Here is a 115343-nt window from a genome sequence, read left to right on the forward strand (position 1 = left end):
CGCCTGATAAGCGTGAGGTCGATGGTTCGAGTCCATTTAGGCCCATTAACTTGAAGGTCCGTTGGTCAAGTGGTTAAGACACCGCCCTTTCACGGCGGTAACACGGGTTCGAATCCCGTACGGATCATGTTTTATTTTTTTGGAGGATTACCCAAGTCCGGCTGAAGGGAACGGTCTTGAAAACCGTCAGGCGGGTAAAACCGTGCAAGGGTTCGAATCCCTTATCCTCCTTTTTTAAATCCTTTTGAGATTTAAACTTTATATTATCGCGGGATGGAGCAGTCTGGTAGCTCGTCGGGCTCATAACCCGAAGGTCGTAGGTTCAAATCCTGCTCCCGCAATTGCAATCATTTGATTGCTTATATAAACAAAACATTGGTTTGGTAGTTCAGTTGGTTAGAATGCCTGCCTGTCACGCAGGAGGTCGCGGGTTCGAGTCCCGTCCAGACCGTTTTGGCTCGGTAGCTCAGTTGGTAGAGCAATGGATTGAAGCTCCATGTGTCGGCAGTTCGATTCTGTCCCGCGCCATTACACCTTTTTGCGGGTGTAGTTTAGTGGTAAAACCACAGCCTTCCAAGCTGTTGTCGCGAGTTCGATTCTCGTCACCCGCTTTGTTTTATTATTAATTGGGGCCTATAGCTCAGCTGGTTAGAGCGCACGCCTGATAAGCGTGAGGTCGATGGTTCGAGTCCATTTAGGCCCATTAAAATCAAATATCTTTTGGTTTTGGGGAAGTACTCAAGAGGCTGAAGAGGCGCCCCTGCTAAGGGTGTAGGTCGAGTGATCGGCGCGAGGGTTCAAATCCCTCCTTCTCCGTTTTAGCATGGTCCGTTGGTCAAGCGGTTAAGACACCGCCCTTTCACGGCGGTAACACGGGTTCGAATCCCGTACGGATCATAAGAAGCATTCCATTGTGAATGCTTCTTTTTTTGTAAAAAGAGAACTTTTGTCGACAGTTTAAGAGCGATGTCATGTGTATTATTATCTGATTGGTACTTATGTCAACGTCTCAATAGCGGAAATTAAAATAACAAGCGAAAAATTCTAAAATCTGCTATAATCAAACCGTTGCAAGTTCCCGAGAGGATTCATTTGTAGAACAAATGGAGATGCCTTGTAACCGAAAATATATTAGGGGGAATCATCATGACAGAAAGACATTTATTTACTTCAGAATCAGTTTCTGAGGGACATCCAGATAAGGTTGCTGATCAAATTAGTGACGCGATTTTGGATGCATTATTGAAAGAAGATCCATTGGCTCGCGTGGCTTGTGAGACTTCAGTTACTACAGGTTTGGTTTTAGTGTTTGGAGAAATTTCGACGACTGCTTATGTCGATATTCAAAAAGTTGTTAGAGAGACAATTAAAGAGATAGGTTATACACGTGCGAAATTTGGCTTTGATGGAGACACAGTTGCTGTGCTTGTAGCAATAGATGAACAATCACCAGATATTGCTCAAGGTGTAGATACAGCTTTAGAAGCACGTGAAGAAAAGAAAGATATTTTAGATGAAATTGGTGCTGGAGATCAAGGATTGATGTTTGGTTTTGCAGTAGATGAAACACCAGAATTAATGCCATTGCCAATTGCTTTAAGTCACCGTTTAGTGAGACGTTTAGCAGAGTTACGTAAATCAAAAGAAATCAGTTATTTACGCCCAGATGCAAAATCTCAAGTGACTGTTGAATACGATGAAAATGGGCAGCCTCAGCGTGTAGATACAGTGGTTATTAGTACACAGCATGACGATCATACGGACAATGAGGTAATTCATAAAGATGTGATTGAGAAAGTCATTAAAGATGTGATTCCAGCTGAATTATTAGATGAACAAACAAAATATTATATTAATCCAACGGGTCGCTTTGTTATCGGTGGACCTCAAGGAGATGCAGGTTTAACTGGTCGAAAAATTATCGTGGATACCTACGGCGGCTACGCTCGTCATGGTGGAGGAGCATTTTCAGGAAAAGACGCGACTAAGGTCGATCGTTCCGCAAGTTATGCAGCACGTTATATTGCTAAAAATATTGTGGCAGCTAAATTAGCTTCTAAAGTAGAGGTTCAATTAGCATATGCGATTGGGGTTGCTCAACCAGTTTCTATTTCGATTGATACTTTTGGTACAGGAAAAGTTTCTCAAGAAAAATTAGTTGAAGCGGTTCGTGAAAACTTTGATTTACGTCCAGCAGGGATTATCGAAATGTTAGACTTACGTCGCCCTATTTACAAACAAACAGCAGCTTATGGACACTTTGGACGTACTGATATTGATTTACCATGGGAACAGACAGATAAAGTTGAATCATTGTTAGCAAGTATAAATGAATAACGTAAACCCTCTCATTATGGGTACTGATGAGAGGGTTTTTAATTTAGCGGTATATCAAAAGACAGGGGTTTAATTTCTTGTTATGATAATTATAAGAAAAAATTTATCCAGAAATAAAAAATAAAGGAGAGCGAAGTGAATTATTTAAAAAAATCCAAGTTGTTTTATGTTGTCGTTTTGTCGATCAGTCTACTTATTTTATGGGGGTTAATTAGAGAAATAGATCTTTTTAGAGATTTATTTCAAGTGACCGTGGGCACTTTATTAGTACCATCAATCGTGTCCTTATTCATCTACTATCTACTCAAACCCTTGTATCTATTCTTATTGAAAAAACTAAAAAAAGAAAGCTTGAGTTTACTTATTACGTTTATGGTCTTTTTTATAGTTGTGGGATTGTTGTTCAGTCGATTTATTCCGATGTTGGTTATTCAAGTTGAGGGATTAGTTAACAATGTACCAGCGTTGGTTGAAGAATTAGATAGCTGGCTTGTTTCAACGGATTTATTTGATGGACAAGAACTTGATAATTATCTGTCGATGATTAATCGATCCTTTGAAGATTTAATTGAAATGGTTTTTGTTGGTTTGAGAAGTAGCACTAATTTCGTCTTTGGTTTTATTTCCAATTCTTTCTTGATTATCAGTATTGTACCTTTTATGGTTCTTTACATGTTAAAAGAAACCAATAAACCGAAATCATGGAAAGTGATTCCTGAAAATTACCGTGGATTATTTAAAGAATACTTTGATGAGAGTGAAAACGTATTGTCCAATTATATTAGTGGTAAAGCGCTGGTTTGTTTCTATGTATTTATCGGAAGCTTGATTACTTTTTGGTTTGCAGGACTACCAGGTGCATTTTTATTTGCAGTTGTTGCAGGAATTATGGATATTGTCCCTTACTTTGGACCTTGGATTGGAGCATTTCCAGCAGTGTTGTCTGCATTAATCACATCGGATGCGAATGTCTGGATTATTGTGATTGGTATCGTCTTGGTTCAATTAGGAGAATCATATTTGGTTTCACCATTAGTTATGAGCAAAGAGATAAAAATACATCCTTTTGTCGTGATTATTTTGATGCTAATTACAGGACAGGTCTTTGGACTAGTAGGTATGATTATTATCTTGCCAGTAGTTGCCTTGATTCAAGTAAGTGTAAAATATGCTATTCGTTTTTATAAATTATATCAGTCGCTGAAAAAAGCGTAATTAAGAGAAGTGTGGGTGAGTAATCATCGCACTTCTTTTTATTGTTTCTTGATATTTCAACAAGTAAGAGAATAGCTAGGAATGAATTGCTTGTTTTTTTTAGGATGAATGATGTTATGTTATACTTTAAAAGAAAGATTTTATTGGGAGCATGATATTGAAAATCTTTGTTTATAATTTATGTGAGCATAATGAATTTGAAAAAAATAGCTAAAGTGTGAGCGGAACCTTAGGAAAACTGACAAAAAAGATTGAGAGGCAAGAAGATGGCATTTTTACAAGCGAATATTTATTCTAGTGTGCTAGGAATGGAAGTACTAGTTAATGTTGTTTTACCACAGCAAACAGAAAAGAAAATTGGTAAAGGCTCTAAAAAAATCGCGAAAGATGTTCCAGTATTGTATCTATTACATGGGATGCAAGGAAATCATAGTGTCTGGGCAAGACGAACATCGATTGAAAGATATGCTTCTGATTTAGGTATGGCAGTTATTATGCCTTCAACGGATTTAGGTTGGTATACCGACACTGCTTATGACATGGCTTACTGGACCTTTATTTCAGAAGAGTTGCCAGAAATTTGTCATGAACTCTTTCCGCAACTGACGAAAAAAAGAGAGAAAACTTTTGCTGCCGGTTTATCAATGGGTGGTTATGGTGCGATGAAACTAGGTTTGAGAAAACCTGAAAAGTTTGCCGCAGTCGCTTCTCTTTCAGGTGCCTTAGCAATGGCTGAAAGTATGGATAATTTGTTAGAAATTCGTCCTAAAGCTTATTGGGAAGGAATTTTTGGACCTTTGGATTCATTAAAAGGTTCGGACAATGATTTGATTCATTTAATTCAACAAATCGATGCCAAGAAAGCACCACGGTTCTTTGTAGCCTGTGGGACGGAGGATGCTTTGGATCCAGCCAATACCTATGCAGTTCAGCAAATGGAGAAGCATCAGTTGGATGTTACTTTTGAAGAAGGACCAGGGGGACATGATTGGGTCTTTTGGGATCACTGGATTCAACGAGTCTTAGAATGGTTAGTAAATGATTAAAATAATCCAGTACCTTTAGAGTGATTGCTCTAAGGTACTGGATTTTTCTTATTCGTTAATCTTCAATTTCGGCTTTACCCTTGTTTTGAAGTTCTGCAAGATGATTTTTCATCGTTTGAATTTGTTCTTCTGGATGTCTTTCCCAAATGGCAAGTTCACCAATGATTTTTAAGGGAGACTTTGAACGATAGGAACGAGTGGGGTTACCTGGAAAGCGTTTGTCTGTTAAATTTGGATCATTTTCAAATTCACTGGTTGGCTCAACCAGATAAATCCGTTCTTTTTCAGGTCCTCTAGCCAATTCGGCACCCCATTTAGCGGCATCTAGGTTTGCAGTAAAATAGATATAATTAGAAATTCGTCCAGCTTCATAGTTGGATTGATTGTTGGCTTCCAAAAATCCACCGAGAGATAATTTTGCTTTCGTTCCATGAAAAAAAGGGCCTAAGTCTAACTTGTCATTTTCTTTCTCTATAGTGAACTCCTCCTAATTGATTGATAGGAACTATAGCTTACTATGATTTCGCCAAAAAGAACAGTCTATAAATGAGTCAATCTAGGTGATATAATGAAGTTGTATTAAAAAAAGTGTTTCCTTGATTTTTACGGCATGTTAAAAAAAGACAAAAAGTGAAAAGAGGGCAAAAAATGTGCACATTGCGAGATATCTTTCCAGAAGATGAACAGTACAATCAATTTAAAAAAACAGAAGTTGAGGCGTTGGTATTTTCTTTTGAGAATCTAGGCGAATTGTCAGTTACTGATAGTAAAGCAGGTGGCATTGGTTATCTCTCCAAAACAGAAACCTATCCTACAAATGGAGATGGTCAACCGTTGACTTTGCTAGCACAGATTAATTTTTCGGAAATGCCGACGTTAACACCTTATCCAGAAACAGGGATTTTGGCTTTTTATATAGATAGTTTTGATGATTTAATTGGTTTAGATTTTGACCATCCAACGAATACGTCTGGTTTTCGGGTGCTGTATTTTGAAGAGACAACAGAAGAATCGTATACCAAAGAGGAAATTGTTAATTTGTTTGCTCCTTTTGCTGACGAAGAACAATTTACGATTGTTGATACAGAATTAAAAATGACAGGAACCCTTGCCAAACGGTTTTTGTCAGACGATAGTTATGATTTCGAAAAAGTTTTTGAGATGGATTATTATGAATATTTTGAGGAATTGTTTGGCGATGTAGCTGATGATAAAATGGATGCTCTCTTTGAGCTAGAAAACCATGGTGGTAGCCAAATCGGTGGATATCCCTTCTTTACACAAGAAGATCCCCGCAAATATGCTGAAGTTGTGACGCATACGGAGTTGTTGTTCCAACTAGACACGGATCAAGCAGGAATTATGTGGGGTGATTCCGGTGTTGGAAACTTCTTTATTTCAAAAGAGGATTTGGCATCACGTGATTTTTCAAATGTTATGTACAATTGGGATTGTTATTAATTAAAAGGCTGGCTGAGAAACTGCTCAGATTAGCAGAACGTCAAAAAGCTGGTTACAAAAAAATGAATGATCAGTTTCATGTGAACACTATGGAAAAAGAATTTTTGCTGCTTGAAAAGGCTATGTCATACTGAACATAAGAGAAGGCGTACCTATGTCGATTCCTGTCTATGAACCACTAAACACGTTAAAAAAAGTAGATACAAATATCTGGATTATCGATGGCGAACGAATCAACATGTCTGTTGGACCTTTAAAAGTACCTTTTTCGACCAGAATGACGATCATTCGTTTAAATGACGGCTCTCTATGGTGTCATTCACCTATCAAGCCAACAGCATCTTTATTGTCAGAAGTTGATCAACTAGGTGAGGTCAGACATTTAATTTCACCCAATAAAATTCATTATGCCTTTATCGGGGAATGGAAAAAACACTATCCACAAGCGACTGCATGGTCCAGTCCAGGTGTCGAAAAACGAGCTCGTTCACAAAAAATATCAGTAAGTTTTGATCAAGCTTTAGGAGAAGAATCCCCCAGTATTTGGCAATCAGAGATTAAGCAGCTACGATTTAAAGGTAGCTTGGTAGTGGAAGAAGTTGTTTTCTTTCATAAAAGTAGTCAGACATTGATTTTGACAGATTTGATTGAAAACTTTGAACCCAAACGTATCAGCTTCTTTTGGCGTATCGTTCATAAGTTTGCCCGAACTGCTGATCCTGATGGTCAGACACCAATTGATTTTCGGATGACTTTTATGGGAAGAAAAAAACAAGCGCACCAATGTTATCAGCAAATGCTTGCTTGGCAACCGGAAAAGATTATTATTGCCCATGGTCGTTGGTATTCAACGAACGGGACAGCCGAGCTTCAACGAGCTTTTCGCTGGTTGGAAAAAGGTAAGAAAAAAAATTAACTTCACTATCTTTTGGTGGCTTTAAAGAGATAAAACAAGTAGGACTATGATATAAGTCGTTTAAAAGAAAAATATCCGAAAGAAAATTAGATAGCATCTACTCTTCTTTCGGATATTTTTCTTGTTTTTATCTATGTCATAGTCTCTTTTTATTTACTTTTTAACGTAAACTCTAACTTAATTGGCTGATGGTCGGAGTACTTAAATTCTTGATCAATCACTTGTACTTGATGAATAGCTACATTGTCAGAAACGATAAAACCATCTATTACATAGACTTTAGAAGTCTGATAATCACCTGTAAAAGGACTATCCAGACTGCGAACTGTAGGAAAACGGTCATCTATAGCAAAAGAAAGACCTTCAGGTAAATCCTCTTGTTTCATTTCACCTGGTTCCCAGACCTTATGACTCACTTGAGGGAAAGATTGTGCCCCTTCAAAAAGTTGATTGAAGTCACCACCTGCGACGACATAATTGCCTTTTTGATATTCTTTCGACAAGATATCCATCAACATTTTTGTTTGAGCAATTTTCCCTTGTCCATCATCGTAGGCTTCTAAATGTAGATTCACAAGGACTAACTCTTTATCGCTATTTTCAATTGGGAAACGTGTCTCAAGTAGTGCTCGTTTTAAGTTACTTGTTCGTACAGGCCAAGAAAAAGGATTAGGTAAAGCAATTCGTTTGGCATTAGACATCAAATAATTTGTATAGGTAGCAATGCCACTTTTTACCCGACCAATTGGCGGCCATGGGTAAGGGACAAAATCCACGTTAAAATTATAAGCAAAAACGCTTTTTAGTTGTAGGGCATCTTGTAAGTAGGATTCTTGATTGATGCTATAGGAACGTCTAGAATTTCGATCTATCTCTTGAAGCAAGTAAATATCGCTAGGATTTTCCTTCAAAAGAGTCTGAATCCCGTCTAAATTATGTTCAATTAGTTCTTTGTTGTCTGGTTGAACATTTTTACCACCATCCATAAAAAAATCCGCTTCTTCCCCAATAGCCCCGTAGCCAATATTAAAAGTGGTAACGGAAAATGGCTGTTCTAAAGAAAATCTTTGTGTGCCATTGGTAGGAATCAGTACTTCCACATCAGTGGGACGATATTCTCTGACAGTTAGATAGCTTACAAGTACAACTATGACAATCCCGATAACTGCTAGAAAACCACCCATAATTTTTAGTATTTTCATTATTCACCATCCTGCATTTTCATCAATTCATTGTAGACTATTTTTTTCTAAAAGAGAAGATAAACAGAGTGTCTATTTATCGTTAAAACGATTTGAGTTTAGCAATCCAAAACAATCTACTAGATTAAGAGATTTTCTGGACAGCTTAGTTGTAAGTTTGGCTTTTTGATTGGTTAGATAAAACGATCTGGCACCACAATTAGCTAGGATTGAATGCTTCTTGAATAAGTAATCTTCTTTTTAAAATCACACTACATAATAATAAGAACAAGGTAAATATATAAAGTAAGCTTTGATTGAAGGGAAAAACTCCCGCTGGAAGAAATTGTCTAATGAGATGAATAATTAATAATCCTGCTAAACAAAAAGCTTGTAGTCGGTTAAATTCCTCTGTAGTTTTGATTGCTAAGTTATATAAGTCAGAGTTTTTTTCTTTTTTAAGTAAACCGAGGCTAAGAAACTGTAATTAATCAACAACATCAGAGCGAGAGCACCAAACGTATAGAGGTCTGTTGTAATGAACAACGAAAACATGGCTGTAAAAAAATCTGAAGTATCAAACGCAAGATTTCCAATTAAATAAGGAAGATAAAATACAAGGACGAGTAGTAAAAAATAGGCGAGTACTAAGAAAATTGCTGTACTAATAGGTAGTAACACTAAAGAAGTAAAATACGCTCGCCAAGAATGAGTCTTTAAGAATCCCAATGGTCGATTTTTCATCATAAGCTGCCTCCTTTTTTATTAAGTATACAAGAATAACGAGAAGAAAAAGACTGTCACATAAGTAGTTTAACAACTATCCGAGAGAAGATTGTTCCTAGATTTAAGGTAGTCCATTCTTTTGTTCGGAAATTTTTTTGTTTCTACTATGACACAGTCTTTAAATGAATTAATGTTGAATGTAAGCTAAAACTAATTCAAAGGTATTTTGAATAGCATCTACGTGGGTACGTTCCATCCCATGACTACTTGCTACGCCTGGCCCGATTAAGGCTGCGCGAATATTTGCGCCCCCAGCTAAAGCAGCCGAAGCATCACTGCCATACATCGGATAAATATCTACTGCATAGTTTAGCTCTTTTTCTTTGGCAAAGTTGACTAAACGAGTGGTTAAATCGTAGTCATAAGGCCCAGAAGAATCTTTGGCACAAATCGACACATCAAATTCAGTACAAGCTAAATCAAGTCCGATGCAGCCCATATCTACTGCTAATAATTCAGTAATATCTTCAGGAATCCATGAAGCCCCATGACCGACTTCTTCATAAGTAGAAAAAATGAAGGTCAGGTTAGTCGCAGGTTGAATGTTTTTTTGTCTTAGTACGGATAAGAGATGCACTAAAGTAGCAACAGAGGCTTTATCATCCAAAAAGCGAGATTTAATAAAGCCAGATTCAGTGACAACTACTTTAGGATCATAGGCAACAATATCGCCGTTTTGAATACCTAAAGCCTGAACATCTTCTTTACTGCTCACACGTTCATCTAATTTAACGACTAAATTATCAATATCACGAGCTTTTGTTGAGGCATCGGTGAAGACATGGACAGAGGGTACATTTGATAAAATAGTTCCCGTATACACTTTATCATCACGAGTAATGATATCACAATATTCCCCATCCAAAGTTGGTGTTAAAGGACCCCCTAATTTGGTTAAAGCTAAAGTCCCATCACTATTAATTGAACGAACCATCAATCCTAATGTATCCACATGGGCACTTAGTCCTCTCGTTTGAGTGGTATCTTTCCCTTCAACGGAAACTAGTAAATTCCCTTTAGGTGTAGTCACTGTTTCATAGCCGATTTTTTCTAAAGTTTCTCTTAAAAAAGTAATGGCATGTTTGGTATAACCAGTAGGGCTATTAATCGCTAATATTTCAGTCAAAAAACTTAAAACTTCTTCTTTGTTAAACATTTTTTTCTTCCTTGTATATTATATTTAAGGTTTTAATCTTCCAATTTTTAGAGGAGAACCTTAGGAACCTTTTGTTTTATATGGGGTAGAACATTATTCTGATGAAGAATTGCAAGAAATTGCTAAAAGTTATGTGGAATATGTTTTGAAATGATTTTGAAAAAGGAACTGTAACATAAGTAGTTTAACAATAAAATATCCGAAAGATAGAAGGTTGCTCCTGCGGTCCAGTTGGTCCGAATCGCAAATTCGCCTTGAATGGACGAAATTCATTCTATTTTATTCGGATATTTTTGTCTTGTTTTTACTTATGTCACAGTCCCTTTTTTGTTATATTTAGTCAGCAGTTTCCATGACTTTAATAAACTCACGCATATAGTCTGGTAAATCAGGTGGTCTACGGCTTGAAATGATGTGTCCATCAGAGATTGCTGGAGTATCTACCCAAGTTGCTCCTGCATTGGTCATATCATCTTTAATTCCTGGAGTACTTGTTACTTTTCTACCTTGTAAAATATTCGCAGAGATGAGTACCCAACCTGCATGACAAATTTGACCAATTGGTTTTTCATTTTTGTCCATGTGTTGGACCATTTCGATGACTTCTGGGAAACGACGTAATTTGTCAGGAGCCCAACCTCCAGGTACCAAGATGGCATCGTAATCTGCCGGATTCACTTTTGAAAATGCGTAGTCAGATTCAGCAGGTACACCATATTTCCCGATGTATTTTTCTTTGGCTTTCTCACCAACTAAATCAACTTGTGCGCCTTCTTCACGTAAGCGATGCACTGGATACCATAATTCTAAATCTTCAAAATCATGATCAACAAGTGCAATAATTTTTTTATTTTCTAAACGCAAAAGAATCCCTCCTTTTCTTATTATAATTTAAGTGTAACAGAGGAATCGAAAAATGACGATTGAGAAGGTCTAATTCATTAAGTGTAAAATCAACCACGTGGCAAAACCAAGGATAGGGACAAAAGACATTAATTTCAGGATTAGATCCATCTCGTCAAATCCATAAATGTAAAGCATCGAACTTAAAGCAGTAAGACCAATGACTGCGATTGTTACGGAGCTAGGAACAAAGGAAATCATCAATAAACCAATAATCAGACAGACTAAACCACCAACTGCATAACTCATAAAATCTGAATCAAATAGCTTAACGCCATGTTCAAAAGCTCCCCAGACAATCGTTAAAATAGCAATAGCACGATACAAAGCCCAACGATAGTAAGTCCACTCATTTTTATTTTTAAAAATAAGGGAATCAAAAATCCCCTTATTCTTCTGCAAAGACACCTTTAACAAAATATTTAGCTAAAATCCAAAGTGTTTCACTATACCCTTCAAAAGAATCATCCGTAATATGACAATCCATAAAATAAATCAATTCATATACTTTCAACAGTTTTTCAATCAGAGCATCGTCAAAATTCTTTTCTTGAAGTCTTTCACGGAAAATTTCTGCCAAAAATTGATGAAAGGCATAATTATCGCTATTTTTTTTGGTCAAATAGTAAGAATGCAAGGTTTCTGAAATGGTTGGATTGCTCCATTCACCTAAGATTCGATTATTTGACGTATATTTGATAGAGTAAGTAAATAATTCATCTATAACTTCAGCAGGAACGCCCTCCCAATTTATTGCTTGAATAATCTTATTGCGAACCAGATCATTTTCAGTGACGTAGATTTCAATAAAAATCTCTTCTTTTGAATCGAAATATTTATAGAAAGAACCGACAGCTATTTTAGCTTCTTTGGTAATGGCAGCTATATTGGCTTCTTTGTACCCTTTCTGCGAAAAAACATGACGGGCAGCTTGCAATAATTGCTTTTTTTATCTTCGATGGGAATCACCTCGATTTTGTGAATGAATTAAATTTTATATTCATTCACGTTTTCTCACGAATCAAAATTTCAGTCAAATTGTACCCAATTTAATAGAAATAATCAGGAGAAAAGGGCGACCGTTCACAAATGAGAGGGGATTTTAAGAATTGATAAATTATGAACGCCTTTTAATCATTCATTCACTAACTTTTTATTCAATAGAAAGCGTTTTTGTTCGTATTTTATATTGATTATTAATTTTAGACTTGTTATGATGTTCCAGTAAGAAAAACCATATAGTTCTGGTAATAGGGATCAGAAGTTTCTGCAAGTCACCCGTAAAGTGACTTACTATGGCAAAGGTCTTTTTCGTCCTTCGCCATGAAAATGGATTTCTTTAACATTGAAGGAGGAAAAGAATGAAAGCGAAAATGGATCAGTTTTTTGGTATCACAAAATCAGGCTCTACTTATAAGCGAGAATTTACAGGAGGACTAACTGCATTTCTCGCAATGTCATATGTTATCTTTGTTAATCCAATTATTTTAGGGCAGGCGGGTATGCCAGAAGATGCTGTCTTTATGGCGACTATTTTATCTTCAGCGGTTGCCATGTTAATCATGGGCTTATGGGCACGATTTCCACTAGGATTAGCGCCATGTATGTCGATGAATGCCTTTTTCACGTATTCGGTTGTTTTACAAATGGGTAAGCCTTGGCAGGAAGCTTTAGCTTGTGTATTGGTATCATCAGTTTTATTTATTATTTTAGCTTTGTCAGGTGTACGTTCAAAAATTATCAAGGCAATACCAGTATCAGTCAAGCAAGCAGGTACCGTTGGATTGGGAATTTTTATTGCTTTTGTTAGCTTTAAAAATTCAGGAATTATTGTTCCAGACGAAGGAATGTTTATCACTTTTGGTGGTTTCCAAGATCCGAATGTGATTATCGCCTTTTTTGGTATTTTAGTAGCAGCCTTTTTCTTAGTTCGTAAAAATCAATATGCCGTATTTTTAGGAATGATTGGGGCAGCTTTAGCCGGCTTATTTATTCGTTTAGGTGTCTCGATGGATTGGTTTTCTTTCAGTGAAGAAGTGGTCGCTTCGTTACCACAATTACCAGCAGGTTCTCCAATTGTTTTTCCGACAGTCCCACTACAATCTATGATCAATGAAACATTTATGGTCTCATTTAAAAACTTGGACAAAATGTTATCAATGGATTCAATCATTGTTATTTTAACCTTTTTATTCTTAGATTTCTTTGGAACAGCAACGACTTTGTCTGCAGCTGCTAGCCAAGTATCAGACATCAAGAATGAAGATTTTGAAAATAACACACGAATCTACAGTGCCGATGCATGGGGAACTTTTGTTGGTAGTATTTTTGGCACGTCTAACTTGTCAACTTATATTGAATCTGTTTCCGGTATTATTGCGGGAGCTAGAACAGGATTAATGAGTGTGATTGTTGCACTACTATTCTTGTTATCAACATTTTTATACCCAATTTTATCACTAGTTACGCCAGCAGTTACGACCCCAGCGATGGTAGTTATTGGTATCTTCATGATGCAAAATATCACTAGTATCCGTTGGGATGGTGGCTTTGAAGAGATTATTCCAGCCTTTTTAACAATTGTGATGATGCCATTGACTGGATCAATTGCTTTAGGTTTAGTTTTAGGCTTTTTATCTTATGAAATCTGTATGATTTTTGCCAAACGTTTTAATGAAATTCCGGCATTTATGCATTTTATCTCAATTATTTCAATTGCGTATTTATTTACTCTTTAAAATGAGTCAAGTCTCAACAGTCTACTAAGATTGTTGAGGCTTTTTTTTGTAGTAACAGATTCTTAACAAATCATTTACAGAGACTTAATTTGAAAAGTTTAAACTATAGATAGGATGAGACATCATCCATAACTGTCGGTCGTTTTTTTGAATGGGGCAAACCAAGGAGTTATGTAATGAAAAAGCATGTTGAAGTATTGGTATTTTGGTTAGCGGTTCTCTTTATTTTATTGGGAATGTTAAATTATCTCATCGTTTTGTTTAATCACACTCTATTACTTCCCGGAATGCGAAGTATCCTAATTAGTTTACTATTTGGGGGTGTTGTCTTACTAACGAATACTAGTTGGAAACGTTCAGGAGTGATTGTAGTCCTACTATTTGCCTTAGTAGCTATGTTTGTCGATGTAGCAGGCAACGGTTTTTATAACTTATTTTTGGAATGGATTTTTAACAATGGCAACGGACACTTTGAAATTCTGCGAAATTCCTCCAATATGACCTACCAGTTTTTGGTAGTCAATCAGAGTGGAAGTATTATTGAGACCATTCCGATTTTTTGGATTTTCCTCTTTCGATTTATGCAATATGTGCTGATTCATTCACTTCTTTTGACTGTGATTAATGGTGGTAGAAAGTATTTTAAAGGGGCAAAACGCAATCAACATGTGAAAGAGAACGTTCATATATATTAAAGTATTTTTCAGATAGAAAGCTCAAAAGTCTTGTGTTGAAGATTTTTGGGCTTTTTTGTATGTTTTGCTTCGAATTTTATCAGAAATTGGGTGAATTAGTATTAGCAAGCTATAAGAAATATTCGAGCTTTTTGTTTTAAAATAGTGCTGAAGACTTGTTTTTCAGGGGATATTTGCACAAATTAGTCGGAGAAATGAATGTCCTTAGCTTATCATAATTCATTATCGAAAACGAATATACGACTAATCTTAGAATAAAAATATCGAGTACATAGGAAAAAATTTTGCTATTGTCTATTTAGGAGGTGGGGAAATGTTAAACGAACTGAATCAAGTGATGGATTATATCGAAGCACACTTGTTGGAGGAAATTTCCTTGGAAAAGATCGCTGAATTTGCAGGGGTATCGGATTATCATTTTAGAAAAATCTTTTTTTATCTTTCTGGAATGACGTTGAGTGAGTATATTAAATACCGCAAATTATCGGAAGCGAATATGAATTTGTTACAAGGAGAGAAAGTGACCGATGTTGCTTTCAAATATGGCTATGAATCTCTGGATGGTTTTACCAGAGCCTTTAAAAAATGGTCAGGCTTTTTACCTTCAGAAGTGGCAAAAACGGGTGTCAGTAAATCATTTCCGAAACTAACCTTCGTCATAGATGTTAAAGGAGGAATTGCAATGGATTTTAGAATTGAAGAAAAACCAGATTTTTATCTAGCAGGAGTGAGTGGACGAGTACCGATGCAGTTTGAAGGAGTCAATCAAGCAATCGTTGAGCTAGCTCAAAGTATTACTGAGGAACAAAGAGCAGAGATGCATCGCCTGCAAAATTTAGCCCCCTTTGAAGTCGCTAATGCTTCTTATGATGCCGATGAAAATTTTTTGAAAGACTCAGGAGATTTAACCCATCTGATTGGTATTTTAACCACTGAAGAAAATATCAGTGACAACTTAGACAAAATTCGTGTGGCAGCCGGAACATGGGCAGTATTTCCAAATGAGGGACCCTTCCCAGAAACCCTGCAAAATACGATGGCACGAGTGGCTTCTGAGTGGTTGCCGATTTCCAACTATGAAATTTTACCTGCACCCAATTTTATATTTACCAAAATGGACGAACACAGAGAAAATTATGTTTATTCTGAAATTTGGATGCCGGTAAAAGAGCGATAAATACTAAGTGCAAAAGGGACAATTCTATCTATAAGAGAATTGTTCTTTTTTTATTAAAAAACAAGACGGAAACAACGGTAAATCCGAACGATATTTTTATTTTGAAAATAAATATACACTTTTTTATTTACGGTTGATTTTCTTCGTTGTATAGTAATTTTACATTTGAAATTTAGAAGGGATGTTTGTTTCGTTGGAGTATATTCAAGATATATTAGCAGCTATTGGTGTAGTAATTAATGGGATACCGCAAGGGATTTTAGCGTTATCGTTCGGTTTTGCAGCTTTTCCAACAGCATTAGGTTTTGCTTTTTCGGCAGTGGCAAATGCTGTAACTGGTTCGGTGGCACCCGTTTCTTTTCAAGTAGAGACGATTACTGTCGCAGGGACTATGGGAGACAATAAAAGAGAGCGTGTTTCTCTTATTTTCTACGCAGCAATTGTAATGACTGCAGTAGGTTTGTTTGGATTAATGGATAAATTAGTGAACTTTATTGGAATAGAAGTTACTTCAGGAATGATGGCTGGGGTTGGATTAATTTTAGTCAAAGCTTCGATTGATATGGTGAAAAAAAGCCGAGCAGTAGGAATAATATCTTATATTTCCGCAATATTAGTTTATATTTTTACAAAGAATCTAGTCTATACAATTGTGGTTTCAGTGGTCTTATCAACGATGTATTCCGCAATGTATAAAAAGCAATTTTTTGATTTACCTGAAGATGTGACTCAGGCACGTTTGAGTTTCGTTAAGCCATTGCCGTTAAATCTAAAAATCATTAGAGGTGCATTGGCATTGGCGTGCTTGAATATCGGTTCAAATATTTCCTTTGGTATGATTACAGGGAGTATGACGGGGGCAGAAACGAATCCTGTAGATGTAGACGTATTAACGGTAGTTAGTTCAGTAGCCGATTTTATCACAGGCCTTTTTGGAGGAGCTCCTTTAGAATCAATTATTTCTGCAACAGGTAGCGCACCCCATCCTGTTTTCTCAGGAGTACTTATGATGACAATCATGGCGTTACTGTTATTTTTTGGTGTATTACCGAAACTGGGGAAATTTGTACCGATGGAATCTATTTCTGGTTTTTTATTTGTATTGGGAGCAATAGTCACCACGCCAATCAATTTCGCTGCAGGTGCAGCAGTTGATCCAATGACGACAGGTATTACGATGATTGTTAGTTTCTTTTCCGATCCATTCTTTGGAATGGTTGCAGGGGTGATTGTGAAATTTATTTTACCATTATTAGGAGTGAGTTTATAGATGGAAAATTATGAATTAAATGTAGCTGGACTGACTCGAACGTTACCGATTATTCGAATCACAGAAAATCTTTCTATAGCATCTTTTGTGTTATTGGGTGATACTGAATTAGCTAGTAAAGGTGCTAAAAAATTAGCTGAAAAAATTGATGTAGCTTTTGATTATTTTTTAACTGCAGAAGCGAAAGGAATTCCATTGGTTCAATGTATTGCGCAAGAATATGAGCACCCTAAATATTATGTAGCTCGAAAATCAGTTAAAGCGTATATGAGTACGCCTCTTGAAACAGAAGTCTTTAGTATTACCACACAAAAGAAACAAAAATTAGTGTTGGACGGCAAAGATGTCAATGAATTGAAAGGAAAAAAGGTCATTCTCATTGATGATGTGATTAGTACAGGAGATTCACTAGCAGCCTTGAAACAACTTGCTGAAGATGCAGGTGCAACAGTTGTTGGACAAGTGGCGCTTTTGGCAGAAGGCGATGCCACTAAACGTGAAGACATTTTATATTTGGCAGAGTTGCCATTGTTTGATTAATCAAGAATTTTTACTAAATAAACTTTTGACATAATAAAAAAGCTATCTGAACGACAGTGGAATCCACACTAAAACGTTCAGGTGGCTTTTTATTTCTGAATTCGTTGAATATGCGCTTGCTTCACTTGTGTGCTCTGCTTGCTAAAGGGTTGTAAAGTCGTATAGAAGGTATCAATTTCTTTTTCTGAATAGCGTTTATCAGGTGTATCTTTTTCAATTAGTTTTCGTAATTGTGGTCGTTTGATGACAAGGTTGTCGCCAACATCTAATTTTTTAAGTTCACATCGTTGACTAAAAACAATCACTGCCTTGGTTTGGACATCACCCAGTACTTGCTTTAAATACTTCACATGCTTGTTGTTTTGCCAAATCGGGTTATAAAAGGAATACTTCTTTTGGTAAATAACGCTCTTCCAATTTTTCGAACGGGCATTACCAAAAATCCAGCCACTATAATTTTTACTTTCTAGTACATAAATACCTGATTCTGCTAGGTAAACCACATCAATTTCAGTCGTGTCGTTTTCCGTTGGCAGATAGAGGTTGGTCATGATTTTTCCATATTGGGGAATTTTTTCTAATTCAAAAAAGATGAGTCCCTCACCAAAGCTCCCTTTGTCAAAAAGAAACTTTAGCAAACCAACACCACTTTCCTTGCGATAGTTAGAACGAGAGTATTTGATTATATAGGGTGTGATTCGAAGAAATACGAAAAATAGAAGAACAGCAAAAAATGGTAGGAAAAAAGATTTCAATAGTGGGGAGAATAATTGCCAATAAATCTCGGTCATTAATTGTCCGCCTTTCTAAAATAAGTAATAAGGTATCTTTAGTTTACCATTTTGTCAGGGAGAGTCTATGCTATGATGATAATTGATAAGATAAATGAGAAAAAATAGAAGTGGAGGATGTATCATGACACTGATTAGCGTAAGTTATCTAGTAACGATTTATTTTTTTTCGATAGTTTCTTTACGATTAGGATTTCTGATCTAAAATCCAGAAATTTGGCTGTCTGTGGCTCAGTTTAATCAACGAGCAATCAAAGTCTACGAAAATACTGGTTTGTCAAAGTATACGAGATTCAACAAGCAACCAATGGTGGAGTTTATGATTTTGTACGAATGAAAAATCATAATACGATTTCATTGTCTAAAAAAATAGAAATTGATACACTTGAATAAAAGAGGAGGAGATTGTATGTCAGAATATCAAGTTCCTAAAGTTTGGGAATGGGAAAAAGATGAGAAAAGTGAAAAAGGCAATCAACCTGTAGCAGGTAGTCGCTTTGAACAAACACTTCCAGTCGGAGATGCACCATTACAACTATATTCTCTGGGAACTCCTAACGGGATGAAGGTAACCATTTTACTTGAAGAATTGAAGGAAGCTGGCTTAGATGTCGCTTATGATTTGTACAAGATTAATATTGGTGATGGGGATCAATTTGGTAGTGACTTTGTCGCAATCAATCCGAACTCAAAAATTCCAGCTATGATGGATTATTCAACAGAAAAACCTACACGAGTGTTTGAATCTGTAGCTATTTTATTATATTTAGCTGAAAAGTACGAGAAGTTTCTTCCAAAAGATGCTTCTGGGCGGACAGAAGTGATGAACTGGTTGTTTTGGCAAACAGGTGCAGCACCATTTGTGGGTGGTGGTTTTGGTCATTTTTATCATTATGCTCCTTTTGCGCAAGAGTATCCAATCAACCGTTATGCAATGGAAACCAAACGTCAGCTAGACGTACTAGACCGTGAATTAGCCAATAAAGAATATATTGCCGGCGATGAATATACGATTGCGGATATGGCAATCTGGCCTTGGTATGGGCGTTTGGTTCAAGGTGGATTGTATGGTGATGCAGATGTATTTTTAGACGTAAAAGAATACAAAAACTTACAAGCTTGGGCAGATAAAATCGCCAAACGAAAAGGTGTAATTAACGGAATCAACGTCGACTATCAGGAAATTAAATAAAATGCAAAAGAGTTCTCTTGGTAAAGCTATGAGGGCTCTTTTGTATGTTAAGATATCTATCCGAATTATTTTTTTTCAGGTATAATAAGTTGATAAAGATCAATAATTCACATGTAGATCAAAGGAGGCATTTATATGGCAAGGCCAAAAACAAAAACTGAGTTGATAGAAGCTGCTAACAAGAAGTACTCCGAATTACAGAACTTAATGAATGAAATGACAGAAAAGGAACAACAATCCATATTTATATTTAGTGAAGATTTTTTAGCAAAGCAAAAAGGAGAACATTGGAAACGAGACAAAAATTTAAGAGACATTTTAGTTCATCTATATGAGTGGCATCAATTGTTATTAAACTGGGTTAAAAAAAACCAACAAGAAGAACTAACACCTTTTTTACCAGCTGCATATAATTGGCAAACCTATGGACAATTGAATATTGAATTCTGGGAAAAACATCAAACAACGTTGTTACTAGAAGCAAAAAAAATATTGAATGATAGTCACAAAGAGGTAGTGGAACTTATTGAAGTTTTTTCTGATGAACAATTATTTACAAAAAGATTTTTTTCATGGACAGGAACGACAACTCTAGGAAGTTATTGTGTTTCAGCAACTTCAAGTCATTATGATTGGGCAATTAAGAAGTTGAAACAAGTGAAAAAACATGGTAGTTATGTCGATTATCAAGAAATTAAATAAAAGCTATTAATTCCTCCGGATAAAAGAAATCAGGAGGATTTTTGTACAATTTTTTTCATTATATTTACATTGTTTTTTAATAAAATTCACACTATAATGACCTAAATGTGTTATTCTGTTATAAGTAAATTGAAAGACTTAGATGGAAGATGCTTTGTGAGAGGAGTACTACGAATTGATGCAATCCTATACAGAAGATGTTTTGGCAATAATCAGTAAAATTGAAGAATTTCATTTTTCAAATACAAGTGAAACTCGTTTATTGAGTGAGCAATTGATTGAAATTGGACAAGAACTCAAAGATGATTATTTGCTAGGATTTGCCTATTATTATTTGGCAGAAGCGCATTTTATTGAAAATCGTCACCGTGATTTTAATGACAACTTAATTCTAGGATTAGAGTATCAGCTACGAGTGGATGCTTATAAGTTATTGGCGAAATCTTATAACATTCTAGGCATTGTGGCAACGTATGCTTCGAATTCTTCTATTGCAATGGACTATTATTTAATGGGACTGAGGTACGCAACGCAAGGAAATGAGCATTATATGGCTGGAATTATTCATTCTAATATGGCGAATGTTTATCGTACTGTGGGAGAGATTGAAAAAGCCATCACTTATATGGAATTAGCCCTAGAGGAATTATATCAATCTCCAAATATTACAGATATTCGACGCAACGAAAGCACAATTTATAGTAATTTGGCAGAATTTTACTTAGAATTGGGAGACGTTGAAAGTGCCCATCATTGGTTTAAAAAAAGAGATGGAAACACTGCAAAATTTCATAGTGATTCTGTGATTGCGGCCTATTCTTTTGAAATTCGTTATAACAATGAGTTAAATAACATTCAAATAAGAGATGAGCAAATTGAAAAAATTATACTGGCGATAGAAGACTCGGATTCACTCTTGGGCGTATTTGATGAAATTTTTGCGCTATTGGAGCTTCTTTATAAGATTGAATATTGGGAATCTTTGTGGCGTTTATTAATAATTATTGATGAAGTGTTAATTCAGTCTGAACTAACCACTTTATTGATGCGTACTTTAACTTACAAAATTTATTATTTCCAAAAAGTAGAAAATAGTGAAAATTTAGCGAAGGCTTATGAAGAGTATTTTAGATTAGGTAAACAGCTAGCACTTGAAACGAAAACAACCTTAAAAAATGATATTATTCTACGAGAAGAATTGGAACAGATTAGAGATAAAAATCGAAAAATTCAATCTGAAAGAGACATATTATTTGAAAAATCTAGACGAGATTTCTTAACGAATTTACCAAATCGAAGTTGGTTTGAAAGCTATTTTAATGAAGCTTTGATGAAAGCAAAGGAAACTCAAACTATATTAGCAGTTGAAGTGTTGGATATTGATAGCTTTAAGGGTTTTAATGATATTCTTGGTCACCAAGAGGGCGATTTATATCTTCTGGCCTTATCTGGTCTATTACACCAAATGAATGACAAAGAACTCTTTTGTGCAAGGTACGGTGGAGATGAGTTTGTAATTGTCTATGAAAATAAAAACGAAGACGAGATTTTGCAGATTGCTGAACGATTACGACAAGAAGTGATGAAGCTAAATATCCCTTCCTCTAAAGAGAAAAAAGAAATGCAAATGACTATTTCTCAAGGAATATATATTGGCTTTCCTGAAAATGAAGATACGATGGAAGACTATTTCGATTTAGCGGATCAAGCGTTGTATCTTAGCAAACAAAAGGGAAAAAATAGCATTCAATTATTAGAAAATAAAAAGAGACTAATGGAATCCTAAAGAAGAAGGATTTCGTTAGTCTTTTTTTGTTGAGCAGAGAATAGTTCATGAAATTATAATTTTGCTTATTTTAACAAATATCACAGGGTCAATCCCTTCGCTCAGAGAGCTAAAGTTTGGATTGACTGAAATACAACAAACTTTACATACTTTAAACGAAATAACAATTTAATATTTACATTGTCAGTATATGGTAGAGATAGTTATTTTCAAATGAAAATAGTCATTATTTGTCGAAGGGAAAGTGTCATGTCGAAAAGATTAAGGAGAGTTGCAATTGCGTTACGAAAAGCAATTGTTCGTTTAGAACCAACATCTAAGATTTCAAAACTATTTTTAGTTATGGCTTATAAAATCGTGTTAATTAGTTTTGGACGATACAAAAAGCGCAAAAAAAGTGCAGTGAAAGTTATTTTAGCTAATATCCCTCCAGAAGATGCCGAGAATTCTAGAAAGATTAATAAGATTTACAATGAAATTCTTTATTGTCGATTTATGTATCAAATTAATGCCCGTGAATATTTTACGTACCAATTTGAAAAGCTATCTCCTAGTGGTCGAAAGTTGTATATTACGCGAGGAAATAAATACCCGTTTTATCGTAAGTTTAATAATCCTAATTATTTAGGCTATTTTAATAAAAAGACGGAAACCTACCGTAAGTTTAAAAAGTATTACAAGCGGGATGTGATTGCTTTGTATGATGAAAGTGACTATTCCACTTTCTTAGCATTTGTGACGAAACATCCACGTTTTATCTATAAACCATCAGATGACTATGGTGGTAATGGTGTTGTGATTTATAACATAGAAGAATACGAAAGTTTAGAAGAATTATTCAAAATGATTATTTATAAAGGTTATTGTGTGCTGGAAGAATTAATCCAACAATCGTTAGAAATCGCTCAAATCCATCCGCAGTCTGTGAATACAACACGAGTGGTTGCTTTTAGAAAACAAGATGGGGAAGTAATCATCCAATGGGTCTTTTTCCGAATGGGCATGGGAGGTAGCCATACTGACAATATGAGTGGTGGTGGACTAGGTGCGATGGTTGATCCTGAAACAGGAATTTTATATGAACAAGGTCGGGATTATCTAGGAAAGTCCCATCTATTTCATCCTGATACAGGGGTTAAAATAATCGGTTTACAGTTACCAGAGTGGAACCAATTACTTGAATTGGTTAAAGAATTATCTAGTGTAATCCCTCAAGTTCGATTAGTTGGTTGGGATTTTGCTTACAGTGACAAGGGCTGGGACTTTGTTGAAGCTAATTCACGGCCACAGTGTTTGACTGCTCAGATTACCACAATTAATGGTCGTCTACATCAATATCAAGAAATAGAAGAAATTTTTGATCGGGAGTTAATAGAAAATGGAAGTTAAAACAAGAATTACCTTTACTGGAGATATGTCTTTTAGTGCCTTTTTCCAAAAAGCGTATCAAAAAGAGACGTTGATTCATTCGGAAATTTTAGATTTTTGTAATCAAAGTGATGGGACAGTGATCAATTATGAAAGTCCGATCACACCTCTTAGGCATACTAGGAAGAAAAGACTAGCTCATCGAACAGATCCAGAAGCACTAAATTTTATTAAAGACAAATTTAAATATCCGGTTCTCTCATTTGCCAATAATCATATGATGGATTATAAATCAGTCGGTTTTTTAGATTCTCTTGAAGAAACCAAGAAACGAGACATAGCCTTTATTGGCGGAGGAAGCAACCGAGAAGAAGCCTCGTCCTATGTCATTATTGGTGAAGAGATCAAGGTCGGTATTTTAAGCGTGCAGTATAAACAGTTAAGAAAGTTGACGAAAAATTTTATCGGTCCTCTACATGAAACTATGGTGGAAGATATTGAACAACGGTTAAAAGAATTACGACCACAAGTGGATTGGATTGTTTTAGTTTATCATGGAGGGGATGAATTTCTGCACGCACCAATGCCCTATACTCGGAAGTTAATCAAAAAGTTCCTTAAATTAGATATTGATGTAATTGTCGCTCATCATCCTCATGTGGTTCAAGGCTATGAGTACTTTGGAGACAAACTCGTCTTTTATTCTTTAGGTAATTTTATTTTTGATAGTACCTATCAACGAGTACAGACAGGGACGGATCAGGGAATGTTAGTTGGCCTAAATTTTTACAAAGAAAACTATACGTTTGATTCGTGTCCGATTCAAATCAATCGTGAAGCATTAGTCATTGAACCGGGAGAAAAAAGTCCATTTTTTATGGAAATTCAACCAAAAAATTACCGCAAACTTTGGACTTATGAAGCGGCTCGAAAACCCCAAGTTCTAGAAAATGCTAAGCTGCTACGAAGGACTGAATTGGAACAAATGAAAGAAGGAAAAAGACAACGTAAACTAGAACAACAAGAACGTATAGTACAGGCTGAACGTTATCAGATGTTATTGCAAGGCATTAGCGAGGAACCATCGGAAGTGATTTTTAATGAAAATATCGAAGAGAAGACTGTTCAAGAAATATTACAGAAAAAAAAGTCGCGACACCTAGTTAAACAAACGAAGAAACAATTAAAAAAAGTGGTCCGTACTGTATTTTTTAACAGGCAAAAAAATTATCGGAAGATGGTTCTTCGTATGGGTCGAATTAGTAACAAACTTTTTAATCGTGGGGGAAATGTTTATCAATGAGTAAAACAACAACCTATATTATTATGGCGGATGGAAAAGGTAAACGTTGGAACAACTATCAAGGGATTGAAAAACATTTTGCTGAGGTAAAAGGCGAGCCGATTATTGAACGGACGATTCGTTTAGTGAAAAAATTAGATCCTTCTGCAAAAATTATCGTCACATCACACAATCCTAAATATGAATTTGAAGGTGTTCGTCGGTATGAACCACTGAACAATGAACTAGAAATCGATCGTTTTACCTTTGAATTAATTGATAAGGGTGTTTGCTTTCTGTATGGAGACACCTATTATACTAAAAAAGCCCTACGCAAAATTGTTAAAAAGTCCAATGACTCTCTATTGTTCTTTGGTACTTTAGAAAAAATTGTGGCACTCAAAGTAAATAACAAGAAAGAAATGATTACACATGTCCAACAAGTCAGACAGCTTTATTTAGAGGGGAAAATCTCCAAATGCATTGGTTGGCAACTCTATCAATCTTTTGAAGGATTATCCTTTAAAAAAATTCAAATTAAAGACCATTTTGTATTGTTTGAAGATAAAACACACGATTTTAATACACCACAAGATTATAAGAGTTTTATTCGTACTTATTTCAAATAAAGAAATCCCAAAGAGGAGCGTTTAAGCGTAATGGATAAACTAAAAACGATTGGCTTACAGGTATTTGTTTTACATTTAAAAGTAATCTATTTTTTTCTAAAATTATTGCCATCAAAAAATCAAGTTGTTTTTATCAGTCGTCAAAGTTCAGTACCGTCCACTGATTTTGAACTACTCATTGCAGAGTTGAATAAGTGTCGTGTTCCAGTTGTTGTGCTGTGTAAAGAAATGGAAAAAAACAAGTTAGGTTATCTCAAATATTACTTCCATATTTTAAAGCAACTTTTTGTTATGGCGCGTTCACAAGTTTGTGTGATTGATACCTATATCATTCCAGTGTCTGTCCTGAATCATAAACCGAATTTTAAAGTCATTCAAATTTGGCATGCGATTGGAAAAATTAAAAAATCTGGTTATCAAACATTGGGTAAAGCAGGAGGACGAGATGAAGTATTGTCTCGAGCTTTGAAAATGCATCAAAATTATGACTACATTGTGGCAGGTGCCCAGTATTGGAATCCCTATTATTGCCAATCCTTTAACGTAACAGAAGATAAACTGAAAAATTTTGGTTTGCCAAGAATGGATTATTTACTAGAGAAAAAGGCTGATTTACAACAAGAGATTAGAAGTAAGTATCCGATTCTTGATAATGGGAAAAAGAATATTCTCTATGCCCCAACTTTTAGAAGAACTAGATCCGTGGGTATCAGTAGTTTTTTGAAGGATTTTGATTATGAAAATTGCAATTTGATTTTAAAATTTCATCCGCATGATGTGCATAAAGAAGAAGTACAGGATGATCGTATTTTAGTTATTGAAGAGTACTCGGCAACACAGCTCTTACCGCTAGCAGAATATTTAGTTACAGACTATTCTTCCATTGCTTTTGAAGCAGCGTTAATTGATCTTAAAACACTGTTTTATTTAAACGATTACGATAAGTATTTAGCTGAAAATGGTTTGAACTTAGATTTAAAACAAGCGGTTCCGTCTTTAGTAACTTTAGATGGGGAACAAATTCATGAATCAATCAATACAGGAAACTACGATTTCCAAACTTTCAGGAAGTTTAAGCAGCTCGTATTACCGAAAGAATTAGGAAAATCGACAAAAAATATCGTTACACTAATCGAAGAACTTTTATAAATGGAGAAATCATGATCAGTCTCATTAAAAAATTTGAAAGAAAATGTAAATTGTTATTATTGTTCTGGGTAAGAATTATTTTTGCCAAAAATCATTTTAAAGTGCCCTTTTGGCGGAAACTAGCACTCAACTTTCGTGGGGGATACGTCGCGGATCAATATGTGATTTATGATTTACAGCACCAGAATAAAAAAGACTATTTATCCGAATTTGATTGGTATAAGTCAAGATATATTAATGAACCTTTTGATGGGATGTTAAACAATAAATTGGTTTGTGCAGATGTATTTAAGCATACGATTGATGTGCCACCAACTTTATTTGTCAAAAATAAAAAGAATCTTAGCAATTACCAATCAGATGACCACACGCTAGTCGCTTTTTTAGATGAAGTAAAAAAACATCGACGAGTCTATGTCAAACCAATTAGCTTAGGTAAGGGCAATGGGGTTCATTTATTAGAATATAGTAATCATCAATTTTATCAGGACAGACAGGCGATTTCTTCTGATAGAATTATTGAACAGTTAAATCGAAGTCAAAATTGGTTTGCGACACCAAGTATTGAGCAAGCAGCTTACTTAGATGATATTTATGATAAAACTAGTAACACAATTCGAATAATCACTGTAAAAGATTCTGCCACCAAACAATTTAAAGTAATATTTGCGATTCAACGTATTGGTGTGAAGGCTTCGATTCCAGTGGATAATGGCAGTCGTGGGGGATTAATTAGCAAGATTGATTTAGAAACCGGTGAACTTAGTGTGGCCAAATCCATTCAAGCTCTAGGTGAACATTCATTTCATCCAGATTCGAAACAACCAATCGCAGGAGTAATCATTCCCAATTGGCAAAAGATTATGGAGGAAGTGTTAGCAGTCTCCAATCAATTTCCTTATCTGAATTTTATCGGTTGGGATATTTTACCGAATAAACAGGGAGGCATTTCGATGGTAGAAGCCAATACCTCATCTGGGGTGAATATTATCCAAATTTGGGGTCCACAACGGTACGGTGAGTTAGGTGATTTTTATAGGGATCATGGTGTGATAAAGTAGGAAAAAGTGGAAAAGAATATTTCTTTTTCACTTTTTTGAGTAGGATTGAAATTAACATGAAGAATTTTATTCTGTATCTGGTAAAATAATAAAAAAGGAGTTTTGGTGATGAAACGAATTAACTACTCGATACGATAAATGCGACAACGTATCGAGTAATAAAGTCGCAGTTTATCGTATCGTAATCATATAAAAAATGAATTTACGAGAGGATAGACAAAATGAAAAAATTAATTGAAAGTTGGCGTCAAGAAGCCTCACGTTCTATAGCGGGTTGGGATTTTTCTTACTTAGACAATCGTTGGGAAATGGATTCGTTACCTTGGGACTATGAAAAAATCGTCAAACAGTATGTAAAGATGACCGATGAACTATTAGATATGGGCACTGGTGGAGGCGAACTCCTCTTAACTTTAGCCCATCCCTACCAACAAACTTCAGTAACCGAGGGCTATCTACCCAATTATGAATTATGTCAGAAAAAACTAGAACTACTAGGAATTACCGTAAAATTTGTCGATGAAGATGATCGATTGCTTTACCCAGATAACCATTTTGATTGTGTAATTAATCGTCATGAAAGCTATCGTTTGGATGAAGTAAAGCGAGTGCTTAAGCCAGAAGGGATATTTATTACCCAGCAAGTTGGCTGTGAAAACAATCGAGAATTTTCTAAACGGTTGTTAAAGCAAGAATTGCAGGCAGATTTGCGGAACAAATTAAGCTATCAATTAGAACAAGCAGAAAAACACGATTTTCAGGTACTGATAGGAGACGAGTGTTTAGCTGAATTAAAATTTTTTGATGTAGGAGCGATTGCTTATTACGCATCAATTATTGAGTGGGAGTTTTCGAATTTTTCTGTTGATAAATGTGTAGACTCTTTACTGGAGTTACAACAAGAGATTGACCAGTTTGGATACATCAGCTCGGTAGAACATCGATATATGATGGTATTGAAGAAATAAAAATAATCGAGTCGCATGAAAAGTGCGACTCGATTTTTTTGGACTGATTTCAAAAAAGCTGATTTATTTTAAAGGAATAAAACTTTTGCGCACAATTAGTTCGGAACCGACAAGTACAGTCTTTGTGATGGTTCTTGGAGCAACGATTTGCTCCACAAGTAAATCAATAGAAGTTTTGGCAATTTCATTAACATCAATTCTAAAAGTTGTTAATGGCGGAGAAACAAATTTAGCGATGTCGTTATCATTTATACTGATTATTTCTAAACTATCTGGAATTGAAATACCTTTTTCATTAAAAGCTTGTAGTGCACCAACAGCAATTGTATCTGATGGGATAAAGAAGGCCTCTGGAATTGAATCGAGTTTTTCAATCAATTCTAGTGTAAGCTCGTATCCTTGCTTAACGGTGAAATGTCCAGATGAAAAAATATAGTTGTCGTTTAATAACCCTTTTTGACTAAGATATTGGCGGAAAATAATTTCCCGACTATCCAAGTCTTCCTGATCCGTGTCAGGATTATGGTAATTTCCACCAATAAAACCAATGCGCTGATAACCTTTTTTGATTAAATGATTTAGAGCCAAGTAGGTCATTCGGTCGGTATCCGGTTTGACTGTATCAAAAATTTCTGGTTGTGGATTTACTTCTAGAATGACACCATTAGGGTACTTTTCTTTTAGTTGATAGAGTTCTTTACTGGTAAAAGAACCAATACCAATAAAACCGTGAATAGATGGGTCTATCTCTTCGATTCCATCTTCATGCTTAATCATTTGAATTTCTAAATTATTTTGTTTGCCGTATTTTTCTAACGAAAGTCGAAGCTTATGAAAATATATATCTTGTAACTCTTCTTGTTCAGTCATCCAAAATAAAACGGCTATTTTTTCTAAAGTTGTTTTTATTTTGGAGCGCTCATAACCTAAAGAAAGAGCGGTATCAATTATTCTTTGTTTTGTTTCATCAGCAATTGATAGAGTTTCATCTCCGTTAAGTAATCTGGAAACAGTAGCTTGAGAAAACCCAGATTTCTCAGCGATTTTTTTTATCGTAATCATTAAATCCACCTCATGAATAGTATAATCTAAAAAAGTACTTTAGTAAATGGATTTAGTAAATTATTTTACTAAATCATAAATTGCTTTACAAGAACCTTTAGATTTAATGGATATAAAATCACTGTTTTTCAAATAAAAAAATTTACTAAGTTAGTAAATTTTTTTAATAAAAGTATTTACAAAAAGATTAAAATAATTTATCATGTAAATAGATAGCGTTTCCAAAAAATAAAAAAAGGATGGAAGAACATGAGAAAATTGACGAAAATATTTTTAAGTAGTGCGTTACTTTTAACATTGGCAGCTTGTGGGCCGAAAGAAAGTGGGAGTTCAGAGAATTCTTCGTTACCCACATCTGGAAATAGTGAATATGATTTATTAATCTGGGAAGACCAAGATAAAGCTTCGGGAATTGAGGAAGCTGTTGCTCTTTTTGAAAAAGAACATGATGTGAAGATTAAAGTAGTAGAAAAAGCATATGGTGGACAAATTGAGGATTTACGATTGGATGGTCCAGCAGGGACTGGTCCAGATGTCATTACCATTCCTGGTGATCAAATAGGCACTGCTGTTACAGAAGGTTTGTTAAGAGAGTTAACCATTGATCAATCGACAAAAGATATTTATACAGAAGCTGCTATGCAATCTCAAATAGTAGATGGAAAAACGTTTGGATTACCTAAAGCTGTAGAGACTCAAATTCTATATTACAACAAAGATATTCTTCCTGAAGACCAACTACCAAAAACAACGGATGAATGGTTGGCCTATTCAAAAGAAATAACTGATGGGAAAACCTATGGATTACTAGCTCTATGGGATCAAATTTATTATGCTCAAGGAGTATTAAGTGGTTATGGCAGTTATGTTTTTGGTATGGATGAAAACGGAGTGTATAATACTTCAGATATTGGTTTGGCAACAGATAGCGCTATTGAAGGTGCGGCATATATTCAAGAGTTTTACGAATCAAAAGTATTTCCAACTGGAATTATAGGGGAGCAAGGAATTAATGTTCTCGATTCTTTATTTACTGAAGGAAAAGCGGCAGCAGTTATTTCTGGACCATGGAATTTAGAACCTTATGCAGAGGCGGGAGTCAACTACGGTGTGACAGAATTACCTCTACTACCAAACGGGGAACATATGGGTTCTTTCATTGGAGTGAAAAGTTATAACGTTAGTTCTTACACAAAGAACGGTGAGTTAGCTGAAGAATTTGTCAAATTTATTGCGAATGAAGAAAATTCTAAAACACGATATGAAAAAACCAAAGAAGTTCCGGCTGTCGAGGCTTTGGCTGATGATGAATCAGTTACATCCAGTGAAAGTGCAGTGGCAATTGCAGAACAATCGAAATATGCACAATTAACCCCTGGTATCACAGCTATGAATTCAGTATGGGAACCAATTGATGCAGCTTTACAAACAATAGCAACAGGTAAAGCGCAACCTGCTGAGGCATTAACAGAGGCAGTTGCTCAAATTGAATCAGCAATAGCGGCAAATGGTTCAGGTAATTAAATTATATGAAGAAGGCGGAAAGTGTTCGGATCTTCCATTCGAACCCAACCGCCTATTTTAAGGACTTAGTTGAAGAGGAGAGAATTGAATATGGAAAATGTAAAGAAAACGACCACCTCTCATGCAAAAAAAGCAGCATTATTATCGATAATTCCCGGAATTGGACAACTGTATAACCGCCAAAAAATTAAAGGAATGCTATTCTTATTCTTTTTTGTTATGTACTTATTTGTTTTTAAAGATTTATTTAATATGGGGATATGGGGGTTAATTACACTAGGAACAGAATTACCACGAGATAATTCTGTCTTTTTACTGGCAGAAGGGTTAATTGCAGCCATTGTGATAGCATTTGGTTTGCTGTTTTATTATATCAATATCAATGATGCTTATAAAAATGGGGAATTAATTGATAAAAATTTGAAGGTAAATTCAATTAGAGAAAGTTACCAAGCATTATTACATGACGGGTATCCATATTTATTGAGTAGTCCCGCATTTTTCCTGCTCGTTTTTTCGGTTATTTTTCCGATTCTATTTAGTGTTGCTATAGCCTTTACAAACTATGATTTATATCATTCAGCTCCGGCCAACTTGGCTGATTGGGTGGGCTTGGATACTTTCAAACAAATATTTACGGTGGATATTTGGAGAAGTACATTTTTTAATGTACTAGGATGGACCGTGGTGTGGACACTTTTAGCATCTACATTACAAGTTTCAATCGGGGTTTTCTTAGCCGTAGTTATTCATCAAAAGGAATTGCGTTTTAAAAAACTATTTAGAACGATTTTAGTTCTGCCATGGGCAGTTCCTGGATTTGTTACAATCTTAGTTTTTGCCGGGATGTTCAATGATAGTTTTGGTGCAATTAATCATTCTATTTTAAGCTTTTTTAACATATCACCGATTCCTTGGTTAACTGATGTGAATTGGACGAGAATTGCCTTATTGATAATTCAAGGATGGTTAGGATTTCCGTATATCTTTATCGTGACGACAGGAACTTTGCAGTCGATTCCAGATGATTTATATGAAGCGGCCACAATTGATGGTGCATCGGCATTTCAAAAATTCAAAAATATTACGTTGCCATTAGTCCTTTATGCGATGGCGCCAATTATCATTACACAGTATACGTTCAACTTTAATAATTTTAATATTATTTACTTATTTAATGCAGGTGGGCCAGCAGTTCCTGGATCAACTGCTGGCGGAACGGATATTTTAGTATCTTGGATATATAAGTTAACAATGCAAAATAGTCAATATGCATTAGCAGCTGCATTAACAATTTTACTTTCTGTATTTGTCATTGGTATTGCAATTTGGCAATTTAGACGTACAGACTCATTTAAGGAGGAAGTATGATATGCGAAGTCAAATGTCTAGTGTTAAAAGACAGCGTAAGTTTAGACTCTTTTTTACGTATCTGTTATTGGCGGTTGTTTCAACAATGATCATTTATCCTTTGCTTTGGACAGTGGGAGCGAGTTTTAATCCTGGGAATAGTTTAGTGAGTACCAGTTTGATTCCTGAAAATCCAACGTTAGGTCACTATGCAAAGCTGTTTGCAAATGAAGGGACACTATTTTATGGTCAATGGTATCTAAATTCATTGAAAATCAGTGTCTTTACAATGATTCTATCTTTAATTTTTGTATCAATGACGGCCTATTCTTTTTCTCGTTTTAGATTTATAGGAAGAAAAAATGGATTGGTTTTATTTCTATTACTACAAATGATCCCTCAATTTTCGGCGTTAATTGCCATTTTTGTTCTTGCTCAAATGCTAGGGTTGATTAATAGTCACTGGTTGTTGATTTTAATTTATGTGGGCGGACAAATTCCAATGAATACCTATCTCTTGAAGGGCTATTTTGATTCTATTCCGCTAGAGTTAGATGAAAGTGCTATGTTAGATGGTGCGAGTAATACACGGATATTCCTACAAATTATTTTACCATTATCAAGACCGATGTTGGCAGTTGTCGCGATGAACGGATTTACAGGTCCATTAGGTGACTTTGCTTTATCTTCCGTTCTTTTGAGGAACCCCGAGTACTACACGTTACCCATTGGTTTGTATAAATTAGTTACTGATAAAATGGGCGCAAGCTACACAACATTTGCTGCAGGTGCAATCTTAATCAGTATACCGATCGCTTTAGTATTTATTGCGTTACAGAAAAATTTTGTCTCCGGTCTGACTGCGGGGGGTACGAAAGGATAATCGATAATGAATAAATATAATTTAGAAACACGTTTTTTACATGGTGGGGACTACAATCCGGATCAATGGCTAGACTATCCAGAAATTTTAGCCAAAGATTTGGAGCTAATGAATAAAAGTAAATCAAATACGTTTTCGATAGGAATCTTTGCTTGGTCAACACTTGAACCAGAGGAAGGTAAATTTAATTTCGAGTGGTTAGATAAAGTAATGGATGATATTCACAAAATAGGTGGGAACGTGATTCTTGCGACGCCAAGTGCGGCTCGTCCTGCATGGATGTCTCAAAAATATCCTGAGGTATTGAGAACGAATGCTAGTCGTCAAAAAATGTTGCATGGTGGACGTCATAATCATTGTTTCTCTTCTCCGATATACCGTGAAAAAGTGGCGATTATTAATAAAAAGATTGTAGAACGCTACAAAGATCATCCAGCTTTATTGATGTGGCATATTTCTAACGAATATTCGGGAGAATGTCATTGTGACTATTGCCAAGAAAATTTTCGTCTATGGCTGAAACGAAAGTATAGGACATTGGAAGCTCTCAACAATGCTTGGTGGGGACCGTTTTGGAGTCATACTTTAACAGACTGGTCTCAAATAGAGTCGCCATCCCCTTTAGGCGAAACAATGGTGCATGGAATGAACCTAGATTGGAAACGGTTTGTCACGGATCAAACAATTGATTTTTATGAACATGAAATCAAAGACATTCGCCAGCAGACGCCAACGATTCCGATTACGACCAATTTCATGGCAGATACGCATGATTTATTGCCTTTTTATAGTTTGGATTACGGAAAATTTGCGAAGCATGTAGATATAATTAGTTGGGATTGTTATCCAGCTTGGCATAATGATTGGGGAACAACCGCTGATTTAGCAAGCAAAGTTGGTTTTATCAACGATCAATACAGAAGTTTGAAACAGCAACCGTTTTTAATTATGGAATCTACACCAAGTTTAGTGAATTGGCATAATGTGAATAAATCGAAAAGGCCAGGCATGCACAAGCTATCTTCAATGCAATTCATTGCACATGGATCAGATAGTAATTTGTATTTTCAATGGCGTAAGTCCCGAGGTTCTTCAGAAAAATTTCATGGCGCAGTAGTTGATCATGATAATGATGAAACGAATCGTGTCTTTAAAGATGTTAAAGAGGTGGGTGAAGCCTTAGAAAAGATTAAAGAGATTAAAGGGAGCTATAAGAAAGCCAAAGTAGCGATTATTTATGACTGGGACAATCAATGGGCACTCGATGATGCACAAGGTTTTGGCCTTGAGAGTAAACGGTACGCACAAACCTTGCAGGAACATTATCGATTCTTTTGGAATAAGGATATTGCTGTGGAAGTTATCACCAAAGAGCATGACCTTTCGACCTATGATTTAGTTCTTGCTCCAATGATGTATCTCATTGATGAGTCAACGATGGATTCATTTGAGGTGTATGTTAAAAATGGTGGAACACTGGTTTCTACGTATATGACAGGTTGTGTAAACGAAGATGATTTAGCCTATCTTGGTGGATGGCCCAAAACGTTGCAAACTGTCTTTGGATTAAAAATAAACGAAACAGATACCCTTTATCCGAAAGATTATAATCAAGTCTCTTATAAAAATCAGTCATTTGCAGTAAAAGATTACTGTAGTTTGATAGACAACAAGAATGCTGAAGTGTTGGCAGTATTTAATAAAGATTTTTATCAAGGGATGCCGGCTGTTACAAAAAATATCTATGGAAAAGGTCAAGCTTATTTTATTGGTATGCGAACTGAGAATGACTTCTTAGAAGAATTCTATCAAGATATATCTGAAGATTTAAACTTATTTCCTGAATGGATTATTCAAGGAGCAAACGATGTGTCTGTTCAAACACGAGATTTTAAAAATAAAACCTATTATTTTGTAATGAATTTTTCAGAAGAAATAAAACGTATTATTGTTGCAACTACTGGAACTGACTTATTGACAGGTGATAAAACGGAGATGGAGTTACTACTCAATCCATATGAAGTAAAAGTGATTACTATTTAATGAATTTATATAAAAAGCACTTGTGGTGGAATATAATTTTAAAAGCTAGTATAGATAAAATAGTAATGGTTAAAATTAAGAATAATAAAAAAATCGGGTCGCATGAAACGTGCGACTCGATTTTTTTTTGCTTGCAGCTTATCCCTGTGCCAATTTTGCACGGATTTTATTCGAGAATACTTCCACAATTAAAATCAAAATGATTAAACCGATTAAGATTGAGCCTACTTGATTCCATTTGTATCCATTAATAGCAAACATTAACGGTGAACCGATTCCGCCGGCACCAACTAGACCTAAGATAGTTGCATCGCGAAGGTTCATGTCAAAACGATAAATCGTGATTGAAACAAAACTACTTAATAGTTGAGGGATGATTCCAAAGCGAATTTTTTCAAAGGTGGTTGCTCCTAGAGAATCCATTGACTCTAAGACACCGCGATCAATGGTTTCAATGGCATCAACATATAATTTAGAGACCATTCCAATTGAAGTAACAGACATGGTCATTACCCCAGCAAAAGGTCCTGTTCCTGTGACACGGACAAACATCAATCCATAGACTAAAGCGGGAACTGTCCGAATAATGACTACTAAAAAGCGTGTCGTGATATAAACTGGTTTAGGCATAATACTTGGAGACATTAAAAATGCGATGGGAATAGAGAAAATAGCCCCTAAAACAGTTCCTAAAAATCCAATACAAATCGTTTCAAATAATAAATAAGCAACGCCAGTACTAGAAAAATTAAATAAGAAATCAAAATCTGGTGAAACAATTCCTTTCAGAATGTTCAAAGCAACTGCTGCCCCATCGGTTTGGCGAGTATCAATTGAAATCGCTGTGAGAGACCAAAGAAATAAACCTATAATCAAAACAACCAATGAAAAATATTGCCATTTTTTATTGGGTTCTTGTGCTAATTTTTGTTCAATTAACGTATTCATAATACCCTCCTATTGTAGTTTTTGACGTAAATATTCACTAATCGTTTCAATAATTGCTACGGTAATAATCAGTGTAAATAAAATCGCACCTACGCTAGCGTAATCTCGCCAGCCAAGACGTTCATTTAAAAGTAAACCAAGACCACCCGCACCAACATATCCTAAAATAGAGGCATAGCGAACATTTCCTTCAAAACAAAAAAGAGTAGTAGACAGATAGTTAGGTAAAATTTCTGAGAGAATACTATAACGAAAAGCTTGGATTTTCGTTAAGCCATGAGATTCTAAGGCTTCAAAAGTACCCATATCAATGTTTTCAATTTGTTCATACATAATTTTACCAACATAAGATAAGGTAAATAAGAAAATAGCGATGGTTCCAGCTAAGGCACCTAGACCTAGAATAAAGGTGGCGATTAAAGCTACAACTAAAGTGGGTAGAGTACGCAAAACACTTAAAATGAATTTGAAAATACCAGAGACAAAGCGATTACGAATGACATTTGTTGAAGCTAATACAGCGAATGGAATCGAACAGATTGCTCCTAGCATCGAACCAATTAAGGACATTTTAATTGTCTCTAACAAAGGTTGCCACACACGACCGATATATGGCCAATTAGGTGGAATCATGTCACCAATTAAAACAAAAAATTGCCCCCCACGTTTAAATAAGGTTTCTAAAGAAAAATTGGTTACTTCAGCAGAAATAAATAGAAAAATAACAGTTAATAGAATATACAAAGGAACTAGCGAACGCTTTGAGCGAATCGTTTTCCCGTTACTAAGAGTGAAGGTTTTTGACTTAAACAAAGGATTCACCTACGCTTCCACAGTATTTTTTTGATAAATATGGTCAAGAATTTCAGCAGTCACTTCACTACTTGAGCCGTCGTACACAACCTCACCTTGACGAATCCCAATCACACGGTCACAATATTCTAACGCTAATTCCACATGATGAATATTAATCAAAATAGAGACATTGGTTTCTTGGTTAATCCGTTTTAAGTCGGCCATAACTGAACGAGCAGTCACAGGGTCAAGAGAAGCTACTGGTTCATCAGCTAAAATAATTCCCGGTTTTCTAGCAAGAGTTCTAGCCAATGCCACACGCTGTTGTTGCCCACCAGATAATTGATCGACACGATTGTAGGCTTTATCTAAGATACCGACATTGTCTAAAGCTTCTAGTGCACGGATTTTATCTTCTTGTGGGAAAACGCCAAGTAATCTACGCCACCAAGATAAATCAGGTACAGAAGAAACGAGGACATTTTTTAAGACTGTTGAACGGGTAATTAAATTAAAAGATTGAAAAATCATACCAATATTTTTTCGGAATGCACGAATTTCTTTGCCTTTCAATTGACTGACATTGGTTTCATTGACTAGTAACGTCCCACTGTTAATATCATGCATACGATTAATACAACGAATCAATGTCGATTTTCCTGCTCCGGATAAACCGATGATGGCAACAAATTCTCCCTGTGCGATTTCTAAATTTACGTCTTTTAAGGCAGTCACACCATTAGGATAGGTTTTTTGAACATTATCAAACTTAATCATTTTATAGTCCTTTCATCTAGATAGAAATGAGAAAAAACATGGTGAAGCCATGTTCAGCTTCACCATCGTTTCTATCAGTTATTCATTATTCTTGTAAGCTTATGAAATTATTGACCTAATTCACGAATTAATTTTTGTGCGTTACGTTCGTTGTCGTAGTCAGAAGATTGAGCTTTTGTATAACCATCGTGGTTATAAATAGAGATAACTTCTTTTCCTTCATCTGTTTCTGCAATGGCGATGAACGCATCTGCTAATGCAGCTTTTAAGTCATCTGTCATGATGTCTGATTGACTACTTACAGAAATAGTATCGTTGTAGATTGGTTGAGTAACACCAATTACGTTTGTTTCATCCCAAATACTTTCACTACGACCAAATTCTGTTGTCCAATTATCTACATAATCCATGCGTGCATCCGCATAAGAAACAAGTAAGTCAATTTGTCCAGCACCTAAACGAGCATATGAACTTGCATAAGAATCAGATTGTACAGCACTATCTAAGTCTAATAATGTTTTATCGTAGTTTTCATTTAACCATAGTGTAGGGTAGATATAACCCGCTGAAGAAGAAGAAGTACTGATTGCCCAAGAAGCACTGTTTAAATCTTCCCAAGTCAATTCTTCGCCAGCATTCACTTTTTCTGCTAACTCTTGTCCTTTTTCAGAAGGTCCAGCGATGATTAATGAACGGTAGTAAGCAGCTTGTTCATCTATATTATCTGTCGGTTTGTTTTCATTCCAGTCTTTTGGATCATCAGAGTCATTAGAAAGACCTGCACGTGTAGAAGTTAAAATAACTTCTGCGCCATCATCATATAAAGCATATGTTCCACCAGGAATAAAACCGATATCTAATGTTCCAGAAGACAAAGATTCTCCAACGGCTTCATAGTTTGTTCCAACTGAAATTTCAACGTTTCCTACTTCATAACCTTGTGTAGCAAGTTGAGAAATTAATAAATCTTTTAATGGTTCTGTCGCAGTAACGATTTCGTCTGCGTCACGAGAAGGTACGAAACCAATTTTAATGGTATCAATGCTAGTAGATCCATCAGTATTTTCACCAGAAGTATTATTGCTTGAATCATTGCCGCATCCAGCAAGTAAAGTAATAGCTGCCAGGCTTAGAAAACCGGCTGTTAACATTTTTTTAAACATAGTGTTTTGTACCCTCCTAAAGGTAATTGTGTTAGTTGAGCGAATGCCCGAAGAAAAGTATAACACAAACGTTCAGTTTTGCAATATGTTTGAATTGTAAATAAAAAGAAAACAATTTGTAAAGAATAGGTTAATAAAATGCTGTTATATAAGATTTTTAATAGAATTAGTTTAAAAATGGGTAAGTAGGAAAATGAAAATATCTTTTTTTTAATGTTCGTGTTTTGTGTTTTTTAGTGAATAAAATAAACAAAAGGTTCTTAATAGCGAATCTTTCACAACGTAGTATAATAAAGAGAAAAGTGAAGTGGAGGGGTTTAAGTGGAAAATAAAGAAATAGCCAAACTACAAAACGCATCCATTTCTTTTGGTAAGCGCAAAGTCTTGGCGAATGTCAATATGAAATTAAAGGCCGGAACTATTTTAGGTTTAATTGGTCCCAGTGGCGCAGGTAAATCTACCGCAATTAAATGTTTATTAGGAATGGAAAAATTAGATGAAGGAAAAGCTGAAATTTTTGATACTAAAATTCCTAATCGTTCTATTCTAAGTCGCATAGGATATATGGGACAAAGTGAGGCCCTGTATGAAGAACTGACAGCAAAAGAAAATCTGCTCTTTTTTGGTCAATTAATGGGGTTAAAAAGTGAACAATTAGAAAGTGCCATTCAAGAAAATATGAAGTTAGTTGATCTAGAAACAGAATTAGCTAGCCTCGTTAAAAACTTTTCAGGTGGGATGAAGCGCAGGCTTTCTTTAGCAATCACATTATTATCCAATCCAGATTTACTAGTGTTGGATGAACCTACTGTGGGGATCGATCCTAGACTACGTGTGGTGATTTGGGAGCAATTACGCAAAATAGCCAATCAGAACAAAGGAATCATTATTACCACTCATGTGATGGATGAAGCAGAAAAATGTGATTATGTCGGTTTAATTATCGACGGAAAGTTATTTGCACTAGGAACTCCGGCTGATTTAAAGGAGCAATTCCATGCAACCAGCATTGAAGAAGTTTTTTTGAAAGCAGAGGTGAAGTGAGATGCTACGATTTCAAGCGATTTTTATTCGAGTAATCAAAGAACTATTGAGAGACAAACGAACTTTAGCTTTGATGATGTTGGCACCAATTATCGTCATTAGTTTAATGAATGTGGTCTTTGATACCAATGAAGAAACGAATGTCATTGTGGGTGTAGATGAAAACATTCCCACAGCTTTGACCGAGACATTTCCAAGTGAAGAAGTCGAGGTCATTCACTATTCCAATGCTCAAAATGTGCAACAAAAAATCAAAACAGATTCTTTAGCTGCTTTTATTACTTTAGAGGACGAGACCTTCCATATCACTTACGAAAATGAAGACCCTAGTAATACAGGAAAAGTCAGAGCCATTTTTCAAAGTAGTTTAACAGCGAATCGGCTAGAGGAGCTTGGGACAGAGCTACAGAAGATTGCCCAACAAACTGGACAGTCCATTCCGATTCCAGAACTCTCGATTGAAGAAACCTATGTCTATGGCAACGAAGATAGTACCTTTTTTGATAAAATATTTCCAATCTTAATTGGCTTTTTTGTCTTTTTCTTTATTTTCCTGATCTCTGGGATTGCCTTATTAAGAGAACGAACAGGTGGAACTCTGGAACGTTTGTTAGCGACACCAGTTAAACGTAGTGAACTCGTTTTTGGTTACCTAGCTGGTTATGGAATTTTTGCGATTTTACAAACTTTATTGATTATTTTTTATTCCATTTATATCTTAAATTTGGAAATTGTGGGTAGTTTATTGTGGGTAATTGTCACGAATATTTTATTGGCATTGGTCGCTTTGTCTATGGGATTATTCGTCTCAACTTTTGCCAATTCAGAGTTTCAAATGGTGCAATTTATCCCATTAATTGTTGTTCCACAAATTTTCTTTTCAGGTTTAATCCCTTTAGAAAGCATGGCGACATGGGTCCGCTATTTATCCTATCTGTTTCCATTAAGTTATGCCGGAGAAGCGTTGACTAATATTATGATTAAAGGGCAAGGTGGAAGGGATATTGCATTAAATCTAGGGATATTAGGATTGTTTATCGTTGGTTTTACCTGTTTAAATATTGTGGGATTAAAACGCTATCGAAAGGTGTGATTTGTTACTAAAAAAAGCCTACTGCATGTAGACTTTCATAAAGTAATTATTTTAGAGTACCAACAAAAAATGGAATGTGTTCCCCATTTGCTTCAAAGGGTTTAGCGATCGGTGTAGCAACAGTAAAGTGTTTTTCTTTGTCAGAGACACTGAAGACGTTTTTCCCAGCTTCAATTGTAATCTCAAAACTCATTTCGTCAGATAGTTGGTTTTCTTTGCCTTTTGTCATGATGAAGATTCCTGAAACGGTATAAGTTCCTGCTTCTAAATCAATCACAGTATCGCCAAATTTATCCTTTCTCTGGTTGTAAGATTCTAAATCCAAACCATTAACTGTCATTTTTTCTACTTGGTAAATGGATAAGTACGTTTCTTTCTTTTTCTTAAAAAACATCAGCATCTCCTCCTTAAATTGAAATCATTGCCACTCGTGTCTTCAGTCCTAATATAAGCTCTCAAAAATTGTTAGAAAATCTAGGATTTACAAAAGAAGCAACCATAAAATCAGCTGTTAAGAATTTTGAAGGAATTGTCTTTGATGATTATTTCTATTCATTATTTAAAGCTGGTTATCGAGGGAAAAATAACTAAAAGAAAGGTTTGGATATAAATGAAAAATTATAGTAAATATAAAAATTTGATAAATCTTGTTTTATCATCAATGGTATTGGTATTTCTGATTATCCTATTTATTTTTCCAACTGCAATCACATTTGAAAAAACTCTGGGATGGACTTTGATGATTGCGTTAGTGATAAATCTTTGTCTTAATGTGATGTATCATTTTAAAAATAGGTAGATTCATTACTCGTTTCAAGAAAAGAACTGAGACTATAATTACTTGAATGGTAGGACATGCGAACCGAAGAAAATTATTTCAGAATTTCGTGAAATTCATTTTACTTTGCTCAGATATTTCTGTTTATGTTTATATCAACTAAGATACAGTCAAGTCCACAATCCTGTGTAAAATACTATACAATGCTCTCACTATTTTTTACTTGGCGAATTTAATATATTTTCTTGATGAAGAAAGCCACTCATCGTGTTGATCAATAAGGACTGCTCCGATTAAACGATTGGCTGAAACGCAGTTTGGAAAGATACGAATAATTTTTTCTCTTCTGCGCACTTCTTGATTCAGTCGTTCAATTAGATTGGTACTCTTTAGTCGATTGTGGGAATTTCCTTGTACGGTATATTGAAAGGCGTCTTCGAATCCATCATCCAATGATGCGCAAGCTTTTGAATATTTTGGTTGATCGATATAATCATGAATCAATCGATTTTTAGCCTCACGAGCTAAGTTAATATCTGTGAACTTAAAAATTCCTTTAACAGCTTCTCTGAAAGATTTTGAATTTTTTTTAGGAATGGTGATAAAGATATTTCTTAGGAAGTGAACTTGGCATCTTTGCCAACTTGCGTTGGTGAAGGATTTTCTAATGGCAGAGACTAATCCTTTGTGCGCATCAGAAATAACGAGTTCCGTACCTTGTAAACCGCGTTCTTTTAGGTATTCAAAAAATGTTATCCAGGTCTCTTCGCTTTCGCCACTTTGAATCATGAAGCCGATAATTTCACGGTCGCCATCTTTGGTTATTCCAATCGCTATATGACAGCTTTTTGAGAGTACTCGATTTTCTTCTCGTACTTTTATATAGAGTACATCGGTCATTAAGTAAGGATAATTTTTTTCTGATAATAAACGATTCTGCCACTCGTTAACCATTGGTTCTAGCTGTTCTGTTAAGCTAGAAACGAAGGACTTAGAGACGGATTTACCACAAAGTTCTTCCACAATTTTTGATACTTTACGAGTTGAAACGCCTGATACATACATTTCCAACATTGAAGCAATGAGGGCTTTTTCGTTTCGTTGATAACGTTCAAACACTGTGGGTGAAAAATGGCCATCACGTGTTCTGGGTACTTTTAATTCTAGCGTGCCTATACGTGTCGTAAAGTTGCGCTCATAATAGCCATTTCGTTGACTTTGTCGGTTTTCTGTTCGTTCATATTCTTTTGCTTGAATATATTCTGTTCGTTGATTTTCCATTAGTTGATTAAATACCGTTGTTAAAATATTTTTAGAAACGTCATCCTTTACAGAATATTCAATAATGCTTTGAATCTCTTCGCTTTTCAGTGTAAAATGTACTTGGGTCATGTAAAGTCCTCCTAGGTATGTTTTTGTCGTTAAAAACATTGTACCGTAAAAGGACTGTTATATGGCCTTTTAACTTTTACACAATTATAAGGACTTTATCTAAGATACTTAAAAAATGATCATTAGTAATTTAAAAAACAAAGACAAAGATAAAAATCAATTATCCTTGTCTTTGTTTTTAAATTTATAGTAAAAGAAAGTTAAAATTTTATATCCGAAATATGTAACTGCAATCCAGAATAATACTGCATTAACAACAGAAAATATGGTAGAAGATAATTGTTCTGAAAGATATAAGAAAATAACCAAACCAAATACAATCATAATACTTTTATTTTTCAAAAAATTTCCTCCATTACGTCACTATTTCAATAAATAATTAGAGCAACAACTAATGCTTTCATCTTCTGAACTTTGAAAACATTAGCTGTTGCTCTGTTAATATGATTTTATAGACTTTTACCGAAACTCATCTGAAAAAAATCTAATGCGAGATGTAATCAATGGAAATTTTACTATTCCCACTCCACCTAAGTTGCTTGCCTAAAGCGCTGTTATATCAACGTTTGTAAGCTGAAAGACCTATTTTAGTAGGAAAATGGTAGTGTCAGAACCGTATGGCTTGATTTCCGTTAAAGACTGCAACGCTGGATTTTGTTGCATCTTTAAACTGAATGTTTCCTGTTATTTTTTCTGCTAAGCCTTCATCATTTTTGCTCCATAGATGGGCATAGTGTTTTAATGTGATCTCTGGGCTTGAATGACCTAACCGTTGAGAAACGACTAGAATGTCTGCATTGAATTCATTGATGAGGTAACTGACATGAGAATGTCGCAACCCCTTGCCTTGGATGACGGGAACGTGCGCTAGCTTGGCATAGCGTTCGATAATTCGTTGAACCGTCGATCGATACAAAGGCAAATCGGTATAACTCAGTACGAAATGGTCGATTCCATGAGCTTTTTGGACTTTCCGCCATTCTTTCAAAACGAGAACGGTATCCTCATCTAATGAAATGGTTCGCATTCCGTTTTCTGTTTTCGTGTAGGGTTTCCGTTCATAATCATTTTGATTTTTCATATCTAAGGTATGGTGAACACGCAGTTTTTTCCTTTTCAAATCAATATCATTCCAATAGAGCGCTAACCCCTCACTCACACGAATTCCTGTCATGTAATACAACCAGATCATCACAAAACACATATGTTCATAAAAATCGGGTTTGTAAATCACAGACAGTACACTTTCAAACTCTTCTTTTGTCCAGAAAGGAACAATCGATTTCCCTTTTGGAATGGCTTTGGTCCGCTTTGAAATATTTTCTTTGATAAAATCTAAAGAAACTGCATAGTCTAAAGATTTTCGAAACATTCCATAAAGAAGAGAACAGTAAGCTTGTGAATAACCACTTTCTGTCAGCAACCAGATACGGTAGTTCTCACAGTCTCTAACCGTGATGTCACGTAATTTCTGCTTTTTGAAGAAATTTGTGATTTGTTCTAGCCCGCATTCACGAGAATTCCAAGTACTTCGCTGTACAGAAGCTTTATAATACGGAATATAGCTTTTTTCCATGAATTGTTGGTAGGTTAAGTCATAATTTGCAAAACCGTTATTGACCATGTATTCATTTTTTAAGCGAAGCACCTCTTGATAAGCCGCTCTAGCAGATGTTAAGCGTTGCCCGTCCTCGTTTTTGGTTCCTTTTTTCTGAATTCTTTTTCCAGTGACTCGATCTAAACCGAGTTCCACTAAATAATAGAAACGTCCTTTCTTATCTTGGTACACACAGGAATATTTTGTTTTTGCCATGAAGTATTCCCCCTTACTGTAGGGGAATACCGATAATCTCTTCAACAATGTATTTAGGGACGACCCCAATACGTTTATTATTATAGTACGGATAGCCTTTATTGACCATCTTTACTTTGGATTGGCGAATAATCGTAACCGCTTGATTGGGTCGGAATCCCAATTCTTCTAACTCTTTTTTACTAATGGTACTTTTCATTTCCATTACTCACACTTCCTTTTAAAGAATATAGACGACAAACTATTTTTTTATTTTAGTATATTTGACGACACTTTCTGAAAATTCGATATTCCAATCCGTCGCCCCATTTTCATCCACATCAGGGAAGAACACGGGGGTTCGTAGGATATATTCATTGGAATAGAGAACTTTTTGAGTACCTACATCATAAGGAGTGTTTGTCAGTAATTTATTTTCAATCGGTAATTTCAAGTTTTGTGATTTGAAAAAAGCTTTTTGTTTATGCTCTTTTAAATCTAAGTCTTTATCGAAGTACTTACTGACATATCTTCCTCGATTTTCAACACTATCCACGTCAATTTTATTGATTTTTATAAATCCATTTCCCCATATGGTTGCCAAAGTGTTTTGTGGGATATAGGGAAAGGAGAAAAGGATAATATGATAGTGGATAGCCCCACGTTTTTGTTTCTCCCACGTAGCAATATATTTGAGTAAGGCTTTTTTTGTATGATGGATATGATAGTTTAATCGTTTGATAAATTTATTAAATTCGTTATTTGTATAAGCAATTTCATGAATGTTTTCTTTAAAAGTCAGTGTGAGAAATTTTGTTTGTTTATCAAAGTTAGTATCAATTAATCGTGCAATCGTAAAACGCATGTTGCGATAATGTTTTTGTTTTCTTTTCAGGCTATCGTATTGTTCATAAGCTGCTAATTCATCATAATCTCTCTTGGTGTCTTTTTCTTCTTCCTCATATAACCAGGCAAGTTCTTCTCTGTATTCTTTCGGTTCTTCATTTAAAGTTTCTTTTTTCAATTGAATTGGTTTTTCATATTCCCAAATTTCCTTATACGTAGGAGTTTCAATGACTTTCTGATTGTAAGCATGTAACAATCGAATCACTCCTAGCATGGAGAATCAATTACATAAATTTTTGCTTTATCAACGTCCTTTCTTTCGACAGATGTTGTCCTATATATCAAGTTAAGGGGGAAGAAATGCACGCATTTCTTCCCAGCCACTTTTCCGTCGTCTGGTGTTTTCCATCGAAAACGGCCGGGGCTTTCAGCCTTACCGTTTCCGCTGGAACCAGCCGCCGGAAGAATGACTTGACTGCTGTTCTAATTTTTCCACACGTTCATGCAATTGACGAAGGGTACGATTGAATTGATGGATCTTCTCAGCATATTTTTGACTCGCTTCTGATAGTTTTTGATCCAGCTTTTCTTCTAGCACTGTTAACAATTGCTCGTTTGATAACTGTTCAAATGAATATTTTGAATCAAACAATTGTCTTAGGGCTTCATCACGTCCTTTTTCAGTCATTAAAGAATGGACTTGGTTTAACCATTCAATTTCTTTTTCAGAGAAGACACGAATGGGTTTAGAAGTCTTTGCTTGAGACAAATGACTCCTGTTCCGAGAATCGCTTTGCTCATAGTGAAATTAGTAGTGACAATTCTTTTGAATAAAGTTGGTCCACTTGTCTAAAGTTGAAAGAGAATGAAGTCCCTCTACCTTGTCCAAAGTTTCTTGAGCGGTAAAGTAGGATTGTTTCATTTCTCAGTCATCAAAGTAGCAGAATCAGCAAAGGCAGAGAGACCATAATTTACAAAGTTTCCATTAGCTCTGCCCCAGGGTCTAAGCTCTAAACCGTTGAAGGTAATCGTCGCAATGCCCTTTTTTTCTAAATCTTCCTTTGAGATGACCGGAAATTCGCTGTCAACTTTAACCATAATTTTTTCAAATCTTAGTTTAGGTAAGATACATTCATAACTCCAACCCAACATTTCTCCATCTTTTTGCCAACGACTAACATTTACTACCTGATATTCTTTTTCTAATTTTTCTTTGGGTAAAGTAAAATCACTGATTTTGATGCTCATGCACATTCCTCCTTGTTTTTCGTATGAGAGCAACGATTGACACTAGTGTAGTGGCCTCTACATTTTATATAATATACGAAAAAATATACGATGTCAATAATTTTTACAAAAAATGTATACGAATAGATATACGAGTGGTATAATAGAGAAAAAATGACAGGAGGAACTCTCAAATGTTTGGAATGTTACAACCAGATAAGCAAGAGGTAGGAAATCGGCTGAAGCAAGTCAAAGAGCAACTGAATCTCTCTTTTTCAGATTTTGGAAATCGTCTGGGATTAAAAAAGCCAACGGTCAGCTCCTATGTACAAGGCTATAATCTGGCACCTTTAAATGTAATTAAAAAGGTCGCCAAAATCAGCGATAAATCCATTGGCTGGTTTTATTTCGGAACCATTGAAGAGTATTTAACACAATATCTGACCTTAAGAGGAGAAGGGGAACTGTTAAACGACCATCCAGAAGTGATTGAAGAGATTAAAACCATCTTTTATACGGATGATTTTAAAAATCTTGGCTGGGAAAATGAGGTGGGTTATCCAGCGGAAGAGTTTGTGGACGATTGTTTTGCGGATATTGCCTATAAAATTATGAAGAATTCCATCACTCAATTAACCAAAAAAGAAGTGGAAAACCTCGATCGTTTTAAGGCGTTAAACCCAGCTAAAAAAGAAGAACTAACGATTTTAGTTGCACAGAAAGCATTTGATTATGTCTGGGATATTGAACCGCTGAAGTATGGGGATCGACGAATTTTACAGATTGTGCAGAATATGCTCGAACAAGTAGAAGTGGAAGAGGATATTAAGTATAATGATGGATTTTTAGTGGGGAAGCTCATTGATATTTTGGATGATAATGAAGAAACGGAAGATATTATCCGGTTGCTTTCTAAAGCCTTGACTCAAAAAGGCTTTTCTACTTTTTTTGGCGGAAAAGAATTGGTCGAAATTCTCCAATCCATTCGCCCGGCATTGATTGAGTTATATGCTGAAAAAGATGAGAATGACTTTTATGATTGGTTTGAAAAGTGAAAAAAAGAATTTTTGTTTAAAGCTGTTGTACTGAAAAAATTTCAATTAGATAAAGTTGCACTAAATACCTATTTTAAAAATTGATTATGAGCGTTAATATTATCTTATAATAATTAATTATTCTATTTTGAATCGATTCGAATTAATCAATTTAAAGAGGTGGGTAATATGAAAAAATTAGCTTTATTTGCAGTATCAGTGTTAGGATTAACAGTAGTGACACAACCCGTATCTACTTTTGCTAATGAAAAATCAGATACTAAAGTGGAATCTGAAGAAACTCTTCCGGAAGTTTCAGTGCAATCAAAGGGTTTCTTTGATGAACTGATTGAAACTAATTCATTTGTAGATGAAACTGTAGCTGATTTAACCGATCAAGGATTTGATGTTAGCTATGAAATTATTTCTGTGGAAGAATCAGATTTTATTTATTACGAAAAAACGACTGATTCGATTTATGGTTTAGTGCAAGTAAGTGAAGAAGGAAACACAAGTTTAGAATTAACAATGAAAGACGATACAACGGTTGAATCTGCAGTATTTACCAACGAAGATGGGGAAGAGATTTATTTAGATGTGACGGAGGATGGAGAATCTGTGGATGTTTATACTGATGAAGGAACGGTCTCTACTTTTGCATTAACACCTGATCAAAAAAGTACACTATGTAGTATTCTTGTTGGGGTTGCAGGCGGTGGTGTAGGTGCAATTTATCAAGCTGTGGCTGCTGCTTTAGGTGGTCCAATTGCAGCTGGAGTAGTTTGGGCTATTAACACATTAGGTTGGTCTTATGTATCAAGTAAATGTTAATTAATGATAGGGGAGGCTAGACTTTTGAAAATAAAGAAAGCTGAAATAAGCTTCAAACAAATTTTGTGGTCAATAATGTCGGTGGTTGTTTTAGTCCCAATTATTAGATCAATATTTACGGGAAGACTGGACTATATATCACTTCTCTGTTCTGTAATTGGTGTTGGTTTAGGAACACCATTGACTTATTATTTTATGAATGGCAAGTCTTTCAAATCTATGAAAATGACTGAGGGAATTGTTGTAATTGTAATTAACATCGTGGTGACTATGGTTATCGCATTAGGGCTGTTTTTTCTGATTGTATGGATACAGAATAGTTTCTAAAATCAAAAGATTTAACAAAAGATCATTAAAAGAAGAAACTTCAGGGAATCCGTATTCAATAAAATGGACCCATAGATAAGGACAGTTTGAAAAAAACACCTTACCTATAGGTCTGTTTTTGTGTACACTTAAGATAATAAATGACTGGAGGAATGACTAGATGACTGTAAAGTATTTTACACCAGAACAACTTGAAATCTTACTTGCCAATCCAAATGTAGTCACTGCGAGTTCAAAAGCAATTACCTATTCTGTTGATTTTAAAATGAAATTTATTGAAGAATATGAATTGGGAAAATCACCTTCACGTATTTTTGAAGAAGCAGGATTTGATGTTCAAGTACTCGGTACAGAGCGTATCAAAACAGCCACTTTTCGTTGGAAGAAAGCTGTAAAAAATGATGGGACTTTAGGATTACGAGATACTAGAAAAGTAAAGAGCGGACGTCCATTAAAACGAACATTAACTCCTGAAGAACAAATTGCAAAATTAGAAGCAGAAAATCTTTATTTAAAAGGAGAATTAGATTTCATAAAAAAGTTAGAGCTGAGCGAAAAAGGAAATCGAACCAATAAGTTAACAGCAGAACTTACCTTTTCGCTCATCGAAGAACTTTCTAAGAAATCTAGTCGCTCCATCAGTTTATTTTGTCGCTTAGCAGGTGTCTCTCGTAGTGGTTACTATGCCTATAAGAAGCGTAGTTTTAACGTACAGAAACAGCATCGAGAATTGGTACTCAAAAAAACAATTGAACAAGCACTTGCCTTTCGTTCGAAAGACAAAGGCACGCGATCCATTGTGATGACACTCAAAAACACATTTGGAATTATCATGAATCGAAAGTGTGTTCAACGAATCTGTCGTAAGTTTGGGCTACTTTCATCTGTTAGAAAAGCAAATCCTTATCGAAGACTAGCCAAAGCTACGAAAGAGCATAGTGTTGTAGAAAATAAACTTAAACGAGCTTTCAAACCTGGTATAGCAGGAAAAGTTTTACTGACAGATATCACCTACCTTCCCTATGGAAATCAAGCTATGGCTTATTTGTCGACCGTTAAAGATGCACAAACAAATGAAATCTTGGCTTACCAACTTTCAAATAATTTAAAAATAGATTTTGTATTGAACACAATGACACAATTAGTTGAGAAACATGGGCATCGTTTAGATTCAGAAGTATTGATTCATTCAGACCAAGGTTCCCACTACACAAGTCCAAAATTTCAAAAATTGATGAAATCTTTTGGAATTACTCAATCGATGAGCAGACGAGGAAACTGTTGGGATAATGCCCCGCAAGAATCCTTTTTCGGTCATATGAAAGACGAATGTGATTTTGATAATTGTCAATCTTATAAAGAAGTTCAATCCTTAATAGACGATTATATGGATTACTATAATAATGATCGTGGACAATGGAATTTGAAAAAGCTGGCACCGATTGATTACCGGTACCAGCTAATAGCTGCCTAAAAATTATTGGTTTCTTTTTGAAGTGTCCTTGACTTAGGGTCCATTTTACAACGTATTGATTTCGTGAGGTTTCTCTTTTTTATAATACAGGAACATAAGGTAAGTTTATTACTTATTACTGTAGAAAAAGTTCGATTTCTTCTATAGTAATATTTTCACTATCGATTTCTAAAGCATTCATTTTGCTATATTCGAATTTTAGTAAACTTGGTACATAGAGTATATTATATTCTTGAGTGAAATCACTAAGAGCTTTTACATTGGTCTCTTTATTAGTATCAAGATATAGAATTTCTGCATTAACTGAGTTCATAGCTTCATACAACTTTGGGACAAATATTTGACAATAAGGACAATCATCTCTTCCAATGTAAACAGTAAATGATTGATTATTCTCAATTTTTTTTGTTAAACTGTCTATAGTTAAATTTTCAAAGTATGACACGTATTCATGATATGATTCTGGATCATTTTTTTTTACACCACAACCACTCAACATAAATCCCCCTATTAAAATAGGAACTAAAAGTTTATTTAACATTGATATTCCTCCTCCAATTCTTTTTTTAATATAAAATTTCTCATGTGAAATTTCCATAGGTATTTAGTGCAATAAATTAAGCAACATATATTTTCTTTTTTGCACAAAATACCTATATATTGCACAATCGCTATCTGATAAAATGAAACCATATTAAAGAAACGAGGTGTGACAATGGAAGGGACAATTAAAAGAGACAGTGTATTGGAGAGAATCGTTAATTTAAAAAGAGAAAATGTATCTTTTGAAGAATTGGAAAATATTATATCGTTTAGCGAGTATAAAAAATTAAAAGACTCGTTTAATCAAGAGACAAACTTTGTAACAACTTGGACAGATAAATGAAAAATACTGAAATAAGCTTAGAGATTTTCAAAAATATTGTTCGAAAAAATTTTAATACACTATTTTTAAACAGAGACGAATTGAAAATTCTCTTGAATAAATACCTTGAAAAAAAATTCAAAGGTAAATTTTTCTGGGGAATTTTTTTTCTGTATATTCGTTTAATTAAAAAAAAGAGTTTAGATTATAATGATTGGGTTTTAGCATCTAAGATTGAAATATTTATCATATGTACTGATATATTAGATGATCTAATGGATGGTGATAGTTCTTTCTTGGAAAATACAATACAGGAAGTATTAATTTGTAAAGAAGCTATGTATACCATATTAGATTCAATAATACACAACTTAGATGTTGGAATTGCAACAGTTTTCGAAGAAAATTTGTTATTAAGTTTAGCGTATCAGTTTTTAGACTTAACAAATCATATTGAAAGGAATTATCCAGAATTAGAATATTTTTCTGAGGGAGTTGGTAAATCTATTTATTTAGTAAATGCTGTTGTTCAGCTTGCTCTGGAAGCAACATTTCTACAAAAAATAAATTTTTCAAGTTCTTTTGCTATATACAATCAGATAGAAAATGACATAGAAAATATATATTCTAGAAAAATATCGGATATTTTACAAAACAAAGCAACGTTGCCAATCATAAAATCTTTTCAAGCAGTAAATAGTGATGAGTTGGATCTTTTAGTAAGATTTTTTTTTGAAAGAGAATCTATAAATCCAGAAAATATTAGAAAAATTATTAGCAATTCTGGTGCGATAGAGTATAGTAGATATATAAGAAATGAGTATCGAGTTAATTCACGAGACCAATTGTATAATCTATTCCCTAAATCAAGTAGGTATACTTCTGAATTGATTCAATACTTAAACTTAAATGATTGAGGTTAGTTATGAAGTATCCAATAATGTTAAACATAATTTTTTATACATTTTTTTTAGTTTTAGAAAAAGATATGATTGTTACACAAGAAGAAATGATTGCTCCTATTTTAACTACATTTTTATTTTTTCTCAGTATCTATGCCGATAAGAACCTAGAGAAACACCATTCAATTTATAACGTTGTTCATTTATTAATGCTAACAGGATGGATATTGACGTTGTTTACTGTAAACAGTAAACTTAATACTATTTTGGGTAATGTATTATTCGTAGTTTTTCCGACACTAATATTATTAAGCTTTTTTAGTATGTTCAATAAAGTGTCTATAGCTATATTAAAGGAAGTAATCTATATTCAATTGTTTTTAGGAATAGCTACTTTGGGAAGTTATCTTTTCTTTGACTATAACACTGTCCATGCAGTGATGGTGGTAATTACATTACTTTATTGTATAGGCTCCATTTACTATATTTATTATAAAGAATTGACTGAAGATAGATATAGAATGATTGTCTTATACGTATCAATGATGTTATCCATTTCGATACTTCCGTATTTAGCTTTCAATCTAATTCCATTATATCTCCTACAAATAGATGTCCCTCATTACACTTATTTGTTTATTTACCTATTTATTATTATATTTCCGTCAAGTGTTATTTTTCTTTTAGAACAAAAAATTGGCTTACATAAAAATAAATTTCATCAAGCTCAATTGTTTTCTAATATTGTCTTTTTCTTTTCATGCTATGTAGTTTTAATTCTTTCTAAGATTCCTTTTATTGATTTTATTATAGCTTTGTATTTAATTGTCTCATTTGCGTGTGTGTATATTTTAGGTCAACACATCATCACTTCATTAAAGGAGAAAAAAAAGGAAAAAAAGTTTTTACAATTATTAACACCAAGAGACGATATGAAATTAAAAATAGAAATGGATGTTTTTTCAAATATGCGTTTTGAAAACGTAGCAGAACTTTTGGCCAATCTGTTCTATGAAAAATTTTCTATACTTTCAATGGCAATATTATGGATGGATTCTACTCAACCATACTTTATTCAGAAGGATGAGAGATTAAAAAGTATTTCTCTAAAAAACGAACAGTACATTTATGTAAAAAAGAATATTGAAATTAAAACTTTTAAAGAGCAAGAAACTTTATTCATTTTGCCATTTAAAAGAGATAACAAAAATATTTGTAATTTTTACTTCTTATTTGATTCATCGACTGTTTCCAATAAATTGTTAAGTGTACTAAATAAAGCAGTTCAACCGGCTGGTAGAACACTATACAATACTAATCAATTATTTGAAAAACAAAACTTTTATCGAAAAAATAGGTTATCTAAAATAGAGAGAGAGACATACTTGAAACAGTTAGATCTAGAACTTGACGCGAAAGAAAAACTTGCTAAGTATTTACACGATGATGTTTTACAATCTATTTTAGCACTAAAAAATATAGTTTCAGTAATGAATGGTTCTACAGAAATTGAAAATATAGTTAATAAAACATTTAACGAAATAGTTTATTCACTTAGAAATGAAATGACAGAAATTTTCCCGTCGTTTTTATATGAGATATCAATTCAAGAAGCAATTTTCCAGCTAATTAGTAGATTAAAAACTACCTTTTATCCTAATAATATTTACTTTGATGTTCATATTGACGTTGATGACGTTTCTGAATTAAAAGATAAGTATTTCTTATATTCCACTATTAAAGAATTGGTAACAAATATGATTAAGCATTCTAAAGCTAATCGATGTGAAATTACGCTAACGATGAAAAATGAATTTTATTATTTAACAGTTTATGACAATGGTATAGGATTTGATATGGATAAAATTGAAAACCAAGATGATTTTTACTTTAAACACATGGGTTTACTAAAAATGAAACAAGAAGTAGATTTTAAAAATGGAAATTTGAGTATTTTTAGTAAGAAAAATCAATTTTCTAGAATTGAAATCGAACTACCGAAGGTGAGTGGATCTGATAAATGAAAATATTAATTATAGACGACCACGAATTATTTTCTTACAGTTTAAAACTTGTTTTAGAAAATAAGAACGAAAATTATCATGTCCTGATTCAATCAGATACCTCTAAAGTTGAAACTATTTTGAGTTCATTGGAAATAGATATCATATTGTTAGATATTAATCTTCAAAATGAAAGTGGCTTATCGGTTGGTAAAAAAATTAAACTTTTATATCCTACAATTCCTTTGGTTTTTTTGACAGGGTTTGATTTGCCCGAATATCGATTAAAAGCAAAAAAAATGAATGCAGATGGCTTTTTAAATAAAACAATCAACGCTGAGGAATTGATTTATTCTATTGAAAAAATCGTTGGATCAGAGATGACTGGTTTTGAAAGTGAAAAATCAAAATTAAGTGAACAGGAAAAGAAAATTTTGATATTGTTGAGTCAAGGATACACGCAACAACATATTGCCTTAGAATTAAAGGTTAGCCGACGCACAGTTAATAATCAAGTTCAATCAATACACGAAAAACTAAATGTTAATACCAGTATTGAAGCAATAGCTGAAGGAATAAAAATGGGCATTATTTCATTATTTGAGAACAATAATAATCAATAATTAAGTTGATTTGAAAGTTAAAACTTGTTTTTTATTAAAATTAGTTAAACCAATTAGGTGTTTTATCTATTAAATGTAAATTTCACTGAATTTACGTTTAGTTGGTTTTCTAAAAGTAGCTGAGAACATTGTTTGAGCGGTATCGTTTGTTCTAAATGAAAGAGATAGTTATCAAGTTAAAGAGCCGATAATTCAAGTAATGAAATTATCGGCTCTTTTTGTGTTAGGTTTTGATTAATTGTAGTAGGGAAAAAAGTAGGAAACCACCTACTTTTTAATCATAATTGGTATTTATACATGTTGTTAAACGTTGATATATCGGTATTCCCCATCTATATTATGTTGGCTCTTTATTCCCACTCCACAGTTGCAGGTGGTTTACTTGTAATATCATACACGATGCGATTTACGTGTGCGACTTCATTTACGATACGAACAGAGATTTTTTGCAATACTTCCCATGGAATACGAGCAAAGTCAGCAGTCATTCCATCAATAGAAGTTACCGCACGGATACCCACTGTATAGTCATAAGTACGACCATCGCCCATTACACCAACTGAACGGATACCTGGTAAAACAGTGAAGTATTGCCAGATGTCACGATCCAAACCAGCTGCAGCGATTTCTTCACGCAAGATAGCATCTGAGTCGCGAACGACTTCTAATTTTTCTTCTGTAATTTCACCAAGAACACGGATTCCAAGACCTGGTCCAGGGAAAGGTTGACGCCATACGATGGAATCAGGCATTCCTAGTTCAGTTCCTAATGCACGAACTTCATCTTTAAATAAAGTATCTAAAGGCTCGATTAGAGAAAACTGCATATCTTCTGGTAATCCACCAACGTTATGGTGAGATTTAATTGTTTGAGCTGTTTCAGTACCAGACTCAATAATATCTGTATAAAGCGTTCCTTGAGCTAAGAAGGCCACACTACCATCACTGGCAATTTTCGTCGCTTCATCGTCAAATAGGTAAACAAATTCATTCCCAATGATTTTACGTTTTTCTTCTGGGTCGGAAACACCAGCTAATTTAGATAAGAAACGGTCACGAGCATCCACTTTGATGATGTTCAAACCAAATTGACCACCCAACATTTCCATTACTTGTTCCGCTTCGCCTTTACGCAATAGTCCGTGGTCAACGAAGATACAAGTTAGTTGGTCACCAATAGCTTTTTGTATTAAGACACCCACAACGGAAGAATCCACGCCACCAGATAAACCTAGCAAGACTTTTTTCTCCCCAACTGTTTGACGGATTTCTTCAATTTTCATTTCGATGAAGTTTTCCATGCTCCAGTCAGCTTTACATTGACAAACATCTAAAGCAAAGTGACGCAATAAATCATTGCCATATTCAGAATGACGAACTTCCGGATGGAATTGAACACCATACATTTGGCGTTCTGTATTTTGAATAGAAGCGATTGGACAATCTTTACTTGTGGCAACTGTTTCAAATCCTTCGGGAGCTTGAGTCACTAAGTCTCCATGGCTCATCCAAACGGTTTGTTTTTCAGGAGTACTGGTAAACAAATGAGCAGCTTTATCGATAATTTCTAATTCAGCTTTCCCATATTCTTTGTTTTTCGCAGGCTCCACTTTTCCACCTAGCTTGTAAGTGATTAGTTGCATTCCGTAACAAATACCTAAAACAGGAATCCCCAATTCAAAGATTTTTTCATCAATTCCGAAAGATTCAGCGTCATAAACACTATTTGGTCCTCCAGAAAGAATGATTCCTTTAGGATTGATGGCTTTCACTTCTTCAGCCGTGATGCGGTGGCTCATCAATTCTGAAAAAACTCCGAATTCACGAATACGGCGTGTAATCAGTTGATTGTATTGGCTACCGTAATCAAGGACGATGATTTTTTCAACGTTCGGCATGTGGTCAACGTTTGTCACAATAAATTACCTCTATTCTTTTTAATTTATAAAAAAATTTTTTCAAACAAATTTGATTGCCTCTATCATAAAGGAGGCGTGGAGAATTTGCAAAAACAAGGGTCTATCAATCAATATTTTCTCAAGAAAACGTGGTCAATGACGTGTTTTTTTGTCTTATGCAAAATAATATCAGCTCGCCCTTTAGTAGGCAAGATGTATTCCGTTAAATTTTTTAAATTGACATTTTTCCAGACAGATTGTGCCATTTCGATTGCTTCTTGGCGATCACCAATCGCAAACTTGTAGTAATAGTTACTAGGATCTTGAAAAGCCGTATCTAAAAGTGATTCAAAGCGTTCTAAATACCAAGCTTCAATCAGCTGTGGATCTGCATCAACAAAAATAGAAAAATCAAAGAAATCACTGACGTAGATTTGTTGATTGGCAGGAAGTTGTAGAACGTTAATTCCTTCAACAATCAAAATATCAGGCTGCGAAATCGTTTGGTACTCTCCTTCAACGATGTCATACACGTCATGGGAGTAGGTAGGGATTACAATTTCTTTATTCCCAGATTTTACTTGGTTTAAAAAAAGAATTAAGCGCTCCATGTCATAGCTTTCTGGAAATCCTTTGCGGTCCATAATACCACGTTCTTGTAGGACATGATTGGGATGCAAAAACCCATCCGTGGTAATCAATTGAACATTTCGCCTTGGAAATAAACGAGAAAGTAGCGTTTGAACCAGGCGAGCAGTGGTACTTTTACCGACCGCCACGCTTCCGGCAATCCCAATAATAAATGGAGGGACTTTAATATAACGATGTAAAAAAAGCCCCTTGCTTAAAGTCAATGATTCGTACTCTTTCATATAAAGATGAATCATATGACACAAAGGGATATAAACATCTTCTACATCTTGCATAGAAATGCGGTCATTTAAACTTTTAATATTATCTAATTCTTCTTGTGTTAATGGCATATGTTCTCGTGTGTAGGAACCTTGCCATTCTTCCCGAGGAATTTGATAGTAATTTATCTGTTCCTTCATAGGAAACCTCCTTTAATTACTCGAAAATAGTGTAACACAAAAAGCAAAGTGCTTACAGATGAAGCCGTGAAAAAAGCAAAATTCTTCTAGAATAGAAACATAAAAACTTTCAGTCCATCTGTCCGAAAAAGATACTCATTGCCAGAGACCGCTCTGAGCCTTCTTTTAGAAGTCTCAAAGCTTTCGGCGTTCAAACAAAGTATAGTAAGTAGGGAATCACTACTTGCAACACTTGTAATTCATCCTCATCTTTTGATGGCGATGAGTACGTTTTCTCCCAAAGGAACTTTCAGTTTTTGAAATTCCTCTTCTTTTGAATTTACAAGGAAAGTATTTGTAGCAAGAAGCTGTAGGAACAAACGGAGAAGATATCCTTGTCGTGTGTCAAAGAGCTGAATGAATTAGTCTGTCTTGTGCGTGTCGCACTTAGACAGAGTTTGAACGTCAGCAGCCTAAGAGACTCATAAGAGGCTCGTGGCGATCTCGCACAACAAGGACATCTTTCGGAGCTTTGTTCAGGAAGCTTCTATATTCATATAATTCACACTGTACATACTGATAAAAAAGAAAAGATAGTTTACAAGCTGTGTTTTTTCGGTATGATGAAAGAGACGAACATCTAGAAGAGATAGATGGATAAAATTAAACAAAATGAGGTTGAACAGATGAGTAATCATTATTATAGTCAAAAACCAGATACTGCCCACGATTACGAAGAATGGAACTTTGAACTAAAAGGAAAAAATTTCCATTTCGTAACAGACAGTGGCGTTTTTTCTAGAGATACAGTGGACTATGGTTCTCGTGTATTAATTGATGCATTTGAGTGGGAAGATTTGCCAGAAGGACCAATTTTAGATTTGGGCTGTGGTTACGGACCGATTGGGTTATCGATAGCTTCTGCCAGTGGCCGAGAAATTGAAATGGTGGATGTCAATGAACGGGCAGTTGATTTAGCTAAACGCAATGCCCAACGTAATCAAGTCGAAAATGTCGATATTCATGTTTCTTATATTTATGAAAATATGCATCATGAAGAATATGCAGCTATTTTAAGTAATCCACCAATTCGCGCAGGAAAACAAGTCGTGCATGAAATTTTAACGGAAGCTGCTCCAAGACTAAAAACTGGTGGGACATTAACGATTGTGATTCAGAAAAAACAAGGGGCCCCTAGCGCACAAAAAAAGATGCTGGAAGCTTTTGGTAATGCAGAGATTATCAAGAAAGATAAAGGCTACTATATTATTCAAAGTGTAAAGGAAGATGGATTGTAAAATCTGTCTTTTTTTGATTGTCTATATTATTTAATTAAGGATTGGAGTATAATAATCTCAAAAAAAGTCGTTCAAAAAAATTAGACGAGGATCGTTCATAAGATGAATAAGTTATTGATGGGGTTACATTTGTTGATAGGTTTTGGCGCATTAATGGGTGGTTTGGCAGCAATCTTAAATCCACAGTCACCAATGGGGATTTCACCGGAAACGTTAAATGGATTTTTTGATAATTTTCTAATTCCAGGACTGTTTTTATTTATTGTGATCGGTTTGGGTAATTTGCTTGGTTTTTATCTGCTGAAAAAAACTTTTGGCTTTGCGAACTATTATAGTTTTTTAATGGGAATCATTTTAGTTTTATGGATTGTGATTCAGTGTTTGATTTTAAAAGAAGTGGTTTTCTTACATGTGCTTTTCTTTGGTTTAGGAAGTATTCAAGTGGTTGGAAATATTCTAGTAATCAAACAGCAGCAAATCCGTTTGTTTAAATGATTAGTCATTAGATGGATAAACTACTGGAAAAATGTCTAGTAGGTTTTTTGATAAAAATTTGATACACTGGACGTGAATATGTCAGAAAAAGGAGGATGCGTCGTGAAATTAACGATTCGACAAATTGCGGAGATGGCAGGGGTCTCAGTAACGACTGTTTCACAAATTTTAAACAACAAAGGAAGTCGTTTCAGTGATGCAACAAGGAAACGTGTGTTGGATATTGTCCGTGAATATCAATATCAACCAGACTTTTTTGCCTCTAATTTGATTACGCGTCATTCAAAAACGATTGGCATGGTGATCCCGAATGTGACTGATTTTTTCTTTTCTAAAGTAGTTGAGGGAGCAGAAACTTACATGAATCCGTTAGGCTATATGTTAATTTTATGTAATTCTCAACAAAGTTTGGAAAAAGAAATTCAATTAATGCAAAAATTGTCCCATCGTTCTGTAGATGGCATTATTTTAGCAACCCCTAACCAATTACCGGAAGAGTACTCTGTCCAAAGTGATTTTTTCCGAAAAATGCCGATTATTATTATTGATCGAGGAATTAACCGTCGGGAGAGTGGTCGTTTAATCGTGAAAGAATACGAAGGAGCTTACAGAGCTGTCAAGCATTTGATAGATAACGGTCATCAAAATATTGGTATGTTAAAAGAAAGTACTGGTTACTATCAGTTGGAAGAACGTTACAATGGTTACCGCCATGCATTAAAAGATGCCGATATTCCTTTTAAACGTAATTGGGTGGTATCTGGAGACTTAACCATCGAGGGAGGATACAAGGCGACAAAAGAACTTTTACGTAGTCGAGATATCACAGCGATTTTCTGTGGGAATGATGCGATGGCTATCGGTTGTTACCAAGCAATCTCGGAACAAGGGAAAAAAGTACCTGAAGATATTTCTGTTATCGGTTTTGATGGATTAGAATTGTCTGAGTATATTACTCCCTCGCTAACGACTGTAGAACAACCAACCTTTGATATTGGATTCACTGCAGCGAAGTTTTTAGTTGATGCGATTGAGTTTCCTGAGAGAAGAATCCCAAATAAAATTTTTGACACAAAATTAATAATTCGTGAGAGCGTGAAAGATATAACAAACGCAAGATGAAAAAAACTAAAAACATTTTCATTTTGCGTTTGACAACTAGTTTCCCGTCATGTATTATCAAGAATGAAAAGGGTTACATTGGGTATCTTTGTTTAGTAAAACGGTTTACTAAAGTGGTTTACCGAACGAAAAAATTATGTATAATAGAGTAGATGTAGGAAGTGAGGTTCAGATCTATGCGAATGGTGGATTTGATTGAGAAAAAACGCGATGGGGGCACACTGTCAGAAAAAGAGATTCAATATATTATCGAAGAATATACGAAGAATCAAATTCCTGATTACCAAATGAGTGCTTTACTCATGGCGATTTTTTATGAGGATATGACAGATGAAGAAATTACAGCTTTAACTTTGGCAATGGCTAATTCCGGAGAAGTGATTGACTTATCTTCTATTGAGGGAATTAAAGTGGACAAACATTCAACAGGTGGTGTGGGTGATACAACAACTTTAATTTTAGCTCCATTAGTTGCCAGTGTAGGAGTTCCTGTAGCCAAAATGTCCGGACGTGGTCTAGGTTATACGGGTGGAACGTTAGATAAATTAGAATCTATTCCTGGATTTAAGATTGAATTATCCGAAGAAGAATTTATTCGAGTCGTCAACGAAAGCCAAGTGGCAGTCATCGGTCAATCAGGTAATTTAGCTCCAGCGGATAAAAAGTTATATGCATTACGAGATGTTACTGCAACAGTCAATTCGATTCCTTTAATTGCTAGTTCAATTATGAGTAAAAAAATTGCGGCAGGAGCTGATGGTATTGTTCTAGATGTGACAACTGGTGATGGCGCCTTTATGAAAAGCTTAGAGGATGCAAGACGTTTGGCACATACGATGGTACGAATTGGTAAATTAGCGAATCGTCAAACGATGGCGGTTATCTCTGATATGTCTCAACCATTAGGTGAAGCGATTGGAAATAGTTTGGAAGTTGTAGAAGCTATTGAAACCTTGCAAGGTAAGGGTCCGGAAGATTTAGTGGAAATGTGTTATGCACTAGGAAGTCAAATGGTCGTACTTGCTAAAAAAGCAGAAACATTGGAAGAAGCACATCAAATGTTGCAAGAAGCACTAGAATCTGGCGTGGCTTTAGACAAGTTCAAGGAAATGATTCGTAATCAAGGTGGCGATGCAACAATTGTTGATGAACCCGAACGATTATTAACGGCAAAATATGAAGTGGAACTTCCAGCAAAAGAATCGGGTGTGGTTACTCAATTGGTAGCCAATGAATTGGGCATTGCGGCAATGATGCTTGGTGCAGGTCGTCGCACAAAAGAAGAAGCTATTGATCATGCTGTTGGCTTGAAATTGCATAAAAAAGTCGGTGAGTCTGTTCAAGAAGGCGAATCGTTGCTGACTATTTACAGTAATATAGAAGAAATTGACGAAGTAAAAGAATTAATTTATGCCAATATTAGCATTGGTGATGCGGGAGAAGAACCGCCGTTAATTTATGAAATTATTACAGAATAGAGATGCCAGTTTCAGTTTACTACTCTACTTACTAGGAACTCTAAGCCAGTAGGATGGGATAGGGTGTTTCAGTCAAACTTAAATTAAAAGAAATGAGGAGCAAAACAAATGGAATTAAATCGAATGATGGACCATACGATTTTAAAAGCAGATACACCGAAAGAAGAAGTTTTACGCATTATTGAGGAAGCGAAGAAGTATCATTTCTACTCAGTATGTATCAATCCTCAGTGGGTTTCCTTGGCTGCAGAAGAGCTAAAAGGCGAACCAGTTTCCGTATGTACAGTGATTGGTTTTCCTTTAGGAGCAACAACTTCTGCAACAAAAGCATTTGAAACAGAAGAAGCGATTAAAAATGGTGCAGATGAAGTCGATATGGTTATTGCAGTGGGTCGTTTGAAAGCTGGCGATTATGACTATGTTCAAAAAGATATTGAAGCAGTTGTAAATGCGGCGAAAGATCGTGCGTTAGTTAAAGTGATTATTGAATCATGCTTACTAACAAATGAAGAAATCGTTAAAGCTAGTGAACTATCAAAAGCTGCAGGTGCTGACTTTGTTAAAACATCAACTGGTTTTTCTACGGGTGGTGCGACAGTCGAAGCTGTTGCCTTAATGCGTGAAACAGTTGGACCAGAAATGGGTGTAAAAGCTTCTGGTGGTATCCATAATGAAGCGGAAGCTTTAGCAATGATTGAAGCAGGAGCAAGTCGTTTAGGAACTAGTGCAAGTGTGGCAATCATTTCAGGTGGTAGTGGCGCAGGTTACTAAAATTGTGAGTGAGAATATATTAGGAACAAAGGAGGCAACTATGACAAAAGCACAAAAACAATGGGTTGAAGTTGCCGTCGATGCGTTAGACAAGGCGTATGTACCCTATTCGCATTTTCCAGTAGGTGCTTGTTTAGTGACAGAGGACGGAAAAATTTACCAAGGATTAAATATTGAAAATGCTTCATACGGTTTAAGTAATTGTGCAGAACGTACTGCAATTTTCAAAGCAGTTTCAGAAGGTGAAAGAGCCTTTCAACATTTGGTTGTCGCTGGTCATACACCAGATCCGATCTCTCCATGTGGAGCATGTCGTCAAGTAATGGCAGAATTTTTTGCACCAGATATGCCAGTTACCCTTGTCGGTGATAATGGTGTAACCAAGGAGATGACAGTAGCAGAATTGTTACCTTACTCTTTCACAGATAAAGATTTATAGGCAACATCGTTCGTTTGATTCAACAGTCCTAGACTGATGAAAAATAAAAAAACTTTTTTATAGGGGGCTTTACAGAGATGAAAAAAGCAAAATTATTTAGTTTTGGTGCAGTAGCAATGGCAAGTGCTTTATTATTAGGTGCTTGTGGCAATAACAGTGGCGGAACAACAGGAACAGATGCGTCTGAAGGTGCAGGGAGCGAAAAACCAGCAGCAACAATCGCATTGATTACAGATACAGGCGGCGTAGATGATCGTTCATTTAATCAATCTGCATGGGAAGGTTTCCAAGCATGGGGCGAAGCAAATAATTTAGAAGAAGGAAATAATGGTTACAGATATTTCCAATCAGAAAATGAATCTGATTATATTCCAAATATTGACCAAGCTTTGAGTGCTGGTTACAACACAATTTTTGGTATTGGTTATAAATTACAACCTGCGATTGCAGAACAAGCTGAATTAAATCCAGACGTAAATTTTGTTATTGTAGATGATGTAGTCGATTTGCCAAACGTAGCTTCTGCAACATTTAAAGATCATGAATCTTCATATTTAGCAGGTATTGCTGCAGCTCACACAACGCAAACTGACCGTGTTGGATTTATCGGTGGAGTTAAAGGTGTAGTTATTGATCGTTTTGAAGCAGGATTTGTGGCTGGTGTAGCAGATGCAGCCAAAGCTTTAGGTAAAGAAATTCACGTTGAAGTTCAATATGCAGGTGACTTCTCAGCTCCTGACCGTGGACGCTCAATTGCTCAAGGTATGTATGCCCAAGGTGCAGACATTATCTTCCATGCATCAGGTGGTACTGGTAATGGTTTATTCCAAGAAGCAAAAGCACGTAATGAAGCCGGTGGCGATAAAGTTTGGGTTATTGGAGTTGACCGTGATCAATCTGATGAAGGTGGCTACAATGGCGACAGCGAAAACTTTACATTAACTTCTGCATTAAAAGAAGTTGGAAATGTTTCTCAAGACTTAGCTCAAAAAGCTTTAGATGGGGAATTCCCTGGTGGATCTCATGAAGTTTACGGTTTAGCTGAAGAAGGTGTTGGTTTAACTGACGGCCAATTATCTGAGGAAGCTTTATCAGCAGTTGAAGAAGCTAGAGCACAAATCATTGCTGGTGAAATCGAAGTTCCAGAAGTTCCAGAAGAAGACTAATTAAGGCTTTCAATCATCGTCTTGTAAAAGGCAAGACGATGATTGCTTTTGAAAAGAGCTTTTTTAAAGACAAAAAGGTTCTTTTGAGAGGTTGCTCTCGAGTTTTAGCTATTATTTGTCATTGTCAAGGTCATTTATAAAAGGGATGTGAAAATTTTGACAGAAGAAAACTTTGTCATCGAAATGCGAGATATTACCAAAAGTTTCGGAACGTTTAAAGCAAATGATCAAGTGAATTTGCAAGTCCGAAAAGGTGAGATTCATGCGCTACTTGGCGAAAATGGAGCTGGAAAGTCAACATTAATGAATGTCTTATCCGGTTTGTTAGAACCAACTTCCGGAGATATTTTAATGAATGGTGAGGTTGTACAGATTACAAGCCCAACTAAAGCCAATCAATTAGGAATTGGGATGGTGCATCAACATTTTATGTTAGTGGATGCATTCACAGTAACTGAAAATATCATTTTGGGAAATGAACCAAATCGTGCTGGTTTTATTGACCGTCAAACAGCTCGCAAAGAAATTTTAAGAGTTTCAGAGCAGTATGGATTGTCAGTTGATCCAGATGCCTACATTCGAGATATCTCTGTAGGAATGCAACAACGGGTTGAGATTTTAAAAACACTGTATCGTGGTGCAGATATTTTAATCTTTGATGAACCAACGGCAGTATTAACTCCTCAAGAAATTGATGAATTAATTGTAATTATGCAAGGATTGGTTCGTGAAGGAAAATCAATTATTCTAATTACTCATAAATTAGATGAAATTAAAGCTGTAGCGGATCGTTGTACGGTTATTCGTCGAGGAAAAGGTATTGGGACTGTGGATGTGAAAGATGTTTCTTCACAACAATTAGCAGACATGATGGTCGGACGTTCTGTATCCTTTAAAACAGACAAAAAACTTGCTAATCCACAGGAAGTTGTCTTATCAATTCAAAATCTAGTGGTAAATGAAAATCGTGGTGTCGAAGCCGTGAAAGATTTAAGTTTAGAAGTACGTGCAGGCGAGATTGTAGGTATTGCAGGGATTGATGGCAATGGTCAATCAGAATTGATTCAAGCGCTGACAGGATTACGAAAAGTTGAAAGTGGCAATATTTTCCTAGGAGATGAAAATATTACTAACTTGCGACCTCGTAAAATTACTGAAGCAGGTGTGGGACATGTTCCAGAAGACCGCCATAAATATGGATTAGTTTTAGATATGACTTTGGCTGAAAACTTAGCTTTACAAACGTATTATCAAGCACCATATAGTAATGTGGGAATTTTGAATTACACAGAAATCAACGATCATGCCGTTGATTTGATTAATGAATTTGACGTTCGAACAGTTAATGAAATTGTTCCTGCTAAAGCATTATCTGGTGGGAATCAACAAAAAGCAATCATTGCCCGTGAAATCGACCGAGATCCAGAATTGCTAATTGTTGCCAATCCAACTCGTGGTTTAGACGTAGGAGCAATCGAATTTATTCATAAACGTTTAATTGAACAAAGAGATCGTTTTAAAGCAGTATTATTGATTAGTTTTGAATTAGAAGAAATTTTAAATGTTTCGGATCGAATTGCAGTTATCCACGATGGTCATATTGTTGGAGTGGTGGATCCGAAAGAGACTTCAGAGCAAGAATTAGGGTTACTAATGGCCGGTTCTTCCTTGGAAAAAGCCAAAGCAGAGCTTGGACAACAGGAGGTGGCGGCAAATGAATGATCGCAATGAAAAAATTCGCAATATACTTGTACCGATTTTATCAGTTGTAATGGGGTTAATTCTAGGTGCGATTTTAATGTTAGCATTTGGCTACAATCCAATTAATGGTTATTCTTCTATGTTAACGGCTGCTCTAGGAAACCAACGAAGTATTGGTGAAACATTACGTCAAGCAACGCCATTGATTTTTACAGCGTTAGGATTTTCAGTAGCGAATTCAGCAGGATTCTTTAATATTGGTTTATCTGGTCAAGCTCTGTGTGGCTGGGTAGTCAGTGTTTGGACAGCGTTAGCTTTTCCTGATCTACCAAAATTAATTTTATTACCATTAGCTGTTATTTTGGGAGCATTGGCTGGAGCGGTAGCTGCCGCTATTCCAGGGCTATTACGTGCTTTCTTTGGAACTAGTGAAGTCATTGTTACAATCATGATGAACTACATTTTATTGTATTTAAGTACATTTATGTTACAAAACGTGATGCCGGATCATTTTCGCTCTAGTTTAGATGCAACAGTAGCAATTTCACCAAATGCAACCTTACGAATGCCTTGGTTAACACAACTGTTTGGAGGCTCTCGAGTAAGTGGTGGTTTGTTCTTAGCGCTAGTAGCAATTTTTGTTGTTTGGTTCTTAATGAAGAAAACAACATTGGGTTATGAAATCCGTTCGGTTGGTTTAAACCCACATGCTTCTGAATACGCTGGAATGAGCAGCAAACGAACAATTGTCATGTCGATGATTATTTCAGGAGCTTTAGCCGGTCTTGGTGGTGTGGCTGAAGGCCTAGGAACCTATCATAACTTCTTCGTACAAACGACGTCATTATCAATCGGTTTTGATGGTATGGCTGTTTCCTTATTAGGATCAGGTTCACCAATCGGTATCTTATTGTCCGCGTTATTATTTAGTATTTTGAAAATTGGTGGCTTGGGAATGCAAACCATTGCTGAAATACCATTTGAAATTGTCAATGTATCGATTGCCTTAATTATTTTCTTTGTTGGTATTAACTTTGTTATCCGTTTAGCGATGGCTAAATTGATGCCAGGTAAAAAACAGGAAGAAATTGTTAGAACAATTGAATCAGCACCAAATGATCAAAGCCAAGAAGGGGGAGAAATCTAATGTCAACAGTAGGATTACTTGCTTTAATTTTGACCTCTACTTTAGTTTATTCGACACCATTGATTCTAACTTCTTTGGGTGGAACCTTTTCTGAACGAAGTGGGATTGTCAATGTTGGTTTAGAGGGTATCATGGTAATGGGCGCATTTAGTGCCGTTGTCTTTAACTTAGAAATGACTAGTGTTTTAGGCTCATGGACACCTTGGGTAGCTATTTTAGTCGGTGGTTTAGTTGGTGTTGTCTTTTCACTATTCCATGCGGTCGCTACCGTTAGTTTCCGTGCCGATCATATCATCAGTGGGACTGTGGTTAACTTAATGGCTCCTGCGCTAGGTGTTTTCTTAATCAAAGCTTGGTATGGCAAAGGTCAAACAGACAATATCAGTTATAACTTGGGATATTATTCTTTCCCTCTATTAAAAGATATTCCTGTTATTGGAGAAATCTTCTTTAGAAATACCTTTTTACCTGCATATTTAGCAATTTTAGTAGCAGTGATTGCTTGGTTTGTTATCTTTAAAACTCGTTTTGGTTTACGTCTTCGTTCAGTAGGGGAACATCCACAAGCAGCAGATACTTTAGGAATTAATGTCTACCGCTTGCGTTATTCAGGTGTGCTGATTTCAGGTTTGCTAGGAGGAATGGGAGGAGCAATCTTTGCTCAATCGATTTCAGGTAATTTCTCTGCAGGAACAATTGTAGGACAAGGGTTTATCTCAATGGCAGCGATGATTTTTGGTAAATGGAATCCGTTGGGAGCAATGGGAGCCGCACTATTCTTTGGTTTTGCTCAAAGTTTGAGTATCATCGGGGCACAATTGCCATTCTTCTCAGCTATTCCGCCTGTTTTACTGCAAATCGCGCCATATCTAATAACAATTATCGTTTTAGTTCTTTTCTTGGGTCAGTCTTCGGGACCAAAAGCTGGCGGTAAAAATTATATTAAATCTAAATAATATCTATTTAAGGGTGGGACTAAGGGACAATGTTGCTTTGTTCTGCTCTTTGTATTTAAAATATGGGTAAAAATAGTATATGATAGAGAAAAGAAAGTAGGTTAAACAAATGTTTAAACGCGTGCATTTAGTTGTGATGGATTCAGTGGGTATTGGTGAAGCACCCGATGCTGAAAAATTTAATGACAAAGGTTCTGATACATTAGGTCATATCGCCAAAGAAGCAGGATTGAACATTCCTAATTTCGAGCAGCTAGGTCTAGGAACAATCCGTCCGTTGGAAGGTGTGGCTTCAGTTGAAGATCACCAAGGATATGTGACTAAATTAGAAGAGGTCTCAGTCGGGAAAGATACGATGACTGGACATTGGGAAATTATGGGCTTGAATATTCAAAAACCTTTCCGTGTATTCCCAGAAGGTTTTCCTGAAGAATTGCTAAAACAAATTGAAGAATTTTCTGGACGAAAAATCGTCTGTAACTTACCTTATTCAGGTACAAAGGTTTTAGATGATTATGGTCAACATCAAATGGAAACAGGCGATTTGATTGTTTATACTTCAGCAGATCCTGTGTTACAGATTGCTGCTCATGAAGAAATCATTCCTTTAGAAGAATTATATCGTATTTGTGAATATGTCCGAGAAATTACTAAAGATGAACCTTATATGATTGGTCGAATTATTGCGCGACCGTACTTGGGAGAACCGGGGAATTTTACTCGTACAAGCAACCGTCACGATTATGCTTTAGATCCATTCGGAAAAACAGTCTTAGATTCCTTAAAAGACAACGGCAAAGATGTAATTGCTGTGGGTAAGATTAATGATATCTTTAATGGACAAGGAATTACTGAATTTGTTCGCACCAAAGATAATATGGATGGTGTTGATAAATTATTAGACGTGATGAAAAAAGATTTCACTGGTTTAAGTTTTACTAACTTGGTTGATTTTGATGCATTATTTGGTCATCGTCGTGACGTAGAAGGTTATGCTCGTGCGATTGAAGATTTTGATGGTCGTTTACCAGAACTTTTGGCAGCGTTGGAAGAGGACGATTTATTAGTTATCACAGCTGACCATGGAAATGATCCAACTTTCCCAGGTACCGACCATACGAGAGAATACGTACCATTAGTACTTTATAGCAAAAAACTTAAAGACCAAGGTAAGTTGCCGCAAGGGTTCTTCTCAGATATTTCTGCGACTATTGCCGAAAACTTTGAAGTTCCCGCTACTGAAAATGGAACAAGTTTCTTACATCTTTTGAAATAAAAAAATGAACCCATTAGGAGTGATGATTGAATGAAATTACAAGAACAATTACAAGAGACATTGGTGTTTTTACAGGAACAAGGAGTAAAAGACGTTGAATTTGGCTTAATTTTAGGCTCTGGTTTAGGAGAATTAGCCGATGAGATTGAAGAAGCGGTTGTTATTCCTTACGAAAAAATTCCGCATTTCCCTGTTTCAACGGTTGTTGGTCATGCAGGACAATTAGTTTACGGAACATTATCTGGACGTAAAGTATTGGCGATGCAAGGTCGTTTCCATTATTATGAAGGTCATTCTATGCAAACTGTTACCTATCCAGTACGTGTGATGGCAGCGGTTAAAGCTCATTCAATTATCGTAACAAATGCTTGTGGTGGTGTGAATGAAAACTTTGAACCAGGTGATTTGATGTTGATTACTGACCACATTAATTATACGGGTGATAATCCATTGATTGGTGAAAACGTAGAAGAAATGGGTCCACGCTTTCCTGATATGAGCAACGCATATACACCTGCTTACCGTGAAGTGGCAAAACAAGTCGGAGAGAAAAAAGGTTTGCACTTAAAAGAGGGTGTTTATATGGGTTGGTCAGGTCCTACTTACGAAACACCTGCGGAAATCCGTATGTCTCGTGTAATCGGTGCAGATGCAGTGGGTATGTCGACAGTTCCTGAAGTGATTGTAGCTGCCCACAGCGGATTAAAAGTTTTAGGGATTTCATGTATCACTAACTTAGCGGCGGGTATGCAAGCGACTTTAAATCATGAAGAGGTCGTAGAAACTACAGAGCGAGTTAAAGCTGAATTTAAAGCACTAATTAAAGAAACGTTAGTTGAACTATAAAAATTTGGAGGAGCGAAAACAATGAGTGTTCATATCGAAGCAAAACCAGATGAAATTGCTGATAAGATTTTACTACCAGGCGATCCACTGCGTGCGAAATATATCGCTGAAAAATTTTTAGAAAATCCTGTCTGCTACAACAATGTTCGTGGCATGTTAGGTTACACAGGAACTTATAAAGGGGAGCGTGTTTCTGTTCAAGGAACAGGGATGGGAATGCCTTCTGCCACTATTTATGCCCATGAACTAATTAATTCCTATGATGTGAAAAAATTGATTCGTGTTGGAACTTGTGGCGCGATTTCGACGGATGTTCATGTACGCGACTTAGTAATTGCTCAAGGTGCGGTAACGAGTTCATCAATGATTCAAAAGAATTTTGATCAATTCCACTTTGCCCCAATTGCTGATTTTAAATTACTAAAAACAGCCTATGAAATTGCGGAAGAGCAAGGATTCACTACACATGTAGGAAACATTCTGTCAGAAGATACTTTCTATAAAGATGATATGACAGAAACCTTAAAATTAGCTGACTTAGGTGTAATGGGCGTTGAGATGGAAGCTGCCGCTTTATACTATTTAGGAGCAAAATATCATGTGCAAACACTGGCGATTTGTACCGTAAGCGACCACATTATTACTGGAGAAGAAACAACGGCTGAAGAACGTCAAACAACTTTTGACGAAATGATTAAAGTTGGATTGGAAACAGCAATTAAATAATCAAAAAGATTGGGGAGACCCAATCTTTTTGACTTATCAATCATAGATGGAGGGCAAACAATGGAAAACTTTAATTTTCATGTAACGACAGATATTCGATTTGGGAGAGATCGATTAGGAGAACTTTCAGAGGTATTAAACCAATTTGGTAAGAAAGTTTTACTGGTATATGGTGGAGGTAGTATCAAAGCCAATGGTTTATATCAAAAAGTTTTGGAACAACTAGAAGCTAATGGGAACGCGGTTATCGAATTATCTGGCGTGGAACCAAATCCAAGAATCGAAACAGTAACTAAAGGCGCAGAATTATGTCGGGAACATCAAGTGGATGTCATTTTAGCTGTTGGAGGAGGTTCTGTCATTGATTGTAGCAAGGCAATTGCTGGAGGAACCTTTGTTGAAGGTGATCTGTGGGAAAACTTAGTGTTAAAAGGCAGCTATAATGGACCGGCAGTTCCGTTGGTGACAATTCTTACATTGTCGGCAACTGGAAGTGAAATGAACAGCGGTGGAGTTATCTCCAATATGGCTACGCAACAAAAATTAGGTATGGGTGGTAAAAACTTATTGCCAAAAGCATCCTTCTTAGATCCGACGAATACTTACACAGTAAATGCCTATCAAACTGCCGCAGGTGCAGCGGATATTTTCAGTCATTTGATGGAAAACTATTTTAATGCAACAACTGGAACAGATGCTCAAGACGGAATTGCAGAAGGTTTGATGAAAACAGTGATCCGTAATTTACCGTTGGCTTTAGAAAATCCAGAAGACTACGATGCTAGAGGAAATTTGATGTGGGCAAGTACGTTGGCTTTAAATGGTTTAACTGGGCGTGGGAAAAATGGAGGTTGGTCATGTCATGCGATGGAACATGAACTAAGTGCCTTTTATGACATTACTCATGGGATTGGTTTAGCCATTTTAACCCCACGTTGGATGGCGCATATTTTAAATGAAGACTCTACACCGAAATTTGCTCGTTTTGCCAAAGAGGTTTGGGGAATTCAAGAAGAGGACGCTAAGTTAGCTGCTAAAAAAGGCATCCAAGCGCTATATGATTTCTTTTTAGAAAATGGTGTACCAATGACCTTACCAGAAGTAGGAATTGAAACAGAAAATGACTTTGAAAAAATGGCAGCTCAAGCAGTGGCGCATAGCTCAATTGCTACTAGTGCTTTTGTTCCTTTAGAGAAAGCTGACGTTATAGCGATTTATCAAGAGTCCATGCAAGCTTCAACATTTATCTAATTAAAAATAGGAGAAGAAAAGCAAATCAATCGCTTTTCTTCTCCCTTTTTTTATAAATAATATTTTTCTTTGACTGAAAGGTCATCATTTAATTCATAAACTAAAGGTTGACCTGTTGGAATTTCAAGTCCCATAATATCATCATCAGAGATACCTTCAATGTGTTTTGCTAAAGCACGTAAAGAATTTCCGTGGGCAGCAACTAAGACGGTCTTACCATCTAACAATGCGGGAGCGATCTCGTCTTCCCAGAATGGCAATGCACGTTCTAAAGTGACTTTTAGATTTTCTCCACCAGGAACTGTACGTGGATCTAAGTCTGCATAGCGACGATCTGGTTTGGCATCTGATAGTGGAGGCAATGTGTCATATGAACGGCGCCAGATTAGGACCTGGTCATCTCCGTATTTTTCTCGAGTAGCTTGTTTATTCAATCCTTGTAATGCTCCGTAATGACGTTCGTTTAAGCGCCAAGATTTAACTGTGGGTACCCATAATTGATCAGAGTATTCTAAGATATAGTTACAAGTTTTAATTGCACGAGTTAACACTGAAGTATAAGCGATATCAAATTCAATTCCAGCTTCTTTAATCTTACGTCCACCCTCGATGGCTTCCTCAACACCCTCTGGCGCCAAATCGACGTCTTCCCAACCTGTAAATTGATCTAATTTGTTCCACTCACTTAATCCATGACGTGAAAAAACTAATTTTGGCATAAAAACTCTCCTTTACTCATATCATTTTGAAATTTCTGTTCCAACAATATTATACACCCTTTTTTTATTTTTTTTCCAGTATCTGCCAGTTAGTAAAGGGAATTTAAGTATTTCTATAACCACTTTTAAATCTAATCTAGGTTGATTATTTACAATTTAACAAGAACATCAAAAACTTCCAGTCTACCTGTCCGAAAAAGACACTTATTGCCAGAGACCGCTCTGAGCCTTCTTTCAGAAGTCTCAAAGCTTTCGGCGTTCAAACAAAGTATAACAAGTAGAAAATCGCTACTTGCAACACTTTGTAATTCATCCTCATCTTTAGTCGGCAATAAGTGCTATTTTCTCCCAGCTAGTCTTCCAGTTTTTGAAACGTAGTCTACTTTATGAAAGGAAACAAATACAGTAACTGGAAGAACAATCGGAAAAAACACCCTAGTCGTGGGTCAAAGAGCTGAATGAATTACTCTGACTTAGTGTGGTAACACTTAGACAGAGTTTGAACGTCAGCAGCCAAAGAGACTCTGTAAAGAGGCTCGTGGCGGTCTCCCACAACAAGGGTGTTTTCGGGAGCATTGTTCTGGAAGTTTCTGCATCTATCTAGTGTAGATCTTCAACAAGTAACATAAAGCAAGTGGAAATTGATAGGGACTAACTGGAAAGCTTGAATTTTAAAAGTATTTAATGGTATTATGAAGAAGTCGAATTGAAGTAATTGCCGTGGCAACTTTGATTCTTATGAAGATTGCACAGCAGCTTCATCGTGATTTATGAATGGATAGAGAACAAGAGAAAGTAGGAAATGCAGAATGGATAAGAAACCTGTAATTTTAATGATTTTGGACGGATTAGGACTACGTGACGAAACAGTGGGGAATGCTGTGGCATTGGCTAACACACCAAACTTAGAAAAGTATTGGAATGCCTATCCTCACGCAACATTAAAAGCTTCTGGTTTAGACGTAGGTTTACCTGAAGGACAAATGGGGAATTCTGAAGTAGGACATACCAACATTGGTGCTGGACGAATTGTTTACCAAAGTTTAACTCGTATTGATAAATCAATCGCTGATGGTGAATTTGCAGAAGAAAAAGCTTTGCTAGAATTGTTTGATTTTGTAAAGAAAAACAACTCTAACTTACATCTAATGGGCTTAGTTTCTGATGGTGGTGTACATAGCCACATCAATCATTTATACGCTTTAATTGAAGAAGCAAAAAAACATGGTGTACCTGCATACATCGATGTTATTCTAGATGGTCGCGATGTTTCTCCAACATCAGGTGCTAAATATGTAAAACAATTACAAGAAAAAATCAATGAAATTGGACATGGTAAGATTGCATCTGTTTCAGGTAGATACTATGCAATGGACCGTGACAAACGTTGGGAACGAGTGCAAAAATATTATGATGTTGTAATTCATGGCGAAGGCGAGACAGGAACTGATCCTGTTGAAATCGTTGAACAAAGCTATGCAGCAGGTGTGAATGATGAGTTTGTATTGCCTAATGTCGTTTTAGAAGACGGTAAACCAGTGGCAACAATCAATGATAACGATGGAATTTTATTCTTCAACTTCCGTCCTGACCGTGCGTTACAAATGTCTCAAGCGTTAACTGAAAAAGAATGGGAATTCTTTGAACGTGGCGAAGAACCAAAAAATATTAAATTGGTAACAATGACTCAGTATTCAGATAAATTAGAAACAGAAGTTGTTTTTGCGCCAATTTCAATGGACAACGTATTAGGTGAAGTGCTTGCGAAAAACAATTTGAACCAATTACGTATTGCAGAAACTGAAAAATATCCTCACGTTACTTTCTTCTTTAATGGAGGTTCAAATACGGTCTTTGAAACTGAAGAACGTATCTTAATTGACTCTCCTAAAGTTGCAACATATGATTTGCAACCAGAAATGAGTATCTATGGTGTAACGGATGCCTTAGTTAATGCAATTAATGATGAGAAGTTTGAAGCGATTATTCTAAACTTCGCAAACCCAGACATGGTTGGACATTCAGGTATGGTAGAACCAACTATCAAAGCCATCGAAGCAGTGGATGAATGTGTTGGACGTGTAGTTGATGCTATCCAAGCGAAAGAAGGATTTGCAATCATCACAGCTGACCATGGAAACTCAGAAACAATGATTGATGAAAATGGTGAACCACATACTGCTCATACAACTGTTCCAGTACCAGTTGTTGTGACAAAAGATGGTGTGGAATTAAGAACAGATGGTCGTTTGGCTGACTTAGCACCAACAATGCTAGATTTATTAAATGTTGAATTACCTGCAGAAATGACTGGACGTAGCTTAATTAAATAAGTTAAATACTAGAAGGTATTCTGTATGACTAAATAGAAGACAGACCAGAGAACGAAATGTTTTCTGGTCTTCTTTTTGTATTTGAAGAAAAATTTTTAAAAAGAGGTCCAAAAAAGTCTGAGAACATTTCTCAGACTAATCATGCTTCTTGTTCAAGTAAATGAATGTATTTGTAGCAAGTTCCAATAGAAACATTACAATAGGAAGCAATCGCTTGAATAGGTTCTTTCTTTTCAAAAAATAAGAAACGAATTTTTTCAATCACTTCAGAGCTTATTTTTGGTCGTCCGCCAATTTTTCCTTGTTGGCGAGCTTTATTTAGTCCAACTAAGGTTCTTTCTTTCAGCAATTGACGTTCCATATCCGCAATTTGTTTCATCCACTTAAAGTAAATCTTTCCTTGTTCCTCTCTAGTGTCGATTTTTTCCGATAAACAAACTAAATCGAAATTTCTCAACTCCAATGAAACCATCCACTCTGCTAATTGTCTAGTAGATTTGCCGAGGCATTGTAACTGGTTCACGATAAGTACGTCTCCAGACTGCATCTGACTAAGCACGAAATCAAGAGACATTTCATTAGGAGTGACATCATCCTCATGAAATATTTTTTCGCAACCATAATTGGTTAATTGTTCTAATTGATACTGTGGATCATCATCAATAATTGATGTACGGATATATCCGAATAGCCCCATGTTCATCCCGTCCTAAACTATATTAATTATCTTTGATACGCTGAATAGTCATTTGTACAGGTCCGTTTTCTTCTCCAACAATGACTAGGTCGACCATATTTAAAAATAAACCATGTTCAACCACACCGATTAATTGATCCAATTCATTTCCAAGTGCAATTGGATCTTCAATTTTTTCTAAATGCAAATCAATGATAGAGTGACCGCAATCTGTGATTTTTTTTTCTTCATTAGATTCCATGCGGAAAGACGGACGATATCCTTTTTCTTCGAATAATTTGAAAAGCTGTTCTTCCCCGTAGGGTACAACTTCTACGGGTAAAGGGAAATTTCCTAATTTTTCGACCATTTTTGATTCATCCACAATCCAAATGACACGTTCAGAGTACGTAGCGACAATTTTTTCAAATAATAAAGCTGCTCCGCCACCCTTGATTCCTTGGAAGTCTGCACTAATTTCATCTGCTCCATCAATTGTTAAGTCTACTTTTGTTACTTCGTCGATTGTTTTTACAGGAATTCCTAGAGAGCGTGCTTGTTCTCTAGAAGCGAAAGAAGTTGGTACGCCAATAATTGAAAGATTTTCTTCTTTTACTCTACGTCCTAATTCTTCAATCATATAGTACGCTGTTGATCCAGTTCCTAAACCAACGATCATGCCATCTTTTACATAATTAGCTGCTTCAATACCGACCATTTTTTTTAAGTTCATCTGTTTCGCCACCTCTTGTTAGTTTTGAATACTTCAATTCCCTATTATATAGTGGAATCTTTTAAATTGGTAGGTGCTAAAAGAAAATAGCATTAATTATACTGTTGATTGCATTTGGTAATATGTAAGTAGTTCTCTCTAAGCTAATCGGCAGCTTCCAGACAAAGGTTAAGAGCGAAAAGTAAATTTTGGCTATAGCTATCTGTAGATTCCGATAATTTTTATTCTTTCAATAGAAAGAAACAACTCTTTTGTTTAAATTAATAGATAGTAATATAATTTGTTACTAGTCACAGTTACTTTTTTAATCCATAGGCTACACTACACAACGAAGACTGCTTTTGTCGACCGTGGGACCAACTGGAGCCTTTAGTCTCCAGTCTGTCAAGCTTCACACGCACAGTTGCCAATTGATTGTTTACTGTGCGTGTGAAGCTTGAAAGCTCCAAGACTACAGGCTTGGGGCGGTTCCGAGCTGACCTAAGCAAGATTCTCTCGCAGTGAAGCGTCAAGTTTGCTGCGAATAGTAACTATAATCTGAAAAAACTTTGGAAATTCATGCTTTATCGGTTGACGAAGAAATAAATCCATGATATTCTATCAAAGGTGCTTTACATACAGGTCTCTCATCGAGACGTGCTGACTGTGAAAAAGTACAATTCTGATAAGGGTGCAAGTTATTGCATTATTTTTTATCGCAAAAAAAGAACCACCTGGATGTGTGGGACTATAAAGCGAATCAAGGAAGGAGGAAAACAAGGAATGCCTACAATTAACCAATTAGTACGTAAACCTCGTAAATCCAAGGTTGAAAAATCAAATTCACCTGCATTGAACAAAGGATATAATAGCTTCAAAAAAGCTCAAACAGACGTTAGTTCACCTCAAAAACGTGGGGTAGCAACTCGTGTCGGAACTATGACACCTAAAAAACCGAACTCAGCTTTACGTAAATATGCTCGTGTTCGTTTGTCTAACTTGATCGAAGTTACAGCTTATATTCCAGGTATTGGTCATAACTTACAAGAACATAGTGTGGTATTGCTACGCGGTGGACGTGTAAAAGACTTACCAGGGGTACGTTATCATATCGTTCGTGGAGCATTGGATACGGCTGGTGTTAATGACCGTAAACAATCTCGTTCTAAATACGGTACGAAAAAACCTAAAGCTTAATTTTACTTTTCAAACAAAACGACTATTTAAATAAAACTTATTTCGGAAGGAGGAGTTACGGATGCCTCGTAAAGGTCCTGTTGCAAAACGTGATGTATTACCAGATCCTATTTATAACTCAAAATTAGTAACTCGTTTAATCAACCGTGTAATGGTTGACGGTAAACGCGGAGTTGCTGCGAATATCATCTACAACTCATTTGATATTATTAAAGAATCTACAGGCAATGATGCATTGGAAGTTTTCGAACAAGCAATGAAAAACATCATGCCAGTATTAGAAGTAAAAGCTCGCCGTGTTGGGGGTTCTAACTATCAAGTACCAGTTGAAGTTCGTCCTGAACGTCGTACAACTTTAGGCTTACGTTGGGTTGTTAACTATGCTCGTTTGCGTGGAGAACACACAATGGAAGAACGCCTAGCTAAAGAAATCATGGATGCTGCTAACAATACAGGTGCTTCAGTTAAAAAACGTGAAGACACTCATAAAATGGCAGAAGCTAACCGTGCATTTGCACACTATCGTTGGTAAGATCCTCGCTACTTTTTTAGTAGAAGGTATTGCTACAACTTTGATGTAAGTTGAGAATTAGAGAGGAGAACAACCTTACAATGGCAAGAGAATTTTCATTAGAAAACACTCGTAATATTGGTATCATGGCCCACGTTGACGCTGGTAAAACAACGACAACGGAACGTATCTTGTACTACACTGGTCGTATCCATAAAATTGGTGAAACTCATGAAGGAGCTTCACAAATGGACTGGATGGAACAAGAACAAGAACGTGGGATCACGATTACTTCCGCTGCAACTACTGCACAATGGAAAGGTAACCGTGTAAATATCATCGATACACCTGGACACGTAGACTTCACTATTGAAGTTCAACGTTCTCTACGTGTACTTGACGGTGCTGTAACTGTATTGGACTCACAATCAGGTGTGGAACCACAAACAGAAACAGTTTGGCGTCAAGCGACTGATTACCGTGTACCACGTGTTGTTTTCTGTAACAAAATGGATAAAATTGGTGCTGACTTCTTGTATTCAGTATCTACATTGCATGATCGTTTACAAGCAAATGCGCATCCAATTCAATTACCAATCGGTGCAGAAGACGACTTTACAGGGATTATTGACCTTGTAAAAATGAAAGCTGAAATGTACACAAATGACTTAGGTACAGAAATCGAAGAAACTGAGATTCCTGCTGAGTATTTGGAACAAGCCGAAGAATGGCGTGAAAAATTAGTTGAAGCTGTTGCTGATACAGATGAAGACTTGATGATGAAATTCTTGGAAGGTGAAGAAATCACTGAAGAAGAATTAAAAGCTGGTATTCGTAAAGCAACATTAACAGTTGATTTCTTCCCAGTAATGTGTGGATCAGCATTTAAAAACAAAGGGGTTCAATTGATGTTGGATGCAGTTATTGACTACTTGCCAGCACCAACTGATGTACCTGCAATTAAAGGGATTAACCCTAAAACAGAAGAAGAAACAGAACGTCCATCTTCTGATGACGCTCCATTTGCTTCATTGGCATTTAAAGTTATGACTGACCCATTCGTAGGTCGTTTAACATTCTTCCGCGTGTATTCTGGTGTACTTAACTCTGGATCATACGTATTGAATGCTTCAAAAGGCAAACGTGAACGTATCGGACGTATTCTTCAAATGCATGCGAATACTCGTAAAGAAATTCAAACAGTTTATTCTGGAGATATCGCTGCAGCTGTTGGTTTGAAAGATACAACCACTGGGGATACTTTGTGTGATGAAAAAGATGCAGTTATCTTAGAGTCTATCGAATTCCCTGATCCAGTTATCGAAGTAGCTGTTGAACCTAAATCAAAAGCTGACCAAGATAAAATGGGTGTTGCTTTACAAAAATTAGCTGAAGAAGATCCATCATTCCGCGTAACAACTAACGTTGAAACTGGTGAAACAGTTATTGCTGGTATGGGAGAACTTCACTTAGACGTTCTTGTTGACCGTATGCGTCGTGAATTCAAAGTGGAAGCAAACGTAGGTGCGCCTCAAGTATCTTATCGTGAAACATTCCGCTCTGGTACACAAGCAGAAGGTAAATTTGTACGTCAATCAGGTGGTAAAGGTCAATACGGTCACGTATGGATCGAATTCACACCGAATGAAGAAGGCGCAGGTTTTGAGTTTGAAAACGCAATTGTCGGTGGTGTGGTTCCTCGTGAATACATCCCAGCAGTTGAAAAAGGTTTAGAAGACTCAATGGCAAACGGTGTCTTGGCTGGTTATCCATTGGTTGATATCAAGGCAAAACTTTATGATGGTTCTTACCATGATGTCGATTCAAATGAAACTGCCTTCCGTGTGGCTGCTTCAATGGCGTTGCGTGCTGCTGCTAAAAAAGCAAGTCCAGTTATTCTTGAGCCTATGATGAAAGTAACTATAACTGTTCCTGAAGATTACTTAGGGGATGTTATGGGACACGTTACTGCTCGTCGTGGACGCGTAGAAGGTATGGAAGCACATGGTAATGCACAAATCGTTAATGCGTTAGTACCATTATCAGAAATGTTTGGTTACGCAACAACACTACGTTCTGCAACTCAAGGTCGCGGAACATTCATGATGGTCTTTGACCACTATGAAGATGTACCGAAATCAATCCAAGAAGAAATTATTAAGAAAAATGGCGGAAATGCTGAATAATCTTAATTGATTATTGAATTTTTTTCAAATAACTATATTTTTTGAGACATTTCGTGTACAATGAATTACGATGATATGGGCAAGGAATCTTCTTGATTCCTTACCTATCAAATAAAAATTAAAACGTATTTTTAGGAGGAACATTTAAAATGGCAAAAGAAAAATTTGACCGTTCTAAGTCCCACGTAAACGTTGGTACAATCGGACACGTTGACCATGGTAAAACTACATTAACAGCTGCAATCACAACTGTTTTAGCTAAAAAAGGTTGGGCGCAAGCTTCAGCTTATGACCAAATCGACGGTGCTCCAGAAGAGCGCGAACGTGGAATCACAATCTCAACTGCTCACGTTGAGTACGAAACTGAAACTCGCCACTACGCTCACGTAGACTGCCCAGGTCACGCGGATTACGTTAAAAACATGATCACTGGTGCTGCTCAAATGGACGGCGCGATCTTAGTAGTATCTGCTGCTGATGGTCCTATGCCTCAAACTCGTGAACACATCTTGTTATCTCGTAACGTAGGTGTTCCATACATCGTTGTTTTCTTAAACAAAGTTGATATGGTTGACGATGAAGAATTATTAGAATTAGTAGAAATGGAAGTTCGTGATTTATTATCAGAATACGATTTCCCAGGCGATGACATTCCAGTTGTTGCAGGATCTGCTTTGAAAGCTTTAGAAGGCGAACCAGAATACGAAGAAAAAATCTTCGAATTAATGGCTGCAGTTGACGAATATATCCCAACTCCAGAACGTGAAAACGACAAACCATTTATGATGCCAGTTGAGGATGTATTCTCAATTACTGGTCGTGGTACTGTTGCTACAGGACGTGTTGAACGTGGACAAGTTCGCGTTGGTGACGTTGTTGAAGTTGTAGGTATCGAAGAAGAAACAGCTCAAACTACTGTAACAGGTGTTGAAATGTTCCGTAAATTGTTAGACTACGCTGAAGCTGGCGATAACATTGGTGCTTTATTACGTGGTGTTGCACGTGAAGATATCCAACGTGGACAAGTATTGGCTAAACCAGGTTCAATCACTCCACATACAAAATTCGTAGCTGAAGTTTACGTTTTAACTAAAGAAGAAGGTGGTCGTCATACTCCATTCTTCACTAACTATCGTCCACAATTCTACTTCCGTACAACTGACGTAACTGGTGTTGTTCAATTACGTGAAGGTACTGAAATGGTAATGCCTGGTGATAACGTAACTATTGACGTGGAATTAATCCACCCAATCGCTATCGAAGACGGAACTCGTTTCTCTATTCGTGAAGGCGGACGCACTGTTGGTTCAGGCGTTGTTTCTGAAATCACTGCATAATTCTTTAATGAATATAATCAAAAATCCTCGAACGTTAACGTTTGAGGATTTTTTTGCGCCTATTTAATTAATTTTTGATTTCTCAAGTAAGTATCAATATTTTCGGCTGGTTTATTTTTGAAATAATCAGCAAATTTTTTCGTCCATGTTTTGGTTTCACGGGCTTCCGCAAATCTTATCATGGTTTCTTCGTAGTCTTCAATTAGTTGATAATCATAGGGTTGATACGTATCGTAATGAATGACTGCTTCTTCTGGTAAGCGTGGTTTTACTTTCATATCAACTATTGGTTTGCCGATGCTTAGTCCAACTAAGGGGTAAGTATAATCGGGCAGCTGCAATAATTCGCTAATTTCTTCAATATGATTGCGAACACTACCTACAGGAACTGTTCCTAAACCAAGAGATTCGCTAGCGATAATTGCATTTTGTAATGCTAAGCTAGTATCAGTAGTTGCGACAATCAAAGGATTCAGTCCTTCGTCTACCGGATAATCCACTTGATGCTTTTCTGCAATTTGTGCGCTACGTTTTAAATCTACGACAAAGAGTAAAAAAACAGAGCTTTTTAACATATGTGGATTTCCTGGATTCCAAGTAACTAATTGTTTACGAATTTCAGGATTTTTGATGACAACAATGGAATACATTTGTCCATTCATCCAAGAAGGTGCTTGTCGAGCAGCTTTTAAAATAGCTTGTAACTCTTCATCTGGTATTTCATAAGTCTCGTCGAATTCTCGATAACTACGGTGATTGTGTAGTAAATTAAGTGTTTCATTCATTTAGAAACATCCTTTCTCATTTTAGTCGTCACTTGACGGAATTGTTGTTTAAATAATAGAAGTTGCTCTTTGTTTAAACGAGTATAATTGATTCTTACAGACATTGTATCATTACTAAATAAAAATGCAGGTGCTACAAGTAGATTCTCTTCTAAAAAAAATCGCCAATCTTTTCGGGTTAATCGCTGATGTTTCCAAGTTAACCAATAATAAAGGCCGCCTTGAACAGTTGTAAAAGACCAATCTTCTTTGAAATTAGCCAAGATAATTTCGAAAGCTTGGCTACGATGCTTTAATTCTTGAAGAATTGTCTGTTGTTGTTTTGTGTAGTTGTCTGCAGAAAGAGCTGTGGTTGCTAAAAGTTGTGGAAATAAATCTGTTTCGATATCCATTCTTTTTTTAGCATTGGCCAAACTTTTAATTAATGTTTCTGGTGCAACCAGCCATCCGATTTTGATAGAGGCACCTAAAGTTTTTGAGAGTGAGCCAATATAAATCACCTGATCTGGCGAAAGACTTTTGAGAGTGGGAAGACTTTCTTTAAAAGTTAACTCGGCAAATACATCGTCTTCGATAATTGGTAAATGATATTTTTTGCAAAGTGCAATAATTTCTTTCCGTCGCTTAAGAGACATGCTTCTTCCAGTAGGGTTTTGGTGATTAGGAATTAGATAGAGCAGTTTAATTTTTTTGCTTTGAATTTGTTGTTCTAATTCTTGGCAATCTATTCCCTCAGAATCTTGTTTCACACCTAGCAAGTGGACACCTAAAGAAGTAAACAAAGGTAAAGCGAATAAAAACGAAGGGTCTTCGGTAGCGATGGTATCTCCAGTTTCTAATAAAACTTGAGTTAATAAAGAAATTCCTTGGGTTGATCCAGAAGTAATCAGCAAATCTTGTCCCTCTGTCGGTATTGAAAAGTAATTTTTGAGATGGTTTAATAGTTGCTTCTTTAAAGGGGTGTAACCAGTTAAAGTGATATGCTGTTCTTCTTTTCGTAGTTGCTCCCAAGTGATTGCTGGAAACTCGAAGTCTGGAATTAGCTCAGGAGGTAAGTCGCCTGTATATAAGTCAAGGGAGTTAGGATTAGTTTGTCTGGATTTTAATTCAAGGATGTAGGGATCTTCCTTTAGAAAAGGACTAGAAAGTAAAGAACGCCATTGATTCATTGTTAGTTGTCGACTTCCCCAACGTCCTTCGGCAACTTGAGTTCCGCTACCCTGTCTACGAATAATCCAACCAAGATCAACTAATTCCTCTAACGCTCGCACGACTGTCGAGCGATTCACTTGATATAATTCCGCTAGTTTTCTTTCGGCTGGTAGTTTGTCGCCGGGAATGAGTGCACCTTGTTGAATTTCTTGAATAATTTCACTGGTAATTTGTTGGTAAAAAGGAATAGTGCTATCTCGATTAATTTGCCACATAAACTCACCTCGGATAAATTGGATGGTTTAAATGTAATCCAATTGGGTGTTTTCGTCAAGGGAAAGATTCGCTATACTAAATAAAAAAATAACGAGGTGAGAGAATATGGAAAAAGTATTAACGATAGCTGGATCAGACTCTACTGGTGGAGCGGGTATTCAGGCGGATTTAAAAACATTTGAAGAATACGGCGTTTTTGGGTTCTCTAGTCTAACTTCAATTGTAACGATGGACCCAGAAAATGGATGGTCCCATGAAGTGACGGAATTACCTGAAAAGTTACTGGAAAAACAGTTGATTTCTGTTGCTGCAGGAAGTCCTTTAGATGCTGTCAAAACAGGAATGATGGGGAATGAAAAAAATATTAAAATAGCTAGCGATTTTATTCGAGGGCAAAACATAAAAAATGTTGTCATCGATCCAGTAATTGCCTGTAAAGGAACCGCGCAAATTTTGCAACCTAAAAGTGTAGCAGGGTTAAAAAAATATTTAATCCCACAAGCGTATATCACCACACCGAACTTAGTAGAAGCGGGAATTTTATCTGGTTTGGGTGATTTAACTTCTATAGAAGATATGAAAAAAGCGGCTCAAGCTGTTTTTGAATTAGGAGCAAAACACGTTGTTGTAAAAGGCGGTCACCGTTTGCTAGGAACTCAAGCGATTGACGTCTTTTATGATGGTGCTGACTTTGCTATTTTGGAATCACCCCAGATTCAAACAGATAATAACCATGGAGCGGGCTGTACATTTGCGGCAGCTATTACTGCAGGGTTGGCTAAGGGGTATACTGCAAAAGAAGCGGTCATTTTAGCAAAAGCGTTTGTAGTCAAAGCCATTGAGCAGGGAATAACGATTAATCCTTACGTTGGTCACGTGTGGCATGGCGCTTATAATCATGGGGAAAAGAGAATGGGGTTGGAAGAATGAGAAAATCAAATACACAAATGATTGTTTTTGTTGGTTTATTTACAGCCTTGACGGTCATAGGGACTTATATTAAGATTCCATTGCCCACGGGTGCTTTTGTTCATCTAGGGAATGCTATGTTACTGTTAGCAGTTTTATTTTTGGGTTATTTTAAAGGTTCTTTAGCTGGAGGTATGGGTTTTGCTATTTTTGATGTCCTGAATGGTTTTGCGCCAGAAGCTCCCTATTTTATTTTGGAAAGTTTTATCGTTGGAGCGATCGCTTATGGATTGTTTGCTCTTTTCCAAAAAAATCCAACCAAGCTTTGGCAGATATTGGTGATTGCGGCTGGAACGGGTGTGATGAAGGTGATTATGACGCAGATTAAAAATACTGTTATGCAATTATTTCTTGGTTTGGACTTTGGTCCAGCTTTCTCTTTGGCGGCAACACGCTTACCGGCAACATTGATTAATGTTGCTTTAACTGCGATTATTGTTGCATTTGTTTATTTCCCATTAAAGAAAGCAATGGATCGAATTTTAGTTCAATCAATTTAAAGAGTATTATAATAGAAGGAAAGTGTCTTTTCAGCTTAGAATTTCTAAAAAGAAAGGCACTTTTTTTGTTTGAAAACAATTTTATAAATTTTTTCAGAAAAAAATAAAAAAAGTTGTATAAAATCCTTGCTATTAATGTTAATCCGTAATATAATCATAAAGGTGCTGTTTACAAGAGAAATGTGAACACATCGGTAGAAAAGATTTTCTGCCGGCTACGAAACGAGAGGTTGCGACACGCCCGGACGCTTTGCCATGGACGAGCGTGACGGAAAATTTTCGTGGAGCTATGTCTACTTTTTAAAATAGGCGAAGGAGGGAAACTAAATGGCAAAACAAAAAATTCGTATCCGTTTAAAAGCGTATGAACACCGTATTTTAGACCAATCAGCGGATAAAATCGTAGAAACTGCAAAAAGAACTGGAGCTGCTATCTCAGGTCCAATTCCATTACCAACTGAACGTAGTCTTTACACAGTTATTCGTGCGACACATAAATACAAAGATTCACGCGAACAATTCGAAATGCGTACACACAAACGTCTAATTGACATTGTGAACCCAACACCAAAAACAGTTGACGCTTTAATGAAGCTAGACTTACCATCAGGTGTTAACATTGAAATCAAACTATAATAATTAACTGGAGGTGGAATCATGACCAAAGGAATCTTAGGGAAAAAAGTGGGAATGACTCAAATCTTCACGGAATCAGGCGAATTAATTCCAGTAACTGTAGTTGAAGCTACTCCAAACGTTGTTTTACAACTTAAAACAGTTGAAAACGATGGTTACGAAGCTGTTCAATTAGGTTACCAAGATTTACGTGAAGTTTTAAGTAACAAACCTGCGAAAGGTCATGTTGCAAAAGCAAACACGGCTCCTAAGCGCTTCATTCGCGAATTCAAGGATGTTGAGCTAGAGGGCTTAGAAGTAGGATCAGAAATTAAAGTTGACGCTTTCCAAGCTGGAGATGTCGTTGACGTAACAGGAACTACAAAAGGTAAAGGATTCCAAGGTGTTATTAAACGCCACGGACAATCTCGCGGACCAATGTCACACGGTTCTCGTTACCATCGTCGTCCTGGATCTATGGGTCCAGTTGCACCTAACCGCGTATTCAAAGGCAAACGCCTTGCAGGACGTATGGGTGGCAACCGCGTAACAATCCAAAACTTGGAAATTGTACGTGTTGATGCTGAACGTAACGTTATTCTTATTAAAGGAAACGTTCCTGGAGCGAAAAAATCATTGATTACCATTAAATCAGCTGTGAAAGCTAAATAAGTAGATAGGAAGAAAGGAGGAACTAAGGAATGCCGAATGTAGCATTATTTAAACAAGATGGAAGCCAAGCTGGCGAAATCACTTTAAACGAAGAAATTTTCGGAATCGAACCTAATGAAACAGTTGTTTTTGATGCAATCATCATGCAACGTGCTTCATTAAGACAAGGAACACACGCTGTTAAAAACCGTAGCGCAGTTCGTGGCGGTGGACGCAAACCATGGCGTCAAAAAGGAACAGGTCGTGCTCGTCAAGGTTCAATCCGTTCACCACAATGGCGTGGAGGTGGAGTTGTCTTCGGACCAACACCACGTTCATACAGCTACAAACTTCCTAAAAAAGTTCGTCGCTTAGCAATGAAATCTGTATTATCAGAAAAAGTTGCTGAAAACAACTTGGTAGCAATCGAAGGATTAAACTTCGACGCACCAAAAACAAAAGAATTCAAACAAGTTTTAGCTAACTTGTCTGTAGACACTAAAGTATTAGTAGTATTAGAAGAAGGTAACGACTTTGCAGCATTATCTGCACGTAACTTACCAAACGTTTCTGTAGTTGCTGCTAATAACGTAAGTGTTTTAGATGTTGTTTCAAACAACAAAGTGTTAGCAACTCAAACTGCTCTTACTCAAATTGAGGAGGTGCTTGCATAATGAACTTACTAGACGTAATTAAACGCCCAGTGATCACTGAAAAATCTATGCTTGCTATGGATGAGAAGAAATATACTTTCGAAGTGGACACTCGCGCAAACAAAACATTAGTGAAACAAGCTGTAGAAGCAGCTTTCGGTGTTGAAGTAGAAAAAGTGAATATCATCAACGTTCGTCCTAAATTCAAACGTGTTGGTAGACATTCTGGCTACACTAAAAAACGCCGTAAAGCAGTAGTTAAATTAACTGAAGCTTCAAAAGAAATCGAAATCTTCACAGCTGAATAAGCTGTAACGAATTAGAATAAAACAGGAGGGAAAAAGACGTGGCAATTAAACATTACAAGCCTACCTCAAATGGTCGTCGTAATATGACAGCTTCTGATTTTGCAGAAATTACTGCATCTAAACCAGAAAAAACTTTATTGGCACCATTGAAAAACAATGCAGGTCGTAATAACAACGGTCGTATCACTGTACGTCACCAAGGTGGCGGTCACAAACGTCAATACCGTATTATCGACTTCAAACGTAACAAAGATAACGTTGTTGCATTAGTTAAAACTATCGAATATGATCCAAACCGTTCTGCTAACATCGCGTTAGTTCATTACGAAGATGGAGTTAAAGCATATATCTTAGCACCTAAAGGATTAGAAGTTGGCATGACAGTTGCTTCTGGACCTGGCGCAGATATTAAAGTAGGTAACGCATTACCACTAGAAAACATTCCAGTTGGTACAGTTATCCACAACATTGAAATGAAACCAGGAAAAGGCGGACAATTAATCCGTTCTGCTGGTACAAGTGCTCAAGTACTTGGTAAAGAAGGAAAATACGTATTAGTTCGCTTGAATTCAGGTGAAGTTCGTATGATCTTAGCAACTTGCCGTGCGACAATTGGTTCTGTTGGTAACGAACAACATGAATTAATCAACATCGGTAAAGCAGGTCGCTCTCGTTGGATGCGTAAACGCCCAACTGTTCGTGGTAGCGTAATGAACCCTAACGATCACCCACACGGTGGTGGTGAAGGTAAAGCTCCAATCGGACGTCCAGCTCCAGTATCACCTTGGGGTCAACCAGCTATTGGTTACAAAACTCGTAACAAAAAAGCGAAGTCCGATAAACTTATCGTTCGTCGTCGTAAAAATAAATAAAACCATTAACCATGTGTTGCACATTTTGAGAGGAGGTTCACCATGGGTCGTAGTTTAAAGAAAGGGCCTTTCGTCGATGATCACTTGATGAAAAAAGTCGAAGCTCAACAAGGCGCTGAAAAGAAAAAAGTAATTAGAACTTGGTCTCGTCGTTCTACAATCTTCCCAAGTTTTATCGGATTTACAATCGCTGTGTATGATGGTCGTAAACATGTACCAGTTTATATCCAAGAAGACATGGTAGGACATAAATTAGGTGAATTTGCACCAACAAGAACTTATCGTGGCCATGCTGCAGACGATAAGAAAACAAGACGCTAATCTGAGGGGAGGATATACAAGTGGCAGAACAAATCACATCAGCGAAAGCAACTGCTAAAACAGTCCGCGTTTCTCCTCGTAAATCACGTTTAGTGGTTGATTTAGTAAGAGGTAAAAGCGTTGCTGAAGCAATTGCTATCCTAAAGTTCACACCAAACAAAGCTGCTGGAATCATTGAAAAAGTATTGATGTCAGCAATCGCAAATGCAGAAAACAACTTTGACTTAGATGTTGAAAACTTAGTAGTATCTGAAGCCTTTGTAAACGAAGGACCAACAATGAAACGTTTCCGTCCTCGCGCGAAAGGTTCAGCATCTCCAATCAACAAACGTACAAGTCATATTACGGTAGTTGTATCAGAAAAATAAGGAGGGATAATCAGTGGGTCAAAAAGTACATCCAATTGGTATGCGTGTAGGCGTCATCCGTGACTGGGATGCAAAATGGTATGCTGAAAAAGAGTATGCAGACTTTCTACACGAAGATTTAAGAATTCGCAAATTTATCGCGACTAAACTTGCTGATGCGGCTGTGTCAACTGTTGAAATCGAACGCGCTGCAAACCGCGTGAACGTGTCAATTCACACAGCACGACCAGGTATGGTTATCGGTAAAGGCGGTTCTGAAGTTGAAAGCCTAAGAAAAGAATTAAACAAATTAACTGGTAAGAGAGTACACATCAACATTGTTGAAATCAAAAAACCAGATTTAGATGCTAAATTAGTCGGCGAAGGAATTGCACGTCAATTAGAAGGCCGTGTGGCTTTCCGTCGCGCTCAAAAACAAGCGATCCAACGCTCAATGCGTGCGGGCGCTAAAGGAATTAAAACTCAAGTATCAGGACGTTTGAACGGTGCAGATATCGCTCGTGCTGAAGGATACTCAGAAGGAACAGTTCCGTTGCACACATTACGTGCGGATATTGATTACGCATGGGAAGAAGCAGATACAACATACGGAAAACTTGGAGTTAAAGTATGGATCTATCGTGGAGAAGTTCTTCCAACTAAAAAGAACGCTGAGAAAGGAGGGAAATAAGCATGTTAGTACCTAAACGTGTAAAACACCGTCGTGAATTCCGCGGTAAAATGCGTGGAGAAGCTAAAGGTGGTAAAGAAGTGGCTTTTGGAGAATACGGTTTACAAGCTGTTGAATCTCATTGGATCACAAACCGCCAAATCGAAGCTTCTCGTATTGCAATGACTCGTTACATGAAACGTGGCGGGAAAGTGTGGATCAAAATTTTCCCTCATAAATCATACACAAGTAAAGCTATTGGGGTTCGTATGGGTAAAGGTAAAGGGGCACCTGAAGGTTGGGTAGCACCTGTTAAACGTGGTAAAATCATGTTTGAAATCGCTGGAGTTTCTGAAGAAGTAGCTCGCGAAGCGTTACGCCTTGCTTCACACAAATTACCAATGAAAACTAAAATTGTAAAACGTGAAGAAATGGGTGGTGAATCGAATGAAGGTTAAAGAAATCAGAGAATTAACCACTGCCGAAATGCTAGATCAAGAGAAACAATTGAAAGAAGAATTGTTTAACTTAAGATTCCAATTAGCTACAGGTCAACTAGAAAACACTGCACGTATCAAAGAAGTACGTAAATCGATTGCACGCATCAAAACAGTATTGCGTGAACAAGCTAAGTAATAGTGGAAGGAGGCCATTTAGCGTATGACTGAAGAAAGAAATCAACGCAAAGTTTATCAAGGTCGCGTGGTATCCGACAAAATGGATAAAACAATTACAGTAGTAGTTGAAACTAAGAAAAACCACCCTATCTACGGTAAACGCATGAAATATTCTAAGAAATACAAAGCACACGATGAAAACAACCAAGCAAAAACTGGTGACATCGTGAGAATTATGGAAACTCGTCCATTATCAGCTACGAAACGTTTCCGTCTAGTAGAGATTGTTGAAAAGGCAGTGATTATTTAATCACACGAGGTTTTCCTATATAGATTGAATTTCAAAATCTGAAAGGAGGATACACATCGTGATCCAACAAGAAAGTCGTTTAAGAGTCGCTGATAATTCAGGCGCACGCGAAATTCTAACGATCAAAGTCCTTGGAGGCTCAGGTCGTAAAACTGCCAATATCGGTGACGTAATTGTTGCTACGGTCAAACAAGCAACGCCAGGTGGAGTTGTTAAAAAAGGTGACGTAGTTAAAGCAGTTATCGTTCGTACGAAATCAGGCGCTCGCCGTGCAGACGGTTCTTATATTAAATTTGATGAAAATGCTGCGGTTATTATCCGTGATGATAAGAGCCCACGTGGAACTCGTATCTTCGGTCCGGTTGCTCGTGAACTACGCGAAGGTAACTTCATGAAGATCGTTTCCCTAGCACCAGAAGTACTATAATTGTTACCCATTATCAAAGGAGGTGCGAAACAGTAATGTTTGTTAAAAAAGGCGATAAAGTTAAAGTTATCACTGGTAAAGACAAAAACAAAGAAGGTATTGTGTTAGTAGCTTTACCTAAGAAAGACAAAGTTGTCGTTGAAGGTGTTAACATCGTGAAAAAACACCAAAAACCTTCTCAAGCTGCTCCGCAAGGCGGAATCGTTGAAGTTGAGGCTCCAATTCATGTTTCTAACGTGATGTTGATTGATCCTTCTAACGGTGAAGCTACACGTATTGGCTATAAAGAAGTTGACGGCAAAAAAGTCCGCGTTTCTAAGAAAACCGGAGAAGTTATCGATAAATAATCAAATTAAGGAAGGAGGGGCTTACTGAATGAACCGCCTTAAAGAAAAATATACAAAAGAAGTTGTTCCATCATTAATGGAAAAATTTGAATATAATTCTGTAATGCAAGCACCAAAAGTTGACAAAATCGTTGTTAACATGGGTGTGGGTGATGCAGTATCAAACGCTAAAAACTTAGATAAAGCTGTTGAAGAATTAGCATTAATCTCTGGTCAAAAACCATTGATTACTAAAGCAAAAAAATCAATCGCTGGATTCCGTCTACGTGAAGGAATGCCTATCGGTTGTAAAGTTACTCTACGTGGAGAAAGAATGTACGAATTTTTAGATAAATTAGTATCAGTTTCATTACCACGTGTACGTGACTTCCACGGTGTTAGTAAAAACGCCTTTGATGGACGTGGAAACTACACATTAGGTGTCAAAGAACAATTAATCTTCCCAGAAGTTGATTATGATTTGGTAGATAAAGTACGTGGAATGGATATCGTTATTGTAACAACTGCCAACACAGACGAAGAGTCTCGTGAATTGTTAACTCAATTAGGCATGCCATTCCAAAAATAAAAAAAGGAGGCGAACTACGTGGCTAAAAAATCAATGATTGCTAAAAACAAACGCCCTGCAAAATTCTCAAGTCAAGAATATACTCGCTGTGAACGTTGCGGACGTCCACATTCAGTTTATCGTAAATTTAAACTTTGCCGTATTTGCTTCCGCGAACTTGCCTATAAAGGTCAAATTCCCGGCGTGAAGAAAGCTAGCTGGTAAACAAGTAAACTCGCATAAAGGAGGTAAATCATCTAATGGTCATGACAGATCCAATCGCAGATTTTCTAACGCGCATTCGTAATGCCAACATGGTAAAACACGATGTATTAGAACTACCTGCTTCAAAAATCAAACGTGACATCGCTGAAATCTTAAAACGTGAAGGTTTCATTCGTGATGTTGAATATATCGAAGATGACAAACAAGGCGTGATCCGTGTATTCTTGAAATACGGTAAAAACGGTGAGCGTGTTATCACTAACTTGAAACGTATTTCTAAACCAGGTCTACGTGCTTATGTTAAAGCTGACGAAGTACCAAAAGTACTTAACGGTTTAGGTATTGCAATCATCTCAACTTCTGAAGGTGTAATCACTGATAAAGAAGCTCGAGTTAAAAATGTCGGCGGCGAAGTTGTCGCTTATGTATGGTAATTTTAAATTAATACACAAGGAGGTGTCTCTACGTGAGTCGTATCGGTAATAAACTAGTCGTTCTTCCTGCTGGCGTTGAAGTGAAGCAAGATGGAAACGACATCACAGTTAAAGGACCAAAAGGTGAATTAACTCGTACTTTCTCTTCAGATATTACTATGAATATTGAAGGAAACGAAGTAACATTCACTCGTCCAAATGACAGCAAAGAAATGAAAACAATCCACGGAACTACTCGTGCAAACTTCAACAACATGGTTGTTGGTGTTAGCGAAGGTTTCAAAAAAGGATTAGAACTTATCGGGGTTGGGTATCGTGCTCAATTACAAGGTTCAAAACTTGTATTGAACGTTGGTTATTCAAATCCTGTAGAAATGAACGCACCTGCTGGAGTAACAGTTGAAGTACCATCAAACACTTCAATCGTTGTTTCAGGAGCAAGCAAAGAGACTGTTGGTGAATTTGCAGCTAACATTCGTGGCGTTCGTCCTCCAGAACCTTATAAAGGCAAAGGTATTCGCTATGTTGGTGAATTCGTACGCCGTAAAGAAGGTAAAACTGGTAAATAATCGTAAACCTAGTTTACGATTCGCGGCTTAGGCCAGCATTAATAAAGAGGTGACAATTGTGATTACAAAACCAGATAAAAATAAAACACGTCAGAAAAGACATAAACGTGTACGTAACAAAATCTCTGGTACTGCTGAGTGCCCACGCTTGAACGTTTTCCGTTCTAACAAAAACATCTACGCGCAAGTAATTGATGACGTAGCGGGTGTGACGCTAGCAAGTGCCTCTGCCTTGGATAAAGATATTTCAGGTGGAACAAAAGTTGAACAAGCACAAGCTGTTGGTAAATTAGTAGCAGAACGTGCAGCTGAAAAAGGTATTAAAGAAGTAGTCTTTGACCGTGGTGGATACCTTTACCATGGCCGCGTAGCAGCTTTAGCTGAAGCAGCTCGCGAAAATGGACTAGAATTTTAGAAGAAGGAGGAACACCATTCATGGTTTATATTGATCCAAAACACTTGGAATTAGAAGACCGCGTTGTAGCGATTAACCGTGTTACAAAAGTTGTAAAAGGTGGACGTCGTTTACGTTTCGCAGCTTTAGTTGTTGTCGGTGACAAAAACGGACACGTAGGATTTGGTACTGGTAAAGCACAAGAAGTACCAGAAGCAATCCGTAAAGCAGTTGAAGACGCTAAGAAAAACTTGATTGAAGTACCAATGGTTGGTTCTACAATTCCTCACGAAGTTATCGGTGTATTCGGTGGTGGACGCATCCTAATGAAACCTGCTGTAGAAGGTTCTGGGGTAGCCGCTGGTGGACCTGTTCGTGCCGTATTAGAATTAGCTGGGGTAGCTGATATCACATCTAAATCATTAGGTTCAAACACACCAATCAACGTTGTTCGCGCAACAGTTGATGGATTAAAACAATTAAAACGCGCTGAAGAAGTGGCAGCACTTCGCGGCAAATCAGTTGAAGAATTAATCGGTTAAGGAGGACAAACATAATGGCTGAATTAAAAATCACTTTAAAACGCAGTGTTATCGGACGTCCTCAAAACCAACGCGATACTGTAAAAGCGTTAGGTCTAGGCAAAGTGAACACTTCAGTAGTAAAACCAGCTAATGATGCAATCAAAGGCATGGTTAATACTGTAGCTCACTTAGTGGACGTAGAAGAAATTTAAGTATCAATTGAAAGATTTACTTTGATTAAGGAGGTGCCAAACCATGAAACTTCATGAATTAAAATCTGCAGAAGGATCACGTCACGTACGAAACCGTGTTGGTCGTGGTACATCATCTGGTAATGGTAAAACAGCTGGACGTGGACAAAAAGGACAAAAAGCTCGTTCAGGTGGTGGAGTTCGCTTAGGTTTTGAGGGTGGACAAACTCCATTGTTCCGTCGCTTACCAAAACGCGGATTTACCAATGTTAACCGTAAAGAATATGCAGTAATTAACCTTGACCTTCTAAATCGCTTTGAAGACGGTACTGAAGTAACTCCGGTAACTTTAGTTGAAGCTGGATTAGTTAAAAACGAAAAAGCTGGAATCAAAGTGTTAGGAAACGGTGAGTTAACTAAAAAATTAACTGTGAAAGCAGCTAAATTTTCTAAAGCAGCTGAAGATGCTATCGTTGCTGCTGGTGGATCAATCGAGGTGATCTAATGTTAAAACTTTTAAAGGATGCTTTTAAAGTAAAGGATATTAGATCAAGAATCTTGTTCACTGTATTTATTTTATTCGTCTTTCGCTTAGGTACACATATTACTGTACCTGGTGTGGACGCCGCTCGTTTGCAAGCTATCTCGGGCTTACCATTTTTGAGCATGCTCGATTTGGTTAGTGGGAGTGCTATGCAACGATTCTCTATTTTTTCCATGGGGGTTTCGCCTTACATCACAGCATCAATTATCGTTCAATTAATGCAGATGGATATTGTACCGAAATTCGTTGAATGGTCTAAACAAGGGGAAGTCGGACGTAGAAAATTGAATCAAGCAACTCGCTATTTGACACTAGTCTTAGGATTTTTCCAATCAGTAGCATTAGTATCTGCCTTTCAATTTTATACACAATTTGGCTTTGTTCCAAATCCAAGTTTCGCCACTTATCTTGTCATTGGTCTAGTACTAACGACAGGTACGATGTTTGTTACTTGGTTAGGTGAACAAATTACTGAAAAAGGAATTGGAAATGGTGTGTCAATGATTATCTTCGCAGGTATCATTTCACGCTTACCAGTTGATTTGAAAGAATTATACGTTGATTATTTTGTTAATATTAATCAATCGGATATTTGGAAATCTGTGATTTTCGCAATTTTCCTTGTTTTAGCTGTTGTAGCAATTGTTACATTTGTGACGTATTTCCAACAAGCAGAACGTAAAATTCCGATTCAATATACAAAAAGAGTTGCAGGAGCGCCGACAAGTAGTTACCTTCCATTGAAAGTAAATGCTGCAGGAGTAATCCCGGTTATCTTTGCTAGTTCGTTAATTACGTTACCTAATTCGGTACTACAAGCCTTTACTTCATTTCAAGGTGAAACTTGGTTTGAAGTCGTCCAAACGATTTTTAATTATAATACTGTCCCTGGGGCAATTTTATATACAACATTAATCGTTGGATTTACCTTCTTTTATGCCTTTGTACAAGTGAATCCTGAGAAATTAGCTGAAAACTTGCAAAAGCAAGGAAGCTATATTCCAAGTGTTCGTCCAGGTAAAGGAACAGAAGAATATGTCTCAAAACTATTGATGCGTTTAAGTACAGTGGGTTCTATTTTCTTGGCTTTGGTGGCAATCTTGCCAATTATTGCTCAAATGTTATGGAACTTACCACAGTCAATTGGTTTGGGAGGAACAAGTTTATTGATCGTTGTTGGAGTAGCTCTGGAAACTGCTAAGCAACTTGAAGGACTTATGCTAAAACGTAAATATACAGGTTTCATCAATTAAAGTTTTATGAGGTGTTGGGGATTTCCTCAACACTGTTCAGAAACTTACAGGAGGAGTTATTATGAACCTCATTTTAATGGGACTACCCGGTGCTGGAAAAGGCACTCAAGCAGAACGAATTATTGCTGAGTACAACATTCCGCATATTTCAACGGGCGACATGTTTCGTGCCGCTATGGCCAATGAAACAGCTCTTGGCCTGGAAGCAAAATCATACATTGATAAAGGTGAATTAGTACCTGATGAAGTGACAAACGGGATTGTAAAAGAACGTTTAGCTGAATCAGATACAGACAAAGGTTTCTTATTAGATGGTTTCCCTCGTACGTTAGATCAATCCGAAGCGTTAGATCAAATGTTGAAAGACCTTGGAAAAGAAATTGATGCCGTCATCGATATCCATGTCCCTGAAGAAATTCTTATTGATCGATTGGCTGGTCGCTACATGTGCCGCGATTGTGGTGCAACTTATCATAAAGTATTTAATCCTACTACTGTAGAAGGTACTTGTGATCGTTGTGGTGGTCATGACTTTTATCAACGAGAAGATGATAAGCCCGAGACGGTCAAAAATCGTCTAGCTGTCAATGTGAAAAGTAGTGAACCAATCTTAGCATATTACAAAGAAAAAGGTTTATTGCAGTCTATTGATGGTAATCGTGAAATCGATGCTGTATTTGCAGATGTAAAAAATATCATCGAGTAACGATCGATTGCCCGCATCCGACTTGCAGTTTGGTAACTTTCTCTTGCTAAGTATGATATATTGTGTTAGAATATATCAGTCCGACTTCTAGTAATAATTTATTAGAAGATTGTTTTGAGAATCTAAGGTGGGAACACTGTTTCCGCCGTTTTATCGTGTGAAAATGCGAAACAAGTACAAGGAGGTACTGTGCGTGGCAAAAGAAGATATGATTGAAGTCGAAGGTACAGTCGTCGAAACTTTGCCGAATGCAATGTTTAAAGTCGAATTGGAAAATGGACACCAAGTTCTTGCTACAGTTTCTGGTAAGATTAGAATGCACTACATTCGTATTTTACCTGGAGACAAGGTGACAGTTGAACTATCACCTTATGACTTGAGCCGTGGCCGTATTACTTATCGTTTTAAATAATTGTACTCCGTAAAACCACAGGAGGTATTATCATGAAAGTAAGACCATCAGTAAAACCAATGTGTGAACATTGTAAAGTAATTCGTCGTAATGGACGCGTTATGGTGATTTGCCCAGCAAATCCAAAACATAAACAACGTCAAGGATAATCGGAGGTGTAACAAGATATGGCTCGTATTGCAGGAGTAGATATTCCTCGTGACAAACGTGTAGTCGTTTCTCTTACTTATATCTATGGTATTGGTAACACGACTGCAAAACAAGTTCTAGCAAGTGCTGGCGTTTCTGAAGATGTTCGTGTTCGTGATTTAACGAATGAACAAACAGACGCTATTCGTGCGGAAATTGATAAATTAAAAGTTGAAGGTGACTTACGTCGTGAAGTCAACCTAAACATCAAACGTTTGATGGAAATCGGTTCATACCGTGGAATCCGTCATCGTCGTGGATTGCCAGTTCGTGGACAAAACACGAAAAATAATGCACGTACTCGTAAAGGCCCGACTAAAACAGTCGCAGGCAAGAAAAAATAATTCCTAAGTGAAGGAGGTTAAAACTTCATGGCAGCAAAAAAAGTGAGTCGTAAACGCCGTGTGAAAAAGAATATTGAAGCAGGTATTGCACATATCCATTCAACATTCAATAATACAATTGTGATGATTACTGATACTCATGGTAATGCCTTAGCTTGGTCATCAGCTGGTGCATTAGGATTCAGAGGTAGCAGAAAATCAACACCTTTTGCCGCACAAATGGCAGCAGAAACTGCAACAAAAACAGCAATGGAACACGGATTAAGAACTGTTGAGGTAACTGTTAAAGGTCCTGGTTCAGGACGTGAAGCAGCAATTCGTTCATTACAAGCAGCAGGATTAGAAGTGACTGCAATCCGTGACGTAACTCCAGTTCCTCATAATGGATGCCGCCCTCCAAAACGCCGTCGTGTTTAATGAGTGCCGCTCATTTTGAGTTTCAATAATTACGTCATTGAACAAGACACTTTTCGTTTTGAAAGGGGTAAAAGATAAGAATGATTGAATTCGAAAAACCAAGAATTGCAAAAATTGATGAAGAGAAAGATTATGGAAAGTTCATCGTAGAACCTCTTGAAAGAGGCTATGGAACAACTCTAGGAAATTCCCTGCGTCGCATTTTGTTATCTTCTCTACCAGGTGCAGCAATTACTAATATTCAGATCGATGGAGTATTACACGAATTCTCAACTGTAAAGGGTGTTCGAGAAGACGTCGCTCAAATCATTTTGAATATCAAAGGCCTTGCATTAAAAATGTACGGTGAGGAAGAGAAAACCCTTGAAATCGATATTACTGGTCCAGCTACAGTAACTGCCGGCGACATTATCGTTGATAGTGATGTAGAGATCCTTAATAAAGATATGTACATCTGTACAGTCTCTGAAGGAACATCATTCCACGCGCGTTTAACTGTTAGACCTGGTCGCGGATATGTTCAAGCGGATGAAAATAAAAAAGAAGATATGCCAATTGGTGTTCTTCCGGTCGATTCAATCTATACACCAGTACGTCGTGTAAACTACCAAGTAGAAAATACTCGTGTTGGTCGTCGCGATGATTTCGACAAATTAACGATGGAAATTTGGACAGATGGTTCAATTGAACCATTAGATGCAATGAGTTTAGCTGCAAAAATCATGACGGAACATTTAGACATCTTTGTTAACCTAACTGATGAAGCGAAAAACGCTGAAATCATGGTTGAAAAAGAAGAAACTCAAAAAGAAAAAATGTTGGAAATGACAATTGAAGAATTAGACTTATCTGTTCGTTCATATAACTGTCTAAAACGTGCAGGAATTAATACTGTACAAGAATTAACTAACAAATCTGAACCTGAAATGATCAAAGTGCGTAATTTAGGCCGTAAATCTCTAGAAGAAGTAAAAGCAAAATTACACGATCTAGGTTTAGGATTACGTAAAGACGATTAATTTTTACGAAGGAGGGAAACCACGTGAGTTATCGTAAACTAGGACGCACATCTAGCCAACGTAAAGCGATGTTGCGTGATTTAACAACTGATTTAATCATTAACGAACGCATCGTAACGACTGAAGCTCGTGCGAAAGAAGTTCGCTCAACTACTGAAAAAATGATCACTCTAGGAAAACGCGGTGATTTACATGCACGTCGCCAAGCTGCTGCATTCGTACGTAACGAAGTAGCAAGTGTACGTGAAGAAGACGAAGAAATCGTTATCGAATCTGCTTTACAAAAGCTATTCAACGATATCGCTCCTCGTTATGCAGATCGCCAAGGTGGCTACACACGTATCTTGAAGACAGAACCAAGACGCGGAGATGCTGCACCAATGGTTATCCTAGAACTAGTTTAAAATCACACTTACTAGACGCTTGTCGTTTAGCATCACTTTGTAGATGAACTTTAAGAGTGTTATGATGTTGGAAGAAATCTTCCGAGTCTAGCTCGTCGCTGCCTCCTGAAATTTTTCAGGAGGTATGCACTCATCATAAAAGTGTTTTTTTTTATCCTCGATTAACTGTCAAGACACCTAGATAATGGAGAATGAAAAAAATCTATCAAACTTGTTGATGCTTTTGAGCGTTAGTGATTATTTATGGTTCAACTAAATGATGACAAACTTCCAGTCCATCTGTTCAGAAAATTTCTCATTGTAGGAGACCGCTCTGAGCCTTTAGGAAGTCTCAAAGTTTTCGGCGTTCAAACGCAGAGTAGAAAGTAGAAAATCACTCCTTTCAGCACTGCGTAATTCATCTTCATCTTTAGCCTACGATGAGAATTTTCTTCCCAGTTTTCCATGCGCTTCACTTCACAACGAAATCTGCTTTTGTCGACCGTGGGACCAACTGGAGCCAGTAGTCTCCAGTCTGCCAAGCTTCAAACTGTAACTAATCGCTTAAGCGCTAAGTTACAGTACCAAGTAGGTATTTTTCATCATCTACTCTGTCTTGCTACGCAAGCCAATCGTAGTGATTCAAAACAGTTCACATTGGCTCCTTTTCAAGGTGACGACGCAGCTTTCGTTGTTCCGTTATGCTAGTTAACTCTCAAAAGTAAGTGATGCAGGAAAAAATCATCGCAGAAATAATTGCAATAGATTAGACTTATTAAGTCAATTTTCAGCGTAATGAAGAGAGAGGCTTGCGTTGTAGCCACGTCAACAATTCAATGTGAACTACGTACAGTTGCCAATTAATTGGTTACTATACGTGTGAAGCTTGAAAGCTCCAAGACTACAGGCTTGGAGCGGTTCCGGGCTGACCTAAGCAAGACACTCTCGTAGTGAAGCGTCAAATTTGAGTAAATAGAAATGAACCCTATACATTTTTCTTTGGAAACTACAGTAATAATTGAAATATCTAGCCTTTTTTGGTAGTGTATAATAAGCGTTAAATAGTGTACAGACAATAGTTTAGAATTTAAATAGATAGAATGCAGTATGCAAATAAGGAGTACTTATGAAACCAATTATTGAGTTAAATAACCTCACGTTTAAATATCAGCAAGCAGATGAACGACCAGCCTTAAATGATGTCTCTCTTTCAATTAATGAAGGAGAATGGGTAGCAATTATTGGTCACAATGGTTCAGGAAAATCTACTCTAGCTAAAACGATTAATGGCTTACTCTTGCCAGAAAGTGGAACTGTTTCAGTTGGTGGCAATCAACTGAATGAAGAAAATATTTGGTCCATTCGTAAAATGGTAGGTATGGTTTTCCAAAATCCTGACAATCAATTTGTTGGAGCGACCGTTGAAGACGATGTCGCTTTTGGTTTAGAAAACCAAGGAATTCCTCGTGATGAAATGCTTGTAAGAGTTAAAAATGCTTTAGAACAAGTTCGAATGATGGAATTTATGAAACGAGAACCTGTTCGCCTTTCTGGTGGACAAAAGCAGCGTGTAGCAATTGCTGGAGTGGTAGCATTACGACCAGATATAATTATTTTAGACGAAGCAACTAGTATGCTTGATCCTGAAGGTCGTGAGGAAGTGATTGCGACCATCAAAAAAATTAAAGAAGAAAATAATTTGACTGTTTTATCTATTACCCATGATATTGATGAAGCAGCGAATGCTAATCGTGTCTTGGTTATGCGACAAGGTCAATTAGTTGATGAAGGAACCCCTGAGAAAATCTTTTCAGCAGGTCCTCAATTAGTAGAAATGGGATTAGATTTACCTTTCCCTGAAAAACTAAAACAATCATTAAAAGACCGTGGAATAGCTGTACCTGAAGAATATTTAACTGAGGAAAGGATGGTGGAATGGTTATGGACATCCGTTTTGAAAAAGTAAACTTTACCTACCAACCTCATTCACCCTTTGAACAAAAGGTTTTATTTGATATTGATTTGGATATTAAAGCGGGTTCCTATACTGCGTTAGTTGGCCATACAGGGAGTGGAAAATCTACCTTGTTACAGCATTTGAATGCACTGTTAAAACCAACTGGTGGCCAAGTGAATATCGGTGATCGAGTAATCACTCCACAGACAGACAATAAAAATTTAAAGCCAATTCGAAAAAAAGTTGGAATTGTCTTCCAATTTCCTGAAGCACAACTTTTTGAAGAGACTGTAGCTAAAGATATTGCTTTCGGTCCGAAAAATTTTGGTGTTTCTGAAGAAGAAGCTTTAGAGTTAGCGAAAGAAAAATTAACTTTAGTGGGTCTAGATGAGAGTTACTTGGAACGTTCACCTTTTGATTTATCTGGAGGCCAAATGCGACGAGTGGCGATTGCTGGCGTTTTAGCGATGGAACCAGAAGTTTTAGTTTTAGATGAACCAACTGCTGGTTTGGATCCTCAAGGACGTAAAGAGATGATGGAAATGTTTGATCGTTTGCATCACGAAAAGAACATGACGATTGTCCTAGTTACTCATTTAATGGACGATGTAGCTAATTATGCAGATTATGTCTACGTATTAGAAAAGGGCAATGTGGTGAAGCACGGTGCACCAGTAGAAGTCTTTCAAGATGTAGAATGGCTATATGATAAACAATTAGGGGTGCCGACAGCTGCGGAATTTGCATGTTTATTAGAAAAAAAAGGGATGCGTTTTACTGCCTTGCCATTAACCGCTGAAGAACTAGCAGATCTTATTTTAATGCAAGGAGGATTTGCTCATGATGAATAAATTAATTTTAGGTCGTTATATTCCTGGTGACTCATTGATTCATCATCTAGATCCTCGTACAAAACTAATTGCTAGTTTCTATTTTATTGGGATTATTTTCTTTGCTAATAATTGGCAAAGTTACTTGTTATTGACGATCTTTACTTTGGTAAGTATTTTCTTGTCTAAAATTGATATGGGTTTCTTCTTAAGAGGAGTTAGACCATTGATTTGGTTGATTTTATTCACTGTAGCCTTACAAGTTTTTTTCACTGGTGGTGGACAAGTCTATTGGCAATGGGGGGTATTTCGACTAACTGAACTAGGTGTAACTAATGGTTTATTCATTTTTTGTCGTTTTGTATTGATTATTTTTATGTCTACCTTGTTAACGTTGACGACACCACCTTTGGAATTATCAGATGCAATTGAGTATATTTTACGACCACTAAAAGTAGTAAAATTTCCTGTTCATGAAATTGCTTTGATGTTATCGATTGCCTTACGTTTTGTCCCGACTTTGATGGATGAAACAGAAAAAATCATGAATGCCCAACGTGCAAGAGGGGTTGATTTTGGAGAAGGAAATTTGGTCCAAAAAATGAAGGCTGTGGTCCCATTGTTAATTCCCTTGTTTGTAAGCAGTTTTAATCGTGCAGACGATCTAGCAACTGCGATGGAAGCAAGAGGGTATCAAGGTGGCGAAGGACGTACTAAATATCGCGTACTAGATTGGCATTTGAGAGATACAATGACTGTGATTGTTTTTGTTTTATTGACAGTTGGCTTGATTTATTTAAGAAGTTAAAGAAAAGATGAGGTTTTTTGGCCTCATCTTTTCTTTTGAGAATATAGATAGAAGTGAGGAGTAGTTTTATGGTGCGCTACAAAGCAATTATTGCCTATGATGGAACAAATTTTCATGGCTTTCAACGTCAACCGAAAGGACGAACAGTTCAGGAAGAAATTGAAAAGACTTTAACCAAAATGGCAAGCAAAAGAATTGAAATTCACGGTTCAGGTCGGACAGATGCAGGTGTCCATGCCTTGGGCCAAGTGATTCATTTTGATTTTCCTTATGAACGACCTTTGGAAAAAATGCGCTTTGGTTTGGATACCCAAACCCCAGATGATATTGCTGTAAAAAATGTTGAGATAGTGGCAGAGGACTTTCATTGTCGTTATTTGGTAAAAGAAAAGACCTATGAATTTCGAGTAGACATTGGGAAACCAAGAAGCCCTTTCCGTCGATTTTATGCAAGTTACTATCCTTATCCAATTAATGTAGAAAAAATTCAGCGTGCATTGCCTGATTTTCTAGGAACTCATGATTTTACTTCCTTTTGCTCCACTGGAAGTTCGGTCGATGATAAGACGAGAACCATTTATGAAGCGAATTTGCAAGTTAGTGAAGCCGGAGATGAATTAATTTTTACCTTCCGTGGAGATGGTTTTTTGTATAAAATGATTCGAATTATGGTGGGCACTTTATTAAAAATTGGCAATGATCGAATGCCTGAAGACTGTATTCCTGCAATTATTGCAGCGAAAGATCGCAATCTAGCAGGACCCACTGCTCATCCAGAAGGTTTATATTTGAAAGAAGTTAGTTACTAGGATTAGGTAGAAAGAAAGTTGCGGAGTTGCTGCAGCTACCTGAGTTTCAAATTTGTATTACTATTCACCGAAAATTTGACGCTTCACTACGAAAGAGGCTTGCTTAGGTCAACCCGGAACCGCTCCAAGCCTGTAGTCTTGGAACTTTCAAGCTTCACACGTCCAGTAACCAATCAATTGGCAACTGGGCGTAGTTCACATTGAATTCTTGACGTGGCGACAACGTAAGCTTCTCTCTTCAATATGCTGAAACTGGATTGACATGAACTCAGTGCGGTCATTCCTTTATTAGTTAACCTACAAAAATTTTGACATCTATTTAGCGTAACGGAACAACAAAAACTGCGCCCTCACCGTGAAAGAGGAGCCGATGTGAATTACTGTAACTTAGCGCTTAAGCGATTAGTTACAGTTTGAAGCTTGGCAGACTGGAGACTACTGGCTCCAGGTGGTCCCACGGTTGACAAAAGCAGATTTCGTTGTGCGGTGTAGCGAATGGAGTAGAAAGATAACTTTGGATGGTAACAATTTACCATCTGAGTGAATAAAAAAACAAGAAATCCAATAGCGGATTTCTTGTTTTTTTCTTAGTATAATTCTAAATATTGTTGTCTTTCCCATTCAGATACACTTTGTTTGTAAGCATCCCATTCATAACGTTTTGAAGTTAAGAAGCTGTTGAAGATGTGTTCACCAAGGGCGTCTTTTACAATATCATCTTTGCGTAGTTCTTTCAAAGCATTGTGTAAAGTAGAAGGCAGATCAGAAATTTTTGCTTCTTCGCGCTCTTCTTCGTTCATTACATAGATATTGCTGTTAACAGCTGGTGTTGGTTCTAATTCACGTTTCACACCATCTAAACCTGATTGTAATAATACAGCCATTGCTAGATATGGATTAGCAGATGGATCCACTGAACGCAACTCTAAACGAGTAGAAAGTCCACGAGATTCAGGAACACGAATTAATGGTGAACGGTTTCTACCAGACCAAGCAACATAAACAGGTGCTTCGTAACCTGGAACTAGACGTTTGTAAGAGTTAACAGTTGGATTACAAATCGCTGTAAAGGCACGTGCGTGTTCTAATAAACCACCTAAGAAGTTGTAAGCAGTTGTACTTAGTTGCATTTCGCCATCTTTATCGAAGAAGGCATTTTCATCCCCTTTAAATAAAGACATGTTACAGTGCATACCAGAACCGTTGATACCGAATAATGGTTTAGGCATGAATGTTGCGTGTAGACCGTGTTTTCTTGCAATAGTTTTAACAACTAATTTAAATGTTTGAATGTTGTCACAAGCCTCTAAAACATTTGCGTATTTAAAGTCAATTTCATGTTGTCCAGGAGCTACCTCATGGTGAGATGCTTCTACTTCAAAGCCTAAGCTTTCTAATTCAAGTACGATATCGCGGCGGCAGTTTTCGCCTAAGTCAGTTGGAGCGAAGTCGAAGTAACCACCTTGATCATTTAAATCAGTTGTGATTTCGCCTTTTTCATCCAATTTGAATAAAAAGAATTCTGGTTCTGGTCCTAAGTTGAAAGAAGTGAAACCAAGTTCTTCCATATCGCCTAATGCACGTTTAAGGTTTCCACGAGGATCTCCGGCAAAAGGTGTGCCATCAGGATTATAGATATCGCAAATTAAACGTGCGACTTTCCCATGTTCGCTTTCCCATGGGAAAATCATCCAAGTATCTAAATCTGGGAACAAATACATGTCACTTTCTTCGATACGAACGAAACCTTCGATTGAAGAACCATCGAACATCATTTTGTTTTCTAGGACTTTATCGAGTTGGCTGATTGGTACTTCCACATTTTTGATTGTGCCAAGAATGTCTGTGAACATTAATCTTAAAAATCGTACGTTTTCATCTTTAACAATTTTTTCAATGTCTGTAGCAGTGTATACTTTTTTGCTCATAATAACCCATCCTTTTCATTCTTTTGATTTGAAATTTGATTGGAAAAGTCGAGCTAGTTGGTTTTCTTAGATCAGACTACCATCCTTTCAAATATATTGGAACTATACCAATACTTTTTTTTCTTGTCAATCATAAATGTTAGGAAATGTAACATAAATAAAATTTTAGTGTCTTTTGTTTGAAAAAAATTTAGAAAATAGGTTGCTTTTTTGAGTTTTATTCTTTTTTAACTAAAAAATGTGTGATATAATCTTACACTATAGAAGAGAACTCTCTAGTGAGATTTTTTTATAACTGTAATTTTCAGACTATTCAGAAAACAAGAAGGTGTTTATATGGAACAATTAAATATGAAACAGACGATGTATGATCCTTCCTTTGAAAAAGATGCGTGCGGTATGGGATTTATCGCCCAAAGAAATGGGAAAGCTTCTAGAAAATTAGTCGAGTATGCGTTGACTATGTTAGAAAGAATGAATCATCGTGGCGGAACAGGTGCAGAACCAGATACTGGAGATGGTGCGGGAATATTGATGGCAATGCCTGACCGCTTTTTAAGAAAAGAAGCCGAAAAAGAATCGATTGTTTTGCCTGAAAAAAGTAATTATGCAGTCGGTATGCTTTTTTTACCGAAAGATAAAGAAGAAAAATTGTCACTTCAAAAATCAATCACCAAAGATATTAGTTATGCCGGATTCCGTGTGATTTGGGAAAGAGATGTTCCATATGCTTTCTACAATTGCGGACCGGGAGCGCAAAAAGTGATGCCAAGTTTTGTACAATTATTTATCGAAAGACCGATTGACTGCAAAACAGACCGTGAATTTGAAGATCGCTTGTATCATTTGCGTAGAAGTTTAGAAAAAAATTATGAAACCGATGAATTATCTATTTGTAGTTTATCTAGTCAAACGGTTGTCTATAAAGGGATGTTACATGCCTACCAGGTAGGTCTATTTTTTACAGACTTACAAGATCCTGAAATGGAGACCAGTATTGCCTTAACTCACTCTCGTTTCTCTACCAATACTTTTCCTAGTTGGAATCGTGCGCAACCTTTCCGCTTCTTGGCTCACAATGGTGAGATTAATACTTTGCGAGGAGCAGAAAACTGGATGCACGGACATCAAATTGAGATGTACGATGAGGAAAACTCAGATTCCGCTAAATTAGAAAACTGTATGGAATACTTGTATCGTAATGGACGAGATATTCCCCAAGCCTTAATGATGATGGTGCCAGAAGCTTGGTCAGAAGCGGCTAAACTTTCACCTGAATTGACTGCTTTTAATGAATACAATGCTAGTTTTATGGCTCCATGGGATGGTCCAGCAGCTTTATGTTTCACTGACGGAAAAATGGTTGGAGCAACTCTTGATAGAAACGGTTTGCGTCCTTCTCGTTATTGGATTACCGATGAAGGAATTGTAGTGGTTGCATCTGAATCTGGAGTTGTTGATTTACCAGCTGCAACGATTGTTGAAAAAGGGGTATTAGGTCCTGCAAATATGTTCTTAGTTGATACGACAACAGGAACTATTCGCCATAACAATGAAATTAAAGAGCACTACGCGCAAGCTCATCCTTATCAAAAATGGTTAGATAAACAATTATTGACTTTAGATAAGCTATCAGAAGTAAGTGAAGATCTAAGTTTTTCTGAAGGGGAACTATTAACACTTTGGAAAATGTTTGGTTATACAGATGAAATGATTCGAACCCTGATTTTACCAATGGCGGAAAAAGGAGAAGAACCAATTGTTTCCATGGGATTTGATTCTCCATTAGCGGTATTGAGTGAGAGACCTCAATCGTTGTTCACGTACTTTAAACAACAATTTGCCCAAGTAACGAATCCGCCGATTGATGCGATTCGTGAAAAAATGGTGATTGGTACAGAACTGTTTCTTGGTAGAGATGGTGAAATTGAAAAAGATCAAGAACTAAATTGTCGCAAATTAAAAATTGATAGTCCGATTTTAAGTACAAAAGAATTTATGAAAATTCAACGCTTAAAACAAAAAAATCAAAAAACAGCAACACAATCTATCCTATATGATTATTCTGATACTCAACAAAATGGTTTGTATCATGCCTTAGATCGTTTGTTCCGTGAAGCAGAAGCTAAGATTGACCAGGGGGCAACGATTATCATTTTAAGTGATCGTGGCGCGACTAAAGGGAAACGTCCGATTCCGATTTTACTTGCGGTTTCTGGCTTATATAACTATTTAGTGCGACAAAGAAAAGGGGCACAGGCCTCAATTGTAGTGGATACCGCAGAAGTTTGCGAAATTCATCATTACGCTACTTTAGTTGGCTATGGAGCAAGTGGTGTCCATCCTTATGGTGCTTATGCAACAATTGAACATTTTGGTATGGCAGATAAGATTGAAAACTACCGTAAAGGTTGTGAAAAAGGCATTATCAAGGTAATGTCGCGGATGGGAATCTCGACGGTTGCTGGTTACCATGGCGCACAATTATTTGAAGCAGTAGGGATTTCTAAAGCGGTAATTGATCCGTACTTTACGGGTACAGCTTCAAGAATCGGCGGCTTGTCCTTGAATCAAATTGAAAAAGAATACAGTGCCCGTTATGAGTCAGCTTTTGGAGAGAAAAGCAATGATTACTTACCTTCTGGTGGTAGTTTCCAATATAAAGCAGATGGCGAGCATCATTTATACAATCCTAAAACCATTTACAATTTCCAAAAGGCAGTGCGTTCAGGAGATTATCTGTTGTACAAAGCATATGCTGAGCAAATGAATGAAGAAGCTTTAGAATCACCAACCACCCTTCGTTCTATGTGGATGTTCAAAAAACAACGTCCTTCCATTGAATTAGATGAAGTAGAACCAGCGGAAACCATTGTCAAGCGATTTAAAGTTGGTGCGATGTCTTATGGTTCATTAAGTGAAGAAGCTCATAAATGTCTAGCTGAAGGTATGAACCGCATTGGCGCTAAATCCAATTGTGGTGAGGGTGGCGAACACCGAGAACGATTTAAACCAACACCGGATGGTCGAAACTTCAATAGTAAAATCAAACAGGTTGCTTCAGGGCGTTTTGGTGTGAATGCTGAATACTTGATGAGTGCCGAAGAATTACAAATCAAAATGGCGCAGGGAGCAAAACCAGGTGAAGGTGGACAGTTGCCAGCGAATAAGGCTTTCCCTTGGGTAGCTGAAATTCGTGGTTCGACACCAGGAGTACAATTAATTTCTCCGCCACCTCATCATGATATCTACTCAATTGAAGATTTAGCTCAATTAATTTACGATTTAAAAACTGTTAATCCTTATGCAAAAATCAATGTTAAATTGGTTTCTAGTACGGGAGTTGGAACAATTGCAACTGGGGTAGTTAAAGCAGGGGCAGATGTTGTAGTTATTTCAGGTTATGATGGTGGAACAGGAGCCTCTCCAAGAACTGCGGTACGTGATGCCGGTTTACCTTGGGAAATGGGCTTGGCAGAAGCTCATCAAACCTTGCTGATGAATAATTTACGTCAACGGATGACTTTAGAAACTGATGGGAAATTAATGACCGGTCGCGATATTGCGATTGCTACTTTATTAGGTGCAGAAGAATACAGCTTTGCTTCTTTAGCTTTAGTTGCTGTCGGTTGTGTCATGATGCGTGTTTGTAGCTTGAATACTTGTCCAGTAGGTGTAGCGACTCAAAATCCAGCATTGCGTAAATTCTTTGCTGGTAAACCAGAACACGTGGTTAATGCGATGATGTTTTTAGCAGAAGACTTACGAGAAGTGATGGCTGAACTAGGCTTTAAAACCATTGATGAGATGATTGGACATGCGGAATGCTTGGCTCCACGTTTTGTCGCAAAAGGTAAGGCCAAATCATTAGACTTCTCAAAAATCATTGGTTCAGAATTAGGTATCGAACGTAAATCTATTGATCCGTTCTTAGATCAACGTCAATGGAAAGATTTAGATAGTTATGCAACAGCAGCTATCGATGCTAATCAACAAACAACTGTTAAACAAACAATCAATAACGTACAACGAACAGTTGGTGGCCGTATGGGTGGTTGGATTGCTGAAAGATTTGGTAATTATACACTTAAACCAGGTTTGTTGAACTACACTTATACCGGAATTGCCGGACAAAGTTTTGGCGCCTTTACTGTTCAAGGAATGGAATTAAAATTAATTGGTGAAGCCAATGACTATGTGGCAAAAGGTTTGAGTGGCGGTCGTCTAATTATTGTTCCTCCTGAAGATGCAGGCTACGATGTCGAAAATTCGACAATTGTTGGTAACGTTGCTTGTTTCGGAGCAAATCGTGGGGAAGCTTATTTCAGAGGAAAAGCAGGCGAACGTTTCTGTGTAAGAAATAGTGGAGCAAATGTGGTCGTTGAAGGAGTTGGCGATCACGGTTGTGAATATATGACTGGTGGAACAGCCGTTATCTTAGGTGAAACTGGACGGAACTTTGGAGCCGGGATGTCAGGTGGAGTCGCTTATGTCTATGATCCAGACAAAAATTTTGCTGAAAAATGTAATTTAGAGATGGTCGATATTTTCCAATTAGATGAAGCAGGAGATGACAGTGTCTTGAAAGAAATGATTGAAAATCATTTTCGCTATACGGATTCACTAAAAGCTGCTGAAATCTTAAATGACTGGGATGAAAACAAACAACATTTTGTTAAAGTATATCCGAGAGAATACCACAAGATGCTAGATGCAACTGAAGAAATGCGTCAAGCTGGATTTACTGAAGAAGAAGTATTGACCAAAGCTTTTGAAGCAGTTGTGGGTACACAATTATCCATTCCGGTGGTTAACGATGCAGGTGCTGCACATTAGAAATGGAAATCGCATTGAATAAATGATTAGATGCGAATAGAGTAGAAAAAATGTGAGGAGTGAGGGAAAATGGCAGATCCATTTGGCTTTCTAAAATACCCGAAAAAAGATAATCCCTATCGTGAAGTGAAAGAGCGAATTCATGATTGGAATGAATTACAAATCCCTCTTCCTGAAGAGGAAAGACAAGAACAAGCTGCGCGATGTATGAACTGTGGAATTCCATTCTGTCATACCGGTTCATTTTTTGGTGGCCAACGAGCAGTTTCTGGTTGTCCGAATGATAATTTAATTCCCGAGTGGAATGATTTAGTTTATAAAGGTCGTTATAAAGCAGCATTTGAGCGTCTGGCACGAACGAACCCATTGCCAGAAATGACTGGTCGTGTTTGTCCAGCACCATGTGAAAAAGGCTGTACCGAAGCCTTAAATGGTTCAGGAGTAGCCATTCATGATAATGAGCGCTTTATCATTGATACGGCTTTTGAAAATGATTGGGTAAGAGAATCTGGCTTACCGACTGAAAATCAAACAGGCTTTAAAGTTGCGGTAGTTGGAAGTGGGCCTGCTGGTTTATCAGCAGCTTGGCGTCTGAATCAATTGGGACATCAAGTAACAGTTTACGAACGTAGCGATCGCTTCGGTGGCTTGTTGATGTATGGAATTCCTAATATGAAATTAGACAAAAACATTGTTCAAAGACGAATTGATTTAATGCAGGATTTGGGTATTGAATTTATTGCGAATACTGAAATTGGTAGAGACATTTCTCCAGAAGAATTACAAGAAGAGTATGATCGAATTATTTTAGCGACAGGTGCCAGCGTACCTAGAGATTTAAAAATCCCTGGTCGTGAACTTGGAGGCGTTAAATTTGCGGTGGATTATTTGACAGAAGTCACTAAAGATGTCTTGAAATATGGTAAAAAAGCGACAAGTCGTAAATTAGAAGGTAAACACGTAATTGTTATTGGTGGTGGTGATACTGGGAATGACTGTATTGGTTCAGCTATTCGTCAAGGAGCAGCATCTGTCAGACAGTTAGAAATTACGCCAGAATTACCAGGTCAACGTGCAGCTACAAATCCTTGGCCAGAATACCCAATGACAAGTCGTAAAGGGTATGGACAAGAAGAAGCGGAATATCTATTTAAAGAACCATTGACAACTTTTTCAACTTCTACGAGTGCCTTTATCGGTGCAGAGCGTGGACAATTGATTGGAATTGAAACAGTTAAAGTAGATAACAACTTCCAACCGATTGAAGGAACAGAAAACGTAATGAAAGCTGACTTAGTTTTACTAGCGATGGGCTTTTTAGGAGCTGAAACTTCTTTATTCGATTCTTTTGGTATCGATGAAATTTACGGTGATTATACAACAAATAATGAACAAATTATGGTTGCCGGTGATGCACGAAGAGGACCAAGTTTAGTTATTTGGGGTATTCGTGAAGGTCGTTTATCTGCAGAAAAAGTTGATGAATCTTTACGAGCGTTAAGTTATCAATAAAATAATGAGAGGGAACTGTATAAAAAGTTCCTTCTCATTTTTTGTGTTTGTTAGCATTCAATTTAGAGGATTCATTCTTTAAAATAGCAAAAACACTGGAGCATCGCTTTAACAGAGGATGCTCCAGTATTTTATTTTGGTTCTATTTCAAATTTTATCTGAATGCCACTAGGATCTGTAATCCAAAGATTTGCTTCTGAATCTTTATCAAAATTCAGTGATTTTTCTTTCCAATGCATTTCAATGCGGTCTAATTCTAATTGGTCAGCAACAAAGAATGAATAATAATCCAAACCTAAATCATTTGCTGACATTGCAGGCAGGTGACGTCCAGTCCAAGTATTTGCTCCGACATGATGGTGATACGTACCTGTTGCTAGAAATTTTGCTTGAGAACCGAAATCTAACTTAAGGGAGAGGCCTAAGCTTTCTGTGTAAAACTTGTCCGTCTGATTTAAATCAGACGCTTTTAAATGGACGTGACCAACTTTGGTTCCTTCTGGAAATCCTTGCCACGTTCCAGTTGCAGACTGTGCCACCCCGTTAGCATCCATTTCATTGGTAACCCCAACGATTTCTCCATCATCACGAATATCCCACATATCCATTGGTTTGTCACGATAGACTTCAATCCCATTGCCTTCAGGATCAGTTAGATACAAGGCTTCGCTGTATCCGTGATCACTGGCTCCAGACAGAGGAGCATTAACTGTTAGATAATGGATCAAAGCATCTCCCAGGGATGGTCGATCTGGCAATAAGAATGCCACGTGATACAAACCTGTTTGACGTGTGATAGGTAGAGGATGATCTACTTGATTGAGAATTAGTAAAGGTTGTCCGGTTGTGACACCTAAAACTGTTTGTTGAGAATTTTTTTGTAAAATAGTTAAACCAATGACCTCTTGATAGAAGTGTGTCATTTTTTCTAAATTCGCAACTTTTAAAGCGACTGTCCCTGGGTGAGTAGTTGCTGCTAGCTGAAATTCAGGAAATTTACTTGCCATAAAAAACACCGTCCTTTTTGTCCTAAATTGAATTAACGAATGGATTTTAATGCACTACTCCACGAAATTAATTGACTAAGCAGCTCTTGTAATTCTGCTTCATGGAAACTTGCTGGGTTAAACACAGACATATTTTCGAAATCAGTCATTAATGAAAAGTTGACGTTTCGTTGAGTAGAAGCTAGTCCTTGTTCAGCAACGATGACACGTAAGTTTTCGATTGAACGAGCCGCACCTAAACCGCCATAACCAACAAAAGCGACGGCTTTATCTTTAAATTCAGGTTTTAAGAAATCTAATGCATTTTTGAAAGTACCCGCCACGCCATGGTTGTATTCAGCAGTGATGAAAATATAACCGTCAAATGAAGCGATTTTCTTAGACCAATTTTGAATAGCCTCTGCTTGTTCTGCTGTAGGTATTTTACCTAAAAAAGGTAAATCATAGTTTTTTAAGTCGACTAACTCAAAATGAACTTCTTCTTGATTACTAAATTCAATTGCTTTTTCTGTCGTCCATGTTGCCACAGCCAAACCATTTCTTTCTTCGCGAACGCTACCTAGAATGATACCAATTTTTAACATATAGGACACCTCTTTATCTATTTTTTGTTATTTACATTCTTTAGTATACATTCTTACTTTTTGTAAGTAAAAGAAAATGCTCAGAATGAAGATTGCTATTTAATGAATCGATGACTAGGCATTTTGAGTAGTCTGAGCGATCATTCAAGCATCCAATTTTATTCTATATTTATTTTTTATTTAATTTGCAAACAATATCAAAAAAGAAGCTGCCTCAATTTGAGACAACTTCATTTTTTTTAGTATAGATTCGATTAAATAACCAGAACAACAACATACATCCTACAAAGAGGTAAGTACCCGCTACAAATCCTTGTGGCAAGTAAGTAAGAGTGACCTCGTGCGTCCCTTCAGGAATCGTTAAACTAATAAGTGAATCTTGGAAAGAGGTAATTGGTACTTCTTTACCATCGATTTTTGCTGTCCAACCTTCGTCATAAGGAATTGTCGTCACTAATTCTTGTGTGGTCTCTGTCGTAATGGTGGCGGTAGCGCTACGCTTACCGGTCACAAGAGGAACGCTCTTTTCTTGAATGGTGTCCATCATACGTTGATAGGCTTCGGTATTTAAAGTAACCACTTGTGGATTTTGGAAAGAAATAGATTCTGTTCCGTAAAAACTAGTTGAAAATTCTAAAGTCGTGGCATCTTTGTAATAGCCTAAATCGTAATATTGTCCATTAATATTAATTTGCGTTTTTCTT

Annotated in this window: 123 protein-coding genes, 10 tRNA genes and 2 riboswitches (2 of these 135 running past the window's edge); of the genes, 100 read left to right on the forward strand and 33 right to left on the reverse strand. The window is 36.6% G+C overall.

Going from position 1 to position 115343, the window contains the following annotated elements:
• The 13 genes from AC4BBX_RS10110 to AC4BBX_RS10170 form a co-directional block, all read left to right on the forward strand.
• A tRNA-Ile gene (locus AC4BBX_RS10110) sits at positions 1-45 on the forward strand (it extends 29 nt beyond the left edge of the window).
• Between the two features lie 10 nt (positions 46-55).
• Positions 56-127 (forward strand) — tRNA-Glu (locus AC4BBX_RS10115).
• A 14-nt stretch (positions 128-141) separates the two neighbouring features.
• Positions 142-231: transfer RNA gene (locus tag AC4BBX_RS10120), tRNA-Ser, on the forward strand.
• 36 nt (positions 232-267) lie between these two features.
• Positions 268-341 (forward strand) — tRNA-Met (locus tag AC4BBX_RS10125).
• Positions 342-377: 36 nt separating this feature from the next.
• Positions 378-451 (forward strand) — tRNA-Asp (locus AC4BBX_RS10130).
• A gap of 4 nt (positions 452-455) precedes the next feature.
• Positions 456-528 (forward strand) — tRNA-Phe (locus AC4BBX_RS10135).
• A 12-nt stretch (positions 529-540) separates the two neighbouring features.
• Positions 541-611: transfer RNA gene (locus tag AC4BBX_RS10140), tRNA-Gly, on the forward strand.
• An 18-nt stretch (positions 612-629) separates the two neighbouring features.
• Positions 630-703, forward strand: a tRNA-Ile gene (locus AC4BBX_RS10145).
• A 25-nt stretch (positions 704-728) separates the two neighbouring features.
• A tRNA-Ser gene (locus tag AC4BBX_RS10150) sits at positions 729-816 on the forward strand.
• 9 nt (positions 817-825) lie between these two features.
• Positions 826-897, forward strand: a tRNA-Glu gene (locus AC4BBX_RS10155).
• Positions 898-1063: 166 nt separating this feature from the next.
• Positions 1064-1149, forward strand: a riboswitch (SMK box riboswitch).
• Complete coding sequence (gene metK / locus AC4BBX_RS10160; protein WP_490453713.1) at positions 1147-2337, forward strand: methionine adenosyltransferase; 1191 nt, start codon at positions 1147-1149, stop codon at positions 2335-2337. (Overlaps the previous riboswitch by 3 nt.)
• A 135-nt stretch (positions 2338-2472) precedes the next feature.
• Complete coding sequence (locus tag AC4BBX_RS10165) at positions 2473-3552, forward strand: AI-2E family transporter (protein WP_490453714.1); 1080 nt, start codon at positions 2473-2475, stop codon at positions 3550-3552.
• A 266-nt stretch (positions 3553-3818) separates the two neighbouring features.
• Positions 3819-4598, forward strand: a complete 780-nt coding sequence (locus tag AC4BBX_RS10170; RefSeq protein ID WP_490453715.1) for an alpha/beta hydrolase — start codon at positions 3819-3821, stop codon at positions 4596-4598.
• A gap of 55 nt (positions 4599-4653) precedes the next feature.
• Here the strand turns inward: AC4BBX_RS10170 and arr are convergent, their stop codons facing one another.
• Positions 4654-5073 (reverse strand): NAD(+)--rifampin ADP-ribosyltransferase, encoded by a 420-nt coding sequence (gene arr, locus AC4BBX_RS10175; protein WP_490455804.1) that lies wholly within the window; start codon positions 5071-5073, stop codon positions 4654-4656.
• A 173-nt stretch (positions 5074-5246) separates the two neighbouring features.
• Here arr and AC4BBX_RS10180 point away from each other — a divergent pair, with 173 nt between their 5' ends.
• On the forward strand, positions 5247-6059 hold the full coding sequence (locus AC4BBX_RS10180; RefSeq protein WP_490453716.1) for a YwqG family protein: 813 nt from the start codon (positions 5247-5249) through the stop codon (positions 6057-6059).
• A gap of 154 nt (positions 6060-6213) precedes the next feature.
• Positions 6214-6975: a DUF4336 domain-containing protein gene (locus AC4BBX_RS10185; RefSeq protein WP_490453717.1), complete on the forward strand. Its 762-nt coding sequence runs from the start codon at positions 6214-6216 to the stop codon at positions 6973-6975.
• 149 nt (positions 6976-7124) lie between these two features.
• On the opposite strand, the gene AC4BBX_RS10190 is transcribed toward AC4BBX_RS10185, so the two are convergent.
• The 6 genes from AC4BBX_RS10190 to AC4BBX_RS10215 form a co-directional block, all read right to left on the reverse strand.
• A complete protein-coding gene (locus tag AC4BBX_RS10190; protein ID WP_490453718.1) occupies positions 7125-8177 on the reverse strand; it encodes an endonuclease/exonuclease/phosphatase family protein in 1053 nt (350 codons plus the stop codon).
• A gap of 405 nt (positions 8178-8582) precedes the next feature.
• Positions 8583-8903 (reverse strand): hypothetical protein, encoded by a 321-nt coding sequence (locus AC4BBX_RS10195; protein ID WP_490453719.1) that lies wholly within the window; start codon positions 8901-8903, stop codon positions 8583-8585.
• Between the two features lie 166 nt (positions 8904-9069).
• Positions 9070-10098, reverse strand: coding sequence for a M42 family metallopeptidase (locus AC4BBX_RS10200; protein ID WP_490453720.1), 1029 nt, complete (start codon positions 10096-10098; stop codon positions 9070-9072).
• A gap of 336 nt (positions 10099-10434) precedes the next feature.
• A complete protein-coding gene (locus AC4BBX_RS10205; RefSeq protein ID WP_490453721.1) occupies positions 10435-10962 on the reverse strand; it encodes a type 1 glutamine amidotransferase domain-containing protein in 528 nt (175 codons plus the stop codon).
• Positions 10963-11031: 69 nt separating this feature from the next.
• Entirely contained in the window at positions 11032-11403 is a 372-nt protein-coding gene (locus AC4BBX_RS10210; protein WP_490453722.1) for a hypothetical protein, read from the reverse strand.
• Positions 11390-11938: a TetR/AcrR family transcriptional regulator gene (locus AC4BBX_RS10215; protein ID WP_490453723.1), complete on the reverse strand. Its 549-nt coding sequence runs from the start codon at positions 11936-11938 to the stop codon at positions 11390-11392. Before AC4BBX_RS10215 ends, AC4BBX_RS10210 begins: the two co-directional genes overlap by 14 nt.
• A gap of 277 nt (positions 11939-12215) precedes the next feature.
• Positions 12216-12317, forward strand: a riboswitch (purine riboswitch).
• A gap of 45 nt (positions 12318-12362) precedes the next feature.
• On the opposite strand from AC4BBX_RS10215, the gene AC4BBX_RS10220 reads away from it, so the two are divergent.
• From AC4BBX_RS10220 to AC4BBX_RS10240, 5 genes are all read left to right on the forward strand, one after another.
• Positions 12363-13739, forward strand: a complete 1377-nt coding sequence (locus AC4BBX_RS10220) for an NCS2 family permease (RefSeq protein ID WP_490453724.1) — start codon at positions 12363-12365, stop codon at positions 13737-13739.
• A 176-nt stretch (positions 13740-13915) separates the two neighbouring features.
• Positions 13916-14434 (forward strand): hypothetical protein, encoded by a 519-nt coding sequence (locus AC4BBX_RS10225; RefSeq protein WP_490453725.1) that lies wholly within the window; start codon positions 13916-13918, stop codon positions 14432-14434.
• Between the two features lie 313 nt (positions 14435-14747).
• The gene (locus AC4BBX_RS10230; protein WP_490453726.1) at positions 14748-15611 is read left to right on the forward strand and encodes an AraC family transcriptional regulator; all 864 of its coding nucleotides are present in this window, start codon (positions 14748-14750) and stop codon (positions 15609-15611) included.
• A gap of 193 nt (positions 15612-15804) precedes the next feature.
• Positions 15805-16881 carry an NCS2 family permease gene (locus tag AC4BBX_RS10235; protein WP_490453727.1) on the forward strand — a complete coding sequence of 359 codons (1077 nt, stop codon included), beginning with the start codon at positions 15805-15807 and terminating at the stop codon, positions 16879-16881.
• Positions 16882-17421 (forward strand): phosphoribosyltransferase family protein, encoded by a 540-nt coding sequence (locus AC4BBX_RS10240; protein WP_490453728.1) that lies wholly within the window; start codon positions 16882-16884, stop codon positions 17419-17421. It abuts the gene before it with no gap.
• Positions 17422-17510: 89 nt separating this feature from the next.
• On the opposite strand, the gene AC4BBX_RS10245 is transcribed toward AC4BBX_RS10240, so the two are convergent.
• Positions 17511-18212, reverse strand: coding sequence for a nuclease-related domain-containing protein (locus AC4BBX_RS10245; RefSeq protein WP_490453729.1), 702 nt, complete (start codon positions 18210-18212; stop codon positions 17511-17513).
• A 409-nt stretch (positions 18213-18621) separates the two neighbouring features.
• Between AC4BBX_RS10245 and yghU the strand changes: the two genes are divergently transcribed.
• The 9 genes from yghU (at position 18622) to AC4BBX_RS10290 (ending at position 28349) form a co-directional block, all read left to right on the forward strand.
• A complete protein-coding gene (gene yghU, locus AC4BBX_RS10250) occupies positions 18622-19404 on the forward strand; it encodes a glutathione-dependent disulfide-bond oxidoreductase (RefSeq protein ID WP_490453730.1) in 783 nt (260 codons plus the stop codon).
• Between the two features lie 135 nt (positions 19405-19539).
• Complete coding sequence (locus AC4BBX_RS10255; RefSeq protein WP_490453731.1) at positions 19540-20106, forward strand: ClbS/DfsB family four-helix bundle protein; 567 nt, start codon at positions 19540-19542, stop codon at positions 20104-20106.
• A gap of 178 nt (positions 20107-20284) precedes the next feature.
• On the forward strand, positions 20285-21892 hold the full coding sequence (locus tag AC4BBX_RS10260) for a tetratricopeptide repeat-containing diguanylate cyclase (RefSeq protein ID WP_490455805.1): 1608 nt from the start codon (positions 20285-20287) through the stop codon (positions 21890-21892).
• A gap of 249 nt (positions 21893-22141) precedes the next feature.
• Positions 22142-23281: a sugar-transfer associated ATP-grasp domain-containing protein gene (locus AC4BBX_RS10265; RefSeq protein WP_490453732.1), complete on the forward strand. Its 1140-nt coding sequence runs from the start codon at positions 22142-22144 to the stop codon at positions 23279-23281.
• Positions 23271-24563, forward strand: a complete 1293-nt coding sequence (locus AC4BBX_RS10270; RefSeq protein WP_490453733.1) for a CapA family protein — start codon at positions 23271-23273, stop codon at positions 24561-24563. The genes AC4BBX_RS10265 and AC4BBX_RS10270 overlap by 11 nt, the downstream gene beginning before the upstream one ends.
• Positions 24560-25171: a glycosyltransferase family protein gene (locus tag AC4BBX_RS10275; protein WP_490453734.1), complete on the forward strand. Its 612-nt coding sequence runs from the start codon at positions 24560-24562 to the stop codon at positions 25169-25171. The genes AC4BBX_RS10270 and AC4BBX_RS10275 overlap by 4 nt, the downstream gene beginning before the upstream one ends.
• Before the next feature lie 30 nt (positions 25172-25201).
• On the forward strand, positions 25202-26320 hold the full coding sequence (locus AC4BBX_RS10280) for a CDP-glycerol glycerophosphotransferase family protein (RefSeq protein ID WP_490453735.1): 1119 nt from the start codon (positions 25202-25204) through the stop codon (positions 26318-26320).
• Between the two features lie 11 nt (positions 26321-26331).
• Entirely contained in the window at positions 26332-27381 is a 1050-nt protein-coding gene (locus tag AC4BBX_RS10285; RefSeq protein ID WP_490453736.1) for a sugar-transfer associated ATP-grasp domain-containing protein, read from the forward strand.
• A gap of 221 nt (positions 27382-27602) precedes the next feature.
• Positions 27603-28349 (forward strand): class I SAM-dependent methyltransferase, encoded by a 747-nt coding sequence (locus AC4BBX_RS10290; RefSeq protein WP_490453737.1) that lies wholly within the window; start codon positions 27603-27605, stop codon positions 28347-28349.
• Between the two features lie 63 nt (positions 28350-28412).
• Here the strand turns inward: AC4BBX_RS10290 and AC4BBX_RS10295 are convergent, their stop codons facing one another.
• Positions 28413-29411: a LacI family DNA-binding transcriptional regulator gene (locus AC4BBX_RS10295; protein WP_490453738.1), complete on the reverse strand. Its 999-nt coding sequence runs from the start codon at positions 29409-29411 to the stop codon at positions 28413-28415.
• A 249-nt stretch (positions 29412-29660) separates the two neighbouring features.
• Here AC4BBX_RS10295 and ganS point away from each other — a divergent pair, with 249 nt between their 5' ends.
• The 4 genes from ganS (at position 29661) to AC4BBX_RS10315 (ending at position 35211) form a co-directional block, all read left to right on the forward strand.
• A complete protein-coding gene (gene ganS / locus AC4BBX_RS10300; RefSeq protein WP_490453739.1) occupies positions 29661-30935 on the forward strand; it encodes a galactooligosaccharide ABC transporter substrate-binding protein GanS in 1275 nt (424 codons plus the stop codon).
• 90 nt (positions 30936-31025) lie between these two features.
• The gene (locus AC4BBX_RS10305; protein ID WP_490453740.1) at positions 31026-32306 is read left to right on the forward strand and encodes an ABC transporter permease subunit; all 1281 of its coding nucleotides are present in this window, start codon (positions 31026-31028) and stop codon (positions 32304-32306) included.
• A 1-nt stretch (position 32307) separates the two neighbouring features.
• The gene (gene ganQ, locus AC4BBX_RS10310) at positions 32308-33168 is read left to right on the forward strand and encodes a galactooligosaccharide ABC transporter permease GanQ (RefSeq protein WP_490453741.1); all 861 of its coding nucleotides are present in this window, start codon (positions 32308-32310) and stop codon (positions 33166-33168) included.
• 6 nt (positions 33169-33174) lie between these two features.
• A complete protein-coding gene (locus AC4BBX_RS10315) occupies positions 33175-35211 on the forward strand; it encodes a beta-galactosidase (protein ID WP_490453742.1) in 2037 nt (678 codons plus the stop codon).
• 138 nt (positions 35212-35349) lie between these two features.
• Here the strand turns inward: AC4BBX_RS10315 and phnE (AC4BBX_RS10320) are convergent, their stop codons facing one another.
• From phnE (AC4BBX_RS10320) to AC4BBX_RS10335, 4 genes are all read right to left on the reverse strand, one after another.
• On the reverse strand, positions 35350-36159 hold the full coding sequence (gene phnE, locus AC4BBX_RS10320; RefSeq protein WP_490453743.1) for a phosphonate ABC transporter, permease protein PhnE: 810 nt from the start codon (positions 36157-36159) through the stop codon (positions 35350-35352).
• Positions 36160-36168: 9 nt separating this feature from the next.
• The gene (phnE, locus tag AC4BBX_RS10325; RefSeq protein ID WP_490453744.1) at positions 36169-36972 is read right to left on the reverse strand and encodes a phosphonate ABC transporter, permease protein PhnE; all 804 of its coding nucleotides are present in this window, start codon (positions 36970-36972) and stop codon (positions 36169-36171) included.
• A 9-nt stretch (positions 36973-36981) separates the two neighbouring features.
• The gene (gene phnC, locus AC4BBX_RS10330; RefSeq protein ID WP_490453745.1) at positions 36982-37731 is read right to left on the reverse strand and encodes a phosphonate ABC transporter ATP-binding protein; all 750 of its coding nucleotides are present in this window, start codon (positions 37729-37731) and stop codon (positions 36982-36984) included.
• A 107-nt stretch (positions 37732-37838) separates the two neighbouring features.
• Positions 37839-38894, reverse strand: coding sequence for a phosphate/phosphite/phosphonate ABC transporter substrate-binding protein (locus AC4BBX_RS10335; RefSeq protein ID WP_490453746.1), 1056 nt, complete (start codon positions 38892-38894; stop codon positions 37839-37841).
• Between the two features lie 321 nt (positions 38895-39215).
• Between AC4BBX_RS10335 and AC4BBX_RS10340 the strand changes: the two genes are divergently transcribed.
• Positions 39216-39938, forward strand: coding sequence for an ABC transporter ATP-binding protein (locus AC4BBX_RS10340; protein ID WP_490453747.1), 723 nt, complete (start codon positions 39216-39218; stop codon positions 39936-39938).
• A 1-nt stretch (position 39939) separates the two neighbouring features.
• Positions 39940-41031 carry an ABC transporter permease gene (locus AC4BBX_RS10345; protein ID WP_490453748.1) on the forward strand — a complete coding sequence of 364 codons (1092 nt, stop codon included), beginning with the start codon at positions 39940-39942 and terminating at the stop codon, positions 41029-41031.
• 46 nt (positions 41032-41077) lie between these two features.
• On the opposite strand, the gene AC4BBX_RS10350 is transcribed toward AC4BBX_RS10345, so the two are convergent.
• A complete protein-coding gene (locus AC4BBX_RS10350; protein WP_490453749.1) occupies positions 41078-41425 on the reverse strand; it encodes a hypothetical protein in 348 nt (115 codons plus the stop codon).
• A 68-nt stretch (positions 41426-41493) separates the two neighbouring features.
• On the opposite strand from AC4BBX_RS10350, the gene AC4BBX_RS10355 reads away from it, so the two are divergent.
• Positions 41494-41622: a hypothetical protein gene (locus tag AC4BBX_RS10355; RefSeq protein WP_490453750.1), complete on the forward strand. Its 129-nt coding sequence runs from the start codon at positions 41494-41496 to the stop codon at positions 41620-41622.
• A gap of 406 nt (positions 41623-42028) precedes the next feature.
• On the opposite strand, the gene AC4BBX_RS10360 is transcribed toward AC4BBX_RS10355, so the two are convergent.
• The 7 genes from AC4BBX_RS10360 to AC4BBX_RS10390 all read right to left on the reverse strand — a co-directional run bounded on the left by AC4BBX_RS10360 (position 42029) and on the right by AC4BBX_RS10390 (position 47087).
• Positions 42029-43201: an IS256 family transposase gene (locus AC4BBX_RS10360; RefSeq protein ID WP_490453751.1), complete on the reverse strand. Its 1173-nt coding sequence runs from the start codon at positions 43199-43201 to the stop codon at positions 42029-42031.
• 156 nt (positions 43202-43357) lie between these two features.
• Positions 43358-43543, reverse strand: coding sequence for a hypothetical protein (locus tag AC4BBX_RS10365; RefSeq protein ID WP_490453752.1), 186 nt, complete (start codon positions 43541-43543; stop codon positions 43358-43360).
• Between the two features lie 265 nt (positions 43544-43808).
• Positions 43809-45014 carry a tyrosine-type recombinase/integrase gene (locus AC4BBX_RS10370; RefSeq protein ID WP_490453753.1) on the reverse strand — a complete coding sequence of 402 codons (1206 nt, stop codon included), beginning with the start codon at positions 45012-45014 and terminating at the stop codon, positions 43809-43811.
• Positions 45015-45027: 13 nt separating this feature from the next.
• Positions 45028-45219, reverse strand: coding sequence for a DUF3173 family protein (locus AC4BBX_RS10375; RefSeq protein WP_490453754.1), 192 nt, complete (start codon positions 45217-45219; stop codon positions 45028-45030).
• Positions 45220-45255: 36 nt separating this feature from the next.
• Positions 45256-46113: a rolling circle replication-associated protein gene (locus tag AC4BBX_RS10380; RefSeq protein WP_490453755.1), complete on the reverse strand. Its 858-nt coding sequence runs from the start codon at positions 46111-46113 to the stop codon at positions 45256-45258.
• A 159-nt stretch (positions 46114-46272) separates the two neighbouring features.
• Positions 46273-46608, reverse strand: a complete 336-nt coding sequence (locus tag AC4BBX_RS10385) for a hypothetical protein (protein WP_490453756.1) — start codon at positions 46606-46608, stop codon at positions 46273-46275.
• A 149-nt stretch (positions 46609-46757) separates the two neighbouring features.
• A complete protein-coding gene (locus AC4BBX_RS10390) occupies positions 46758-47087 on the reverse strand; it encodes a hypothetical protein (protein WP_490453757.1) in 330 nt (109 codons plus the stop codon).
• A gap of 173 nt (positions 47088-47260) precedes the next feature.
• On the opposite strand from AC4BBX_RS10390, the gene AC4BBX_RS10395 reads away from it, so the two are divergent.
• The 4 genes from AC4BBX_RS10395 to AC4BBX_RS10410 all read left to right on the forward strand — a co-directional run bounded on the left by AC4BBX_RS10395 (position 47261) and on the right by AC4BBX_RS10410 (position 50732).
• Positions 47261-48121: a helix-turn-helix domain-containing protein gene (locus AC4BBX_RS10395; RefSeq protein ID WP_490453758.1), complete on the forward strand. Its 861-nt coding sequence runs from the start codon at positions 47261-47263 to the stop codon at positions 48119-48121.
• 168 nt (positions 48122-48289) lie between these two features.
• Positions 48290-48931, forward strand: a complete 642-nt coding sequence (locus AC4BBX_RS10400; protein ID WP_490453759.1) for a hypothetical protein — start codon at positions 48290-48292, stop codon at positions 48929-48931.
• A 24-nt stretch (positions 48932-48955) separates the two neighbouring features.
• Complete coding sequence (locus AC4BBX_RS10405) at positions 48956-49258, forward strand: hypothetical protein (protein ID WP_490453760.1); 303 nt, start codon at positions 48956-48958, stop codon at positions 49256-49258.
• Between the two features lie 160 nt (positions 49259-49418).
• Positions 49419-50732 (forward strand): IS3 family transposase, encoded by a 1314-nt coding sequence (locus AC4BBX_RS10410; RefSeq protein ID WP_490453761.1) that lies wholly within the window; start codon positions 49419-49421, stop codon positions 50730-50732.
• 115 nt (positions 50733-50847) lie between these two features.
• On the opposite strand, the gene AC4BBX_RS10415 is transcribed toward AC4BBX_RS10410, so the two are convergent.
• On the reverse strand, positions 50848-51273 hold the full coding sequence (locus AC4BBX_RS10415) for a DUF6568 family protein (RefSeq protein WP_490453762.1): 426 nt from the start codon (positions 51271-51273) through the stop codon (positions 50848-50850).
• Positions 51274-51447: 174 nt separating this feature from the next.
• Here AC4BBX_RS10415 and AC4BBX_RS10420 point away from each other — a divergent pair, with 174 nt between their 5' ends.
• Genes AC4BBX_RS10420 through AC4BBX_RS10435 form a run of 4 tightly spaced genes read left to right on the forward strand, consistent with a single transcriptional unit; the run spans position 51448 to position 55125 of the window.
• Positions 51448-51618, forward strand: coding sequence for a hypothetical protein (locus AC4BBX_RS10420; protein WP_490453763.1), 171 nt, complete (start codon positions 51448-51450; stop codon positions 51616-51618).
• Positions 51615-52514 (forward strand): class 1 isoprenoid biosynthesis enzyme, encoded by a 900-nt coding sequence (locus AC4BBX_RS10425; RefSeq protein WP_490453764.1) that lies wholly within the window; start codon positions 51615-51617, stop codon positions 52512-52514. The genes AC4BBX_RS10420 and AC4BBX_RS10425 overlap by 4 nt, the downstream gene beginning before the upstream one ends.
• Before the next feature lie 8 nt (positions 52515-52522).
• A complete protein-coding gene (locus AC4BBX_RS10430) occupies positions 52523-54523 on the forward strand; it encodes a sensor histidine kinase (protein ID WP_490453765.1) in 2001 nt (666 codons plus the stop codon).
• Positions 54520-55125, forward strand: a complete 606-nt coding sequence (locus AC4BBX_RS10435) for a response regulator transcription factor (protein ID WP_490453766.1) — start codon at positions 54520-54522, stop codon at positions 55123-55125. The genes AC4BBX_RS10430 and AC4BBX_RS10435 overlap by 4 nt, the downstream gene beginning before the upstream one ends.
• Positions 55126-55475: 350 nt before the next feature.
• Here AC4BBX_RS10435 and guaA read toward each other — a convergent pair whose 3' ends face one another.
• Together guaA and coaA are read right to left on the reverse strand one after the other, a co-directional pair.
• Complete coding sequence (gene guaA, locus AC4BBX_RS10440; RefSeq protein ID WP_490453767.1) at positions 55476-57041, reverse strand: glutamine-hydrolyzing GMP synthase; 1566 nt, start codon at positions 57039-57041, stop codon at positions 55476-55478.
• 110 nt (positions 57042-57151) lie between these two features.
• Entirely contained in the window at positions 57152-58075 is a 924-nt protein-coding gene (gene coaA / locus AC4BBX_RS10445; protein ID WP_490453768.1) for a type I pantothenate kinase, read from the reverse strand.
• A 665-nt stretch (positions 58076-58740) separates the two neighbouring features.
• Here coaA and AC4BBX_RS10450 point away from each other — a divergent pair.
• From AC4BBX_RS10450 to AC4BBX_RS10515, 14 genes are all read left to right on the forward strand, one after another.
• A complete protein-coding gene (locus AC4BBX_RS10450; RefSeq protein WP_490455806.1) occupies positions 58741-59352 on the forward strand; it encodes a class I SAM-dependent methyltransferase in 612 nt (203 codons plus the stop codon).
• Between the two features lie 102 nt (positions 59353-59454).
• Positions 59455-59847: a hypothetical protein gene (locus tag AC4BBX_RS10455; RefSeq protein ID WP_490453769.1), complete on the forward strand. Its 393-nt coding sequence runs from the start codon at positions 59455-59457 to the stop codon at positions 59845-59847.
• Between the two features lie 102 nt (positions 59848-59949).
• Positions 59950-60969, forward strand: a complete 1020-nt coding sequence (locus AC4BBX_RS10460; RefSeq protein WP_490453770.1) for a LacI family DNA-binding transcriptional regulator — start codon at positions 59950-59952, stop codon at positions 60967-60969.
• Positions 60970-61145: 176 nt separating this feature from the next.
• On the forward strand, positions 61146-62447 hold the full coding sequence (locus AC4BBX_RS10465; protein ID WP_490453771.1) for a pyrimidine-nucleoside phosphorylase: 1302 nt from the start codon (positions 61146-61148) through the stop codon (positions 62445-62447).
• Positions 62448-62555: 108 nt separating this feature from the next.
• Positions 62556-63218: a deoxyribose-phosphate aldolase gene (gene deoC, locus AC4BBX_RS10470; protein WP_490453772.1), complete on the forward strand. Its 663-nt coding sequence runs from the start codon at positions 62556-62558 to the stop codon at positions 63216-63218.
• Between the two features lie 40 nt (positions 63219-63258).
• Entirely contained in the window at positions 63259-63657 is a 399-nt protein-coding gene (locus AC4BBX_RS10475) for a cytidine deaminase (protein WP_490453773.1), read from the forward strand.
• A 77-nt stretch (positions 63658-63734) separates the two neighbouring features.
• Positions 63735-64823, forward strand: a complete 1089-nt coding sequence (locus AC4BBX_RS10480; protein WP_490453774.1) for a BMP family lipoprotein — start codon at positions 63735-63737, stop codon at positions 64821-64823.
• A 156-nt stretch (positions 64824-64979) separates the two neighbouring features.
• A complete protein-coding gene (locus tag AC4BBX_RS10485) occupies positions 64980-66545 on the forward strand; it encodes an ABC transporter ATP-binding protein (RefSeq protein WP_490453775.1) in 1566 nt (521 codons plus the stop codon).
• On the forward strand, positions 66538-67671 hold the full coding sequence (locus tag AC4BBX_RS10490) for an ABC transporter permease (protein WP_490453776.1): 1134 nt from the start codon (positions 66538-66540) through the stop codon (positions 67669-67671). The genes AC4BBX_RS10485 and AC4BBX_RS10490 overlap by 8 nt, the downstream gene beginning before the upstream one ends.
• On the forward strand, positions 67671-68627 hold the full coding sequence (locus AC4BBX_RS10495; protein ID WP_490453777.1) for an ABC transporter permease: 957 nt from the start codon (positions 67671-67673) through the stop codon (positions 68625-68627). Before AC4BBX_RS10490 ends, AC4BBX_RS10495 begins: the two co-directional genes overlap by 1 nt.
• 109 nt (positions 68628-68736) lie before the next feature.
• Entirely contained in the window at positions 68737-69903 is a 1167-nt protein-coding gene (gene deoB, locus AC4BBX_RS10500; RefSeq protein ID WP_490453778.1) for a phosphopentomutase, read from the forward strand.
• A 30-nt stretch (positions 69904-69933) separates the two neighbouring features.
• The gene (locus AC4BBX_RS10505) at positions 69934-70749 is read left to right on the forward strand and encodes a purine-nucleoside phosphorylase (RefSeq protein ID WP_490453779.1); all 816 of its coding nucleotides are present in this window, start codon (positions 69934-69936) and stop codon (positions 70747-70749) included.
• A 21-nt stretch (positions 70750-70770) separates the two neighbouring features.
• On the forward strand, positions 70771-71475 hold the full coding sequence (deoD, locus tag AC4BBX_RS10510; RefSeq protein ID WP_490453780.1) for a purine-nucleoside phosphorylase: 705 nt from the start codon (positions 70771-70773) through the stop codon (positions 71473-71475).
• A gap of 60 nt (positions 71476-71535) precedes the next feature.
• On the forward strand, positions 71536-72726 hold the full coding sequence (locus tag AC4BBX_RS10515) for an iron-containing alcohol dehydrogenase (RefSeq protein ID WP_490453781.1): 1191 nt from the start codon (positions 71536-71538) through the stop codon (positions 72724-72726).
• A 50-nt stretch (positions 72727-72776) separates the two neighbouring features.
• On the opposite strand, the gene gpmA is transcribed toward AC4BBX_RS10515, so the two are convergent.
• Positions 72777-73445, reverse strand: coding sequence for a 2,3-diphosphoglycerate-dependent phosphoglycerate mutase (gpmA, locus tag AC4BBX_RS10520; RefSeq protein WP_490453782.1), 669 nt, complete (start codon positions 73443-73445; stop codon positions 72777-72779).
• A gap of 809 nt (positions 73446-74254) precedes the next feature.
• Here gpmA and gpmI point away from each other — a divergent pair.
• Entirely contained in the window at positions 74255-75778 is a 1524-nt protein-coding gene (gene gpmI, locus AC4BBX_RS10525; protein WP_490453783.1) for a 2,3-bisphosphoglycerate-independent phosphoglycerate mutase, read from the forward strand.
• Between the two features lie 139 nt (positions 75779-75917).
• Here the strand turns inward: gpmI and AC4BBX_RS10530 are convergent, their stop codons facing one another.
• Together AC4BBX_RS10530 and rpiA are read right to left on the reverse strand one after the other, a co-directional pair.
• Positions 75918-76475: a recombinase family protein gene (locus AC4BBX_RS10530; protein WP_490453784.1), complete on the reverse strand. Its 558-nt coding sequence runs from the start codon at positions 76473-76475 to the stop codon at positions 75918-75920.
• Positions 76476-76497: 22 nt separating this feature from the next.
• The gene (gene rpiA / locus AC4BBX_RS10535; RefSeq protein WP_490453785.1) at positions 76498-77187 is read right to left on the reverse strand and encodes a ribose-5-phosphate isomerase RpiA; all 690 of its coding nucleotides are present in this window, start codon (positions 77185-77187) and stop codon (positions 76498-76500) included.
• Positions 77188-77949: 762 nt separating this feature from the next.
• Here rpiA and rpsL point away from each other — a divergent pair.
• The 4 genes from rpsL to tuf all read left to right on the forward strand — a co-directional run bounded on the left by rpsL (position 77950) and on the right by tuf (position 82397).
• Positions 77950-78363: a 30S ribosomal protein S12 gene (rpsL, locus tag AC4BBX_RS10540; RefSeq protein ID WP_490453786.1), complete on the forward strand. Its 414-nt coding sequence runs from the start codon at positions 77950-77952 to the stop codon at positions 78361-78363.
• Between the two features lie 61 nt (positions 78364-78424).
• Positions 78425-78895, forward strand: coding sequence for a 30S ribosomal protein S7 (rpsG, locus tag AC4BBX_RS10545; protein WP_455320501.1), 471 nt, complete (start codon positions 78425-78427; stop codon positions 78893-78895).
• Between the two features lie 80 nt (positions 78896-78975).
• Positions 78976-81060, forward strand: a complete 2085-nt coding sequence (fusA, locus tag AC4BBX_RS10550; RefSeq protein WP_490453787.1) for an elongation factor G — start codon at positions 78976-78978, stop codon at positions 81058-81060.
• 149 nt (positions 81061-81209) lie between these two features.
• Positions 81210-82397 carry an elongation factor Tu gene (gene tuf / locus AC4BBX_RS10555; protein ID WP_490453788.1) on the forward strand — a complete coding sequence of 396 codons (1188 nt, stop codon included), beginning with the start codon at positions 81210-81212 and terminating at the stop codon, positions 82395-82397.
• Between the two features lie 59 nt (positions 82398-82456).
• Here tuf and AC4BBX_RS10560 read toward each other — a convergent pair whose 3' ends face one another.
• Positions 82457-83182, reverse strand: a complete 726-nt coding sequence (locus tag AC4BBX_RS10560) for an NADPH-dependent oxidoreductase (RefSeq protein WP_490453789.1) — start codon at positions 83180-83182, stop codon at positions 82457-82459.
• Positions 83179-84609: an aminotransferase-like domain-containing protein gene (locus AC4BBX_RS10565; RefSeq protein ID WP_490453790.1), complete on the reverse strand. Its 1431-nt coding sequence runs from the start codon at positions 84607-84609 to the stop codon at positions 83179-83181. Before AC4BBX_RS10565 ends, AC4BBX_RS10560 begins: the two co-directional genes overlap by 4 nt.
• Before the next feature lie 106 nt (positions 84610-84715).
• Between AC4BBX_RS10565 and thiD the strand changes: the two genes are divergently transcribed.
• The 35 genes from thiD to truA all read left to right on the forward strand — a co-directional run bounded on the left by thiD (position 84716) and on the right by truA (position 104772).
• Entirely contained in the window at positions 84716-85540 is an 825-nt protein-coding gene (gene thiD / locus AC4BBX_RS10570; protein ID WP_490453791.1) for a bifunctional hydroxymethylpyrimidine kinase/phosphomethylpyrimidine kinase, read from the forward strand.
• Entirely contained in the window at positions 85537-86079 is a 543-nt protein-coding gene (locus AC4BBX_RS10575) for an ECF transporter S component (RefSeq protein ID WP_490453792.1), read from the forward strand. Before thiD ends, AC4BBX_RS10575 begins: the two co-directional genes overlap by 4 nt.
• A 327-nt stretch (positions 86080-86406) precedes the next feature.
• Entirely contained in the window at positions 86407-86715 is a 309-nt protein-coding gene (gene rpsJ / locus AC4BBX_RS10580; RefSeq protein WP_490453793.1) for a 30S ribosomal protein S10, read from the forward strand.
• A 21-nt stretch (positions 86716-86736) separates the two neighbouring features.
• Positions 86737-87366 carry a 50S ribosomal protein L3 gene (rplC, locus tag AC4BBX_RS10585; RefSeq protein ID WP_490453794.1) on the forward strand — a complete coding sequence of 210 codons (630 nt, stop codon included), beginning with the start codon at positions 86737-86739 and terminating at the stop codon, positions 87364-87366.
• 29 nt (positions 87367-87395) lie between these two features.
• Positions 87396-88019, forward strand: a complete 624-nt coding sequence (gene rplD, locus AC4BBX_RS10590; RefSeq protein WP_490453795.1) for a 50S ribosomal protein L4 — start codon at positions 87396-87398, stop codon at positions 88017-88019.
• Positions 88019-88306, forward strand: coding sequence for a 50S ribosomal protein L23 (gene rplW / locus AC4BBX_RS10595; RefSeq protein ID WP_490453796.1), 288 nt, complete (start codon positions 88019-88021; stop codon positions 88304-88306). Before rplD ends, rplW begins: the two co-directional genes overlap by 1 nt.
• Before the next feature lie 38 nt (positions 88307-88344).
• Positions 88345-89178, forward strand: coding sequence for a 50S ribosomal protein L2 (gene rplB / locus AC4BBX_RS10600; protein ID WP_490453797.1), 834 nt, complete (start codon positions 88345-88347; stop codon positions 89176-89178).
• A gap of 42 nt (positions 89179-89220) precedes the next feature.
• Positions 89221-89499, forward strand: coding sequence for a 30S ribosomal protein S19 (gene rpsS / locus AC4BBX_RS10605; protein ID WP_490453798.1), 279 nt, complete (start codon positions 89221-89223; stop codon positions 89497-89499).
• Between the two features lie 20 nt (positions 89500-89519).
• A complete protein-coding gene (gene rplV, locus AC4BBX_RS10610; RefSeq protein ID WP_490453799.1) occupies positions 89520-89867 on the forward strand; it encodes a 50S ribosomal protein L22 in 348 nt (115 codons plus the stop codon).
• A 13-nt stretch (positions 89868-89880) separates the two neighbouring features.
• A complete protein-coding gene (gene rpsC, locus AC4BBX_RS10615) occupies positions 89881-90537 on the forward strand; it encodes a 30S ribosomal protein S3 (RefSeq protein WP_455320488.1) in 657 nt (218 codons plus the stop codon).
• 2 nt (positions 90538-90539) lie between these two features.
• Positions 90540-90974: a 50S ribosomal protein L16 gene (rplP, locus tag AC4BBX_RS10620; RefSeq protein ID WP_010734464.1), complete on the forward strand. Its 435-nt coding sequence runs from the start codon at positions 90540-90542 to the stop codon at positions 90972-90974.
• Positions 90964-91152, forward strand: a complete 189-nt coding sequence (gene rpmC / locus AC4BBX_RS10625; RefSeq protein ID WP_002288664.1) for a 50S ribosomal protein L29 — start codon at positions 90964-90966, stop codon at positions 91150-91152. Before rplP ends, rpmC begins: the two co-directional genes overlap by 11 nt.
• Positions 91153-91176: 24 nt before the next feature.
• Entirely contained in the window at positions 91177-91443 is a 267-nt protein-coding gene (gene rpsQ / locus AC4BBX_RS10630) for a 30S ribosomal protein S17 (protein WP_490453800.1), read from the forward strand.
• 58 nt (positions 91444-91501) lie between these two features.
• Positions 91502-91870, forward strand: a complete 369-nt coding sequence (rplN, locus tag AC4BBX_RS10635) for a 50S ribosomal protein L14 (RefSeq protein ID WP_016176284.1) — start codon at positions 91502-91504, stop codon at positions 91868-91870.
• A gap of 35 nt (positions 91871-91905) precedes the next feature.
• A complete protein-coding gene (rplX, locus tag AC4BBX_RS10640) occupies positions 91906-92217 on the forward strand; it encodes a 50S ribosomal protein L24 (protein WP_490453801.1) in 312 nt (103 codons plus the stop codon).
• 28 nt (positions 92218-92245) lie between these two features.
• Complete coding sequence (rplE, locus tag AC4BBX_RS10645) at positions 92246-92785, forward strand: 50S ribosomal protein L5 (RefSeq protein ID WP_490453802.1); 540 nt, start codon at positions 92246-92248, stop codon at positions 92783-92785.
• 18 nt (positions 92786-92803) lie between these two features.
• Positions 92804-92989, forward strand: coding sequence for a type Z 30S ribosomal protein S14 (locus AC4BBX_RS10650; protein ID WP_010754753.1), 186 nt, complete (start codon positions 92804-92806; stop codon positions 92987-92989).
• Positions 92990-93024: 35 nt separating this feature from the next.
• Positions 93025-93423 carry a 30S ribosomal protein S8 gene (gene rpsH / locus AC4BBX_RS10655; RefSeq protein WP_490453803.1) on the forward strand — a complete coding sequence of 133 codons (399 nt, stop codon included), beginning with the start codon at positions 93025-93027 and terminating at the stop codon, positions 93421-93423.
• A gap of 32 nt (positions 93424-93455) precedes the next feature.
• A complete protein-coding gene (rplF, locus tag AC4BBX_RS10660) occupies positions 93456-93992 on the forward strand; it encodes a 50S ribosomal protein L6 (protein ID WP_490453804.1) in 537 nt (178 codons plus the stop codon).
• A 58-nt stretch (positions 93993-94050) separates the two neighbouring features.
• Positions 94051-94407, forward strand: coding sequence for a 50S ribosomal protein L18 (gene rplR, locus AC4BBX_RS10665; protein WP_490453805.1), 357 nt, complete (start codon positions 94051-94053; stop codon positions 94405-94407).
• A 20-nt stretch (positions 94408-94427) separates the two neighbouring features.
• Positions 94428-94928: a 30S ribosomal protein S5 gene (gene rpsE, locus AC4BBX_RS10670; RefSeq protein WP_490453806.1), complete on the forward strand. Its 501-nt coding sequence runs from the start codon at positions 94428-94430 to the stop codon at positions 94926-94928.
• 14 nt (positions 94929-94942) lie between these two features.
• Positions 94943-95122 (forward strand): 50S ribosomal protein L30, encoded by a 180-nt coding sequence (rpmD, locus tag AC4BBX_RS10675; protein WP_490453807.1) that lies wholly within the window; start codon positions 94943-94945, stop codon positions 95120-95122.
• Positions 95123-95165: 43 nt separating this feature from the next.
• Positions 95166-95606 (forward strand): 50S ribosomal protein L15, encoded by a 441-nt coding sequence (gene rplO / locus AC4BBX_RS10680; protein ID WP_490453808.1) that lies wholly within the window; start codon positions 95166-95168, stop codon positions 95604-95606.
• On the forward strand, positions 95606-96898 hold the full coding sequence (gene secY, locus AC4BBX_RS10685; protein ID WP_490453809.1) for a preprotein translocase subunit SecY: 1293 nt from the start codon (positions 95606-95608) through the stop codon (positions 96896-96898). Before rplO ends, secY begins: the two co-directional genes overlap by 1 nt.
• A 61-nt stretch (positions 96899-96959) precedes the next feature.
• On the forward strand, positions 96960-97604 hold the full coding sequence (locus AC4BBX_RS10690; RefSeq protein ID WP_490453810.1) for an adenylate kinase: 645 nt from the start codon (positions 96960-96962) through the stop codon (positions 97602-97604).
• A 193-nt stretch (positions 97605-97797) separates the two neighbouring features.
• Entirely contained in the window at positions 97798-98016 is a 219-nt protein-coding gene (gene infA / locus AC4BBX_RS10695) for a translation initiation factor IF-1 (protein ID WP_010767960.1), read from the forward strand.
• 32 nt (positions 98017-98048) lie between these two features.
• Positions 98049-98165 (forward strand): 50S ribosomal protein L36, encoded by a 117-nt coding sequence (rpmJ, locus tag AC4BBX_RS10700; RefSeq protein ID WP_010742772.1) that lies wholly within the window; start codon positions 98049-98051, stop codon positions 98163-98165.
• A gap of 18 nt (positions 98166-98183) precedes the next feature.
• The gene (rpsM, locus tag AC4BBX_RS10705; protein WP_455320477.1) at positions 98184-98549 is read left to right on the forward strand and encodes a 30S ribosomal protein S13; all 366 of its coding nucleotides are present in this window, start codon (positions 98184-98186) and stop codon (positions 98547-98549) included.
• A 27-nt stretch (positions 98550-98576) separates the two neighbouring features.
• On the forward strand, positions 98577-98966 hold the full coding sequence (rpsK, locus tag AC4BBX_RS10710) for a 30S ribosomal protein S11 (RefSeq protein ID WP_455320476.1): 390 nt from the start codon (positions 98577-98579) through the stop codon (positions 98964-98966).
• 80 nt (positions 98967-99046) lie between these two features.
• Positions 99047-99985, forward strand: a complete 939-nt coding sequence (locus AC4BBX_RS10715; RefSeq protein WP_490453811.1) for a DNA-directed RNA polymerase subunit alpha — start codon at positions 99047-99049, stop codon at positions 99983-99985.
• A gap of 23 nt (positions 99986-100008) precedes the next feature.
• Complete coding sequence (gene rplQ, locus AC4BBX_RS10720; protein ID WP_455320474.1) at positions 100009-100389, forward strand: 50S ribosomal protein L17; 381 nt, start codon at positions 100009-100011, stop codon at positions 100387-100389.
• Positions 100390-101494: 1105 nt separating this feature from the next.
• Entirely contained in the window at positions 101495-102334 is an 840-nt protein-coding gene (locus AC4BBX_RS10725) for an energy-coupling factor ABC transporter ATP-binding protein (protein WP_490453812.1), read from the forward strand.
• On the forward strand, positions 102310-103176 hold the full coding sequence (locus tag AC4BBX_RS10730) for an energy-coupling factor ABC transporter ATP-binding protein (RefSeq protein WP_490453813.1): 867 nt from the start codon (positions 102310-102312) through the stop codon (positions 103174-103176). Before AC4BBX_RS10725 ends, AC4BBX_RS10730 begins: the two co-directional genes overlap by 25 nt.
• Complete coding sequence (locus tag AC4BBX_RS10735) at positions 103166-103963, forward strand: energy-coupling factor transporter transmembrane component T family protein (protein ID WP_490453814.1); 798 nt, start codon at positions 103166-103168, stop codon at positions 103961-103963. Before AC4BBX_RS10730 ends, AC4BBX_RS10735 begins: the two co-directional genes overlap by 11 nt.
• Positions 103964-104031: 68 nt before the next feature.
• Positions 104032-104772, forward strand: coding sequence for a tRNA pseudouridine(38-40) synthase TruA (truA, locus tag AC4BBX_RS10740; protein WP_490453815.1), 741 nt, complete (start codon positions 104032-104034; stop codon positions 104770-104772).
• Between the two features lie 587 nt (positions 104773-105359).
• Here truA and glnA read toward each other — a convergent pair.
• Positions 105360-106700 (reverse strand): type I glutamate--ammonia ligase, encoded by a 1341-nt coding sequence (gene glnA, locus AC4BBX_RS10745; RefSeq protein ID WP_490453816.1) that lies wholly within the window; start codon positions 106698-106700, stop codon positions 105360-105362.
• Between the two features lie 336 nt (positions 106701-107036).
• Between glnA and gltB the strand changes: the two genes are divergently transcribed.
• On the forward strand, positions 107037-111536 hold the full coding sequence (gene gltB, locus AC4BBX_RS10750; RefSeq protein WP_490453817.1) for a glutamate synthase large subunit: 4500 nt from the start codon (positions 107037-107039) through the stop codon (positions 111534-111536).
• A 69-nt stretch (positions 111537-111605) separates the two neighbouring features.
• On the forward strand, positions 111606-113048 hold the full coding sequence (locus AC4BBX_RS10755) for a glutamate synthase subunit beta (protein ID WP_490453818.1): 1443 nt from the start codon (positions 111606-111608) through the stop codon (positions 113046-113048).
• Positions 113049-113179: 131 nt separating this feature from the next.
• On the opposite strand, the gene AC4BBX_RS10760 is transcribed toward AC4BBX_RS10755, so the two are convergent.
• From AC4BBX_RS10760 to AC4BBX_RS10770, 3 genes are all read right to left on the reverse strand, one after another.
• Positions 113180-114055 (reverse strand): VOC family protein, encoded by an 876-nt coding sequence (locus tag AC4BBX_RS10760; protein ID WP_490453819.1) that lies wholly within the window; start codon positions 114053-114055, stop codon positions 113180-113182.
• A gap of 32 nt (positions 114056-114087) precedes the next feature.
• Positions 114088-114639, reverse strand: coding sequence for an NADPH-dependent FMN reductase (locus AC4BBX_RS10765; protein ID WP_490453820.1), 552 nt, complete (start codon positions 114637-114639; stop codon positions 114088-114090).
• Between the two features lie 214 nt (positions 114640-114853).
• Positions 114854-115343, reverse strand: partial view of a YfhO family protein gene (locus AC4BBX_RS10770; protein ID WP_490453821.1) — the 3' end only. Its footprint extends 2117 nt past the window's final position; 490 of the gene's 2607 nt are visible here — the last part of the coding sequence; the start codon falls outside the window, past its right edge; its stop codon occupies positions 114854-114856.

The sequence above is a fragment of the Enterococcus sp. AMC1157 genome (assembly GCF_058216555.1).

What these genes read in the sequence shown, in the direction of transcription:
- coaA (WP_490453768.1), bottom strand. Translation starts at nt 58,075, where the DNA reads ATGAAGGAACAGATAAATTACTATCAAATTCCTCGGGAAGAATGGCAA.
- deoC (WP_490453772.1), top strand. Translation starts at nt 62,556, where the DNA reads ATGGAATTAAATCGAATGATGGACCATACGATTTTAAAAGCAGATACA.
- AC4BBX_RS10765 (WP_490453820.1), bottom strand. Translation starts at nt 114,639, where the DNA reads ATGTTAAAAATTGGTATCATTCTAGGTAGCGTTCGCGAAGAAAGAAAT.
- AC4BBX_RS10260 (WP_490455805.1), top strand. Translation starts at nt 20,285, where the DNA reads ATGCAATCCTATACAGAAGATGTTTTGGCAATAATCAGTAAAATTGAA.
- rplX (WP_490453801.1), top strand. Translation starts at nt 91,906, where the DNA reads ATGTTTGTTAAAAAAGGCGATAAAGTTAAAGTTATCACTGGTAAAGAC.
- metK (WP_490453713.1), top strand. Translation starts at nt 1,147, where the DNA reads ATGACAGAAAGACATTTATTTACTTCAGAATCAGTTTCTGAGGGACAT.
- AC4BBX_RS10390 (WP_490453757.1), bottom strand. Translation starts at nt 47,087, where the DNA reads ATGAGCATCAAAATCAGTGATTTTACTTTACCCAAAGAAAAATTAGAA.
- AC4BBX_RS10290 (WP_490453737.1), top strand. Translation starts at nt 27,603, where the DNA reads ATGAAAAAATTAATTGAAAGTTGGCGTCAAGAAGCCTCACGTTCTATA.
- AC4BBX_RS10195 (WP_490453719.1), bottom strand. Translation starts at nt 8,903, where the DNA reads ATGATGAAAAATCGACCATTGGGATTCTTAAAGACTCATTCTTGGCGA.
- phnC (WP_490453745.1), bottom strand. Translation starts at nt 37,731, where the DNA reads ATGATTAAGTTTGATAATGTTCAAAAAACCTATCCTAATGGTGTGACT.
- gltB (WP_490453817.1), top strand. Translation starts at nt 107,037, where the DNA reads ATGGAACAATTAAATATGAAACAGACGATGTATGATCCTTCCTTTGAA.
- AC4BBX_RS10370 (WP_490453753.1), bottom strand. Translation starts at nt 45,014, where the DNA reads ATGGCAAAAACAAAATATTCCTGTGTGTACCAAGATAAGAAAGGACGT.
- AC4BBX_RS10270 (WP_490453733.1), top strand. Translation starts at nt 23,271, where the DNA reads ATGGAAGTTAAAACAAGAATTACCTTTACTGGAGATATGTCTTTTAGT.
- AC4BBX_RS10495 (WP_490453777.1), top strand. Translation starts at nt 67,671, where the DNA reads ATGTCAACAGTAGGATTACTTGCTTTAATTTTGACCTCTACTTTAGTT.
- AC4BBX_RS10515 (WP_490453781.1), top strand. Translation starts at nt 71,536, where the DNA reads ATGGAAAACTTTAATTTTCATGTAACGACAGATATTCGATTTGGGAGA.
- AC4BBX_RS10185 (WP_490453717.1), top strand. Translation starts at nt 6,214, where the DNA reads ATGTCGATTCCTGTCTATGAACCACTAAACACGTTAAAAAAAGTAGAT.
- ganS (WP_490453739.1), top strand. Translation starts at nt 29,661, where the DNA reads ATGAGAAAATTGACGAAAATATTTTTAAGTAGTGCGTTACTTTTAACA.
- ganQ (WP_490453741.1), top strand. Translation starts at nt 32,308, where the DNA reads ATGCGAAGTCAAATGTCTAGTGTTAAAAGACAGCGTAAGTTTAGACTC.
- fusA (WP_490453787.1), top strand. Translation starts at nt 78,976, where the DNA reads ATGGCAAGAGAATTTTCATTAGAAAACACTCGTAATATTGGTATCATG.
- AC4BBX_RS10560 (WP_490453789.1), bottom strand. Translation starts at nt 83,182, where the DNA reads ATGAATGAAACACTTAATTTACTACACAATCACCGTAGTTATCGAGAA.
- AC4BBX_RS10420 (WP_490453763.1), top strand. Translation starts at nt 51,448, where the DNA reads ATGGAAGGGACAATTAAAAGAGACAGTGTATTGGAGAGAATCGTTAAT.
- AC4BBX_RS10295 (WP_490453738.1), bottom strand. Translation starts at nt 29,411, where the DNA reads ATGATTACGATAAAAAAAATCGCTGAGAAATCTGGGTTTTCTCAAGCT.
- AC4BBX_RS10735 (WP_490453814.1), top strand. Translation starts at nt 103,166, where the DNA reads ATGATGAATAAATTAATTTTAGGTCGTTATATTCCTGGTGACTCATTG.
- AC4BBX_RS10425 (WP_490453764.1), top strand. Translation starts at nt 51,615, where the DNA reads ATGAAAAATACTGAAATAAGCTTAGAGATTTTCAAAAATATTGTTCGA.
- AC4BBX_RS10530 (WP_490453784.1), bottom strand. Translation starts at nt 76,475, where the DNA reads ATGGGGCTATTCGGATATATCCGTACATCAATTATTGATGATGATCCA.
- rpsM (WP_455320477.1), top strand. Translation starts at nt 98,184, where the DNA reads ATGGCTCGTATTGCAGGAGTAGATATTCCTCGTGACAAACGTGTAGTC.
- rplP (WP_010734464.1), top strand. Translation starts at nt 90,540, where the DNA reads ATGTTAGTACCTAAACGTGTAAAACACCGTCGTGAATTCCGCGGTAAA.
- AC4BBX_RS10180 (WP_490453716.1), top strand. Translation starts at nt 5,247, where the DNA reads ATGTGCACATTGCGAGATATCTTTCCAGAAGATGAACAGTACAATCAA.
- rpmD (WP_490453807.1), top strand. Translation starts at nt 94,943, where the DNA reads ATGGCTGAATTAAAAATCACTTTAAAACGCAGTGTTATCGGACGTCCT.
- AC4BBX_RS10575 (WP_490453792.1), top strand. Translation starts at nt 85,537, where the DNA reads ATGAGAAAATCAAATACACAAATGATTGTTTTTGTTGGTTTATTTACA.
- AC4BBX_RS10350 (WP_490453749.1), bottom strand. Translation starts at nt 41,425, where the DNA reads ATGTTTTTTAAGAAAAAGAAAGAAACGTACTTATCCATTTACCAAGTA.
- AC4BBX_RS10490 (WP_490453776.1), top strand. Translation starts at nt 66,538, where the DNA reads ATGAATGATCGCAATGAAAAAATTCGCAATATACTTGTACCGATTTTA.
- rpmJ (WP_010742772.1), top strand. Translation starts at nt 98,049, where the DNA reads ATGAAAGTAAGACCATCAGTAAAACCAATGTGTGAACATTGTAAAGTA.
- AC4BBX_RS10360 (WP_490453751.1), bottom strand. Translation starts at nt 43,201, where the DNA reads ATGACCCAAGTACATTTTACACTGAAAAGCGAAGAGATTCAAAGCATT.
- deoD (WP_490453780.1), top strand. Translation starts at nt 70,771, where the DNA reads ATGAGTGTTCATATCGAAGCAAAACCAGATGAAATTGCTGATAAGATT.
- tuf (WP_490453788.1), top strand. Translation starts at nt 81,210, where the DNA reads ATGGCAAAAGAAAAATTTGACCGTTCTAAGTCCCACGTAAACGTTGGT.
- secY (WP_490453809.1), top strand. Translation starts at nt 95,606, where the DNA reads ATGTTAAAACTTTTAAAGGATGCTTTTAAAGTAAAGGATATTAGATCA.
- AC4BBX_RS10755 (WP_490453818.1), top strand. Translation starts at nt 111,606, where the DNA reads ATGGCAGATCCATTTGGCTTTCTAAAATACCCGAAAAAAGATAATCCC.
- thiD (WP_490453791.1), top strand. Translation starts at nt 84,716, where the DNA reads ATGGAAAAAGTATTAACGATAGCTGGATCAGACTCTACTGGTGGAGCG.
- AC4BBX_RS10225 (WP_490453725.1), top strand. Translation starts at nt 13,916, where the DNA reads ATGAAAAAGCATGTTGAAGTATTGGTATTTTGGTTAGCGGTTCTCTTT.
- AC4BBX_RS10220 (WP_490453724.1), top strand. Translation starts at nt 12,363, where the DNA reads ATGAAAGCGAAAATGGATCAGTTTTTTGGTATCACAAAATCAGGCTCT.
- AC4BBX_RS10170 (WP_490453715.1), top strand. Translation starts at nt 3,819, where the DNA reads ATGGCATTTTTACAAGCGAATATTTATTCTAGTGTGCTAGGAATGGAA.
- rpsG (WP_455320501.1), top strand. Translation starts at nt 78,425, where the DNA reads ATGCCTCGTAAAGGTCCTGTTGCAAAACGTGATGTATTACCAGATCCT.
- rplW (WP_490453796.1), top strand. Translation starts at nt 88,019, where the DNA reads ATGAACTTACTAGACGTAATTAAACGCCCAGTGATCACTGAAAAATCT.
- AC4BBX_RS10315 (WP_490453742.1), top strand. Translation starts at nt 33,175, where the DNA reads ATGAATAAATATAATTTAGAAACACGTTTTTTACATGGTGGGGACTAC.
- truA (WP_490453815.1), top strand. Translation starts at nt 104,032, where the DNA reads ATGGTGCGCTACAAAGCAATTATTGCCTATGATGGAACAAATTTTCAT.
- rpsE (WP_490453806.1), top strand. Translation starts at nt 94,428, where the DNA reads ATGGTTTATATTGATCCAAAACACTTGGAATTAGAAGACCGCGTTGTA.
- AC4BBX_RS10690 (WP_490453810.1), top strand. Translation starts at nt 96,960, where the DNA reads ATGAACCTCATTTTAATGGGACTACCCGGTGCTGGAAAAGGCACTCAA.
- AC4BBX_RS10450 (WP_490455806.1), top strand. Translation starts at nt 58,741, where the DNA reads ATGAGTAATCATTATTATAGTCAAAAACCAGATACTGCCCACGATTAC.
- AC4BBX_RS10265 (WP_490453732.1), top strand. Translation starts at nt 22,142, where the DNA reads ATGTCGAAAAGATTAAGGAGAGTTGCAATTGCGTTACGAAAAGCAATT.
- gpmA (WP_490453782.1), bottom strand. Translation starts at nt 73,445, where the DNA reads ATGCCAAAATTAGTTTTTTCACGTCATGGATTAAGTGAGTGGAACAAA.
- AC4BBX_RS10375 (WP_490453754.1), bottom strand. Translation starts at nt 45,219, where the DNA reads ATGGAAATGAAAAGTACCATTAGTAAAAAAGAGTTAGAAGAATTGGGA.
- AC4BBX_RS10715 (WP_490453811.1), top strand. Translation starts at nt 99,047, where the DNA reads ATGATTGAATTCGAAAAACCAAGAATTGCAAAAATTGATGAAGAGAAA.
- AC4BBX_RS10335 (WP_490453746.1), bottom strand. Translation starts at nt 38,894, where the DNA reads ATGTTTAAAAAAATGTTAACAGCCGGTTTTCTAAGCCTGGCAGCTATT.
- AC4BBX_RS10400 (WP_490453759.1), top strand. Translation starts at nt 48,290, where the DNA reads ATGAAAAAATTAGCTTTATTTGCAGTATCAGTGTTAGGATTAACAGTA.
- AC4BBX_RS10200 (WP_490453720.1), bottom strand. Translation starts at nt 10,098, where the DNA reads ATGTTTAACAAAGAAGAAGTTTTAAGTTTTTTGACTGAAATATTAGCG.
- AC4BBX_RS10480 (WP_490453774.1), top strand. Translation starts at nt 63,735, where the DNA reads ATGAAAAAAGCAAAATTATTTAGTTTTGGTGCAGTAGCAATGGCAAGT.
- AC4BBX_RS10430 (WP_490453765.1), top strand. Translation starts at nt 52,523, where the DNA reads ATGAAGTATCCAATAATGTTAAACATAATTTTTTATACATTTTTTTTA.
- AC4BBX_RS10285 (WP_490453736.1), top strand. Translation starts at nt 26,332, where the DNA reads ATGATCAGTCTCATTAAAAAATTTGAAAGAAAATGTAAATTGTTATTA.
- rpsS (WP_490453798.1), top strand. Translation starts at nt 89,221, where the DNA reads ATGGGTCGTAGTTTAAAGAAAGGGCCTTTCGTCGATGATCACTTGATG.
- AC4BBX_RS10435 (WP_490453766.1), top strand. Translation starts at nt 54,520, where the DNA reads ATGAAAATATTAATTATAGACGACCACGAATTATTTTCTTACAGTTTA.
- AC4BBX_RS10730 (WP_490453813.1), top strand. Translation starts at nt 102,310, where the DNA reads ATGGACATCCGTTTTGAAAAAGTAAACTTTACCTACCAACCTCATTCA.
- AC4BBX_RS10245 (WP_490453729.1), bottom strand. Translation starts at nt 18,212, where the DNA reads ATGACCGAGATTTATTGGCAATTATTCTCCCCACTATTGAAATCTTTT.
- AC4BBX_RS10345 (WP_490453748.1), top strand. Translation starts at nt 39,940, where the DNA reads ATGCTACGATTTCAAGCGATTTTTATTCGAGTAATCAAAGAACTATTG.
- rplC (WP_490453794.1), top strand. Translation starts at nt 86,737, where the DNA reads ATGACCAAAGGAATCTTAGGGAAAAAAGTGGGAATGACTCAAATCTTC.
- AC4BBX_RS10275 (WP_490453734.1), top strand. Translation starts at nt 24,560, where the DNA reads ATGAGTAAAACAACAACCTATATTATTATGGCGGATGGAAAAGGTAAA.
- AC4BBX_RS10760 (WP_490453819.1), bottom strand. Translation starts at nt 114,055, where the DNA reads ATGGCAAGTAAATTTCCTGAATTTCAGCTAGCAGCAACTACTCACCCA.
- AC4BBX_RS10380 (WP_490453755.1), bottom strand. Translation starts at nt 46,113, where the DNA reads ATGCTAGGAGTGATTCGATTGTTACATGCTTACAATCAGAAAGTCATT.
- AC4BBX_RS10475 (WP_490453773.1), top strand. Translation starts at nt 63,259, where the DNA reads ATGACAAAAGCACAAAAACAATGGGTTGAAGTTGCCGTCGATGCGTTA.
- AC4BBX_RS10240 (WP_490453728.1), top strand. Translation starts at nt 16,882, where the DNA reads ATGGAAAATTATGAATTAAATGTAGCTGGACTGACTCGAACGTTACCG.
- rpsL (WP_490453786.1), top strand. Translation starts at nt 77,950, where the DNA reads ATGCCTACAATTAACCAATTAGTACGTAAACCTCGTAAATCCAAGGTT.
- rplE (WP_490453802.1), top strand. Translation starts at nt 92,246, where the DNA reads ATGAACCGCCTTAAAGAAAAATATACAAAAGAAGTTGTTCCATCATTA.
- rpsK (WP_455320476.1), top strand. Translation starts at nt 98,577, where the DNA reads ATGGCAGCAAAAAAAGTGAGTCGTAAACGCCGTGTGAAAAAGAATATT.
- AC4BBX_RS10280 (WP_490453735.1), top strand. Translation starts at nt 25,202, where the DNA reads ATGGATAAACTAAAAACGATTGGCTTACAGGTATTTGTTTTACATTTA.
- deoB (WP_490453778.1), top strand. Translation starts at nt 68,737, where the DNA reads ATGTTTAAACGCGTGCATTTAGTTGTGATGGATTCAGTGGGTATTGGT.
- AC4BBX_RS10395 (WP_490453758.1), top strand. Translation starts at nt 47,261, where the DNA reads ATGTTTGGAATGTTACAACCAGATAAGCAAGAGGTAGGAAATCGGCTG.
- AC4BBX_RS10505 (WP_490453779.1), top strand. Translation starts at nt 69,934, where the DNA reads ATGAAATTACAAGAACAATTACAAGAGACATTGGTGTTTTTACAGGAA.
- AC4BBX_RS10465 (WP_490453771.1), top strand. Translation starts at nt 61,146, where the DNA reads ATGCGAATGGTGGATTTGATTGAGAAAAAACGCGATGGGGGCACACTG.
- AC4BBX_RS10415 (WP_490453762.1), bottom strand. Translation starts at nt 51,273, where the DNA reads ATGTTAAATAAACTTTTAGTTCCTATTTTAATAGGGGGATTTATGTTG.
- AC4BBX_RS10190 (WP_490453718.1), bottom strand. Translation starts at nt 8,177, where the DNA reads ATGAAAATACTAAAAATTATGGGTGGTTTTCTAGCAGTTATCGGGATT.
- glnA (WP_490453816.1), bottom strand. Translation starts at nt 106,700, where the DNA reads ATGAGCAAAAAAGTATACACTGCTACAGACATTGAAAAAATTGTTAAA.
- AC4BBX_RS10230 (WP_490453726.1), top strand. Translation starts at nt 14,748, where the DNA reads ATGTTAAACGAACTGAATCAAGTGATGGATTATATCGAAGCACACTTG.
- rplO (WP_490453808.1), top strand. Translation starts at nt 95,166, where the DNA reads ATGAAACTTCATGAATTAAAATCTGCAGAAGGATCACGTCACGTACGA.
- AC4BBX_RS10305 (WP_490453740.1), top strand. Translation starts at nt 31,026, where the DNA reads ATGGAAAATGTAAAGAAAACGACCACCTCTCATGCAAAAAAAGCAGCA.
- AC4BBX_RS10410 (WP_490453761.1), top strand. Translation starts at nt 49,419, where the DNA reads ATGACTGTAAAGTATTTTACACCAGAACAACTTGAAATCTTACTTGCC.
- phnE (WP_490453743.1), bottom strand. Translation starts at nt 36,159, where the DNA reads ATGAATACGTTAATTGAACAAAAATTAGCACAAGAACCCAATAAAAAA.
- rpsQ (WP_490453800.1), top strand. Translation starts at nt 91,177, where the DNA reads ATGACTGAAGAAAGAAATCAACGCAAAGTTTATCAAGGTCGCGTGGTA.
- AC4BBX_RS10455 (WP_490453769.1), top strand. Translation starts at nt 59,455, where the DNA reads ATGAATAAGTTATTGATGGGGTTACATTTGTTGATAGGTTTTGGCGCA.
- AC4BBX_RS10725 (WP_490453812.1), top strand. Translation starts at nt 101,495, where the DNA reads ATGAAACCAATTATTGAGTTAAATAACCTCACGTTTAAATATCAGCAA.
- rpmC (WP_002288664.1), top strand. Translation starts at nt 90,964, where the DNA reads ATGAAGGTTAAAGAAATCAGAGAATTAACCACTGCCGAAATGCTAGAT.
- yghU (WP_490453730.1), top strand. Translation starts at nt 18,622, where the DNA reads ATGTCAGAATATCAAGTTCCTAAAGTTTGGGAATGGGAAAAAGATGAG.
- rpiA (WP_490453785.1), bottom strand. Translation starts at nt 77,187, where the DNA reads ATGAACTTAAAAAAAATGGTCGGTATTGAAGCAGCTAATTATGTAAAA.
- rpsJ (WP_490453793.1), top strand. Translation starts at nt 86,407, where the DNA reads ATGGCAAAACAAAAAATTCGTATCCGTTTAAAAGCGTATGAACACCGT.
- rpsH (WP_490453803.1), top strand. Translation starts at nt 93,025, where the DNA reads ATGGTCATGACAGATCCAATCGCAGATTTTCTAACGCGCATTCGTAAT.
- rplD (WP_490453795.1), top strand. Translation starts at nt 87,396, where the DNA reads ATGCCGAATGTAGCATTATTTAAACAAGATGGAAGCCAAGCTGGCGAA.
- AC4BBX_RS10565 (WP_490453790.1), bottom strand. Translation starts at nt 84,609, where the DNA reads ATGTGGCAAATTAATCGAGATAGCACTATTCCTTTTTACCAACAAATT.
- gpmI (WP_490453783.1), top strand. Translation starts at nt 74,255, where the DNA reads ATGGATAAGAAACCTGTAATTTTAATGATTTTGGACGGATTAGGACTA.
- AC4BBX_RS10255 (WP_490453731.1), top strand. Translation starts at nt 19,540, where the DNA reads ATGGCAAGGCCAAAAACAAAAACTGAGTTGATAGAAGCTGCTAACAAG.